This is a genomic window from Microlunatus sp. M237 (assembly GCF_056896895.1).
This window is the reverse complement of sequence record NZ_JBXHBL010000004.1, coordinates 280657-391368: the sequence shown is the minus strand read 5'-3', so window position 1 is coordinate 391368 and position 110712 is coordinate 280657. Positions and strand designations below refer to the sequence as shown.

General features: G+C 67.9%; 112 protein-coding genes and 1 tRNA gene (2 of these 113 cut by a window edge). 41 read left to right on the top strand and 72 right to left on the bottom strand.

Features of this window, described 5'->3' with window-relative positions:
- Window positions 1-345 carry the final stretch of a DUF5979 domain-containing protein gene (locus tag AC1XX3_RS17720; RefSeq protein WP_483322507.1) on the top strand. It extends 999 nt beyond the left edge of the window, so only the last 345 of its 1344 coding nucleotides appear in the window; its start codon lies off the left edge, out of view; the stop codon is at window positions 343-345.
- A gap of 248 nt (window positions 346-593) precedes the next feature.
- Here the strand turns inward: AC1XX3_RS17720 and AC1XX3_RS17715 are convergent, their stop codons facing one another.
- From AC1XX3_RS17715 to AC1XX3_RS17675, 9 genes are all read right to left on the bottom strand, one after another.
- The gene (locus AC1XX3_RS17715; protein WP_483322500.1) at window positions 594-1448 is read right to left on the bottom strand and encodes an IclR family transcriptional regulator; all 855 of its coding nucleotides are present in this window, start codon (window positions 1446-1448) and stop codon (window positions 594-596) included.
- A gap of 74 nt (window positions 1449-1522) precedes the next feature.
- Window positions 1523-2392: an SDR family NAD(P)-dependent oxidoreductase gene (locus tag AC1XX3_RS17710; RefSeq protein ID WP_483322499.1), complete on the bottom strand. Its 870-nt coding sequence runs from the start codon at window positions 2390-2392 to the stop codon at window positions 1523-1525.
- Window positions 2393-2483: 91 nt separating this feature from the next.
- Window positions 2484-3617, bottom strand: coding sequence for a Gfo/Idh/MocA family protein (locus tag AC1XX3_RS17705; protein WP_483322498.1), 1134 nt, complete (start codon window positions 3615-3617; stop codon window positions 2484-2486).
- Window positions 3618-4415 carry a carbohydrate ABC transporter permease gene (locus AC1XX3_RS17700; protein ID WP_483322497.1) on the bottom strand — a complete coding sequence of 266 codons (798 nt, stop codon included), beginning with the start codon at window positions 4413-4415 and terminating at the stop codon, window positions 3618-3620.
- 26 nt (window positions 4416-4441) lie between these two features.
- Window positions 4442-5275, bottom strand: a complete 834-nt coding sequence (locus AC1XX3_RS17695) for a carbohydrate ABC transporter permease (RefSeq protein WP_483322496.1) — start codon at window positions 5273-5275, stop codon at window positions 4442-4444.
- A 64-nt stretch (window positions 5276-5339) separates the two neighbouring features.
- Window positions 5340-6692 (bottom strand): ABC transporter substrate-binding protein, encoded by a 1353-nt coding sequence (locus tag AC1XX3_RS17690; protein WP_483322495.1) that lies wholly within the window; start codon window positions 6690-6692, stop codon window positions 5340-5342.
- Window positions 6685-7209 (bottom strand): GNAT family N-acetyltransferase, encoded by a 525-nt coding sequence (locus AC1XX3_RS17685; RefSeq protein ID WP_483322494.1) that lies wholly within the window; start codon window positions 7207-7209, stop codon window positions 6685-6687. The genes AC1XX3_RS17690 and AC1XX3_RS17685 overlap by 8 nt, the downstream gene beginning before the upstream one ends.
- 347 nt (window positions 7210-7556) lie before the next feature.
- Window positions 7557-8474 (bottom strand): siderophore-interacting protein, encoded by a 918-nt coding sequence (locus AC1XX3_RS17680; protein ID WP_483322493.1) that lies wholly within the window; start codon window positions 8472-8474, stop codon window positions 7557-7559.
- Between the two features lie 371 nt (window positions 8475-8845).
- The gene (locus tag AC1XX3_RS17675; RefSeq protein ID WP_483322492.1) at window positions 8846-9034 is read right to left on the bottom strand and encodes a hypothetical protein; all 189 of its coding nucleotides are present in this window, start codon (window positions 9032-9034) and stop codon (window positions 8846-8848) included.
- A gap of 482 nt (window positions 9035-9516) precedes the next feature.
- Here AC1XX3_RS17675 and AC1XX3_RS17670 point away from each other — a divergent pair, with 482 nt between their 5' ends.
- Window positions 9517-9750 (top strand): hypothetical protein, encoded by a 234-nt coding sequence (locus tag AC1XX3_RS17670; RefSeq protein ID WP_483322491.1) that lies wholly within the window; start codon window positions 9517-9519, stop codon window positions 9748-9750.
- Between the two features lie 127 nt (window positions 9751-9877).
- On the opposite strand, the gene AC1XX3_RS17665 is transcribed toward AC1XX3_RS17670, so the two are convergent.
- The 5 genes from AC1XX3_RS17665 to AC1XX3_RS17645 form a co-directional block, all read right to left on the bottom strand.
- Window positions 9878-10261, bottom strand: a complete 384-nt coding sequence (locus AC1XX3_RS17665; RefSeq protein WP_483322490.1) for a RidA family protein — start codon at window positions 10259-10261, stop codon at window positions 9878-9880.
- Complete coding sequence (locus tag AC1XX3_RS17660; protein WP_483322489.1) at window positions 10258-11862, bottom strand: N-acyl-D-amino-acid deacylase family protein; 1605 nt, start codon at window positions 11860-11862, stop codon at window positions 10258-10260. The genes AC1XX3_RS17665 and AC1XX3_RS17660 overlap by 4 nt, the downstream gene beginning before the upstream one ends.
- A complete protein-coding gene (locus AC1XX3_RS17655; RefSeq protein WP_483322488.1) occupies window positions 11859-12749 on the bottom strand; it encodes an amidohydrolase family protein in 891 nt (296 codons plus the stop codon). Before AC1XX3_RS17655 ends, AC1XX3_RS17660 begins: the two co-directional genes overlap by 4 nt.
- A 36-nt stretch (window positions 12750-12785) precedes the next feature.
- Window positions 12786-13988 carry an alanine racemase gene (locus tag AC1XX3_RS17650; protein WP_483322487.1) on the bottom strand — a complete coding sequence of 401 codons (1203 nt, stop codon included), beginning with the start codon at window positions 13986-13988 and terminating at the stop codon, window positions 12786-12788.
- A gap of 112 nt (window positions 13989-14100) precedes the next feature.
- The gene (locus AC1XX3_RS17645; RefSeq protein ID WP_483322486.1) at window positions 14101-14817 is read right to left on the bottom strand and encodes an SDR family NAD(P)-dependent oxidoreductase; all 717 of its coding nucleotides are present in this window, start codon (window positions 14815-14817) and stop codon (window positions 14101-14103) included.
- Between the two features lie 224 nt (window positions 14818-15041).
- Between AC1XX3_RS17645 and AC1XX3_RS17640 the strand changes: the two genes are divergently transcribed.
- Genes AC1XX3_RS17640 through AC1XX3_RS17630 form a run of 3 tightly spaced genes read left to right on the top strand, consistent with a single transcriptional unit; the run spans window position 15042 to window position 18372 of the window.
- On the top strand, window positions 15042-16295 hold the full coding sequence (locus AC1XX3_RS17640; RefSeq protein ID WP_483322485.1) for a Gfo/Idh/MocA family protein: 1254 nt from the start codon (window positions 15042-15044) through the stop codon (window positions 16293-16295).
- Window positions 16292-17227 carry a family 20 glycosylhydrolase gene (locus AC1XX3_RS17635; RefSeq protein ID WP_483322484.1) on the top strand — a complete coding sequence of 312 codons (936 nt, stop codon included), beginning with the start codon at window positions 16292-16294 and terminating at the stop codon, window positions 17225-17227. Before AC1XX3_RS17640 ends, AC1XX3_RS17635 begins: the two co-directional genes overlap by 4 nt.
- The gene (locus AC1XX3_RS17630) at window positions 17224-18372 is read left to right on the top strand and encodes an NAD(P)/FAD-dependent oxidoreductase (RefSeq protein WP_483322483.1); all 1149 of its coding nucleotides are present in this window, start codon (window positions 17224-17226) and stop codon (window positions 18370-18372) included. The genes AC1XX3_RS17635 and AC1XX3_RS17630 overlap by 4 nt, the downstream gene beginning before the upstream one ends.
- 3 nt (window positions 18373-18375) lie before the next feature.
- On the opposite strand, the gene AC1XX3_RS17625 is transcribed toward AC1XX3_RS17630, so the two are convergent.
- The 9 genes from AC1XX3_RS17625 to AC1XX3_RS17585 form a co-directional block, all read right to left on the bottom strand.
- Window positions 18376-20151 carry a dihydroxy-acid dehydratase gene (locus AC1XX3_RS17625; RefSeq protein ID WP_483322482.1) on the bottom strand — a complete coding sequence of 592 codons (1776 nt, stop codon included), beginning with the start codon at window positions 20149-20151 and terminating at the stop codon, window positions 18376-18378.
- Complete coding sequence (locus AC1XX3_RS17620; RefSeq protein ID WP_483322481.1) at window positions 20141-21382, bottom strand: Gfo/Idh/MocA family protein; 1242 nt, start codon at window positions 21380-21382, stop codon at window positions 20141-20143. Before AC1XX3_RS17620 ends, AC1XX3_RS17625 begins: the two co-directional genes overlap by 11 nt.
- Before the next feature lie 84 nt (window positions 21383-21466).
- A complete protein-coding gene (locus tag AC1XX3_RS17615; RefSeq protein WP_483322480.1) occupies window positions 21467-22855 on the bottom strand; it encodes a neutral/alkaline non-lysosomal ceramidase N-terminal domain-containing protein in 1389 nt (462 codons plus the stop codon).
- An 83-nt stretch (window positions 22856-22938) separates the two neighbouring features.
- A complete protein-coding gene (locus AC1XX3_RS17610; RefSeq protein ID WP_483322479.1) occupies window positions 22939-24786 on the bottom strand; it encodes an ABC transporter ATP-binding protein in 1848 nt (615 codons plus the stop codon).
- Window positions 24786-25940, bottom strand: coding sequence for an ABC transporter permease (locus tag AC1XX3_RS17605; RefSeq protein ID WP_483322478.1), 1155 nt, complete (start codon window positions 25938-25940; stop codon window positions 24786-24788). Before AC1XX3_RS17605 ends, AC1XX3_RS17610 begins: the two co-directional genes overlap by 1 nt.
- A gap of 4 nt (window positions 25941-25944) precedes the next feature.
- Entirely contained in the window at window positions 25945-26931 is a 987-nt protein-coding gene (locus AC1XX3_RS17600) for an ABC transporter permease (protein ID WP_483322477.1), read from the bottom strand.
- 48 nt (window positions 26932-26979) lie between these two features.
- Entirely contained in the window at window positions 26980-28947 is a 1968-nt protein-coding gene (locus AC1XX3_RS17595) for an ABC transporter substrate-binding protein (protein WP_483322476.1), read from the bottom strand.
- Window positions 28948-29269: 322 nt separating this feature from the next.
- Entirely contained in the window at window positions 29270-30076 is an 807-nt protein-coding gene (locus AC1XX3_RS17590) for an IclR family transcriptional regulator (protein WP_483322475.1), read from the bottom strand.
- Between the two features lie 88 nt (window positions 30077-30164).
- On the bottom strand, window positions 30165-31082 hold the full coding sequence (locus tag AC1XX3_RS17585) for a dihydrodipicolinate synthase family protein (RefSeq protein ID WP_483322474.1): 918 nt from the start codon (window positions 31080-31082) through the stop codon (window positions 30165-30167).
- Window positions 31083-31262: 180 nt separating this feature from the next.
- On the opposite strand from AC1XX3_RS17585, the gene AC1XX3_RS17580 reads away from it, so the two are divergent.
- Window positions 31263-32309: a lactonase family protein gene (locus AC1XX3_RS17580; RefSeq protein WP_483322473.1), complete on the top strand. Its 1047-nt coding sequence runs from the start codon at window positions 31263-31265 to the stop codon at window positions 32307-32309.
- Here AC1XX3_RS17580 and AC1XX3_RS17575 read toward each other — a convergent pair.
- A complete protein-coding gene (locus AC1XX3_RS17575; protein ID WP_483322472.1) occupies window positions 32268-33113 on the bottom strand; it encodes an aldose epimerase family protein in 846 nt (281 codons plus the stop codon). The two genes, AC1XX3_RS17580 and AC1XX3_RS17575, sit on opposite strands and share 42 nt — an antisense overlap.
- A gap of 47 nt (window positions 33114-33160) precedes the next feature.
- On the bottom strand, window positions 33161-33880 hold the full coding sequence (locus AC1XX3_RS17570; RefSeq protein ID WP_483322471.1) for an SDR family NAD(P)-dependent oxidoreductase: 720 nt from the start codon (window positions 33878-33880) through the stop codon (window positions 33161-33163).
- A 139-nt stretch (window positions 33881-34019) separates the two neighbouring features.
- Between AC1XX3_RS17570 and AC1XX3_RS17565 the strand changes: the two genes are divergently transcribed.
- Window positions 34020-34865 (top strand): phosphotransferase family protein, encoded by an 846-nt coding sequence (locus AC1XX3_RS17565; RefSeq protein WP_483322470.1) that lies wholly within the window; start codon window positions 34020-34022, stop codon window positions 34863-34865.
- Between the two features lie 187 nt (window positions 34866-35052).
- On the opposite strand, the gene AC1XX3_RS17560 is transcribed toward AC1XX3_RS17565, so the two are convergent.
- On the bottom strand, window positions 35053-35931 hold the full coding sequence (locus AC1XX3_RS17560) for an NAD-dependent epimerase/dehydratase family protein (RefSeq protein WP_483322469.1): 879 nt from the start codon (window positions 35929-35931) through the stop codon (window positions 35053-35055).
- A gap of 242 nt (window positions 35932-36173) precedes the next feature.
- On the opposite strand from AC1XX3_RS17560, the gene AC1XX3_RS17555 reads away from it, so the two are divergent.
- Together AC1XX3_RS17555 and AC1XX3_RS17550 are read left to right on the top strand one after the other, a co-directional pair.
- On the top strand, window positions 36174-36467 hold the full coding sequence (locus AC1XX3_RS17555; RefSeq protein WP_483322468.1) for a type II toxin-antitoxin system VapB family antitoxin: 294 nt from the start codon (window positions 36174-36176) through the stop codon (window positions 36465-36467).
- 77 nt (window positions 36468-36544) lie between these two features.
- Window positions 36545-37072 (top strand): LytR C-terminal domain-containing protein, encoded by a 528-nt coding sequence (locus tag AC1XX3_RS17550; RefSeq protein WP_483322467.1) that lies wholly within the window; start codon window positions 36545-36547, stop codon window positions 37070-37072.
- Here AC1XX3_RS17550 and AC1XX3_RS17545 read toward each other — a convergent pair.
- Window positions 37069-38580 (bottom strand): potassium/proton antiporter, encoded by a 1512-nt coding sequence (locus AC1XX3_RS17545; protein WP_483322466.1) that lies wholly within the window; start codon window positions 38578-38580, stop codon window positions 37069-37071. The two genes, AC1XX3_RS17550 and AC1XX3_RS17545, sit on opposite strands and share 4 nt — an antisense overlap.
- Window positions 38581-38868: 288 nt before the next feature.
- Here AC1XX3_RS17545 and AC1XX3_RS17540 point away from each other — a divergent pair, with 288 nt between their 5' ends.
- Genes AC1XX3_RS17540 through AC1XX3_RS17525 form a run of 4 tightly spaced genes read left to right on the top strand, consistent with a single transcriptional unit; the run spans window position 38869 to window position 42054 of the window.
- Window positions 38869-39291, top strand: a complete 423-nt coding sequence (locus AC1XX3_RS17540; RefSeq protein WP_483322465.1) for a hypothetical protein — start codon at window positions 38869-38871, stop codon at window positions 39289-39291.
- Window positions 39288-39632 carry a winged helix-turn-helix domain-containing protein gene (locus AC1XX3_RS17535; RefSeq protein WP_483322464.1) on the top strand — a complete coding sequence of 115 codons (345 nt, stop codon included), beginning with the start codon at window positions 39288-39290 and terminating at the stop codon, window positions 39630-39632. The genes AC1XX3_RS17540 and AC1XX3_RS17535 overlap by 4 nt, the downstream gene beginning before the upstream one ends.
- 53 nt (window positions 39633-39685) lie before the next feature.
- The gene (locus AC1XX3_RS17530) at window positions 39686-40780 is read left to right on the top strand and encodes a ferredoxin reductase (protein WP_483322463.1); all 1095 of its coding nucleotides are present in this window, start codon (window positions 39686-39688) and stop codon (window positions 40778-40780) included.
- An 8-nt stretch (window positions 40781-40788) separates the two neighbouring features.
- A complete protein-coding gene (locus AC1XX3_RS17525; protein ID WP_483322462.1) occupies window positions 40789-42054 on the top strand; it encodes a fatty acid desaturase family protein in 1266 nt (421 codons plus the stop codon).
- 77 nt (window positions 42055-42131) lie between these two features.
- On the opposite strand, the gene AC1XX3_RS17520 is transcribed toward AC1XX3_RS17525, so the two are convergent.
- Window positions 42132-42821, bottom strand: coding sequence for a maleylpyruvate isomerase family mycothiol-dependent enzyme (locus AC1XX3_RS17520; RefSeq protein ID WP_483322461.1), 690 nt, complete (start codon window positions 42819-42821; stop codon window positions 42132-42134).
- Window positions 42822-42910: 89 nt separating this feature from the next.
- Here AC1XX3_RS17520 and AC1XX3_RS17515 point away from each other — a divergent pair, with 89 nt between their 5' ends.
- Complete coding sequence (locus AC1XX3_RS17515; RefSeq protein WP_483322460.1) at window positions 42911-43357, top strand: BLUF domain-containing protein; 447 nt, start codon at window positions 42911-42913, stop codon at window positions 43355-43357.
- Between the two features lie 20 nt (window positions 43358-43377).
- On the opposite strand, the gene AC1XX3_RS17510 is transcribed toward AC1XX3_RS17515, so the two are convergent.
- The 4 genes from AC1XX3_RS17510 to AC1XX3_RS17495 all read right to left on the bottom strand — a co-directional run bounded on the left by AC1XX3_RS17510 (window position 43378) and on the right by AC1XX3_RS17495 (window position 45359).
- Entirely contained in the window at window positions 43378-43947 is a 570-nt protein-coding gene (locus AC1XX3_RS17510; protein WP_483322459.1) for a DinB family protein, read from the bottom strand.
- 103 nt (window positions 43948-44050) lie between these two features.
- Window positions 44051-44138: transfer RNA gene (locus AC1XX3_RS17505), tRNA-Ser, on the bottom strand.
- 86 nt (window positions 44139-44224) lie between these two features.
- Window positions 44225-44686 (bottom strand): tRNA adenosine(34) deaminase TadA, encoded by a 462-nt coding sequence (gene tadA / locus AC1XX3_RS17500; RefSeq protein WP_483322458.1) that lies wholly within the window; start codon window positions 44684-44686, stop codon window positions 44225-44227.
- Between the two features lie 4 nt (window positions 44687-44690).
- Window positions 44691-45359, bottom strand: a complete 669-nt coding sequence (locus tag AC1XX3_RS17495) for a tRNA adenosine deaminase-associated protein (RefSeq protein ID WP_483322457.1) — start codon at window positions 45357-45359, stop codon at window positions 44691-44693.
- Window positions 45360-45486: 127 nt separating this feature from the next.
- On the opposite strand from AC1XX3_RS17495, the gene upp reads away from it, so the two are divergent.
- On the top strand, window positions 45487-46128 hold the full coding sequence (gene upp / locus AC1XX3_RS17490) for a uracil phosphoribosyltransferase (RefSeq protein ID WP_483322456.1): 642 nt from the start codon (window positions 45487-45489) through the stop codon (window positions 46126-46128).
- A 192-nt stretch (window positions 46129-46320) separates the two neighbouring features.
- On the opposite strand, the gene AC1XX3_RS17485 is transcribed toward upp, so the two are convergent.
- Both AC1XX3_RS17485 and AC1XX3_RS17480 read right to left on the bottom strand, forming a co-directional pair.
- Window positions 46321-46821, bottom strand: a complete 501-nt coding sequence (locus AC1XX3_RS17485) for an NYN domain-containing protein (RefSeq protein WP_483322455.1) — start codon at window positions 46819-46821, stop codon at window positions 46321-46323.
- A gap of 175 nt (window positions 46822-46996) precedes the next feature.
- Window positions 46997-47731 (bottom strand): hypothetical protein, encoded by a 735-nt coding sequence (locus AC1XX3_RS17480; RefSeq protein ID WP_483322454.1) that lies wholly within the window; start codon window positions 47729-47731, stop codon window positions 46997-46999.
- A 130-nt stretch (window positions 47732-47861) separates the two neighbouring features.
- Between AC1XX3_RS17480 and AC1XX3_RS17475 the strand changes: the two genes are divergently transcribed.
- Window positions 47862-48089, top strand: coding sequence for a hypothetical protein (locus AC1XX3_RS17475; protein WP_483322453.1), 228 nt, complete (start codon window positions 47862-47864; stop codon window positions 48087-48089).
- A 382-nt stretch (window positions 48090-48471) separates the two neighbouring features.
- Here the strand turns inward: AC1XX3_RS17475 and AC1XX3_RS17470 are convergent, their stop codons facing one another.
- Window positions 48472-49383 carry a 1,4-dihydroxy-2-naphthoyl-CoA synthase gene (locus tag AC1XX3_RS17470; RefSeq protein ID WP_483322452.1) on the bottom strand — a complete coding sequence of 304 codons (912 nt, stop codon included), beginning with the start codon at window positions 49381-49383 and terminating at the stop codon, window positions 48472-48474.
- A 144-nt stretch (window positions 49384-49527) separates the two neighbouring features.
- Between AC1XX3_RS17470 and AC1XX3_RS17465 the strand changes: the two genes are divergently transcribed.
- On the top strand, window positions 49528-50292 hold the full coding sequence (locus AC1XX3_RS17465; protein ID WP_483322451.1) for a hypothetical protein: 765 nt from the start codon (window positions 49528-49530) through the stop codon (window positions 50290-50292).
- Here AC1XX3_RS17465 and AC1XX3_RS17460 read toward each other — a convergent pair.
- From AC1XX3_RS17460 to AC1XX3_RS17415, 10 genes are all read right to left on the bottom strand, one after another.
- On the bottom strand, window positions 50282-50584 hold the full coding sequence (locus AC1XX3_RS17460; RefSeq protein ID WP_483322450.1) for a transcriptional regulator: 303 nt from the start codon (window positions 50582-50584) through the stop codon (window positions 50282-50284). The genes AC1XX3_RS17465 and AC1XX3_RS17460 overlap by 11 nt on opposite strands.
- Complete coding sequence (locus tag AC1XX3_RS17455; protein WP_483322449.1) at window positions 50581-50970, bottom strand: hypothetical protein; 390 nt, start codon at window positions 50968-50970, stop codon at window positions 50581-50583. The genes AC1XX3_RS17460 and AC1XX3_RS17455 overlap by 4 nt, the downstream gene beginning before the upstream one ends.
- Window positions 50971-51101: 131 nt before the next feature.
- Complete coding sequence (locus AC1XX3_RS17450; RefSeq protein ID WP_483322448.1) at window positions 51102-51986, bottom strand: nitroreductase family protein; 885 nt, start codon at window positions 51984-51986, stop codon at window positions 51102-51104.
- Window positions 51983-52390, bottom strand: coding sequence for a 4Fe-4S binding protein (locus AC1XX3_RS17445; protein ID WP_483322447.1), 408 nt, complete (start codon window positions 52388-52390; stop codon window positions 51983-51985). Before AC1XX3_RS17445 ends, AC1XX3_RS17450 begins: the two co-directional genes overlap by 4 nt.
- Window positions 52387-54045 (bottom strand): FAD-binding protein, encoded by a 1659-nt coding sequence (locus tag AC1XX3_RS17440; RefSeq protein WP_483322446.1) that lies wholly within the window; start codon window positions 54043-54045, stop codon window positions 52387-52389. The genes AC1XX3_RS17445 and AC1XX3_RS17440 overlap by 4 nt, the downstream gene beginning before the upstream one ends.
- The gene (locus AC1XX3_RS17435) at window positions 54042-54776 is read right to left on the bottom strand and encodes an ABC transporter ATP-binding protein (protein WP_483322445.1); all 735 of its coding nucleotides are present in this window, start codon (window positions 54774-54776) and stop codon (window positions 54042-54044) included. Before AC1XX3_RS17435 ends, AC1XX3_RS17440 begins: the two co-directional genes overlap by 4 nt.
- A 2-nt stretch (window positions 54777-54778) precedes the next feature.
- Entirely contained in the window at window positions 54779-55645 is an 867-nt protein-coding gene (locus AC1XX3_RS17430; protein WP_483322444.1) for an ABC transporter permease, read from the bottom strand.
- Entirely contained in the window at window positions 55642-56628 is a 987-nt protein-coding gene (locus AC1XX3_RS17425; protein ID WP_483322443.1) for an ABC transporter substrate-binding protein, read from the bottom strand. The genes AC1XX3_RS17430 and AC1XX3_RS17425 overlap by 4 nt, the downstream gene beginning before the upstream one ends.
- Window positions 56629-56870: 242 nt before the next feature.
- On the bottom strand, window positions 56871-57308 hold the full coding sequence (locus AC1XX3_RS17420; RefSeq protein ID WP_483322442.1) for a VOC family protein: 438 nt from the start codon (window positions 57306-57308) through the stop codon (window positions 56871-56873).
- Window positions 57305-57781 carry a DedA family protein gene (locus AC1XX3_RS17415; RefSeq protein WP_483322441.1) on the bottom strand — a complete coding sequence of 159 codons (477 nt, stop codon included), beginning with the start codon at window positions 57779-57781 and terminating at the stop codon, window positions 57305-57307. The genes AC1XX3_RS17420 and AC1XX3_RS17415 overlap by 4 nt, the downstream gene beginning before the upstream one ends.
- A gap of 110 nt (window positions 57782-57891) precedes the next feature.
- On the opposite strand from AC1XX3_RS17415, the gene AC1XX3_RS17410 reads away from it, so the two are divergent.
- A complete protein-coding gene (locus tag AC1XX3_RS17410) occupies window positions 57892-58467 on the top strand; it encodes a hypothetical protein (RefSeq protein WP_483322440.1) in 576 nt (191 codons plus the stop codon).
- Window positions 58468-58488: 21 nt separating this feature from the next.
- Here the strand turns inward: AC1XX3_RS17410 and AC1XX3_RS17405 are convergent, their stop codons facing one another.
- The gene (locus AC1XX3_RS17405; protein ID WP_483322439.1) at window positions 58489-58848 is read right to left on the bottom strand and encodes a hypothetical protein; all 360 of its coding nucleotides are present in this window, start codon (window positions 58846-58848) and stop codon (window positions 58489-58491) included.
- 334 nt (window positions 58849-59182) lie between these two features.
- On the opposite strand from AC1XX3_RS17405, the gene AC1XX3_RS17400 reads away from it, so the two are divergent.
- Entirely contained in the window at window positions 59183-61573 is a 2391-nt protein-coding gene (locus AC1XX3_RS17400) for an ATP-binding protein (RefSeq protein ID WP_483322438.1), read from the top strand.
- A gap of 55 nt (window positions 61574-61628) precedes the next feature.
- On the opposite strand, the gene AC1XX3_RS17395 is transcribed toward AC1XX3_RS17400, so the two are convergent.
- From AC1XX3_RS17395 to AC1XX3_RS17385, 3 genes are read right to left on the bottom strand one after another with little or no spacing between them, the layout of a single operon-like run.
- Window positions 61629-62147 (bottom strand): pyridoxamine 5'-phosphate oxidase family protein, encoded by a 519-nt coding sequence (locus AC1XX3_RS17395; protein ID WP_483322437.1) that lies wholly within the window; start codon window positions 62145-62147, stop codon window positions 61629-61631.
- Between the two features lie 32 nt (window positions 62148-62179).
- Window positions 62180-64702 (bottom strand): DEAD/DEAH box helicase, encoded by a 2523-nt coding sequence (locus AC1XX3_RS17390; protein WP_483322436.1) that lies wholly within the window; start codon window positions 64700-64702, stop codon window positions 62180-62182.
- A 46-nt stretch (window positions 64703-64748) separates the two neighbouring features.
- Window positions 64749-65699: a hypothetical protein gene (locus AC1XX3_RS17385; RefSeq protein ID WP_483322435.1), complete on the bottom strand. Its 951-nt coding sequence runs from the start codon at window positions 65697-65699 to the stop codon at window positions 64749-64751.
- A 384-nt stretch (window positions 65700-66083) separates the two neighbouring features.
- On the opposite strand from AC1XX3_RS17385, the gene AC1XX3_RS17380 reads away from it, so the two are divergent.
- Both AC1XX3_RS17380 and AC1XX3_RS17375 read left to right on the top strand, forming a co-directional pair.
- Complete coding sequence (locus AC1XX3_RS17380; protein ID WP_483322434.1) at window positions 66084-66524, top strand: (deoxy)nucleoside triphosphate pyrophosphohydrolase; 441 nt, start codon at window positions 66084-66086, stop codon at window positions 66522-66524.
- Between the two features lie 45 nt (window positions 66525-66569).
- A complete protein-coding gene (locus AC1XX3_RS17375; protein WP_483322433.1) occupies window positions 66570-67652 on the top strand; it encodes a Gfo/Idh/MocA family protein in 1083 nt (360 codons plus the stop codon).
- A gap of 18 nt (window positions 67653-67670) precedes the next feature.
- Here the strand turns inward: AC1XX3_RS17375 and AC1XX3_RS17370 are convergent, their stop codons facing one another.
- Both AC1XX3_RS17370 and AC1XX3_RS17365 read right to left on the bottom strand, forming a co-directional pair.
- Window positions 67671-68672, bottom strand: coding sequence for an aldo/keto reductase (locus AC1XX3_RS17370; RefSeq protein ID WP_483322432.1), 1002 nt, complete (start codon window positions 68670-68672; stop codon window positions 67671-67673).
- Window positions 68673-68744: 72 nt separating this feature from the next.
- A complete protein-coding gene (locus AC1XX3_RS17365; protein WP_483322431.1) occupies window positions 68745-69497 on the bottom strand; it encodes an SDR family oxidoreductase in 753 nt (250 codons plus the stop codon).
- Window positions 69498-69751: 254 nt separating this feature from the next.
- Between AC1XX3_RS17365 and AC1XX3_RS17360 the strand changes: the two genes are divergently transcribed.
- The 3 genes from AC1XX3_RS17360 to AC1XX3_RS17350 all read left to right on the top strand — a co-directional run bounded on the left by AC1XX3_RS17360 (window position 69752) and on the right by AC1XX3_RS17350 (window position 71717).
- Window positions 69752-70024 carry a DUF4235 domain-containing protein gene (locus tag AC1XX3_RS17360; protein ID WP_483322430.1) on the top strand — a complete coding sequence of 91 codons (273 nt, stop codon included), beginning with the start codon at window positions 69752-69754 and terminating at the stop codon, window positions 70022-70024.
- Window positions 70025-70041: 17 nt separating this feature from the next.
- On the top strand, window positions 70042-70449 hold the full coding sequence (locus tag AC1XX3_RS17355) for a hypothetical protein (protein ID WP_483322429.1): 408 nt from the start codon (window positions 70042-70044) through the stop codon (window positions 70447-70449).
- Window positions 70450-70598: 149 nt separating this feature from the next.
- Window positions 70599-71717, top strand: coding sequence for an alpha/beta hydrolase family protein (locus tag AC1XX3_RS17350; protein ID WP_483322428.1), 1119 nt, complete (start codon window positions 70599-70601; stop codon window positions 71715-71717).
- A 28-nt stretch (window positions 71718-71745) separates the two neighbouring features.
- Here the strand turns inward: AC1XX3_RS17350 and AC1XX3_RS17345 are convergent, their stop codons facing one another.
- Window positions 71746-72930 (bottom strand): MFS transporter, encoded by a 1185-nt coding sequence (locus AC1XX3_RS17345; protein WP_483322427.1) that lies wholly within the window; start codon window positions 72928-72930, stop codon window positions 71746-71748.
- A 248-nt stretch (window positions 72931-73178) separates the two neighbouring features.
- Here AC1XX3_RS17345 and AC1XX3_RS17340 point away from each other — a divergent pair, with 248 nt between their 5' ends.
- Window positions 73179-73865, top strand: coding sequence for a TetR/AcrR family transcriptional regulator (locus tag AC1XX3_RS17340; protein ID WP_483322426.1), 687 nt, complete (start codon window positions 73179-73181; stop codon window positions 73863-73865).
- Window positions 73866-73886: 21 nt separating this feature from the next.
- On the opposite strand, the gene AC1XX3_RS17335 is transcribed toward AC1XX3_RS17340, so the two are convergent.
- Both AC1XX3_RS17335 and AC1XX3_RS17330 read right to left on the bottom strand, forming a co-directional pair.
- Window positions 73887-74174 (bottom strand): hypothetical protein, encoded by a 288-nt coding sequence (locus AC1XX3_RS17335; protein WP_483322425.1) that lies wholly within the window; start codon window positions 74172-74174, stop codon window positions 73887-73889.
- 136 nt (window positions 74175-74310) lie between these two features.
- The gene (locus AC1XX3_RS17330) at window positions 74311-76215 is read right to left on the bottom strand and encodes a glycoside hydrolase family 15 protein (RefSeq protein WP_483322424.1); all 1905 of its coding nucleotides are present in this window, start codon (window positions 76213-76215) and stop codon (window positions 74311-74313) included.
- Between the two features lie 213 nt (window positions 76216-76428).
- Between AC1XX3_RS17330 and AC1XX3_RS17325 the strand changes: the two genes are divergently transcribed.
- The 3 genes from AC1XX3_RS17325 to AC1XX3_RS17315 all read left to right on the top strand — a co-directional run bounded on the left by AC1XX3_RS17325 (window position 76429) and on the right by AC1XX3_RS17315 (window position 79569).
- Entirely contained in the window at window positions 76429-77577 is a 1149-nt protein-coding gene (locus AC1XX3_RS17325) for a zinc-dependent alcohol dehydrogenase (protein WP_483322423.1), read from the top strand.
- Window positions 77578-77591: 14 nt separating this feature from the next.
- On the top strand, window positions 77592-78179 hold the full coding sequence (locus tag AC1XX3_RS17320; protein ID WP_483322422.1) for a hypothetical protein: 588 nt from the start codon (window positions 77592-77594) through the stop codon (window positions 78177-78179).
- Window positions 78180-78258: 79 nt separating this feature from the next.
- Complete coding sequence (locus AC1XX3_RS17315; protein WP_483322421.1) at window positions 78259-79569, top strand: cation:proton antiporter; 1311 nt, start codon at window positions 78259-78261, stop codon at window positions 79567-79569.
- Window positions 79570-79594: 25 nt separating this feature from the next.
- Here AC1XX3_RS17315 and AC1XX3_RS17310 read toward each other — a convergent pair whose 3' ends face one another.
- Genes AC1XX3_RS17310 through AC1XX3_RS17300 form a run of 3 tightly spaced genes read right to left on the bottom strand, consistent with a single transcriptional unit; the run spans window position 79595 to window position 83839 of the window.
- A complete protein-coding gene (locus AC1XX3_RS17310) occupies window positions 79595-80425 on the bottom strand; it encodes a phytanoyl-CoA dioxygenase family protein (protein WP_483322420.1) in 831 nt (276 codons plus the stop codon).
- Window positions 80426-80483: 58 nt separating this feature from the next.
- Window positions 80484-81536: a glycoside hydrolase family 43 protein gene (locus AC1XX3_RS17305; protein ID WP_483322419.1), complete on the bottom strand. Its 1053-nt coding sequence runs from the start codon at window positions 81534-81536 to the stop codon at window positions 80484-80486.
- Window positions 81533-83839, bottom strand: coding sequence for a glycoside hydrolase family 43 protein (locus AC1XX3_RS17300; RefSeq protein ID WP_483322418.1), 2307 nt, complete (start codon window positions 83837-83839; stop codon window positions 81533-81535). The genes AC1XX3_RS17305 and AC1XX3_RS17300 overlap by 4 nt, the downstream gene beginning before the upstream one ends.
- Window positions 83840-84163: 324 nt before the next feature.
- Between AC1XX3_RS17300 and AC1XX3_RS17295 the strand changes: the two genes are divergently transcribed.
- Window positions 84164-85180: a LacI family DNA-binding transcriptional regulator gene (locus AC1XX3_RS17295; RefSeq protein ID WP_483322417.1), complete on the top strand. Its 1017-nt coding sequence runs from the start codon at window positions 84164-84166 to the stop codon at window positions 85178-85180.
- The gene (locus AC1XX3_RS17290) at window positions 85177-86199 is read left to right on the top strand and encodes a LacI family DNA-binding transcriptional regulator (protein WP_483322416.1); all 1023 of its coding nucleotides are present in this window, start codon (window positions 85177-85179) and stop codon (window positions 86197-86199) included. The genes AC1XX3_RS17295 and AC1XX3_RS17290 overlap by 4 nt, the downstream gene beginning before the upstream one ends.
- A gap of 49 nt (window positions 86200-86248) precedes the next feature.
- Here the strand turns inward: AC1XX3_RS17290 and AC1XX3_RS17285 are convergent, their stop codons facing one another.
- From AC1XX3_RS17285 to AC1XX3_RS17270, 4 genes are all read right to left on the bottom strand, one after another.
- Window positions 86249-86755, bottom strand: a complete 507-nt coding sequence (locus tag AC1XX3_RS17285; RefSeq protein ID WP_483322415.1) for an HdeD family acid-resistance protein — start codon at window positions 86753-86755, stop codon at window positions 86249-86251.
- Window positions 86756-87245: 490 nt separating this feature from the next.
- On the bottom strand, window positions 87246-87854 hold the full coding sequence (locus AC1XX3_RS17280; RefSeq protein ID WP_483322414.1) for a ferritin-like domain-containing protein: 609 nt from the start codon (window positions 87852-87854) through the stop codon (window positions 87246-87248).
- 13 nt (window positions 87855-87867) lie between these two features.
- On the bottom strand, window positions 87868-88536 hold the full coding sequence (locus tag AC1XX3_RS17275; protein ID WP_483322413.1) for a ferritin-like domain-containing protein: 669 nt from the start codon (window positions 88534-88536) through the stop codon (window positions 87868-87870).
- Between the two features lie 108 nt (window positions 88537-88644).
- Window positions 88645-89373, bottom strand: coding sequence for a class E sortase (locus AC1XX3_RS17270; protein WP_483322412.1), 729 nt, complete (start codon window positions 89371-89373; stop codon window positions 88645-88647).
- A 365-nt stretch (window positions 89374-89738) separates the two neighbouring features.
- Here AC1XX3_RS17270 and AC1XX3_RS17265 point away from each other — a divergent pair, with 365 nt between their 5' ends.
- Complete coding sequence (locus AC1XX3_RS17265) at window positions 89739-90383, top strand: PAS and ANTAR domain-containing protein (protein WP_483322411.1); 645 nt, start codon at window positions 89739-89741, stop codon at window positions 90381-90383.
- Here the strand turns inward: AC1XX3_RS17265 and AC1XX3_RS17260 are convergent.
- The 3 genes from AC1XX3_RS17260 to AC1XX3_RS17250 are packed head-to-tail and all read right to left on the bottom strand — an operon-like array spanning window position 90373 to window position 92487.
- Complete coding sequence (locus tag AC1XX3_RS17260; RefSeq protein WP_483322410.1) at window positions 90373-91239, bottom strand: NAD(P)H-hydrate dehydratase; 867 nt, start codon at window positions 91237-91239, stop codon at window positions 90373-90375. The genes AC1XX3_RS17265 and AC1XX3_RS17260 overlap by 11 nt on opposite strands.
- Entirely contained in the window at window positions 91223-92053 is an 831-nt protein-coding gene (locus AC1XX3_RS17255; RefSeq protein WP_483322409.1) for a histidine phosphatase family protein, read from the bottom strand. The genes AC1XX3_RS17260 and AC1XX3_RS17255 overlap by 17 nt, the downstream gene beginning before the upstream one ends.
- Complete coding sequence (locus AC1XX3_RS17250; protein ID WP_483322408.1) at window positions 92050-92487, bottom strand: hypothetical protein; 438 nt, start codon at window positions 92485-92487, stop codon at window positions 92050-92052. Before AC1XX3_RS17250 ends, AC1XX3_RS17255 begins: the two co-directional genes overlap by 4 nt.
- Before the next feature lie 288 nt (window positions 92488-92775).
- On the opposite strand from AC1XX3_RS17250, the gene AC1XX3_RS17245 reads away from it, so the two are divergent.
- Genes AC1XX3_RS17245 through AC1XX3_RS17235 form a run of 3 tightly spaced genes read left to right on the top strand, consistent with a single transcriptional unit; the run spans window position 92776 to window position 94762 of the window.
- Window positions 92776-93669: a hypothetical protein gene (locus tag AC1XX3_RS17245; protein WP_483322407.1), complete on the top strand. Its 894-nt coding sequence runs from the start codon at window positions 92776-92778 to the stop codon at window positions 93667-93669.
- On the top strand, window positions 93666-94121 hold the full coding sequence (locus tag AC1XX3_RS17240; protein ID WP_483322406.1) for a phage holin family protein: 456 nt from the start codon (window positions 93666-93668) through the stop codon (window positions 94119-94121). The genes AC1XX3_RS17245 and AC1XX3_RS17240 overlap by 4 nt, the downstream gene beginning before the upstream one ends.
- Window positions 94118-94762, top strand: coding sequence for a DUF3618 domain-containing protein (locus AC1XX3_RS17235; protein WP_483322405.1), 645 nt, complete (start codon window positions 94118-94120; stop codon window positions 94760-94762). The genes AC1XX3_RS17240 and AC1XX3_RS17235 overlap by 4 nt, the downstream gene beginning before the upstream one ends.
- Window positions 94763-94865: 103 nt before the next feature.
- Here AC1XX3_RS17235 and AC1XX3_RS17230 read toward each other — a convergent pair whose 3' ends face one another.
- The 3 genes from AC1XX3_RS17230 to AC1XX3_RS17220 form a co-directional block, all read right to left on the bottom strand.
- Window positions 94866-95318 (bottom strand): hypothetical protein, encoded by a 453-nt coding sequence (locus AC1XX3_RS17230; protein WP_483322404.1) that lies wholly within the window; start codon window positions 95316-95318, stop codon window positions 94866-94868.
- Window positions 95319-95738: 420 nt separating this feature from the next.
- A complete protein-coding gene (locus AC1XX3_RS17225) occupies window positions 95739-96380 on the bottom strand; it encodes a response regulator (protein ID WP_483322403.1) in 642 nt (213 codons plus the stop codon).
- Window positions 96377-97765 (bottom strand): sensor histidine kinase, encoded by a 1389-nt coding sequence (locus tag AC1XX3_RS17220; RefSeq protein ID WP_483322402.1) that lies wholly within the window; start codon window positions 97763-97765, stop codon window positions 96377-96379. Before AC1XX3_RS17220 ends, AC1XX3_RS17225 begins: the two co-directional genes overlap by 4 nt.
- Before the next feature lie 446 nt (window positions 97766-98211).
- Between AC1XX3_RS17220 and AC1XX3_RS17215 the strand changes: the two genes are divergently transcribed.
- Both AC1XX3_RS17215 and AC1XX3_RS17210 read left to right on the top strand, forming a co-directional pair.
- Window positions 98212-98496 carry a hypothetical protein gene (locus tag AC1XX3_RS17215; protein ID WP_483322401.1) on the top strand — a complete coding sequence of 95 codons (285 nt, stop codon included), beginning with the start codon at window positions 98212-98214 and terminating at the stop codon, window positions 98494-98496.
- A 141-nt stretch (window positions 98497-98637) separates the two neighbouring features.
- The gene (locus AC1XX3_RS17210; RefSeq protein ID WP_483322400.1) at window positions 98638-99684 is read left to right on the top strand and encodes a phosphotransferase enzyme family protein; all 1047 of its coding nucleotides are present in this window, start codon (window positions 98638-98640) and stop codon (window positions 99682-99684) included.
- A 31-nt stretch (window positions 99685-99715) separates the two neighbouring features.
- Here the strand turns inward: AC1XX3_RS17210 and AC1XX3_RS17205 are convergent, their stop codons facing one another.
- Window positions 99716-100309, bottom strand: a complete 594-nt coding sequence (locus AC1XX3_RS17205; RefSeq protein ID WP_483322399.1) for a DoxX family protein — start codon at window positions 100307-100309, stop codon at window positions 99716-99718.
- Window positions 100310-100469: 160 nt separating this feature from the next.
- Between AC1XX3_RS17205 and AC1XX3_RS17200 the strand changes: the two genes are divergently transcribed.
- Window positions 100470-101477 carry an SDR family oxidoreductase gene (locus AC1XX3_RS17200; protein ID WP_483322398.1) on the top strand — a complete coding sequence of 336 codons (1008 nt, stop codon included), beginning with the start codon at window positions 100470-100472 and terminating at the stop codon, window positions 101475-101477.
- Between the two features lie 89 nt (window positions 101478-101566).
- Here AC1XX3_RS17200 and AC1XX3_RS17195 read toward each other — a convergent pair whose 3' ends face one another.
- Complete coding sequence (locus AC1XX3_RS17195; RefSeq protein ID WP_483322397.1) at window positions 101567-102295, bottom strand: glycerophosphodiester phosphodiesterase; 729 nt, start codon at window positions 102293-102295, stop codon at window positions 101567-101569.
- Window positions 102296-102706: 411 nt separating this feature from the next.
- On the opposite strand from AC1XX3_RS17195, the gene AC1XX3_RS17190 reads away from it, so the two are divergent.
- Genes AC1XX3_RS17190 through AC1XX3_RS17180 form a run of 3 tightly spaced genes read left to right on the top strand, consistent with a single transcriptional unit; the run spans window position 102707 to window position 105276 of the window.
- Window positions 102707-103744: a zinc-dependent alcohol dehydrogenase family protein gene (locus AC1XX3_RS17190; protein WP_483322396.1), complete on the top strand. Its 1038-nt coding sequence runs from the start codon at window positions 102707-102709 to the stop codon at window positions 103742-103744.
- A gap of 54 nt (window positions 103745-103798) precedes the next feature.
- The gene (locus AC1XX3_RS17185; RefSeq protein ID WP_483322395.1) at window positions 103799-104527 is read left to right on the top strand and encodes an MgtC/SapB family protein; all 729 of its coding nucleotides are present in this window, start codon (window positions 103799-103801) and stop codon (window positions 104525-104527) included.
- Window positions 104528-104574: 47 nt separating this feature from the next.
- The gene (locus AC1XX3_RS17180; protein ID WP_483322394.1) at window positions 104575-105276 is read left to right on the top strand and encodes an HAD family hydrolase; all 702 of its coding nucleotides are present in this window, start codon (window positions 104575-104577) and stop codon (window positions 105274-105276) included.
- A 6-nt stretch (window positions 105277-105282) separates the two neighbouring features.
- On the opposite strand, the gene AC1XX3_RS17175 is transcribed toward AC1XX3_RS17180, so the two are convergent.
- The 3 genes from AC1XX3_RS17175 to AC1XX3_RS17165 form a co-directional block, all read right to left on the bottom strand.
- Window positions 105283-106419 (bottom strand): aminotransferase class V-fold PLP-dependent enzyme, encoded by a 1137-nt coding sequence (locus AC1XX3_RS17175; protein WP_483322393.1) that lies wholly within the window; start codon window positions 106417-106419, stop codon window positions 105283-105285.
- A 12-nt stretch (window positions 106420-106431) separates the two neighbouring features.
- Window positions 106432-109230, bottom strand: a complete 2799-nt coding sequence (locus AC1XX3_RS17170) for an FAD-binding and (Fe-S)-binding domain-containing protein (RefSeq protein ID WP_483322392.1) — start codon at window positions 109228-109230, stop codon at window positions 106432-106434.
- A gap of 152 nt (window positions 109231-109382) precedes the next feature.
- On the bottom strand, window positions 109383-110564 hold the full coding sequence (locus tag AC1XX3_RS17165) for an exo-beta-N-acetylmuramidase NamZ family protein (protein ID WP_483322391.1): 1182 nt from the start codon (window positions 110562-110564) through the stop codon (window positions 109383-109385).
- Between the two features lie 107 nt (window positions 110565-110671).
- Here AC1XX3_RS17165 and AC1XX3_RS17160 point away from each other — a divergent pair, with 107 nt between their 5' ends.
- On the top strand, window positions 110672-110712 hold the beginning of the coding sequence (locus tag AC1XX3_RS17160; protein ID WP_483322390.1) for an N-acetylglucosamine kinase. The gene runs 925 nt beyond the window's last position; only the first 41 of its 966 coding nucleotides appear in the window; it begins with the start codon at window positions 110672-110674; the stop codon falls past the right edge of the window.

Below are 110712 nucleotides of genomic sequence, written 5' to 3'. Positions count from 1 at the left end.
CCAGCCGGGGACAAGCCCGTCTCCGAGGCCTTCTCCGGCATACCGACCGGCGTCATCTGCTCGGTTTCGGAAGAAGCACTCCCTGATAACTGGGAGCTTGTATCAGTCACGCCGGCGCAATCCGAGATCACGAAAGACGAGCCAGCGGTCGTCACCGTTCTCAACCACTTCGTCCCTCCGCCGCCCGGGCCTCCGGTCGAAAACCCGCCGCCCATTGATACCGCCGACCTCGCCGACACCGGCTCCCAGATGTCCCCAACGGACCTGTTGGTTCTGGTCACGCTGAGTGCCCTCGCGATTGCCGCAGGATGTTTCATGATCACGGCGTCACGTCGCACGCCATAGACAATTCTCGAAGGGTGAGTAACGGCGGACCAGCAGTGCCCGCCGTCGGAGACCAAGGCGTCGAAGTAGGTCACCGGTCCCATCGGTTCTCAGTGGCCCACATTCACCGACATTTCGCCTGCGTCGCGCCACTCGGACGCTGGCTCAAGAAGGCCACGACGCCGACCACGAACACCGCATCGCGACTTGGGAGTGAGTCGGTGCAAGCCCTCAGGGGCTCGATCCCCTATCCTCCGCCAAGAGTGTCCTCACCAACCCTCAGCCCGCCCTGCGGACCGCGGTGGGGCAGGCGTGCCGACGAATCCGAGTGCAGCGGAGATGGCCTTGGCGTGGGACGCCACCAGGCGACCCAGCGACTGGTAGAACTTCTCCGGCTGCTCAAGCTTCAACCCCGTGACGGAGATGGCGCCGATGCATTCGCCGGTGTGGTCGTGGAACGCCGCGCCGACGCAGTAGATGCCGTCGGCGTCCTCCTCGTCGTCGACGGCGTAGCCGACCTGCGCCACCCGCCCGAGGTTCTCCAGCAGAGCATCGAGCTCAACCAGCGTCCTGCGCGTACGTTGCGGCGCGCCGGCCTCCTCGATCAGCTGCCGGACCCGGTTCTGTGGCAGCTCAGCGAGGATGGCCTTGCCCATGCTGGACGAGTGGAGATGTTCCCGACCGCCCATCCGCAGATCGGACCCGGGAGTGATCTCTGGGTTGACCTGGTCGATCACCACTACGTGGTCGGAACCCAACACTCCCAGCCGCGACGTGGCGTGGGAACGCTTCGTGAGGTCGATGAGGTACGGCCGGGCCACCTCGCTCAGCGAGATCTGAGCACGCGCTTGGGCTCCGAGCCGGATGAGCGCCGGACCGAGCCGATAGCGCTTGGTCGGCCCGTCACCCGTGGTGGCGACGAAATCAGCCGTGACCAGAGTCTGCAGCGTGGCGAATGTGGCGCTCTTGGACGTGCCGACGTGACCGGCCACCTCGGTCACCGACAAGCCCGCGCCGCCGGTGTCGGCGGCCAGCTGCGACAACAGCTGAATGGCTCGGCTGACGGCCTGGACCTGATAGCGAGGGTTCGTGCTCCCGCCGGAGCCTCCCGGGGACGTGACCACGATTTCTCCGTTCTCGGCATGTCTTACCCGGCGAGGGCCGATCACCGTCGCGACTGGCCGGGGAAGATCCTAGGCTATGCCCCCTCCTTCGCGGCGTCCTGCTGATCCAGTCGGCTCCGGTAAGGGGACATGTATCGCAGCCGGGGCATCTGGTCGGCCAGCACGCCCCCGTCGATCACGATGGTGGCTCCGGTGATGTAGCGGCCAGCTGCGGAGGCGAGCAGCAGCACTGCCCCGACGCAGTCATCGGGCCGGCCAGTGCCGCCGAGCGGGATGCGAGCTTCCCAGGCGTCGTCGAACGCCTGCCGGTCCAGGTCGAACACCTCGCCGATCTCAGTGGCGATCATGCCGGGGGCGATGGTGTTGACCGTGATGCGATGCGGTCCGAGTTCGGAGGCCAGACTGCGGGCGACGAGCTCCACGCCAGCCTTGGATGCGTTGTAGTGGGCAAGACCGCTCTCAGCCATCAGACCGTTCTTGGACGACACACAGATGATGCGACCGGGGATACCGCCGTCGATCATGTGCTCAGCGACTCGTTGGCTGAGGAAGAAGACAGCGTCGAGGTTCACCGCCATCACACGCCGCCACGAGTCGGGGGTGATCTCGTTGAAGTGCTCGAGCGCGGCCGTACCCGCGTTGTTGACCAGGACGTGGACGCCGCCGGTCAGCCGCCAGAGCTCATCAGCGAGTGCAGTCAGTCCGTCCGTGGCCGCCAGGTCGAACTCGACGATGTGGACGCGTCTCCCCCGGCGCCGGATGTCCTCAGCCACGGTGGCCAGACCGTCAGCGGCCCGGGGCTGATCGAGCAGCACCAGGTCAGCGCCCGCGTCGGCGAGACCGCGGCTGATGGCGGCGCCGATGCCACGGGCCGCACCGGTGACGACCGCCCACTGCCCGTCGAGCTCGAAGCGGGCCATCATGTCCTCGGGCTCGGCGTTCATGCCATCACCGTAGCTGCGGACGTAGCGTGCTGGGCGGTGTCGGACATGAGTCTCCTGTCACGTAGGGAAAGGGGGATGCTCGGCGGTGTCATCAGGCGAGCGGTGCTTCGAGGCCCGGCTCGGAGACGATCCCGGCGGTGAAACGGCGGGGATCCGGGACAGCCACCCAGGCGCCCTGCTGAGCGATCGATGCCTCCGAGAGGATGCCGGGCAGGGTCATGTCGAGAGCACGATAGATATCGATGTCCGGGGACCGATCGGCGAGGATCTGATCGATGAAGTCCTGGATCGGCCAGCGGTCAGCACCCCAGTGCCCGGCACTGCCGACGTCTGACTGGCGGTATCGATCCGGCAGGAACCTCTCGGTATAGGCGTCCAATGGCTCCCAGGTGTTCTCAGGACTGAGGCCTTCGAAATACACCGACGGCTGCGCTCCCGGCAGCCGCGCAGACTCGAAGGCGCCTTTGGTTCCCTGGAGCGAGTAGTAGTCCATCAGGTGTGGGCGATTCGACAGCAGGTCGAGGCGCGTACGCACGAGTCCACCGCGAGCCGTGCGCCCGAGCAGGGTGATGGAGTCTTGGATCTCGTGCTCCGGCGCCACGTGTCGCCCGCTGCCCGTGCAGCTGACCGCCACGATCCGGTCGTCGAACCACTGCAGCACCGGCCCCAGACTGTGCGTGGGATAGGTGACGCCGTCGCGGCCAACCTGCCAGTAGGACCGCCAGGTGCGCGCACCGTCAACGGTGCGCTGGTAGGACTTCATCTCGTGCAGGTACTCACCCTCGCCGTAGTACAGGTCACCGAAGAGTCCTTCCCTGGCGAGCGCAGCCACAACGAGGTTGCTCCGGATATAGCAATAGTTCTCGGCCATCGCGTACGACGCCGAACTGGCGCGGACCGCGGCGAGGAGGCCCGCCGCCTGCTCCATCGACACCACGGCAGGGACTTCACTGAGGACGTGGACGCCCGCCGCCAACGCCTCGATCGCCTGCGGGGCGTGGTATTGCTGGGGTGAGGACAGCACGACAAGATCACAATGCGCCAGCAGCTCCGCGTAGCTGGCGACAGCGTGCTCCACCCCGTACTCGGCGGCGAACGCCGATCGCGCCGAGTCGCTGGGGTCGTAGACCGCGGCGAGCGTTGCTCGTTCCCCGGACGCCCGGACTCCGGCCACAAAACCCGCGCCGCGCGCAGCTCCGGCGACGCCCACTCGTAACTTCTGCATCTATTTCACCGATCCCATAATGAGCCCACTTCTGATCTGTCGTTGGAAAATGAGGTACACCACGACCACCGGCACGGCTGAGAAGAGCAGCCCGGTCATGAACAGTGGTGTGTCGGAGGAGTAGCTGGAGACGATGTTGGAGACGGCCAGCGTCACGGTCGACTTCTCCGGCGATGACAAGAAGACCAGCGGCGTCAACAGGTCGTTCCACCATCCCGTCACGTTGAAGACGGTCAGGGTGACGATCGCCGGCACGCTGAGCGGGATCACGACCGATGCCATCGTCCGGAAGTATCCGGCCCCCTCCAGCTGGGCAGCCTCGATGAGCTCGGTCGGGATGCCTCGCATGACGGCGGAGAGTAGGAAGATATTGCCGGGCACAGCTCCACCACCCCAGAGGATCATCATCCCCAGCGGACTGTCGATCAGATCGAGCCGAGCGAAGTTCGTGTACAGCGGAACCAAGAACGCGACCCCGGGAACGGCCATGGTGACCACGATCCAGGCCAGGAACAGACGCCGAAGCGGGAACGTCAGCCTGGCAATGGCGAAGGCAGCAGGGATCGAAGCGATCATCGCCAAGACCCAGGCACCGCAGCAGTACAAGGCGGTGTTGCCCGAAAGCCGAACGATGTCGAACCGCGTCAGCATCGCGACGAAGTTCTTACCCGTCAGCGTTCCGGGCAAACCCAGAGGCCGCGCCAGATAGTCCGCGTTGGTACGCACGCTGGACAGCGCCATGTACACCAGCGGCCACAGCGCGCACACAGCGATCAGGCTCAAGAAGATGACGATCATGGCTCGGACCGGACTGAAGCGCAGCGTCATGGCTGGGCCAGCTCCTTGTCACTGCGTCGCACGTTCACCCAGGCGATGATCGACACGATCAGCAGCAAGACGGTGGACAGCGCTGAAGCGAAGCCGAGATCCCCTGAGCGGAAGGCCGCGGTGTAGATCCTGAAATCGATCGGTGTGGTGACGGTTCCCGGACCGCCGCCCGTGATCGTGTACACCAAGCCGAACAGCCCGATGAAGACATAGATGGTGTTGGTGACGAAGAAGTAGGAGATGGCCGGCTTCTGCAGCGGAAGGATGACCTGGAACAGACGCTGCCACCAGCTCGCCCCGTCGATGGTTGCCGCCTCGATGACCCCCGGATCGAGTGACGACAGTCCGGCGAGGAAGATCAGCGTCCCCTGGCCGAGGGTCTGCCACAAGAAGGTGAGCAACAGTGCGGCGAACGCCGTGGGCGTTTCCTCGAGCCAGCTCCGCGTCCACGACTGCAGCCCGATCTGTGACAGGAAGGTGTTGAGCGTGCCGTCCGGCAGGAAGATGCTGCGCATCAGGAACCCGAGAACAACGATGGACAAGATCGTCGGAATGTAGAACACCGACCGGAAGAACCGCCAGCCGGGAACCTGCTCGTGCAGCAGCACGGCGACGATCATGCAGATCACCAGGATGACCGGGATGGCCGCGAAAAAGATGAGGTTCGTGCGCAGCAGGCCGAGCAGCTCCCAGTCCGCGACCATGCGTTGGTAGTTGGCCAGCCCGATCCAGGTCGAGGTCCGGCCGTTCCACTTGGTGAAGCTGTGCCGGACTCCGACGATCAGCGGATACCACACCAACGGGATCAAGATCACCAGTGCGGGAAGCATCGACACCACCCCGATGACGCGTTCCCGGCGCCGCAGGTGTGATCGCCTCGATGGGGAAGACGAACTAGCCATTCTTCACGATCTGGTCGCGCTTCTCGTCCAGCTGTTCGAGGTAGTCAGAAGTGGAGAGCTTGCCGTTCCAGACAAGCTGCGTCTTGGCGGCCACCTCGGCGATGAGATCCGCGTGCAGCGTGTTGTCGGGCCAGAAGATGAAGTCCGCGCTGGACCACTCCGCCACCCGTTGCTCCAGTGGATCGGAGAAGATCTCTGACAGCTTGCGACCGGCGAGATTGGGCAGCGGGCCCTCGCCCATGGTGGCGCGCTTGACCTGCTGCTCCTCGGAGTTGAGAAAGGCGACGAACTCCACGGTCTCGCTGATGTGGTCGGAGTCGGCAGAGATGACGAAGGATGCGCCCGGACCACCGATGCCGCTGTCGCGCACTGGGGCGTCGGGCGAAGCGTTCGGCAGTTTGGTGATGGTGAACTCGTCGCCGAGCTTGTCGCGGATGTCCTTGATGTTGCCGGCAGAAGCAATCGCCGCCTTGCCGTTCAGGAACATCTGGAAACTGTCGTCGCCCTTCAGCACGGGAGCACCTTTGGCCACGTAGGGAACCAGCTCAAGCCACTGGTCTACAGCGAGTTTGACCTCAGGGCTTGAGAAGGCACGCTTTCCGTTGTTGAGCTCGACCACGCCAGGTGTTCCGCCGACCTGTTGCGCGATCCAGTACATGAGGCTGAAGTAGAGGTAGGACGTCTGGTCCCACACGAGCGGCGTCACCCCGGTGGATTTGATCTTGTCCAGCATGGTGACGAATTCGTCCCACTCCTGCACGGCGTCTGGATCGACCGATACGCCGGCCTTGTCCAACAGCTTGGTGTTGTAGGACAGGCAGGTGAGCTTGTCAGTTCCGCACGGGATGCCGAGGATCGGGCCTTGGCCGGCAACCATGCCATCCGTGACGGACTCCCACCCCGACACCGCGCCTGACATCTCCGGGGTGATGAACTCGTCGAGCGGGGCCAGGAAGTCCTTCACACTGAGCAGGTACGTGCCCGCCCACACCGTCGCCAGATCCGGACCGTTGCGGGCGACCCCGCTTGTCCGCAGCTTTGTCAGCAGGTCAGGCCCTTCGAGTGTGTTGTCGATCTTGAGCGTCGCGCCGCTCTGCTCCTGATACTGCTTGACCGCCTGGGCAAGCCAGTAGTCGCCCTCTGCCTTGGTGGTGTCCGTTCCTTTGCCCAGGGCGTTGAAGGTGCCGTTCCACATGGAGATCTCGGCACCCCCAGCGGCGCCGGCGTTGCCTGGTTTGTCGCTGCAGCCTGCCAGTGCCGCTGCGGATGCGGCCGCCCCGGCCAGTCCGAGGAACCGGCGGCGATTCAGTGGTCGAGCCGATGTGGTGGCGAAAGCGTTAGACATGGTTGGGCTTCCTGACGTCGGTGGGCTGGTTGAGTAGTTGCAGCGCGGAGCTCCAGGCGTGCCGCTCTTCGTCCGAGCGGTAGTCGGGGATGAATCCAAGGCGGAGGTACGTACGAATGGCCGCCTGGCGAAACGGATCGGTCTCCAGCACTGCCGTACCGAGTCCCCGCTCCGCGAACCCGGTCAGGCATCGGTGTGTGACCAGCTCTCCGAGTCGCAACCCGCTCGCCGACGGAAGGACGCCGACATAGTGGACATAGCCTTCGGCCGGGTAGAGGTCGGTGATCCGCTCGGACGCGGTCCCGATAACTTCCCCGTTTCGGGTCACCACCCAGGTCCGTGGGACATCGGGCGCCTCCAGCAGGACGTCGTCGACCCGATGCGCGTCCCACGCTTCCTCGAAGGTGACTGTCAGAACGTGGGCCAGCGCCCCCCGGTCATCAGCAGTCGCCTCGCGGATCAGATAACCGTCAGGCGGTTGCGTCGTGGCGGAGGGCAATGGCCCTGGGTGTCGCATGAACAGCTGCATAAGCCGGTCCTCTGTGATGAAGGTGACCGGAATCTTGCCTGACCGATCTGTTCTGCGCAATAGCGTTCGGCTGTGCCGAACGCTATTGCGCGTATTCGGACGCGGATCGATTACAAACGCGACATAGGGCGTAGCCGACCAAATGCGCAGACTTGAGCCGGGCCCCGCGGTTTGTCCGAGTGGCGTCTACCACCTCGAATCGGGTCGTGACGTCCTGCGGGTCGGGCTGGGCCATTCGTCCAAGCAGCGACTGACAGCTGTCGTGATCACGTTCGGGGCAGTTAGCCCCGCGAACACGCGCGATCCAGCCCTCTACAAAATCCGACTGTCAGCCCTTACAAGCCCGCGCGTTCCAGCGCGAGGTCATACAGCTCGCTGGCCTCCGTGACCGACTTCCCCTCGTCCAGGGCCTCCTGATACACCGCGATCATCTCGCCCGAGACCTGTTCGAACTTCTTCGCCCAACGCTCAGCCTGGACTCGCCAGTAGCCGACGATGGTGAACTGGTCTGTCCCCCAGCCGAGGCTCTGCCGCAGGTGCTTGCGCACCCGCCGCGACTCTGAGGCCTCGCCGGCGAACCAGGCGTATCCGAAGCCCGGCGGTGTGTCGAATGCAATCACCCGGTCAGCCAGCACGCTCGGCGCGTGACCGTTGCCCGTTCCCACGCTCGCCTCCACGGTGACATTGGGGCGGCGCGGGATGGCATCGAGGTCGGTGGCGTCGAGCACCTCGACGATGGCGTGCACCTGGGCGGCGTCGTCAAGCTCGTCGATGGCGCGGGCCAGTGCGGGTATGCCGGTGAGGTCGGCCACCAGCAGCTGCCACGCGGCGTCGGCCGGCGGCGCATACCAGGCCCGCGGTGGGGCGAGCACGACAGTCCGCCCGGGACGGGCGTCGAGGGCCCACTGGGCCGCCACGCCGCCCTCATGTGCGACGAAGTCGACGGTCATCTCGCCGCGATCGGGATCGAAGGCGCGCACCGTGTAGTTGCGGCCCTCGGGAGCCCGGCCCGGCCCGAAGTATCCCCAGGTGCCGTCGTCGCGCTGCTGCATCGGTTCGGAGTCGGACTGGCCGGGCTGGGGGAAATAGACAGCGACTGCTTCGTCCGCAACCCCGATGGAGGTATACGCCGACAGCCCGGGCCCACCCAGGACGATCCGGACGAAGCTGGCCGACAGCCGCTGGACCGTCAGGACCTCTGCGACGTAGAACCCCGGCTTCGCCTGAGCTTCGGCGGTGACCTCGGAACTCATGGCGTCATCCCTCCTGCGGCGCGACGATCGCGCCAACTGAGGCTAGCCTAACCTGACGCGGACCGCGAGAACTGCCCGGTGATCATTCCCGGGGCACACGTCGGAGGCAGCGCCACGACGGTCAGCACCAGGGCCGCCAGCACGGGACCAGATACGTGTGCGTCCCCGTCATCGCGGTGAGGTCAGAACACGACCGTGAACAGAATGACCATGATCACCACGATGACGGCGAAGACGGCGCCGATCGTTGCGAGCATGCGGCCCTTGGAGCCGGCCATGGTGCCTCCAGGTCTATCGTCGGCGCCGGGGATCGGCGCCTGGGGTGAAGTGATTGCGGTCCACCGGTACCCAAAGTCCGGCGGGCCCACCAACTACTCCTCTTCGTCCAGCTGGACCTCGGTGAGCTGCTCCAACCGGTCAGCCTCGTTGACCTCACCCTCGGTGACGTCCACCCCAGCCACGAGCGGGTCGAGCCCGTCTCCTTGCGGGTCCACGTCCGCGTGCTGCTCCACCCAGTCTGCGTCGGTCACTTCGTTCGGCGAGATCGGTCCGTTGGTCATCTGCACTCCTTCGGGTCGTGCTGGCCACGCCGCTGTTGGCGACTGAAATGCGACCCTACCCGCGGCTACGGACCGGTTCCAGCCGAGACCGAGGAGTAAACCTGTTGCTCTGCGCCACACAGGCTCCCTAGTGTTTCACTCGGCGCTATCGACAGCGTCCTCGCACAGCTTCCGAAGGAGGTGCCCTTTGATCGTCTTGACCGATGCTTTCGCCGTCGCTGCCCAGCAGGGCACTCCCGGCGGCGTGCTGCTCGGCTGATTCGCGACTGCGCGACCCTCGGCCCCTCCGCTCCGCCTTTTGGCTGAGCTCCGCCCTCACCGATGTACGCCGTCGGCATGCTCGCTTCCCGATAGCCCGACCGCGTTGACGCATGCCCGAAACCTTTTGACGTCATTCCACGTCATTTCCTTATTGACTTGGCGTCATCATGACGCCATGCTGGTGTCACAACGACGCCACCACCTTTTCGAAAGGCACCACGATGAATGCACTTCACTGGAGGCCGTACGACCTCGACAGCTGGACGGTCCGCGACGCCTACCTCTCCGACCCGACCCGGCTCAACCGCCACGACCTCAGCCGACTGGCTGCGGAGCGCTCGGCGATCCTCACGGCCCTGGCCGAACGGCGAGCCACCACCTCCTTGCGGACACCGCGAGCACGGCACCGGCTCAGTTGGCGCCGACTCCGGGCCGCCCTCACCAAGCCCGCCTGACCATGCATGGTCAGGCTGCCGGGCACGAGCTACCCGTGCCACCCCCCGACATCCCCGTCACCGATATGCCACGGTGGCGGGGATGTCGTCGCTTCAGCCTGCAACGGCAGACTCGCCCACATGCCCGTCAGCGCACCGGATTGAGCCATGCGATCACGTCGATCTCGACGTCGAACCCGTTCAACCCGGCGGCCAGCGTGGTCCGAGCCGGGAAGTCGGCGGTGAGGAACTCCGCCAGTACGTCGTTCAACGCAAGCCGGTCGCGGATGTCGGTGAGATAGACGGTCATCTTCACGATGTCCTGCAGCCCGCAGCCACACGACGCCAGCAGCGTTTCGACGTTGACCATGGTCTGGCGCACCTGCTCCTCGAACGAGGTCCCCACTCGTTGTCCTGCTGCGTCGAACGGTCCCTGACCCGCCAGGAAGACGAAGTCGCCGGCGATGACAGCGGGCGAGTAGGGACCCTTCGCCGCGGGAACAGTGGATGGCGCGACGATTCGCTTGGTCATGGTTGCCTTTCTGGGCGTGACTGGCTGGATATGGATCCCCCGATGGCGGTGGGTGCCTTGCGCAGCAGCCGACCCGGCCGTGCCGGGGTGCGGCCACCGTGGCGCAGCACCGCCTCGCCGTTGACGAGCACGGTGGCAACGCCAGAGGGAGGTAGGAGAGGTTGGGCATACGTGGCGTTGTCCGCCAGCCGGTCGAGGTCGAAGACGACGAGATCGGCGGCGTACCCGGCTCGCACCAGGCCGCGATCCGTCAAGCCCAGTCGAGCCGCAGGCTTGCCAGTCGCCTTGTGCACCGCTTCCTCGACCGTCATGCCATGGTCGACCAGCTCGCGGATCGCGCGCGGGAAGGTGCCGATCGACCGAGGGTGCGCCAGGTTCGCGCTGTGGTCGAGATCAAGCGTGACGCCGTCGGACGCGATCGAGACCAACGGGTCGGACATCGACATGATCGTGTCGACCTGGCTGGAGCCAAACACGATGACATCGGTCTCCGCCTCGGAGTCGATCAGCAGGTCGACGACGAACTCGGCCCAGGGAACGTTCGCGATCGCGGCGGCCTTCGCAACCGTCTGGGCGGTCAGGGTGGCGTCCCTGGTCTTGGCGATCATGATGCCCGCAGGGCTGCTGACGCGCTGCTCCAGGTAGGCCACCGCCTCAACGCGCCGCTCCAGCGCGTAGTCGATCACCGCTCGCGGACCGAGACCGCGTATCTCGGGCGGAAACAGCTGGAGCAGCGTGGTGTGCCCAGCCAGGTAGGGATACGCGTCGGCCTGGACGTCGGCTTCGCTCGCGTGCAGCAGGGCGAGGACAGCGCGCATCGCGGCGGCGTCTTGATCGTGGATGGACCGAAGGTGGGAGATCTGCAGCGGCACCGATGCCTGCTCTGCCACGTGCAGCAGCTCTCGGACCGCGTCCGCCAGCGTCTGGGCGGCGTAGGACCGCAGATGGGCCGACACAAAGCCTCCGCGCCGACCGACCTCGGTGGCGAGGGCGATCAGCTCGGTCTCGCCGGCGAGCTCGCCGGGAGCGTACATCAGGCCGAAGCTCAGTCCCCAGACGCCGGCATCCATGGCGCGGCCCAGCTCGGAGATCATGAGTCCGAGCTCCCGCTCGGTGGTCTCGGGCCGGTCACCGACCACCGCCTGGCGCAGTGAGCCGTGGCCAAGAAGGGGCGCGACATTGACCGCGCTGGCACTGCCCTCGATCCGGTCCAGATAGTCCTCGACGCCGGCCCAGTCGAGGTTCACCTCAGGACAGACGTCGAGCGGGCCGATGACAGCCTTCAGCTCCGACGGGTCCGCCGGAACCGGGAAGGGACTCATGCCGCAGTTGCCGGTGACCTCGGTGGTGATCCCTTGGAGGACGCGGGAGGAGGCGGCGGGATAGTGCAACCGGGTCAGGTCCGAGTGCGTGTGGATATCGATGAACCCGGGGGCGACCACGTGCCCCGTGCAGTCGATCAAATCGGCGTCGCGGGGGTGCTGAATCCCCACGGGCAGCACCGCCTCGATCCGGTCAGCCGCCACCACGATATCCGCGGGCACTGCCGGCGCACCGCTGCCGTCGACGACGAGGCCGCCGAGGAGCACCGTACGTCTCATCGGTCGGCCGGATCGCGCGGATCCTCCAGCCCCATAGCTGTCAGCGCATCCGCGTGGATGATCTGCTCGATCTGCTCGAGCGAGACCCGTGGCAGCGCCGTCCCCTCGACGATGTCGTTGACCGCACGCAACCGGTCCATCGCGTCCTGCGGCGTCGAGTGCGGGAAGTCGGAGCCGAGCAGCAGCTTGTGCATCACGTTCCACTCCGTGGCCATGATCAGGCCCTCGTAACAGGTCCACGGCCGGACATAGAGCATCGAGACGTCGGCGTACACGTTGGGGTGCTTGCGGATGACGGCGACCGTCTCGCGAGTGAATGGATGTCCCAGATGCGCCATCACGATCTTGAGCTCGGGAAACGCGATAGCAACTTCGTCCATGACCAACGGGTAGCTGTAGCGGATGGGCGCGAACCGCATCGGTGACGTCCCCTGGTGGAACAAGATGGGCAGCTGCTCGGCCTCCGCGTACGCGTACAGTGCTCGCGCCTCATCACCCAGCGGGTCGAACCGCTGGTAGTTGGCGGCGAGCTTGAACCCCTTCAGACCGGCGGCCCGGCAGCGCTCGACCTCTTCCATGTGACCATCGACCAGCGGGTGGACGGACATGAGGCCGATCCTCTTCGTCGGCTTATCAGCGACGAAAGCCTCGATCACCCGGTTGACGCTGTCGAACGGGCGCTGCACGGTGACGTCGTAGCCGTCTGGGATGGCGATGTTGCAGACGATCGAGATGTCCGCGGCGCTGGTGAGCTCGTCGTACTCGGCCCAGCTGCGGCTCATCGGCAGCGACTCCTCCCCAGGTCGCCAGCTGCCGATGGCTGTGAACTCCTCCGGCGGCACATCGTGCTGGTGCGTCGGACCGTGGCTGTGGACGTCGACGATCATGAAGGTCTCCTTCTATTCACGAGATGCTCGGTATCGCTAAAAGTAGGTACGGATGAGCCCGGTCGCCATGGGTCGCTCGCCGGCAGGCGAATCGACCACGATCACGGCTCGGTGCTTGTCGAAGGCTGTACACGGGTGGGAGATCCCCAGCCGGATGCGGTCACCAACGCCGATCAGGTGCCGGTCGGGGTCATAGTGCAAGAAGGCGTGCTGGTCGTTCAGCGCGGTGATCTCCCCGGACAGCACGACCTCCGCCCCCACACCGTCGGCCCGGATCCCCAACACCACCGGCAGCCCTTGGTCGCTCGGTACGTCACGACGCCCGACGTCGAGTATCGCCACTCCCCTCTCGGCGACCGACAGCACTGTCGAACAGACACTGAGGGCGGACCGGAACTGCGGACCCTCGCCCCGGCTCCACGGCGTGACCCGGGCATACAGACCGTCGTCGTGAGCGATGTACGCACCCGATCGCACCATCACCTGCGTCGGTCGCGGTGAGCTCGTTGCCGCCGGTCCCAGGATCTGTGCGACTCGGTCGAAATAGGCACTGCCGCCAGCACTCAGATAGGCGGTCGGCGTCTCGTACAGCTCGCCGATCTCGCGATGCAGCTCAGTCATCTCGATCAGGAACCGGTCGACGGCGGCGACAGAGTCCTCGCCAGGAGACGTCTTCACCGACCCCTCATAGCCGGCGACCCCGGTCAACCGCAGGACGGCAGACCGATGCACCGCACGAGCCAGCTCAACCCCATCCTCGACGCTGCGACAGCCTGCACGACCACCGCGGGATCCCAGCTCGACGAAGGCATCGAGACGTGCCGGCTCGCCGGCCAGCGCCTCCTCGATCACTCGCAGCGTGGCGATCGAGTCCACCCAGAGTTGGACACAGAGCTCGGAATCCGCGGCCAGCTGCGCGGCGACCCATCGGAGTCCCTCGCGGTGGAGAAGCGGGTTGGCCAGCTGAACCCGACGGACTCCACTCACCATCGCCACCCGCAGTTGCGCCTCGGTGGCCACCGTGATGCCCCAGCTTCCGGCGTCCAGCTGACGCTGCCACAGCGTCGGTGCCATGGTGGTCTTACCGTGCGGGACCAGCAATACACCGTGGCGGTCGCACCATTGCTGCATCTGCGCCACGTTGGCATTCGCGGCCCCGCCGTCCATGATCAAGATCGGGGTGGCGATCTGGTCCAGCGGCACCGGCGACGCTGCCAGCTGGGCGGCACTGCGACCCACCAGCGACGGCCCGCCGCACCGATCCAGGGGTGATATCGGCTGGCTATGCTCCCGTGCCACAAAGGCCGCCAGGTTGGCCGATGTCATGCGTGATCTCCGGTCCGGCCGGAGCTCAGAAGGTGGCCGACAGGCCGCCGTCGACGGCCAGCGCCGTACCGGTCACGTAGGTGTTCTGCGGACTGGCCAACCACGCCACGTAGCCGGCGACCTCTTCAGGTGTGCCGGCACGCCCCATCGGCAGCTTGCCGAACTCCTGGTAGACGGTCTTGTATTTGTCGGTGGTCAGGTCGGTCCCGCGGGTGTCGATGAACCCTGGGGCAACAGCCGTCACGAGGATGCCCGACTCGGCCAGCTCCATGCCCAGGGTGCGGGTCAGCGCCCCGAGGGCGGCCTTGGAGATGTCGTAGACCAGACACTCACGCGCCCCGCGCGAGCCATGGATGGAGGTGATGTTCACGATCCGTCCGTAGCGACGCTGCGCCATGGATGAAGCCACCGCCTGAGAGAGGAACACCGCGGCTTCGAGGTTCACCCGCAGCACGTGCTTAAAGTGGTCGATCTCGAGGTCCAGGAAGGCCACTCTGCTAGGCATGGCCGCGCAGTTGATCAAGATATCCACAGAACCTTCGGCAGCTTCGATCCTCGACACCAGATCGGCGATGCCGGCAGTGTCGGCAAGGTCGTACTGGTAGTGCGGTCGGTCAGCGTCCGACGGATCGATGTCCACCGTGACGACCGAGCAGCCGAGGCTCTCAAAGGTCTCCGCGATCGCCCGCCCGATCCCCCGAGCGCCACCGGTCACCAGCGCCCGTTGTCCTGTCAGTGTCATCGCAGTGTCCTTCGCGTCGGTGGCTGGATCAGTCCATCCCCAGAGTGCGCATTTATAAAACCACATTGCACCCAGTGAAAGCCAGCGACGCACCCAACATGCCGACGCTCGACCGCGGGCGGCGTCTCACCGCTCGAACTGGGTCCTTGCTTTCGGCCGGGCACACCGTGTTAACGTCCCATCGCACCATCCAGTGAAACCTCCTTCCAGAAGCGAGTTCAGTCATGGTTGCTCATCCTCCCCGGCCAACCGGCCCCATCCGTCTCGCCGTCGTCGGCGGCCATCGTGGCGGCAGCTTCACCCGCTCGCTCGAACGCCTGCGCGGCAGAGTCGAGCTGGTCGCCATCTGCGATCCCAACGAGGACGTCCTCCGAGCCTGGCGGGATGCTCATGCCGGCATCCGCTGCTATGGCGACTACGCGGAACTGCTCGAGGACGACGACGTCGACGCCGTGGTGATCGCCACCCCGATGGACTTCCACGTCACGCAGACCGTGCAAGCCCTGGCCGCCGACAAGCACGTCCTGTGCGAGGTACTGGCGGCGAACACGGTCGAAGACTGCTGGCGGATCGTGGAAGCGGCGGAGGCATCGCCGCGCATCTACATGATGGCGGAGAACTGCTGCTATCTGCGCCCGGTGCAGATCGTGGAGAAGATGGCAGCCCAGGGCCTGTTCGGGCAGATCGCCCATCTCGCCGGCGGCTACCTCCATGACGTGCGGAACCTGTTTCACCAGCCCGATGGGTCCTTGACCTGGCGGGGAGAGGCCAAGGCCGCGCTCGACGGCGTCAGCTACACCACCCACGCGCTGGGGCCTTTGATGCACTGGCTTCGCGCCGCCAACGGGCCGGACGATCGACTGGTCAGTCTGACCGCGGCCACGTCGACCGCCGCAGCCACCGCGGCCTACTACGCGGCCACGTTCGGAGCTGACCACGAGATGGCGAAGGCGGAGTCGTGGGCCCGGGGGGACACCGGGACCGTATTGATGAAGACCTCGAGCGGCGCCGTCGTGACCGTACGGGTCGATACTGCGTTGCCGCGGCCGCACAGTCACCAGACGACGTACCACGAGCTGCACGGGACGAAGGGGGCCTTCCTCGGACCACGGCAGGTCAGCGAGGACCCGTTGGTGTGGCTCGAGCACCCGGACCAGGTGGGCCCCCACGACTGGTCCCATCCCGAGACGCAGTCCTGGGACTCGCTCTGGGACTACGCCGAGGAGTACGAGGGGGACTTGTGGCGGGAGTGGTTCGGCCACGAGGACTTCAGCGACGGGCACGGCGGCGGCGACTTCTTCATCCTCGAGCGGTTCGTCGCCGCGGTCGAGGGAAAGATCCCTCCGCCGGTCGACGTGTATGCCGCGGCTGCCTGGAGCTGCATCGCCGAGCTTTCAGCGAAGTCCGTGGCCCAGGGTGGAGCGCTCCAATACTTCCCCGACTTCACCCGGCCTCGCACCGCTTTGGCCCAGCCATGAGAATCGTCAACCTGCTTCATCTCTCATCGAACTTCTGGAACGACTCCCCGGTGCCGCCGACACCGGACGCGGACCACCGAGTGCTGTATAGCCCCGGGCTGCGCTTCGACGACGACCTCTGGTACGAGCTCACGGAGCGGATGAGCACCTCCGGCTTCACCTCAGTGTTGATCGACCTCGGCGACGGAGTGCAGTACGAGTCGCATCCAGAGATCGCGGTCGAAGGAGCATGGAGCACCGAACGGCTCCGAGAGGAGCTGGATCGCCTCCGCTCTCTCGGCCTGGAACCGCTGCCCAAGCTGAACTTCAGCACCACGCACGATGCCTGGATGGGCATGATGGCGCGGCGGGTGTCCACCCCGGAGTACTACGACTTCTGCGCAGACCTGATCCAGGAGGTCAGCACGCTCTTCGAGCAGCCTGAGCTGTTCCACATCGGCATGGACGAGGAGATCCTGCAGCACCAGGAGTTCTATCCGCACGTGGTGCTGCGCCAGTACGACCTGTGGTGGCACGATCTTGAGTTCCTGGTCGCCGAAGTGGAACGAAACGGCTCGCGGGCCTGGATGTGGTCGGACTATGCCTGGAACCACCCGGAGTTCTTTCGCCGGGTCTCGCCGCGGGTGGTGCAGAGCAACTGGTACTACGGCGATAACTTCGCCGCCGACGAGTCAGCTCGGCCCCGCGCGGTGGCCTACGCCGACGCATCGCTGACCTACCTCGACCTCGACGAGGCCGGGCTCGACCAGATTCCGACTGGCAGCACCTGGGAAAATCCCGCCAACTTCGCCCAGACGCTGCAGTTCTGCCGCGAGCGGGTTGCCGATGATCATCTGGTCGGGTTCTTGCAGACGACCTGGAAGCGGACCGAGCAGCAGTTCCGTGACCTGCACCTGCAGTCCATCGAGGCTGTCCGCGCCGCTCTGTCATGACGACAGGCCGAGTCCTGGTCATCGGGGCGGGCGTCATCGGCTGCTCGATCGCCTACCACCTAGCACTACGTGGCATCGCTGTCACCGTAGTCGAACGCGACGCGGTGGGGGCACACGCCTCGGGCGCCAGCGCCGGTGGCGTGCGACAGCTCGGCCGTGACCCTCGAGAGCTTCCGCTGGCCATCCGGGCCGTCGAGCGGTGGCAGTCACTCGAGGACGAGCTCGACGCCGACCTCGCCTTCCGCCGCGGCGGCCAGCTGTCGGTCACGGAACACCCCGACGACATTCCTGAGCTGGAACGCCGGTGCGCTCGTCAGCGAGCCGGCGGCCTCGACATCCGCCTGCTGGGCTCCGACGAGCTCCACGCGCTCTCCCCCGGCCTTGCCCCGACGGTGGTGGCCGGGCTTTACACCGACAACGACGGTCAGGCCAGCGCCCCACTGACCACGCGGGCCTTCGCCGCCGCCGCACAACGCCACGGCGCAACGATGCTCAGCGGCGTGACGGTGACCGGCTTTCGTAGTCGCGACGACCGGATCGAGGCGGTCGAGACGACCACCGGACCGATCGGCTGCGACTGGCTGGTGCTGGCCGCCGGCGCGTGGACGCCGAACCTGGCAGCAATGCTCGGGCTCGACCTGCGGGTCCGGACGATGGGCCTGCAGATGCTGATGACCGCTGCCGCGCCGCCCATGCTGGCGCAGACGGTCGGAGCTTTGAACCGGCGCCTGAGCCTGAAGCAGACACCGACCGGTGAGTTCCTCATCGGTGGCGGCTGGCCCGGCGATGTTGATCTTGACCAGCGGACGTCGAGTACCCGGCTGGACAGCATCCGAGGCAGCATCGCCGATGCGACAGCGATCTTCCCCGCCTTGGCCGGCTTGCCCCTGGCGCGGACCTGGGTCGGGATCGAGTCGCTGGCTCAGGATGCGGTGCCGATCCTCGGATCCGTGCCGGAGCTGGACAATCTCACGTTGGCCACGGGCTTCTCCGGCCACGGTTTCGCCCTCAGCCCGTTGATCGGTCAGCTGCTGTCCGAGGTGATCCTCGACGGCGTCGCGTCAGTGTCGATCGACGCCTTCAGCTATCAGCGTTTCGCCGACCTGGCCGACGACGCCCCGTTCGCCGACTGGCAGGCCGGCTAAGGATCACGACCGGCCCACGACCGGGTGCACGAACTGTCGCGCCGCTTCCGTGGGTGCGCTCAGATAATCCAGGTCGCATCCTTCGGGTGCCTGCAGGACGTGGTCTGCGTAGTGCCGTGGCCACCCCCGCAGATGCGGCCCCGGCGGCAGGGCGAGCGCGGACCGTCGGCGGTCGAGCTCCGCCTCGTCCACCTCCAGGTCGATCCGGCGTCGGTCGATGTCAAGACTGATCCGGTCGCCGGGCTCTACCAAGGCCAGCGGGCCGCCGACCGCTGCCTCTGGGGCGATGTGCAGGACGACGGTCCCGAAACTGGTCCCGCTCATCCGGCCGTCGGTGACGCGAAGCATGTCCCGCACGCCTGCCTCAGCCAGGCGCTTGGGGATGGGTGCCATGCCCCATTCCGGCATCCCGGGCACGCCGACCGGCCCACACCGCCGGACGACGATCACGTCGTCCGCGCTCAACTCGAGCGCCTCGTCATCGAGCCGCTCCCGCATCTCCTTGTAGTCCTGGAAGACGACTGCCCTCCCCGAGTGCCGCAGCAGCTCAGGGCTGGCCGCGGCGATCTTGATCACGGCTCCGGACGGTGCGAGCGTGCCGAACACTGCAGCCATGGTCGGACCCTCCTGCACGGGCTGAGCAGCGCTCCGGATCACCCCCGACGGCGGCGGTGCGGACTCGGCGACCTTCGCCAGCGGCATCCCCGTCGCAGTCGAGGTGGTTCCGTCCAGAGCCCCCGCAGCGATCATCGACTGCGCCAGCGTGGGGAATCCGCCGGCCGAATAGAAGTCCTGGATCAGCCCGGCGCCACACGGCTCCACGTCCACCAGCAGGTCGACCTCGGCCCACAGGGCGTCGGCGCGGGTCAGGGAGCAGTCCAGTCCAAGGCGGCCTGCCACGGCGGCCAGGTGCACGACAGCGTTGGTCGAGCCGCCGACGGCGGCGAGCACCCGGTACGCGTTGTCGAGAGCCTGCTGGGTCATGCGTTCCTGCGGTACGGCGCCTGAGCGCACCTGGCGGACGACCTCGACGCCCGTCCGGTAGGCGAAGTCGGCCAGGTCAGCGCCGATGGCGGGACAGCCCGTGATCCCGGGCAGGCACATGCCCAGCGCCTCGGTCATCAGCGCCATCGTGGAGGCCGTCCCCATCGTGTTGCAGGAACCGGGCCCGGCACAGCCGAGCACCCGTTCCATCTCACTCCAGTGCGCCGCGTCGACCTGGCCAGCCCGCCGGTCCTCCAGCAACCGCCACAGGTCAGTGCCGCTGCCGAGCCGCCGGCCGCGGAGCAGGGGCGCACTGCGAGCTCCGCCGAGCAGCAACAGCGCCGGCAGCGGCACACTGGCCGCGGCCATCAGCGCGGCGGGGACTGTCTTGTCGCAGTTGGCCAGCAGCACCAAGCCGTCCAGCGGGTACGCCCGGGCGTTCTCCTCCAGCTCGATCGACAAGAGGTTGCGATAGAGCATCGCCGAGGGCTTCATCAGGTCCTCGCCGAGGGACATCACCGGGAACCGAGCCGGGACCCCGCCGGCGTCGCGGATGCCACGCTCGATGTCAGGCAGCACGTCGGCGAAGGCGAGGTTACACGGGTTCAGGGCACTGGACGTGTCGGCGATACCGATGATCGGCTTACCGACACCATCCTCGTCCACCCGGAGCGCGACGCGGTTGAGCACCGCCACCTCGTCGTCCCCGTCGAACCACTCGCCACTGCGGTACGAGCGTTCAGCCGTCACCTCGTCCACCGGCGCACTCTCCTGGTCGTCGCGGTCACAGGCCAAGGTAGTTGGTCTCCTTCCAGATCGCCTCGGCGTTGGCCACGGCCTCGGCAGAAGGAATGAACTCCCCGTCGACGCTCGGCCAGGGCTGACCCTCGCGTCGGTCCTCCGGCCACGGCGACCAGTCATCGTTCTCGTGCAGCTTGCGCTGTTCCTCGTTGCTGAAGTCGGGCACGTCGAAGGCCACGCCGCCCTGCAGGGCCGACTTCCAGGCCAAGATCCCGACGACCGACATCGCGACGCCACGATAGACGTTCAGGTAGGGCTGCTCGCCGGATCGAATCGCCGCGGCGAAGTGGAACGAGGTCCAGAAGTCACCGCCGCCGTGGCCCGCCTGCCGGGCCAGGTCCTCATGGTCGGGGAACCGCGCCTTGAAGGTGACCTCCTCGTGCTCGTCCGCGGCGATCTCCCAGGCGTTACGGACCACGCGCACATCGGTGTTGCTGACGTTGTCGAGCCGGCCCTTGAAGCCGTGCACACGGTAGTAGTTGCGATAACCGGCGAAGCCACCCTGGAGGATCCGGAAGATGGCGCCGTTGTCCATCCGGCACATGGTCACCGCGCCGGGATCTCCGGTCCTGATCCGGGTGGCCTGTTGATCCTCGGACCCACGGATGGCCAGCGCATTGACGCTCACCGGCATGGTGTCGGTGATGTACATCAAGGGGGCGATGGCGTGGGTGCAGTAGTACGTCGGCGGCATGTTGTTGCGCCAGTGATCAAGTCCGGGCGAGATCCGCAACGACTCGCGTTGCTGCATCGGGTGGATGTACTCGCCTTCGGCGTACTTGACGTCGCCGACGACACCCTCCTGATACAGCCGTCGCATCTCCTGGTTGGTAGCGAAGTAGGGGTAGTTCTCGGCGAACATGTAGATCAGGCCGCTCTTCTCGACCTCGCGGCAGAGCTCGACACCTTCGGCCAGCGTCTTGCACGCCTGGGTCTCGCTCATCACGTGCTTGCCGGCGCGCAGCGCCTTGATCGCGAAGGGAACGTGCTGGTGGAAGTAGTTGGCCACCACCACGGCATCCATCTGGAACGTGAGGAACTCGTCGTAGTCGGTGAAGACCTCGACGTCGGGGTGAGCGGCCTTGAATTCCATCAGCTTGGTCTCGTTGAGGTCGCAGACTGCTACGAGCTTGATCCCCAGCACCCCGGAGTCCTTGGCGAAGGTTCGTCCCCGGGAGAGGCCCAAGACCCCGATCCGAATCTGCTGCGGCGTTGCGCTGGTCATGTTCTTCCCATCTGGTTGGTGGTCGGACTGCGGTGTGCCTCGGAGCAGGAGCTCGTCAGCGGTGTGGTCGGTGGTCCTGCCTGGTCAACTGGTCGCCATGTCGTTCAGCACCTCGACGACGCGCTCGACCAGCAGGTCTGCGGTGTGGGGGGCGAAAGCCATCTGGTCCACCTCATAGCCGCCGATCGCGGCGGCCGCGGGGGTGGGCAGGTAGCCGTTGGCGCCGTTGGAGTAGCCGCCGAAGAGCGTGTACGGAAACGGAGACCTGGCCCGGATGGTCAGACCGAGCTCGCAGAACGGCTCGATCGGGATCCCGACCAGGGCCACGTCTCCGATCCTGGTGACATGGATCTCGACGTCGAAGGACGTCTTCCCGTGGAAGGTTCGCGACTGCTGCAGGGCCATATTGCTCCGCCGCAGCCGGAAGCTGGCGTCGTGGATCTGCTCAGCCGACGCGCCCTCGCTCTTCAGTCGGTTCACCAGCTCGAACAGCTCGTCACTTCGGGCCTGGACCTCGTCCGGGTGGGCGTGGTCCCGCAGCGGGAGCGCGACCATCTCGGAGCGGACTTCCAGCGGTGTCACTCCTGGCGCCCGGCGGGTACGAGACCAGACGCCGAGGTCGGCGCCCGAGCGGACCAGTTCTTGATAGGCGTAGTCGAACTGCTGCTCTTTAGCCTCCAACAGGGTCTGCGTGGCTGCGCAGCCCACCTGGGTTCCGATGCTGCGGACCACGTCGAAGTTGCTGAGGAAGCCGCCGGGACCGGGGCCCACATCGCCGGCCGCGCCCTGGAGGAACAGGCAGATGCCGCCCAACGTCTGCTCGACGAAGCGCTTCGCCACCCCGGGGTAGTCCGGGCTGAGCACGTCGTTGGTGTAGCCGAGCGTGGTGGGATGGGCCGCGTAATGGACGATGCTGGCGACCAGCTCACCGGCGGAGTCGTCGAAGCGGATGGTGGAGACCGTCGGGTCGGTGATGCCGTCGGGGTTGTAGCCGGCGACCATCAGCCCGTCGTCCAGCCGCTGGCGGCGGCTCTGCGCCATCGTGGACCGACCGTACGCAGCGTTCACCGACACCGGCACCTGGTTGCGGGACGCCTGCAGGGCCGCGCTCACGCACTGCTCGGTCAAGAAGTCGATGTAGTTCACCTCGGCCGCCAGGTTGACCGCGTATTGGTCGGCTCGAAGGACCGGTCCGGCGTGGGTGTGGGTGACCGAGACGCGTACCTGGGTCGGATCGATCCCCAGCGTCTCTCCGACCCGGAGCCGGATCCGGTCAGCCCGCTCGTTGGGAATGGTGCACAGGTCGAGATCGATCAAGACCGCAGTGGTTTCGCTCTCGCTGAGCACCAGGGCCGTCGCCCAGAAGTCGGACTCGATCCCGCTCGGCGTGACGTGGGCCTTGGCCCCCCACACGCCCTGTTCGATGGTCAGCGGTGGATTCACGGTTGCGCGCGCGGCGCCTGCCTTCAACATGGTCACTCCCAATTAGCGATCGTGTTCGGTCATCTGGTGACGCTCCGGAGGCCCCTGGCGTGGGTCCGGAGTCGCCGTCATGCTCACGCTGCCGCCGTGTCGTCGGCGTCTGGGCTGTACGTCGTCCTGATCCGGGTTCCGCGCAGGCGGGGATCGGGGATCGGTACGGCCGAGAGCAACGACCTGGTGTAGCCGTGCTGAGGGTTGTTGAAGATCTCGCTGGCCGAGCCCTGCTCCACCATCCGCCCGAAGTACATCACCGCGACCCGGTCGCAGATGCGCTCGACCACCGAGAGGTCGTGGGAGATGAACAGGTACGTCAGGCCGAGCTCGGCCTGCAGATCCGCCATCAGCTCGAGGATCTGTCCGCGGACCGACACGTCGAGTGCGGACACCGCCTCGTCGGCCACCACCAGGCGCGGTTGCGTGATCAGGGCCCGGGCGATGCCGATCCGCTGACGTTCGCCGCCGGAGAAGGCATGCGGATAGCGGCTGCCCATGTCGCGACGCAGACCCACCCGGTCGAGCATCGTGGCGACCCGCTCCTCGATCTCATACTTGTCCACGCCCGCCGCCCGCAAGGGATCACCGATCACCTGGCGCACGGTGAGCCGCGGATTCAGCGAGCCGTACGGGTCCTGGAACACCATCCGGACCTCCCGCCGGTACGGCAGAAGCTCCTTCTCGTCCATCGGCGCCAGGTCGACCACCGGACCCGCCGAGGACCGATAGAGCAGCTGGCCGCTGTCCGGGCGGTAGGCGCGAAGCACACAGCGCCCCAGTGTCGTCTTGCCGCAGCCCGACTCACCCACCAGTCCGAAAGTCTCGCCCTCGGCGACGTCGAGGGTCACGGAGTTGACCGCGTGGACCGCCGTGCCGGCCTTACCGAACAGGCGGCCCGACGACCCCCCGAAAGTCAGGTCGAGATCCTTGATCTGCAGGATCGGCTCCTTCGGGGCGAGGACGGCAGAGTCGCTGTCACGTTCCTTCACCGTCGTCCCGACGGCCCATCCGCCATCGGCGTCGCGCTGCGGCAGCGACGACAGCAGCTCCTTGGTGTAGTCGTGCTGCGGGCGATGGAAGACGTCGTCGACGCTGCCCTGCTCCAACACCTTGCCGTGGCGCATCACCACCACGTCATCGGCGATCTCGGCCACCACACCGAGGTCGTGGGTGATGAAGATCATCGTCATCCCCAGCGACTCCTTCAGCTCCGCCAGGAGGGTGAGGATCTGCGCTTGGGTGGTGACATCCAGCGCCGTCGTGGGCTCGTCGGCAATCAGCAGGCGTGGCCGGCAGATCAGCGACATCGCGATCATGGCGCGTTGCCGCATCCCACCGGACAACTGGAAGGTGTAGGCGTCGATCCGCTCCTCCGGCTTGGGAATCCCGACCCGAGCGAGCTCCTCGATCGCCTGCGCCCGCATCTCAGCCGCCGGAGCCGGCCGGTGCAGACGCAACGCCTCGATGATCTGGTTGCCGATGGTGTGCACCGGGCTCAGCGCCGACATCGGCTCTTGGAAGATCAGCCCGATCTCGCCGCCCCGGATGGACCGCAGTGCCGCACCCTTGGGACTCAGCGCGGCCAGGTCGATGACCGGAGCGTCCGGATCGCTGCGATAGAGGATCTGGCCCGACTCGATCAGACCCGGGTTGTCGACCACCTGCAGGATGGACCGCGCCGTGGCCGACTTGCCCGAGCCGGACTCCCCGACGATGCAGGTGGTAGCGCCGCGCCGGACCGAAAGGTCGACGCCATCGACCGCGTTGACGGTTCCCTCGTCGCTGCGGAACACGGTGCGCAGACCCTTCACAGTCAGCAAGGCGCCGACGTCGGGCATCTCGCTCGCGTCCACCGTCGCCGCCTGGAGGCCTTTGCGGACCTCCTGATCTCGTCGCGCCTGCCGTCGCGCGGAGTTGAGCCGTGCCATCAGTCTCTCCTTCCGTAGGGATCGGCGGAGTCACGAAGCCCGTCACCGACGAAGTTGAAGGCGACGACCGCGAGGACGACCGCCAGTCCCGGCAGCAGGAGCCAGGGCGAGCTGTAGAGGGTCTGAACGTTCTGAGCGTCTTGGAGCAACACACCCCACGACACCGCCGGCGACCGCAGACCGAGGCCGAGGAACGACAGAGCTGTCTCGGCCAAGATCATCGACGGCACCGCCAGGCTCACCGTGGCGATGATGTGTGAGGCGAACGACGGCAGCAAGTGGCGGCTGATGATCTGTCCCGAGCTCACCCCGTCCAGCTTCGCGGCCATCACGAAGTCCTCACCACGGGTCTGGAGCAGCCGGCCTCGGATCACCCGCGCCAGGTTGGTCCAGCCGATGAGCGACAAGATCACAGTGATCATGAAGTAGGTCAACGTCGAGCTCCAGCGCGGCGGGATGGCTGCCGCCAGCCCGAGCCAGAGCGGCAACGTGGGAATCGACATGATCAGTTCGATCACCCGCTGGATCACCATGTCGATGCGGCCGCCGAAGTAGCCAGAGATCCCACCGATGATGAGGCCAAGGAACAACGACACCGTGACGCCCAGCAGGCCGAGCGACAGGGAGATCTGGCCGCCGTAGATCGTGCGCGACAACAGGTCGGCGCCCGAACGGTCGCCACCCAGCGGATACCACCGCTGGGCGGGGTCCTTCGGCCCGAAGAGATGCCGGTCGCCGTCGATAAACCCGAGCAGCTTGTAGGAGTCGCCCTTGACGAAGAACCCGAGCTCGACATAGACGTTCGTGTCCTCCACGAACTGACGGTTCATCGAGACGATGTCGGTCTTGCCGACGCTGGGATGGATGTACAGCCCGTGCTCGAGGGAGAACTTGGGCATCTGCGGCGGCTGCAACGCCTGCTCGGCGTTGAAGGAGCCCTTGGAGTGGGGGGCGACGAACCCCGCGAGGATGGCCGTCAGGTACATGACGATCATCACCACGACACCGATCATCGCCAGCTTGTGCTTGCGGAATCGGCGCAACACCAGCCGCCACTGGGCGGCCTCCATCGTCTTGACCCGCGGATCACTGGGGGCGCCGTCCGGCGAAGCCGGGCCATCGCCCTGCGGCGGCAGCTCTGTCTGGAGCGTCATAGGCCTATGCCTTCCCGAATCGGACTCGTGGGTCGACCACGGCCAGCAGCAGGTCGGAGATCAACGTGCCGACCACCGTCAACACGGCGACGATCAACAAGATCCCGCCAGCCAAATACATGTCCTGCGCCTTCAAGGAGGTGAGCAGCAGTGGACCGATGGTCCCCAAGGCGAGGACCTGGGCGACAACGACCTCGCCGTCGAAGATGGCCGGCAGGTGCCAGCCGGAAGTGGAGATGAACGGGTTGAGCGCGATCCGCACCGGATACTTCACCGTCAGGCGACCTTCTGGCATGCCCTTCGCGCGGGCCGTGGTCACATACGGCTTGTAGAGCTCATCCAGCATGTTGGCCCGAGTGACCCGGATGATTCCCGCCGTCCCGGCCAGCCCGATGACGACGACCGGGATCCACAGGTGGGTGATCAGGTCACCGACCCGGCCCCAGCTCCACGGGGCGTTGGCGTACTCCGCGGAGAACATGCCGCCCACGCTCATCCCCCACCGAAACCCCAGGTACGCCAGGAGCAGTGCGGCCAGGAAGTTGGGGACGGCCAGCGCCAGGAAGCCGAGTCCGGAGATGGTGTAGTCGCCCACCGACCGCTGCTTCATCGCTGAGTACACGCCGGCGGGCAGGGCGATCACCCAGCTCAGCAAGATGGTCGCCACGCCGAGCAGGATCGTCATCGGCAGCCGCTCGGAGATCAGATCCCAGACTGGCCGTGAGTACTGGAACGACAGTCCGAAGTCGCCCTGGAAGATGCCACCGATCCACTTCCCGTACTGGACGAAGAATGGTTCGCCGATGCCGTACCGGACCCGCAGCGCCTCCAGGTAGGCCTCGTCGACGACTTGGCCTTGTTCCTGCATCTTGGCGGTGAGGGTGGTGAGGTAGTCACCGGGTGGTAGCTGGATGATGAAGAAGACGATCACGGAGATCGCAAACAGGGTGGGGATGACGTACAGCAGACGTGTCCCGAGGAACTTCAGCATGCAGTTGGCTTACCTTTCTGCCGCTCGGCCGTTGACAGATCCTCGGAATCAGGACGCGTAGTACAGCTGCTCTGGCCGCGTCTCCCCGTCAAAGCCATGGAAGTACACCAAGATCGCCTTGTCGTCCTCCCGGACGTTTTGGAGCTTCTTGCTCACCACGATGGGCCGGAACGGGACATCGATCAGGCCGAGGACGTAGACCTGCTCGTCCCACTGCTTGGAGATTTCCTGCCCGATGGCAATCCGCTTCTCGTCGGTGGGCGCCTGGGACAGCTCGGTCCAGCGGTCCCACAGGTCCTTGAACTCCTGGGTGGGCTCCATCCCGCTCTTGCCTCCAGTGGCACACCACTCGCCGTAGGCAGGGGCGGTCCGGAACTGGGAGGCGGTCGGGGAGAACCAGATCGGTTCCATGTCCCAGTCGAGCATGTGACCCGAGTACTGGATCATGTCGTACTCGTTGGCCGGCAGCAGCTCGTAGTACAGCGTGTTGTCCACTGCCTTCAGTGTGAGCTTGACGCCGATCTTCTCCCACGAGTTGGCGACGTACTCGAGGACGTCGGACACCTGAGCGGTGCTGTTCGCCTCGACGAACAAGACGACGAAGTCCAACGGCTTGCCGTCGGGACGCAGCCGGATCCCCTTGCTGTCCTTCTTGTCATAGCCCAGCCCGTCCAGGAGCTGGTTCGCCTTGTCCACATCGAACTCCAAGAACCGGTTCCCGGTCCCTTCGACGTAGTACGCGTCACCAAGCTGCGGGCAGAACTGGCGGTAGGTCCCCACCCCGCCGAGCAGCTGCGAGTTCAGCTCGTCTCGATTGATGGCGTGCGACAGCGCTGCGCGGAAGTCGATCTTGGTGAAGACCTCGCGGACGGCGGGGTCCTTGTGCGACAGGTTCGGGAAGATGTTGATCTGGTTGGAGGCCGGCTTCCAGCGCACCACCCGGTAGCCCTTGGCATCCGCGCTCTCCTGCAGCAGACCGGTGCTGGCGAAGGACAGTGACAGACCCTGCACGTCGAGCTCGCCGCCCGCGGCGCGGAGGTTGAGCGTCTCGGGCTCGAGGATCTGAGCCTGGACCTTGTCGATGTAGGGCAGCTGACGACCGTCGGGATCGGTCTTGTAGTAGTACGGGTTCCGCTCCAGCTCGGCCGTGCCGCTCTGGCCGTCGGCGGCCGTCTTGAGCACATAGGCGGCAGCGGTGGGAAGATCCTTGTTCAACCACCGGTTGTCCCGGGCCATGAACAGCTGGTCCCACGTGTCGAAGCCTGCCTTCTTGGCCGCGGCCACGACCTTGGCCTTGTCGGTGTGATCGGGGTGGAACGCCTGCAGGTAGTGCTTCGGCTTGATCGGCTGGGTCGCCAGGAACGGCATGTACAGGTACTTGCGGAACAGCGCGAACGAGTTGGCGAAGGTCACCACGACCTTGCCGTCCTTCTCCTCCACCTTGGGGTCCGACCCGTCGGCATTGCGGAACCAGCTGGGTGCCGCAGGGTTCAGCGTCTTGTTCTGGATGACGTCCTTCAGGGCGAACAGGATGTCGGCGTTGGTGAGGGGTTCACCGTCGGACCACTTGAGACCCTCGCGCAGCGTGATCGTGAACACCGTGTTGTCGTCATTCGGCTCGACCGACTCGGCCAGGCTGGGGACGCCGTCGTTGCCGAGGATGTTCCACTCCAGCAGACCGTAGGAGGCGTACATGTTCGGGATCTGCTCCTGCAGCGCCGAGACCTGGGCGGTGCGGATGGTGCCGCCGTACGTACCGGGGCCCTTCACCAGCTCCTGGACCATCGGGTTCTTCGGCAGGCGCTCGGCCAGCTCGGGAAGCTTTCCGGCCTTGACCTGCTCGGTCAACATCGGCGCCTCGAGAACATCGGCGCCGGCGCCGGCGCCGCCGGTGGGCGGTGTCGGGCTGGGGGTAGGGCTGCCGCTGCACGCGGTGAGTCCTCCGAGCGAGGTGGCAGCCAGTGCCCCCGCGCCAAGACCCAGCAAGCTACGGCGGCTAAACGGTGATGACGTCATGTGACTGCTCCAAATCGCTCGGCCCCTGAGCCACCGGAACAGGTCTTTCATCCAGCGCAAGGGTGTTTCATTTACACGAGTATTTAAGCGTTGGAGATGAGTGGCGTCAATACGTCAGACATATCGAGGTGCGAGTCCTTGCTGTGGCGCTGGTCACGCCGCGCCGGATGATGGTCTGAATCGGCCGGGCTGTCACGGAATGGATAGCGCTACCGCAGTGGTTACGTGCGTCGCATTGGCGCGCACAGCCCTAGAAAGGAAGGCGCCCACCAGGCGGCGCCACACCCATCAGGAGCGAAAAGGGGTGCGCGCCGAGGGTCGCTCAGGACCCGTCGACCGCCGGCGCGTCTGTCCACCCGAGCTCACGCGAGATCCCGGCCGCCGCTGTGCGTACCGCCGTCGCGATCCCCGACACCGCGTCCAGGGTGATCCGATAGGTCGGACCGCTGACGCTGATGGCGTACGTCGGAGCACCGTGAGCGTCATGGACAACCGCACCGACACAGCGGAGGCCGACCTCGCTCTCCTCATCGTCCATGGCGAAGCCATCGGCGCGGACGCGACGCAGCGAACCGAGAATCTCGTCGGCGTCGGTCATGGTTCGGTTGGTGAACCGGGTGAGATCGGCTTTGGCCAGGATGGTCCGCACCTGCGCCGGTTCGAGCTCGGCCAGGATGGATTTGCCGAGGGAGGTGGAGTGCCAGTAGTCCTGCTCGCCCACTTTGGCGCCCTTCGCCACGTCGTGCGAGCCCCGCACGGCAGCAGTGACCACCAAGCGGGAGTCCTCGTGGACCGCCAGAACGGAGGTTTCGCCGAACTGGTCGCGCAGCGACTCCAAGTACGGCCGAGCGACACTGCGCGGATCCTGCGCCCGCAGCGCGCTGTGACCGAGCTCGAAGAGCTTGATCCCCAGCGTGTAGGTGCCGGAGTCGGGATCGCGGGTGACCAGTCGGTGCTCGCGCAAGGCCGCGAGATAGCGGTGGGTGGTGGGTTCGCTCAGTCCGGTGATCCGGGCCACCGCCGCGAGCGTGGCACCTGGAGCCGAGTTGAGTGCGTCGAGGACCGCGACGATCCGGTCAAGCCCGTTCAGACTGGAAGGTGCCTTCACGTCGTGTCGTTGAGTCGTCACGTCTCTACGCTACCTTCCGGTCGACCGCGGCACAGCCGACACGTCACTGACGCCGCCTTCCGATGTGGATGGTGCACAGCGGGGCTCATCACTCGAGCCGGTGCCCCACGATCGCTGCCAGCCGGTCCACCAGCCGGTCGAACTCGTCGCGGGTCTGGTCGTCGAGGACGAACCCGACCGGCTGACGTTGACGCTCGCTGTCGAACACACCCTGGCGATGCAGGAGGTGCTTCTCCAGCGCCACGTACGAGTCCAGCGTGGTGACGAGGCTCAACACCGGGCTCAGTCCTTCCTGCACACGGTAGGCCGTCTCCCAGTCCTTGCGCACCAGCGCCTGCCACAGTGGCACGATGGCCCACACCATGTCGGGGCCGGGCATGGAGCCGACGATGCCGCGCTGGTAGTTGTCGACCAGGGCCAGGCCACCGCTTCCCTCGAACACCCGCGCCATGCCGTCCGTCAGTTCCAGCAGCGCGGTCAACCGAGAGCCCAATGGCTCAGCCTCAGGCTTGAACTGCACCTTGGTTCCGCCATACCGGGCACAGAGACCGGCCAGGCTTTCCAGGCTGAGCGGCGTTCCGATGTATCCGGACGCATCCTGGACGATCAAGGGAGTGTCGCCGGAAGCCTCGGCAATGGCGCAGAAGTAGGACATCAGCTGGTCGTCCGACAATGATGAGACGGTCAGCGGGGGGTTCGCCATGATCGCGTCCGCACCAGAGGAGAGCGCGTGCGCGACCAGGCTGAGGGCCTGGTCGGTCGACTCGCCACCCACCGACACGATCAAGGTGCCGCGCCCGTCCAGTGCTGTGGCCACCTCTTCGGTGAGCTGCTTGCGCTCCTCGTGGGTGAGCCGCAAGACTTCCGACACCATCGCGATGGTCACACCATCGACCTGCTGGCCGACCAGCCAGTCGATCTCCTTCTTCAGCGCCCGACGGTCCAAGTTCCAGGCGGTGTCAAAAGGCGTCGAGATGACGGGGAGGACACCTTCGATGGCAGTCATTACGTTCGCACTCCAAGTTTCTGATTCCACTGTCTAACAGCATCTTACGCACAGTGAAACCACGACGGCAATCACCGGTGATGGGTGGCGTCTAGCCAGTACCCCGGCGTGATTGACCCAGTCACTGAAGGGGTGGAAGACTCTTCCATTGTCTGACAGACCACCCCGAAGCAGGAGATCATGTCGTCACTGTCCCTAGGCCCAGGCCCAGGCCCACTCCCCGCTGTCCTGGTCGGCACCCTGGCCACCGACGATCGCGCCGGCACCGTCCAGCAGCTCGGTTCGGCCGCATCGCTGGTCTCAGAGTTGTCCGAGCGGCAGGGTGTGGCGGCCTTGGTCTGGCACCCGCGTCTCCCGGTGGCGTACGGACTGACCATGGGTCCCGAAGGCCGGGTGTTCTGCTGGGCAGCGGGTGATCAACAGTGGCAGACGCTCGCTGATGTCCCCTCCTACGGAACGGTGCCGTGTCACCTGGCCGTGAGCCCTGGCGGGACCTTCCTGGTCGTCACCAACTACGGCACCGGATCGTTGGCCGTCTATCCGCTCGATGGCGCGGGACGACCTGGCGTGCCGAGCTGGCTGGAGACCCTGGCCGGCGAAGGCTCCCACGCCGATCGCCAGCGTCACTCGCACACCCACCACGTCACCTTTCTCGATGAGGAATTGCTGCTGGTGACCGACCTCGGCGGCGACGCGGTGGTCAGCTTTCACCTCGACCGCCGGTCCGGGCGGTTGCGCCCGATCCAGGTCTCCGCCATGCCGGCCGGGTCCGGGCCTCGTCACCTGGTGATGATGCCGAACGACCAGGTAGCGATCTCGGGTGAGCTGGACAACACCGTGATCCTCGGCCGGATCGATCGCAGCAACGGTTCCATCACTGTCACGGCTGTGGCTCCGAGCAGTTGGCGGACCGACCTCCGCGACGACGCCGCCGAGAGCTTTGCCAGCGACATCACGACCGACGGGACCGTCGTGTACGTGGCCAACCGCGGCTACAACACGGTGGCCGCACTCCAGGTCGGGGACAGCACTCTGACGGCCATCGACGAGGTTCACAGCCAGGGCCAGTGGCCCCAGCACCTGTGCCTGTCCGGCCCGCTTCTGCTTGTGGCCTGCCAGCGCTCAGATCAAGTCACGATCTGGTCGAGATCAGCCGATGGTTCGTTGACCTTCGCCGACAGCGTCTCACTCCCTCGGCCGGCTTGGCTGACCATGATCGCGAACTGACCAGACCAGCCTCATCACCAGCTCGACCGGCTGGTCCGGACGTGCGACAGCGTCGGCATCGAGACCGATCGTATTGGGCGCTGCACTGAGTGGCTCCACGCAGACGCCGCCCGGAAAGGTCTCGCACAAGATCCAGTACGGCGTATCGCTTTCGACGGCGAGCTCGAGACTGGGCCACCGCAGTCGCGGCGTCTCGGCGAGACCGGTGAAGACGTCGTCCCACGGCCTCCGCCCGAGATCGCTCGTCGCGCCCGCCAGGCCGACGCCGGCGGGCAGCCGGGCGGATGGCTCGAAGATGATCATGACGTCGTCGTCATCGCCTTCGAGGCGGCGGCGGAACCACGGGTGAAACCCCACGGCAGCCGGCGAAGGGGTCTCGGCGCTGACGGCGAGACGCAGGGTCAGACTCTCGTCGTCGAGAGCTGCCGTCAGGCTGGCTGAGCCACCGAACGGCCATTCCGCGGGCATCATGACCGCCAGCCGCAGCTCTCGCTCGCTGTGCTCAGCAACCTGCCACTGACGGTCGTAGACCAGGCCGTGTGCAGCGTGCTGACCGGTGTTCCGCGGGACCGACCACGAACGTCCCGCCCAGCGGACCTGCCCGCCGACCAGCGTTCCAGGGTAGGGCGCCATCCAGAAGCACCCGGAGAAGAAGCTGGCCGGGGCGGAGCCGACCGGCTCGCTTCCCCCGATGAGCTCGAGACCGGCCACGACGAGCGAGGTCAGCCGGCCACCCCGGTCGGCGTCGAACACAGCCCGCGCGCGACCACTCGCCAGCGTCACCTTTCCCGAGCCACCACTCATCTGTGAGACCGACGACCTTTCAAGCGAAGCACCCGAAAACCCACGGCTCAGTAGGTAGCACGTCCACCGCTGATGTCATACACAGCTCCCGTCGAGAAGCTGCACTCAGCGGACGACAGCCAAGACACCAGGGCAGCTACCTCACTGGCCAGGCCCAGTCGTTGCATCGGGATCTTGCTCACCAGCGAGGCGAGCACATCGGGATGAGTCGCCGCGTTCATCGGGGTCTCAATCACCGCCGGCGCGATCGCGTTGACCAGCACGCCGGTGGTGGCGAGCTCCTTGCCGATTGACTTGGTGAGACCGATCACGCTCGCCTTCGAGGCCGAATAAGCAGCGAGATTGGGGTTCCCGTCCTTGCCCGCGATGCTGGCGATGTTGACGATCCGTCCCCAGCCAGCGTCGATCATGGCTGGAGCAAAGGCGCGGCACAGGTTGAACGTGCCATGGATGTTGACGGCGAAGGTCTGCAACCACTCCTGGTCCTCGAGCTCCCAGAAAGGCTTATTGGGGCCAACGATTCCGGCGCTGTTCACCAGCACGCTGGCCAGCCCCACCTCGGCCGAGAGAGCCGCGACCTGCTCTGGGTCCGAGACGTCCGCGGTGTAGTCGGCACCGGAGGCGATGTCTACGGTAACCACGCGATACCCATCTCTTGCGAGTCGCTCAGCGCAGGCCTGCCCGAGTCCGCTTGCTGCGCCGGTGACGAGTGCTGTTCTTGGCAAGAGCTTCTCCTTCGCGTTCGGGTGGAGTTCGCCGAGGCCCAAGGCGGCGAGACATACACCGGAAATCTTTCATTCGATGAAATGGACTTCCAGATAGAGATATCACACGAAGGCGAACGCGGGAAGCGCAACACGACTCCGCCATACCCGAAGCGCCGAGGCGTACGCTGCGGAGATGCAGTTGGACCGCGACTCCCTGATCGCCGCTGCACAGGAAGAGTTGGACAACAGTGTCGATCTGGCGGGCGCAGTCTTGCGGTCAGGCTGCGAGAGCGTCGTGCTCGAGACCACAGACGGTTGGATCGTGCGGTTCCCGAGACCGCATGTCGCCTTCGAGCGGGAACTGGCTGTTCTGGTGCGCCTCGACGGCCGCCTCCCAGTACCGATTCCACGGGTGGAGCGGGTCGGGCAGCGCCGACCCTTCGCGGCCTACCGAAAGCTGGTCGGATCCGACTTCGAGGTCGACACATATCGAGACGCGCCAGCAGCATCGAAAGACGCGCTCGCCGCCTCGTTGGCGGGTTTCCTGCTGGCCATGCACCGGGCCCTGACCGCCGAGGAGGCCGAACAGCTACAGCTCCCCACGCAGCACCTCCACGATGGGATAGACCGTGTGGTCGCCCGATGGAGCGCCGTACCCCAAGCGACGCGGAAGGCGGTCGCTGCGCTGTTGGCCTCTGCCGAGATGGTCGCCACAGAGCAGACTGATGTGGCTCACCAGGTTCTGCACAACGACTTTCACTTCGGGAACCTCGTTCTCGCAGGGCCGACCGGGGCGCTGGCGGGCGTGTGGGACTTCTCCTGTGTCGAGCTCGGTCCGCCGGTCGCGGATCTGCGCTACTTGGCGGGTGACTCCCTCGACCTGCTCGATCGGGTCGCCATGCAGTACGAGGTGCTGGGTGGCGATCACCTTGACGTCAACGCAGCCGTCGTAGCGCACCACTTGGAGGAGGTGGTCGACGCCTTGGACGCCGAGCCGGCAGCACTCGAACAAATCGTCGCTAGGTGGCAGGAGCCGCCGCGATGACCGCAGCCGAGATTTAGTTCCCCGCTCAGCAGGTCGCACCGCCGCTGAGGTCGTACCCGTGGCGACCTCGGCGGCCAACCCGAGTCGCTGCGGGAGATTCCGGCACAAGCTGGAGGGTGTGATGTGAACATCGACCGCGACTTCTCTAGTCACTCCTCTTCGTCCGCACGGCTGCTTGACCCGCCCCTCAAGCGCGCCACGTTCGCCGCGGCACCCAGCCGATGACCTCGGCCGCCCGCTGGATCGAAAAGCAGCCGGCGTTCCCCGGCAAGTCGGCCCGGACCTGAGTCTGCGGGGCATGCGCGGCCAATAGATCCTTGGTGTCTTCTCGCCGCAGCGTGTCGGCCGCCACGATGTTCATCGGGACGAACCCATACGGCTGGCGCCGAGCCGCCTCGATCGCGAGCCGGCACGCCCGGGCAGCATCCAGCAGGTCGACATAGCCCCACATCCCACGCAGCTCGGCGGCCCAGTCGCGGTCCTGCTCGGAATCTGCGTCCGGGACTGCTGCCAGCTGCTCCTCGCGGGTGGTGATCCAGTGGAACCGCAGCGCAGCGACACTCATCCCGGTCTGCCGGACGAACATCTCCGCGGTGCGCTCGTCGACCTCCTTGGACAGCCCGTACGGATCGGCGTTGCGCATCGGATGATCCTCGTCCACCGGTACGTAGTCGAACGTCGTCGGCTCCGGCGACCACGCGGTCCCGTACGCCGAGCCGCTGGACGCCAGCGCGACGGCGGTGACCCCCGCCTCCGCCGCGGCCTGGAGGACGGTGAAGGTGGCGCGGGTGTTGTTGACGAAAGTCTCGGTGGGTGGCGCCATCGTGGGTGTCGGGAGGGCCGCGAGGTGGACAACAGCTGTGCAGTCCCGGACGGCGTGACGCAGCCCGGTGAGGTCATGTCCGTCCAGACGATGGAAGGACAGCCCGTCCGGCCACTGCTGGGGGTCCACCCGGTCGACGCCGACCACCGCGTAACCGGCAGCGACCAGGTCGGCGACCACGGCCGTCCCGAGCCGCCCGGCGACGCCGGTGACCAGCACGCGCTCCTCGTTCGGCCGGCTCATCGATCCTGTCGTCACCGCGTGTCCCTCTTCTCTGTGTAGGTCTTCTACTGTGCGTCTCGGGTGAGTACACCGCTGGGTGGTTCTGCTCCAACGATGTGCCGACGATGGAGGCCACCACCCGGTCCACGACGATCCGCCGGGTCCGACTGGTGCACGGCGCCAGACAGGCGTGGCACGTCGGCGTGCCAAATCGTAACTTGGCGGTGCACGGGTGACCGGCGTTTCTTGACTAGAGTGATCCAGTGATTTTCAAGCGCGTCGGTGACGTACGCCCGTACCCAGACCATGGCTACGTGCAGAAGCAGTGGGCCAGCATCGCCCCGCACCAGGTGCGCTTGGACCAGCTCGTGACCACCAAGCGGACGCTGGACCTCGAGGCGCTGCTGGAGGAGGACTCCACCTTCTACGGCGACCTGTTCGCCCATGTCGTGTCCTGGCGGGGCGAGCTGTATCTGGAGGATGGCCTGCACCGCGCGCTGCGGGCCGCGTTGCAGCAAAGACAGACCATGCACGCGCGTGTGCTCGAGCTGAAGTAACCGATCCCTCGGGTAGGCTCACGCGCACTGTCAGGCCCCAGCGGCGTCCGCCCGACCTTCCGGAAAGGAGCACGGCCGTGATTGGTCGCGTCTTCCGCATTCTGCGGACGCCACTGACCCTGCTGGTCTTGTTGGCCGTGCTCTGCTACGGCGCCTGGTGGGGCTGGAACAACGTGATCGCCACCGTGCCGCCGCTGCCACCGGAACCGTGCGTTCAGCAGACCGTCGCCAAGGGACAGCTGAAATCCGACCAGGTCGTGGTCAGCGTCTTCAACGGCGGAACCAAGCGCGGGCTGGCCGGCGATGTCGCCCGGTTGCTGCGTGAGCGTGGGTTCAAGATCCAGCGCAGCACGAACACCGAGGAGAAGATCCAGAAGACCGTGATCGTCGGCGCTGGGGCGAAGGACCCCGAGGTGCTGTTGGTCAAGAGCTTCTTCAAAGACGCCGAGGTACGCGCCGACAAGCGCCCCGACCACACTGTCGACGTGCTGGTCGGCAACAAGTACGCCGGTTTCAACAAGAAGGCCAAGACGACCCTGGCCGTGAAGACGTCGACCGTCTGCCTGCCGCCGTCGTCGACCGCCAGCCCGGAACTGGGGAACTAGCGCCGGTCCTCCGGTGCCGGGCGATCCCCACGCCAGCGCGCCAGCCGGCCGCCGCGACCCAGGACCCGCAATCGTTCCTCGGTCAGGGCCCGCTGCCCGGTCGGGGCGACGATCAACATCTCGTCACCGGTACGGATCCGGTCCCGGGGCAACGGCACGAACGGGGTCCCGTCACGGATGATCAGCGAGACCGCCGTGTGCTGCGGCAGCCGGAGCTCACCGATCTCCACACCGTTGAGCCGTGACTTCGGCGGGATCCGCACCTGGAGCAGATCCGCGGCGATCCGGTCCAAGGGAGCCGCCTCGACCTCGACTTCGCGGGCCCTGTCGTCCTCGGCCAGGCCGAGCAGCCGGGCCACGACGGGCAGGGTCGGCGCCTGCAGGCAGGTGAACACCACCACGAAGACCAGCACCACGTCGAACAGATAGCTGGAGTTGACGATGTCGTCGGAGAGCGGGATGGTGGCCAGCACGATGGGCACCGCCCCGCGCAAACCGGCCCAGGACAAGAAGGCCTGCTCGCGCCAGGGCACCTTGAACCACACGGTGCTGACGTAGACCGACAACGGTCGGGCGACGAAGGTCAAGAAGGCGCCGGCGACCAGGGCCACGACCACAGCCTGGGCGGTGACGCGCGATGGCGTGGCCAGCAGCCCGAGCATGACGAACAGCCCGATCTGTGCGATCCAGCCGATCCCCTCGACGAAGGAGCGGGTCGCCGCGCGGTGCGGCAGCTGGGAGTTACCGAGGAGCAGCGCACAGACATACACGGCAGCGAAGCCACTGGCGTGGACGCTGGCCGCAGCGGCGTAGGTGAATACCGCCCAGACGAGAGCGGCCAGGGGATACAGACCCGAGGACGGCAACGCCACGCGGCGCAGCAGCTGGACGCCGAGCCACCCCAGCGCTACGCCGATCAGCAGACCGAAGGCCAGCTCGATGACGATCAACCCGATCAGCTCCGGCACCCCGCCAGAGGCTTGACCGGTCGCTGCAGCGCTGGCGACGACCACCAGCAGCACGGTCGGAGCATCGTTGAGTCCGGACTCCGCTTCCAGCGCCCCGCGGAGCCGGTGCGGGATGGGAACACGCCTCAGCACGGCGAACACGGCAGCCGCGTCAGTGGGCGAGGTGACGGCACCGAGCAGCACGGCGACCCACAGGTCCAGATCCAAGACGTAGAAGCCGAACAGGGTCATCAGCCCCACGCTGGTGCCGACGCCGACGGTGGCCAGCACGCCGGCCATGCCGACCGACGGCTTGATGTCGCTCCAGCGGGTGGTGAGACCGCCTTCGGCCAGGATGAGGACCAACGCCCCGAAGCCGAGGGCGCGCGCCAGGTCCGCGTCGGAGAAGCGCACCCCCAGCCCGGAGTCGCCCAACACCATGCCGAGGCCGAGGAAGAGAAGCAGCGACGGAAGCCCGATCCGGGCACCGAGCCGAGCAGCCAGGATGGCCGCGATCAGCACGACGGCGCTCACCAGGAGGATGCCGTCGAGATCGATCATGCGGGCCATCCTTTCGGGTCCGGCACATGCTGCGGCAGGCGGCTCAGAGTAGCGGTGGAATGCTTCAGCAAGGTGACGCCTGTGATACGTACGCCGGATCGGCATGGTCGGTGCCGCAAGGTGTGGCTACCCCATCCTGCAACGGTCGCCAGTCGGACGCGAGAGCCCGCTGGCGGACGTGGGCTCCTCGACCGGGCACTGGGGCCACCGGCGCAACTTGCCCCACAGGAAAGTACGTAGTAGGTTTCCTCACAGGAAAGTTCAATCCTTCAAGGAGAGGAAGTCCCCATGGACGCCCAGGATGCTCAGCAGGCCCTGACCGAAGCCCATCGCCGACAGGAACAGAGCATCGCCGCAGGCAGTGCACCCTGGTCGTGGCGGATGCTGCTCGGCGGGGCCGGGGCCTTCGTCGCCTACGGGCTGGCCATCGACTTCGACATGATCTGGCTGGTGGGCGTGATCGTCATCGCCGCAGCGGCGACCGTCGGACGCACCATGGTCAAGCTGCGCACCAAGCCGTCGCCAGGCTGGAGTGCCGCCCTGGCGGCCACGTTCGTCGTCGCGCTGCTGGCCGATATCGCCGTCCAGTTCGTCCTCCGCGGAGCAGACCTGCCGCTGCCGAACACGTTCGGCGCCGTGGCTGCTGCACTCACGGTCATCCTGCTGGGTCGACCGATCCAGGCCCGCGCTGCGGCGAGCCGCCGGGCATGACCGCGACGGAACCGGATGCCACCCCGGTGGCGGCCACCGGCGCACCTCCGCTTGACGAGTTTCTCCATACCCAGGCCCGGTTGAGCATCTTGTCCTTGCTCGCGCCGGCCGACTGGGTGACCTTCTCGTTCCTGCGAGACACCATCGCCACCACCGATTCGGCGCTGTCGAAGCAGCTCAAAGCATTGGAGGAGGTCGGCTATGTCGAGGTGGTCAAGAACCGTGGCGCTCGGCGGAGCACGTCGGTGCGACTCACCGAGCCGGGGCGCGCGGCATTCGAGAGCTATCTCGACGCACTCGAACAGCTCGTCGCCCGCTCGCGGCGCACCACGTCGCCCTGACCCGCCGGGCAGCCCTCGCTTGAACCTACGCTTGCGTAGGTTACGCTGTAGTAGTGAGTCTGACCGCCGCACGACGAGCCCATCCGGGCCGCCGCCTGCTCCGGGCCGCGGCACGCCTGGCCGAGTCGGTCACCACCCCGCTGGTGCCCGCTGACTATCTCGACATCGTTGCTCCGCTGCGCTCCGGCGCGGAGCTGCGCGGGCGGGTCGTCTCTGTGTCTCCCGAGACTCCGGACGCCGTCACGGTGGCGATCAAGCCCGGCCGCGGCTGGCGCGGCCATCGGCCCGGACAGTACATCCGGATCGGGCTGGACGTGCACGGTGTCCGCAACTGGCGGGCGTACTCGATCACCTCGGCCCGCACCGCCGACGACGGGCTGCTCACCATCACCGTCAAGGCCATCCCCGACGGCAAGGTCAGCAACCATGTCGTGCGGCAGCTCCAGCCGGGCGCACTGATCCACCTCGACCAGGCCGTCGGCGACTTCGTGCTGCCCGACCAGCCGCCCGCCCGCGTCCTGTTCGTCACGGCCGGCAGCGGTATCACCCCGGTGATGGGGATGCTCCGCAGCCATCTGCCCGAGCTGACCGACGTGGTCGTCGTGCACTCCGCGCCGACCGAGTCCGACGTCATCTTCGGTCGCCAGCTGCGCGACTGGGCCGAGGACGGGCGGATCCGGTTGCTCGAGCGCCATACCAGCAGGCACGGCATCCTCGTCCCGAGCGAGCTCGACGAGCTTGTCCCCGACTGGCGCGAACGCGACACCTGGGCGTGCGGACCCACCGGCCTTCTCGACGCCTTGGAGACCCACTGGGACGCCGCAGGCGTGGCGGACCGGCTGCATACCGAGCGCTTCCGGCCGGTGGTCATCGCCGCCGGCGAGGGCGGCACCGTCACGTTCGCCCAGCAAGGGGTCGTGGTCGAGGCCGATGGCGCCACCCCGCTCCTGGACGCCGGCGAGGACGCCGGTGTCTTGATGCCGTCCGGATGCCGGATGGGCATCTGCTTCGGCTGTGTCGTACCACTGCGCGAAGGCGCCGTCCGTGACCTGCGCAGCGGCGAGCTCACCATCGCCGCCGAAGGCGACGGCGTCCGAATCCAGACCTGTGTGTCGGCGGCCGCCGGCAGCTGTTCGATCGACCTGTAGGAGGAACGATGACCACCACCGCACACCCGACAGACGCCGCTGCTGATTCCGCAGCACCGAGCCGGGCGGCCAAGGCCGTCAACAGCCGACTGTCGGTCACCACCACCGAGCGCCACCACGTACCGAAGCGGTCGGGCAAGCCCGACCCCACCGCGCACCTCACGGCCGAGCAGGTCGAGGCCTTCGCCCGCGAGCTCGATGCGCTGCGCCAAGAGGTCCTCGACGACCGCGGCGAAGCCGACGCGGCCTACATCCGCAAGGTGATCGACGTCCAGCGCAAGCTCGAGCTGAGCAGCCGCGCTGTGTTGCTGTTCTCCCTCTTCCCGCCCGCCTGGTTCGTGGGCACAGCGGGCCTGGCGGTGGCCAAGATCCTCGAGAACATGGAGATCGGCCACAACGTCCTGCACGGCCAGTGGGACTGGATGCGCGACCCCAAGATCCACTCGCAGGCCTGGGAGTGGGACCACGCCTCGCCCGCGGAGCTGTGGAAGCGGTCGCACAACGAGCTGCACCACACCTACACCAACGTGCTCGGCCGCGACAACGACCTCGGCTACGGGATCATGCGGGTCGACGAGGACCAGCGGTGGGTGCCGATGTATCTCGGTCAGCCGCTGTGGAACTTCATCAACGCCTGCGTCTTCGAGTACGGCATCGCGGCGTACGACCTGGAGCTGGGCAAGCACCTTCGCGGCCGCGGCGACCAGGTGAGATTCCGCGAGGACGCCAAGAAGGTCGTGCGCAAGATCGGCAAGCAGATGCGCAAGGACTATCTGCTGCACCCGCTGCTGTCCGGTCCTTCCGCCGTGCACACGCTGACCGCCAACCTGACGGCCAACCTGATCCGCAACCTGTGGTCGCACTCGGTGATCATGTGCGGTCACTTCCCGGAGGGGGTGGAGACCTTCGCCAAGGAGTCGATCGAGAACGAGACCCGCGGCGAGTGGTACCTGCGGCAGATGATCGGCTCCGCGAACATCTCCGGCAGCAAGGCGATGCACATCATGACTGGGAACCTGTCCCATCAGGTGGAGCACCACCTCTTCCCCGACCTGCCGAGCAACCGCTACGGCGAGATCGCCCCGCGGATCCAGGAGATCTGCACCCGCTACGGCCTGAGCTACACCAGTGGCTCGCTGCCGAAGCAGGTCGCCTCCGCCTGGAAGCAGGTCATCAAGCTGTCGCTGCCGAACGACTTCTCGCTCAAGGACACGGTGAAGTCGACCGTACGCTCCAAGCTCAAGCTGCGCCGCCCCCAGGTCATGACTGCCTGAGCGCAAGCAGCGGCTCGCCGCCACAAGGGCCGGGAGCGTCCAGTGAGGTCCTGCTCCGGCGAGCGCAGGACCGCCGATCAGTCCGACCGCAGCCGAGTAGCCAGCTCGGCCACACCGCCGCCGGACAGCCGCGACTCCTCCACCGGGCGTCCGACGGCCAACAGCAGCAGCTCGCCGGCGGGTCCACGGACCTCCAGCGCGCCGGTGCCGGTCGAGAAGCTGGCGTCGGTGGCGGTGAACCGCAGGCCGGCGAACCGCTTGCGGGTGCCGTAGAAGATGCTGGTGAAGACATGCTGCAACACCGGCACCACCCGGTCGAGCGGCATGGCTCGCTGCCGCCCGAGCGGTCGGGCGATGTCTTGTCCGTGCACCAGGATGTCGGTGAGCGGGTCGAGGGCGCTGCTCAGCGGAAACCGTCGGGGTCGTGCCGCGGTCTCGCGCAGCTGGGCCACCAGCTCGTCGGGGCCAAACCGACCGGCCCGTTCGCGGGCCCGCTCCGCGGTCACCCGGTCGAAGTCGCCGCGGGCTCGGGCGATCCGCAGTGCCGTCGCCGCGAACTCCCGATCGGCCAGGGTCAGGTGGGCGACGACATCACGGACCGTCCAGCCCGGGCACAGCGACGGCGTCGCCCACTCCCGGGCCTCGAGTGTTTCGAGCAGCTCGGCCAGGTCGAGTCGTTCGGCAGCGACATCACCCACCATGGCGACGCCACCCCACCGGGCCGTTCGCTGTCGCTTCTTCCGGTCGGGGCCGGCATTGAGGGTCATGGCTGATATGACCGGCGCCGCGGCCCGTTCTCATCGGCCTGCCGACCAGATCTCCCCCGCGGCGAACCCGGGCCACTAGGCTGCCGGGCATGGTCTACTCCCTCACCTACGTCAGCTCGGCGACCAACATGTTGTCCCGCGCCGACCTCGAGGACATCCTGGCGACGAGCAGGCGCCGCAACGCCGCAGCCGATGTCTCGGGGATGCTGCTCTATCGGGACGGGAACCTGATGCAGGTCCTGGAAGGCGACAAGTCAGCGGTCACTGCGGTGTTCGACCGCATCCAGCAGGACCCGCGCCACCACGGGATCATCACGATCTGGGACGGCGAGGAGCCGGAACGGCAGTTCGCCTCCTGGTCGATGGCGTTCCAGGATCTCCAGGGCGTCGATGAGGAGTCCAACCCGGGCTTCAGCGCGTTCCTGAACACGCCGCTCACCGCTGAGGCGTTCGGCTCCGACCCTTCGCTGGCACAGCAGCTGTTGCTGGTGTTCAAGGACCAGCGCGCGACCGGGCTCGGCTACCGACGTCCGTAGGTCGAGTCGGGCCCGGCGGCCTACTGGCCGGTGCGGCCGTCGATGCACTCGCGCAGCAGGTCGGCGTGCCCGCAGTGCCGGGCGTACTCCTCGATCATGTGCACCAGCACCTGGCGCAGCTCGATCTCTTGACCGTCCCCGAGCTGGCCGGGGACGTCCAGGGTGGGCGCCTCCTGCACGACCTTCTCCGCGTACGCGATCTCGGCCCGCAGGCTCTCGAACGCCGCGTCGACGCACTCCTGCGTCCCCACCGCGTCAAGGAAGTCGGCCTGGTTGTTCTGGTCCTTGCCCCAGAGCCGCGGCAGGTCGGACTGACCGCCCATCACCCGGCGGAACCAGGAGTGCTCCACGGCGGCGAGATGCCGGATCAGCCCGAGCAGCGACAGGTTCGACGGCGGCACCGAGCGGGTCGCCAACTGCTCCGGCGACAGACCGTCACACTTCAGCTGGAGGGTCAGTCGATAGTCGGCCAGATAGCTCTGAAGGGTCTCCAGCTCACCGTGGGTGTACACCTCTGTCCGGGGGTCGTCGGCGGCCGGCAACCACCGGCCGTCATACGAAGCAGGCGAGGGACGAGATGAGGTCGACATGCCGCTCATCATGGACGACCCGGCGCGCTCGTGCCAATCGTTAACAGAGCCCGCCCCGCGGTGCGGGACGGGCTCTGCTGCGGCGAGCCAGTTCGGATCGCGCTGGCGGTGGCGGAGGGATTTGAACCCTCGGAGGTTTTACCCTCACGCGCTTTCGAGGCGCGCTCTTTAGGCCGCTCAGACACGCCACCGCGGGAGAGATTACCCGCTCGGGGCGGCCGGAGCGAATCCGGCGTCGGTGCGGACCCGGCCGCGGGCACCGCGCTCAGGCGTACGGTCAGCCGTCGCGGTGGCCGGTGAAGAAGTCGACCAGCAGCTGACCGCACTCGGCCTCGAGGATGCCGCCGCTGACGTCGACCCGGTGGTTCAGCCGGCGGTCGCGCACCACATCCCACAGTGACGCGATCGCACCGGCCTTCGGGTCGTAGGCGCCGAACACCACCCGCTGCACGCGGGCCAACACCAAGGCGCCGGCGCACATGGTGCACGGCTCGAGGGTGACCACCAGGGTGTGCCCGTCGAGGCGCCACTCGCCGGCCGCCTCGGCCCCGCGACGCAGCACCAGCACTTCGGCGTGCGCCGTCGGGTCGCCGGTCAGCTCGCGCTCGTTGCCCGCGGCGGCGACGACGGAACCGGCCGGGTCGAGCAGCACGGCGCCGATCGGCACGTCGCCGTGCTGCTCGGCCCGCCGGGCGTACTCGAGGGCCGTCCGCATCGCCGGGTCCCAGACACTGGGCATCGGCTCAGGACCGGAACTCGGCCTCGGCCACCTTGCGGAACTGGGAGCCGCTCATGATCTTGTCGGCGATCGCCATCACCATCTGGTCGCTGCCCAGATCGAGGTCGTCCACGAGGGTGGCCATGTCGAAGTCGCTCATGCCGAGGTCGGCGAAGATGCCGAGGTCCCCCATCGGGTCGCTGTCCTCGTCCGGGTCGGGGATGTCCGCCCCGAGATAGTCGGCGACGTCGCGGGCGATCGGCCAGTCGGCCGCCGCAGCACCATCCGACAGCAGCACCTGGACGTGCTGCCCCCGGACCCGGGCGATCACGAAGACCTCCTCCACCAAGCTGACGAAACCGATCGCGCCGGCGTCGCCGGGGAGTCGGCGCAACTGGCGCACGAGGTCCTCCAGATCGTTGGCCAGATCCTTGTTCAGCGCCTGGACCTGGGGCTGGCCATCCTCCCGGTAGGCCGCGAGAACGAAGTCGATCTCGTCCTCGGCCGCGTCCTCCAGGTCGTCGTCGTCATCATCATCGTCATCGTCGTCGTCGTCATCGTCGCCCTGGCTGGCGACAGCTGAGCGCGGGGCGACCACGGGGATCGGCTCGCCCCGGTCCTGGCCGACCGCACCGTCGCCAGCGGAGTCGTCCAGATCGAAGGACTCGTAATCGTCATCGTCGAAGTCCGTCATGATCGCTCCTCCACACCACAGCCCATCGTGCCCCGATCATCGCGTCGGAGCCCAACTATCGTGTCAGAGTTTCCCACCCGACACGACACCGATATCCACAGCGCCCGGAAGTCGCTACGGTTTCCTGGTGGAACTCTGCATCGTCGACCATCCGCTGGTCGCTCACAAGCTGACCACCCTGCGCGACGAGCGGACGGATTCCCCGACGTTTCGCCGGCTCACCGAGGAATTGGTGACGCTGTTGGCGTACGAGGCGACCCGTGAGGTCCGAGTCAGTCCGCACACCGTGCAGACTCCGGTGAGTGAGGCCCACGGGGTCAAGCTGTCCCCGCCGCGGCCCCTGGTGGTGCCCATCCTGCGGGCCGGACTGGGGATGCTGGAGGGGATGACCCGGCTGATCCCGACCGCGGAGGTTGGCTTCGTCGGCATGGTCCGCAACGAGCAGACGCTGGAGGCATCCACCTACGCCGAGCGGCTGCCCGACGACCTGTCCGGGCGGCAGTGCTACGTGCTGGACCCGATGCTGGCCACCGGTGGCACCCTGGCCGCCGCCGTCAAGTTCCTGGTCGACCGTGGGGCTGACCACATCACCTGCATCTGCCTGCTGGCCGCGCCCGAGGGGATCGACCGGCTGACCCATCTGCTGGAGAACCTGGGGGTCCCCTGCATCCTGGTCACCGCCGCTGTCGATGAGCGGCTCAACGAGCTGGGTTACATCGTGCCCGGGCTGGGCGACGCCGGCGACCGGCTCTATGGTGTGGCCGACTGAGGGCGTGACAGCCTCTCAGTAGTACGGGAACGCGGGAGCCACGCACGGCCTAATGAGCGCGGCCTTGACATCTTTACATGCGTTAACTTGTGTGCCGCCCCGCTTCGTGGCAGTATTCAGTCACCTGCTTGGCACGTCTCGGCGGCCAGGACCAGAACCGGACCTACGGGTCCGGTTCTTTGTTTTGGTTGACTACCAGGAACCCGGGCGACTGATCGCGCCATGCACATCAGTCAGCACCGGGGGGAACTGACAGGCCGCGAGCGCCGCCGGCCGGACCTGACGTCGGGTGTCGCCCACTAGCGGCGGGTGCCGCCGATTTCGCGGCGTCACGATGATGACTTGCTTGCTCAGCTCCCCGCGGACGATGTCGACTGCCCCCTGCAGGTCGCTGTCCTCGCTGATGATAACCGCAGCGTCGTAGAGGTCTTGGAAGCCGTCTCGTACTACCGCGACCGCCAAATTGACGTCCGAGCCCTTCTCCTCGGTCTTGATGATCGGCACGGTCGCGGCGGAACAGCACGTGCAGCCGGGAGGAGCCAGTTGGCAACAGGCACAATTTGACTCAGGCCGACGGACAGCTCTGGTGTGGTTCGCCTTGAATATGCCTTCGAGTACCACCACCTTGGGCAATGTCGCCAATGCCCGAAGATATGCCTGCTGGCGGACGTCCACGCCGGGATTCGTCGGCATAGCGTGGACGCGAGCCGTGCAGTATAAGATCTGTTTCACTGAGTATCCGGGCAGGAGCCGCGCACACCAGGCCTCGAGATCGAGCCACTTGTTGGGCGTCCCCTTCAGCGCCCCGTAGTAGAGATTGAACCCATCTATGTACACCCGGGCACGCGGCGATGAGGGCGTCCCCGAACTACTCATCACCAGCCCCACTGTTCACGCCATCGGAGACGGGGTAGTCCCATTCAAGGACGTTGTCGAAACTCCGCTTGAACATGTCGCGTTCGCGGCTCGTCCACGTCTGGCCGAACTTTGGCAAGCGCTCGAGTACACCGCGCAAGGCCGTGCTGAGGCCGTCTACCAACGGATCGGCAGTCGCCTGGGGCGGGACAGTCGCTTCAACCGCCGGAGGCTCAGCCTGAGGCAACTTGCCATTCGACGAACGTCGGGGACCTGACGTGCCGCTCGCCGGCGTCTTCCAGAGCGAACCCGTGCCGACACCCGCCCACTTGGCCGCTCCCAGGTAAAAAGCGACCGCCTTACGCCGCGTGTCCCCTCCGAGCCCCCAGGTGTTCGCGAAGTACTCAAGGAACTGAGCCTGAGTCTCATTCGCCTGGGCTGCAGCCTCAAGGCCGGGGTAACGCTGCTTGAGCGCCTCGCCAAGAAGCAACCGACGCTGTCCCTCGGGCGATGTCACTATCTCCTTAAGTGCGGCTGTCGGCCGGCCGTCTTCGTGAAGGTATCCCAGCCATCGCAGGCTCGCGATCACAACGGTCGCGTAGCCACCGGCCGTGCTCTCGAGGAAGCTCTTGTCGATGCGCGCGGGGAAACCATCGGTCGCCAAGCGGTCCCACAGGTTCAACAAGCTCTTGAACGAAATGTACGGCGGCTTGGCAACAGCCTTGCTCGCGTCGACGGTTTCAGTCATGACTACCTCTCGGTTTGTGTAAACCTTATGGCAAGACTCATGTAACCGCAAGGTTTGCCAGATCTACATCGACCGCAGATTCTCGGGTAGGGCCCTGTACCGCAAGGATTTACACAGGCAGGATGGACGCATGAACACATCGATGATGAACACGATTCGCCCCGGCGATCGCCTTCGCGTTCACGACGCGTTGGGTCAGATCCTCGACGCCACCGCGACAAGCGGCATCGAGGAAGGACATTCCTTTGAAGTGGTTTGGGCGACGCTTGAGGGCCGCGACAGCGCACACGCTGTGCCGTGGCCTGTCGACGACGTCGAGAGGGTCGAGAGAGCCGATCACCGACTTCAGAGGATGTGACACCAACCTCAGCGCTCGTACAGGGCGCACGGCATCAAAGCTTCTCGCGCGGCGAGGCCACGAGCTGCTCGATCTTGTCCGAACGGATGACAGCAGAAGCGTCTGCTCCCACCAGCAGCGCTTTCGATAGCGTTCCGGTGAACTAACAAGCGGGAGCATCGGCCGATGACCGCTGCGCAATCCCCCTTCCTGTTCACGGCTGCTGGGTGGCGGGTGATCCCCTACGCGTGGACTGGGGTCACGGTCAGGCCCAGCGCATCCACAGTCCGCGACGGTCAAGGGGTCGGCGGTACCGTCAAATTTCTGCCCACTATCTGCCGTGGGCCAGACATAGACTTTTCGACCTAAGACCGCGCATGGCTCGCGCAGATGAGCAGCTGGCTCAGTAGTAGTACGGGAAGTCGGCCCAGTTCGGCGGCCGCTTCTCCAAGAATGCGTCGCGACCCTCCACGGCCTCGTTGGTCATGTACGCCAGCCGGGTCGTCTCGCCGGCGAACACCTGCTGACCGACCAGGCCGTCATCGATGGCGTTGAACGCGAACTTGAGCATCCGTTGCGCGGTCGGGCTCTTGGCACAGATCTTGCGGCCCCACTCCAGCCCCACCCGCTCCAGCTCGGCGTGCGGCACGACCCGGTTGACCATGCCCATCCGATAGGCGTCCTCGGCGGTGTAGACGTCACCCAGGAAGAAGATCTCGCGGGCGAACTTCTGGCCCACCTGCCGGGCGAGGTACGCCGAGCCGAAGCCCCCGTCGAAGGAGCCGACGTCGGCGTCGGTCTGCTTGAACCGGCCGTGCTCAGCACTAGCCAGGGTGAGGTCGCAGACCACGTGCAGACTGTGGCCACCGCCCGCGGCCCAGCCGTTCACCAAGGCGATGACCACCTTGGGCATGAACCGGATCAGCCGCTGCACCTCGAGGATGTGCAGTCGGCCCAGCGCCGCCGGGTCGACGGTGTCCGCCTGCTCACCGGTGGCGTACTGATAGCCCGCCCGGCCACGGATCCGCTGGTCGCCCCCACTGCAGAAGGCCCAGCCACCGTCCTTGGCGGAGGGTCCGTTGCCGGTGAGCAGGATGCAGCCCACGTCGGAGCTCATCCGCGCGTGGTCGAGCGCCCGATAGAGCTCGTCGACGGTGTGCGGCCGGAAGGCGTTGCGGACCTCGGGCCGGTCGAAGGCGATCCGGACCACCGGCGCGTCGACCGCCCGGTGGTAGGTGATGTCGGTGAAGTCGAAGCCCGGCACCACCGTCCAGGCGGTCTCGTCGAAGGGCTGGTCGGCAGGGTTGTCGCTCACCTGGACACGGTAGCGAATGCTTCCGGGCCGCCTCGTCGGCGCCAGGGTGGTCTCGTGCCTCGGTGGCGGCTGCCCGCCGCTGGGCGGCCACTGGGCAGCGTGGACACTGGGGGCACCTGTTTCCCCCAGCGAGAATGAGGCGCCATGAGCAAGAATCCTGCGGTCTCCGACGCCGCCCTGGTCCAGACTCTCGGCGCCTACGCCGGGATGGTCCACCAGGTCCTAACCAACCCCGAACGTTGGCTCGGACTCGACGACGACCCACCACCGACCGCCGCCCTGCCCGTCCGCGTGCTCGACGCCATCCGCGACCGCGCGTTCGGCGCCGTCACCCCCGCCTCGACCGAGTGGGAGCAACAGCCACGCGACCGGCGGATCCAGTGGTGGGTCCGCCGGATCCAGATCAGCGCGGGTCTCGCCGCGGCTGCACCCCGCTTCGCCGGCGCACTCGCCGACCGCGTCCCGCTGCAGGCGGCGCTCGGAGCCTCGGCGGCGGGTCTTGCCGTCTGTGCGACCGCTCGTGAGCATGGGGTACGGGCACCCGAGGACTGGGTCCCCCTGCTGGCGAAGGTGCTGCTGGACCGCGACCTGCCGCCGCGACCGGGCGACGTTCCGGCTCCGACAGAGTCACAGGCGCGGCTGACCGAGCCGAAAGACGTCGGCGACGAGGAGGATCCCGGCGCCGTACGCAGAGCGGGCCGCGGCGCCCAGAGTGCCGCCCGGACGCTGTGGCGGCTGGCGCGGGCGCTGTGGGACGTGCCCAACCTGCTCGACGAGCGACCCCGGGGCAGCCTATTCGCGCGAGGTCTGGCGAAGTTCCCGGTGATCGGCATTGCGGGGGGCTGGCTGGATGAGCGCGGCGGTATCCGTAAAGCCGCTGAGCAGACCAGTTCGCTGCTCACGAGCTGATCGCTCCCGGCGGGCCGGCGACGATCTCCTGCAGCGCCCGGACGTGGCCCCGGTAGGCCTTCCGGCCTTCGCTCGTCAGCGACAACCAGATCCGCCGGGAGTCCCGGCCCGACCGTTCCTGGCGGACGTAGCCCGCGTCAGTCAACACGGTGACCTGCTTGCTGAGCGCGGAGGCGCTCAAGCCGACGGCGTCCTTGATGACGGCCATCTCGACGGCCGTACCGGCATCGAGCATGGCGCAGATCTTCAGTCGGTGCGTCGGGTGGATGAGCCGATCCAGCTGTCCGCTCATCGGCGGGTGCTCCTGTAGTGCAGGACCGAGCCGAAGCCATAGCTGAGTGCGGCCCCGGCAGCGCACGCGATAGGCACCCAGCCAGGGTCCCCGGGTCGGGCGAACAGCGACGCAACGACGAGCACGCCTGACAGGGCCGCCAGGATGCGGAAGCCACGGCTGGTCGGGATCGCGAACGGCGTGCCGATTCGCTGGCCGGCCCAGTAGTTGAGGGCAGCTATAGCGATGCTCAGGCCGACCGTCACCAGGGCTGCGACGATCGACGAGCCGATGAGCCCCGTCAGGGGCATCGCGCCCAGCAGCAGGGCATTGCTCGGATACAGCCAGAGCGGCCAGGGGCGGTCTCGAACGGCGCGCCGTGCGTCGGCAACAGACTCGAGCGCCAAGGACGCCTCAGCAGAACCCGGGCGAGGATCAATAGTTTCCATGTGTGCAACTATATATGAATAGTTTCCAGATTGGCAACTACTCGTGCGGATTGCCGCTGCCCGCTGTTCCACCCGCCGAAGCGCGCCGATCAGCGCATCGGCAGGCCCCGCAGCCGAAGCGAGGCGGCCATGGTGTGCCGACCCTTGAGCCCGGCCACGCGCGCCAGCCGCTGCACCACCCGGTCGATCCAGCTGTGCTGCAACCCTTCCCCGGCATAGAAGTCGCTCATCCGCTGCTCGTACTCGGTGAGCACATCGGCGGTGGCGGGCCGGTACTGCTCGGTGTGGACCACCGCGGCCTGGGACAGCCGCGGCTTGACGCTGGTGCCGCGCTCGGGGTCGGGCCGGCCGAGCGCCAAGCCGAAGGCGGCGAACGTACGCGAGGGCAGAGCGAGCTCGCGGGCGACCTCCTCCGGGTGGTTGCGGATGCCCCCGACGAAGACGCCACCGAGGCCGAGCGACTCAGCCGCCAGCAGGGCGTTCTGGGCGGCGAGCGCGACGTCGATGAAACCGACCAGCCCCGCCTCGAGATAGTCGGCCCCCTCCAGCTGGTCGTGCCGACCAGCCACCAGCGTCTCGGCGCGGGCGAAGTCCACCAGCCAGACGCAGAAGACCGGCGCCTCACGGATGAAGTCCTGGTTGCCGGCCAACGTCGCCAGCCGGTCCCGGCGCGCCGGGTCGCGGACGACGACCACGCTCCAGGGCTGCAGGTTCGACGATGTGGACGCCGACTGCGCCGCCGCCAGCACGGTGGCTATCGTCTCCGGGCTGATGTCGTCCGCGGCGAAGGCCCGGACGGACCGGTGCTCGAGTTGGGTCCGGATCACCTCGGACCAGTCACTCTCGGGCAGGCCGACCGAGGTCCCGATCGGGGTCCCGTAACGTCGCGCGAGGCCGTCGCCCCCGGGGCCGTTGAGGGGGCTGTCGCCCCCGGGGCCGTTGAGGCGGCTCTCGGCGGCGGTGCTGGTGCTCATCGCTCTTCCTTCGCGGTGGGGCTGGGTGCCACCCGGGTGCTGGGCGGCGGCTCGGCCGGCGGGTTCGCCATGGAGCGGGTGAACAGGTGGTTCTGGTCGAGCCGGCTGCCGGGCACGCGACCACGGCCCCAGCCCAGCACCTCACGGTAGGCGCCGAACTGACCCGCGTCCACGAGCGCCACCTCGTCGGTGTAGCTGCTGTCGGCCGGAGCGGGGCCGGCGAACGGAGCGACGTAGAGCGCGTCGGTCGGGCAGTACGCCTCGCACATGAAGCAGGTCTGGCAGTCGGACTGCCGCGCGATCACCGGTACGCCGTCGTCGCCGCGCTCGAAGACGTCGGTCGGGCAGACCTGGATGCACAGGTCGCAGGTGACGCACCGCTCGGCACTGACGACCTCGATCATGACGCCTTCCTCTCCAGCTCGCCGATGCTGAACCGGTCGGCGAGCAGCCGGCGTGGGGACGGGTCGGGTCGGGTCCACACCTCATCCAGGCCCCCGACCAGCAACCGGTGCTCGAACTGTGTCCGGGTGTCGGGCCGATCGGTGCGCTGGTGCATCCCCCGCGACTCGTCGCGCTCCAGCGCGGCGGCGGTGATCCAGCGCGCGTGGGCCAGGAACGATGCCGCCTGACGAGCCTTCAGCGCAGCACGCCCGTCGCCCGCTAGGTGCGCCGCGGCGTACTGCCAGCTCGGCTCGAGCTGGCGACAGCTCGTCCGCAGCTGGGCACCATCGCGGACGAAGCTCCGCAGTGGCGGCAGGACGTGACCCTGCGCGTCGGCGATCAGGTCAGCCACGTCGGCCGGGTCGGCGGGGGCCGATGTCGGCCGCAGTCCGACTGTGCCGAGCGGTCGGCCGGAGAGGTCCGTACGCCCCCGGGACCGGGCGAAGGTCGCGGCGCCCTGACCGGCCCAGGTGCCCGACGAGATGGCCCAGGACCCGTTGTGGCTGCCGCCGCCACTGATCGCACCGGTGATGAGCTCGCGGGTGGCCGCGTCACCGGCGGCGAACAGACCGGGGACGGTGGTGGCGCAGTCGTCGCCGACCACCCGCAGCCCACCGGTGCCTCGAACGGTGCCCTCGAAGATCATCCGCAGCGGATAGAGGTCGCGGAACGGGTCGATCCCCGCCTTCTCCAGCGGGACGAAGAAGTTCGGCTGGGCTCGGCGCATCGCCGTCCGCAGCTCCACCGGGGCACGATCAAGCCGGGCGAAGACCCGGACCCCGTGGCTGAGCAGGTCGGTGGCCGCCGCGCGGCCCGGCACGCCGGGCGGCAGCACCAAGGGCTGGCCCTGCTCGTCGTAGTAGCTGGCGAACTGCATCATCAGTCCCTTGGTGTGCACTCCCCACTCCGCCGAGAGGGCGTACGCACTGGAGAACTCCATCCCGGACAGCTCGGCACCGGCCTCGGCCGCCATCAGCTGACCGTCGCCGGTGTCGACGTTGGTCCCGTAGCCACCCGCCAGGAATGCGCAGCCACCGGTGGCGATCACGGTCGCGCCGGCGTGCACCCGCCACGGCCGCATCCCGTCCTGCCGGGCCAGACCGGCGGCCCCGGCGACGACCCCGTCCTCGTCGGCCAGCAGCTCCAGGGCGGGATGGTGGTCGAGGATGCGTACGCCACTGCGGTGCACCTTGCGGCGCATCCGGCGCATGTACTCCGGGCCCTGCAGGCTGCTCCGCCGCTGCCGGCCGTCGGTCTCGGTCGGGAACGGATAGCCCCAGTCGGCGAGGTCGGCCACGCGGCGCCAGGTGGTGTCGAGGGTGCGGGCCATCCAGTCGGCGTCGGTGAGCCAGCCCGCAGCCGCCTCGCGTTTGCGGATGCTCAGCTCGCGCTCCGGACCGGGTGGGACATACCAGAGGTTGTTGCCGCCGGAGGCGGTCGCGCCGCTGCTGCCGCAGTAGCCCTTGTCGGCCAGCACGACGCGGGCTCCCGTCGCGGCCGCGGTGACCGCCGCCCAGGCACCGGCCGGGCCGCCGCCGAGCACGAGCACGTCGGTGGTCAGCTCGTCGACGTCGTGAGGGCCAGACTCGGGTGCGCCGGCGGCCGCGCGGCTCACCGGGCGGCCTCCGCGCTGCCGATCTCCTCGGTCACGCCGAGCTCGGCCAGCAGGCGGGCCCGCAGGTCGGCGAACCCGGGCTCGTTGCGGGACCGAGGCACGGCCAGCGTGATCGGCAGGTCGAGGCTGATCACCCCGTCGCTCAGGACCACCACGCGATCCGCTAACAAGATGGCCTCGTCGACATCGTGGGTGACGTGCAGGACCGCTGGACGGTGCCGGCTCCACAGGTCCCGCAGCAGCGCGTACATCTTCAGCCGGGTCAAGGCGTCCAGCGCCCCGAACGGCTCGTCGAGCAGCAGCAGGGCTGGTTCGCGTACCAGAGCCCGGGCCAGCGACACCCGCTGTGCCTCGCCACCGGACAGGGTCAGCGGCCAGGCCGACTCCTTCTCCGCCAGCCCGACTTCGCGCAGCGCTTGGCGACCACGGCCCTGCGGGTCGGGACCGCCGAGGGCCAGCACCACGTTGGCCAGCACCCGCCGCCAGGGCAGCAGTCGTGGGGCCTGAAACACCATCGACCGCACCCGCGGCACGCTGACCGTGCCGCTCACCTCGGGATCGAGGCCGGCCAGTGCCCGCAGCAGCGTGCTCTTTCCTGAGCCACTGTGGCCCAGCACCGCGACGAACTCTCCCTGGCGCACTTCGAGATCGAGTCCGGCGAGCACCTGCTGCTCGCCGAAAGCTCGGCGGGCGTCGGCGACCCGGACGACGACGGGGGCGTTGCTCGTCATGATCATGCTCCTTCGAAGCCGTTGCGCCAGCTGAGCAGCCGGCGCTCGAGGAACCGCACCAGGCCATAGCTCAGCATCCCGGCCGCGGCATAGATCAGGATGATCAACACAGACACGTCGAACTGCAGCAGTGTCTGCGCCCGTGACATCAAGAACCCGATGCCCTGGGTCGTGTTGATCGACTCCGCGAAGATCAGGCTCAGCCACGCACTGCTCAAACCGAGCCGGAGGCCGACCAGGAAGCTGGGCATCGCACCAGGGAGGATGACGTCGCGGATCAGGGTCACCCGGCTGGCGCCGAGGATCTTGGTCACCTCGATCAGCTGCGCGTCGACGCCGCGGATGCCGCTGTAGGTGTTGATGTAGATGGCGATGCCGACGCCGAGCGTGATCAACAAGACCTTGGGTCCCTCGCCGATGCCCATCCAGATGATCAGCAGCGGTGTGAGGGCGAAGTTGGGCACTGCCTTCAAGACCTGCATCGTGGAGTCGATCAAGTCTTCGCCGAGCCGGGTGAGGCCGGCCAGGACGGCCACCACAGTCCCGATCACCACCCCGAGCACGGTGCCTTCCAACACCCGCAGCGCCGAGCGACCCACGTGCAGCTGCAGCTGTCCGCTCCGCAGCAGCTGCCACGCGGCTTCAGCCACCTCCCCGGGCGGTGGGAAGAGGTCGCGGTTGAGCCAACCGAGCTGCGAGGACACCGCCCAGGCCACCAGCAGCAACAGGGGTCCGGACAACCGGCGCAGCCACCGCGGCACCGGATACCGGCGGGCACCGCGGACCAGTTCGGCGGTGGTCAGCTCGACGGTGTCGGACGGGGCCGGCTGGGCGAGCTGAGGCGTCGCGCCGGTCAGGACCGCGGTCACGCTGCGCCCCCTGCCCAGGCGGCGACGTCGAAGGGTTCCTGAATCGCCCCGTCGGCCAGCAGGAAGTCGTACGCGTTCTGGAGCTGCTTGATCCCGACCGCCGGGAACGGCTCGGTGTTGAACGTGTCCGGGGTCGTCGCCTTCGTCACCAGGGCCAGATCGACCCCGTCAAGATCAGCCGCCCACTGGTTGTAGGCCCCCAGGTCCGCGAGGATATTGGCGTTGGTCGCCCCGATGGCCTGCTGCCACGCCTTGGTGAACTCCGGGCGCGCCGTGACGAAGGCCGTGCTGGCCACCGTGGTGCCGACGCTGCCCAACCCGTGGGCCGCCGTCCTGTCCAGCACCGGGAATCCCTGGTTCGCGAGCTCGACCGCGCTGGTCCCGCCGACCGCCGTCGCGTCGATGCTGCCGGAGCTCAGCCCGGCGATCGACTCGGGGGTGGGCACGTCCTTGACGGTGATCTTGTCGCTCAGCTTGGCCTCGGCGATCAGCTGCTTGGCGGCACGGTCGCGGATGGTGCCCTGCGGCGCGGTGACCGTCTTGCCGACCAGACCTTCGATCGACGTCGGCCCGCCCTTGGCCCCGATCAGCCAGGTGTCGCCGTTGACCGAATCCAGAGCCAACAGCGTCAGGTCCCCCCCGTTGCCCCGGGCCGTCAGCGAGGGCTTGTCCCCCACCGCCGCCACGTCGACGGCTCCACTCAGCAGTGCGGCCACCACGTCCTTGCCGGACTGGAAGAAGGAGAACTTCACCTCCGACACCCCGGCGGGCGCCAGCGTGTCCTTGAGGATGCCGGTCTTGTCGCCCCAGCCGATGGCCCCGGCAGGCGTTCCCGTCACCGACGTGACGCCGACCCGGAGCGTGTACCCATCCTCGCTGGTGGAGCCGGAGTCCGAGGAGCCACCACCACACGCCGCGGTGGCCATCGCGCCGAGCAGAGTGACCGCGAGGACAACGCGTCGAAATGGTGCGGGGAATCTCATCGAGGTGCTCCAAGAGAGTTCTGGCTGGCCAGCACAGCTGCTGGCCCCGGACACGGTCGGTCCGACGTGGCCACATTGCCATGTCTCGTACTAGGCAATATCTGGAATCTTGTTCTTCGGGATTCAGTATCGCCAGTTGAGATCTGCGTGAGCCCGCCGGCTCGTGTTTGGGTTTAGCCCAAATAATGAGATGCCTGAAGTCGGCGCACCCCACTCGCCCCCTTAATCAAAGGTTGCGCTTGCTACTGAACGCAGAACTCGTTGCCTTCGGGATCGGCCATCACGAAGAAGTGGCCGGTCTGGTCCTGGACCTCGCGGAGCTGACGTGCGCCCAGCGCCACCAGCCGGCGAACCTCCGAGGCCATCGCCTCGCGACCGACATTGAGGTCGATGTGCCAGCGGTTCTTCCCCGACCTCGGCTCCGGCACGGTGTGGAACAAGATGCGCCGGCCGTCGCCGGTGAGCGCCTCGAACCCTGCCCAGGAGCGCACGCCGTCACGGACGACGGTGTCGCTCTCTCGGGCGTGGCCGGCGGTCAGGATCTGCTCAATGACCGCAGTGTTGTCTTCCTTGACGTAATGCAACGCCTCGGCCCAGAAGTCCGCGAGCGTGTGGGCGTCCTGGGCGTCCACGGCGAGCTGCCAGGACGTGGCCGTCGTCGTTGGTTCGGTTGTGCTCATGTCCTCTCCTCCGTCCGGGTCCGGACCTGGACCACGATGAAGGTGGCCAGAGCCGCGACCAGTGTCAGTGCCACCACGATCGCAGCCACGGGTGACAGTTCATAGAGCCGGCGCCAGGCGGTGAAGGTCACCAGCCCGGCGGTCGCGTAGAGCAGGCCCCAGAGCACGCAGCCGATGGTCACGGCCGGCAGATAGCGCCGCAGTGGCATCAGCGCCACCCCCGCGGCGAAGTTGACCGCTGTCTGCAGCCCCACCGTCAGGAACGAGACCGTGATGATCGGGCCTCCCCAGCGCGCCACCAGCTGCTGAGCGCGACCAAAGGCGGGCGACGACAGCAACCGGTGCGCGCGAGTCCGATCTGCGCCGCGGTGCACGCTGCGGCCCAGCCAGTACGTCGCATTGGCCCGCAGCATCACGATCACGAAGAGCGCGGCCACCGCGAGGGGGAAGGGCAACCCGCGGATGTAGTCCATCACCGCTCAGTCATGGCCAGGTGAGTTCATCAGGAGAGTCTAGGCGCGGCGGCCGCCATGCAAGGCCACCCTTACTCGCGCAACAGGCGCCGACGTGTGATGGTGCGGAAATGGAACTTCGCATCGTCCGGCTGCAGGTGCAACGCCGCCCGCTCAAGCAGGGCGACCGACCCCGCCGCTACGACCCGTCCGCCATCACCAGCGTTCCCGCGATCGAGGTGGACGAGCGGGGATGCCATGGGCTGGTGGCGGAGCCCGCCGAGCGCATCGTGGACGCGCATCATCGCCACCACCCGGAGTCGCGCGACCCGCAGGGCCGAGGCGGGGTGACAGTGATGGCCACGGGCGACTATGTCCGGCTGCGGGAGCACTACGGCCCTCACGTGGTCGACGGGGTGGCGGGCGAGACGATCCTGGTCGACGAACCCGCCGGACTCGCAGGACGAGTCGAGGGCGACTGGTTCGCGGTCCACACCGCCGGCGGCACGCTGCGGTTCGCCGACCTGCAGGTGGCGGATCCGTGCGTGGAGTTCTCCCGGTTCTGTCTCGGGGAGGAGCCGTCGACCACGGTCAGTGACGCGGTACGCCGGGCCATGCTGCACCTCGCCGCGGGTGTCCGCGGCTATCGCGCCGTACCCCTTGACCGAGGCCGAATGGCTCTCGGCGACGTGCTCGAGATCTTCTGACCTCGGCCACCCCGCCGGCAGTCAGGATCCGTCAGGTCGGTCGCGCCAGGGGTGATCGGGCGGGCTGGTCGGAGCGTCGGACCCGGGCGCACCCTCCGCCTCGGGCGCCCAGCTGACCTCGTCGGCTCCCTGCTCGGCCGCCTCGATGGTCGGGTCCGCCGCCGCAGCGGGGCGTACTGGGGGCACGGCAGGATCCGCGCTTTCCACGTCCGGCACCGAGGCACCTCCTGCTGGGGTACCCTCACCGGCCAACGTGCCCAGCGGACTGTCTGCGGGCTGATAGGTGTTCGACGCCGACTGCGGCACCGCACGCATCCGGCGATAGACGGCGACGGCCAGCAGGACGATCACGATGACGACGATCAGCAGCAGCCACTTCATTCGCACGGCTCCTTGACGGACACACTCGGCTTGTCCTTGGGATTCGACCACTCTAGCCGGGCCACAACTGCGAAGAGGCGACCCGACGGGTGCTCCGTGGAGCTCCGTCCCCCCTGGGCCGCCTCTTAGCAACAAGCCGTCGTACAACCCCATGCACCTGACGCCTCCCCCGAGTCGGTGTCCCTTGCGAGGTGCAAATGTGTCTGTCCGTGGCCTACTGCGCTCATTCTCCTGCGCGGCCGCCGCGCTCTCCACGAACAACGACCGGACAACCCCGCTTCGTGGCTACAGTGGGAGCGTCGGTCGCGGCCGCGCGACCAGGGGGACTCCGGCGATGGCGCATCTGGGTGACGAGCTGCGACGGCTCCGGCGACAGTCAGGTTTGTCTCAGGAGACGCTCGCCCACCGGGCCGGTCTGAGCCCCGAGGCGATCTCCCTGCTCGAGCGCGGCCGGCGCACCCCGCGGATGACGACGCTGCAGCTGCTGGTGCAGGCCATGAACCTGTCGTCGGCCGAGGCGGCGGCGCTCTTTCGGAGCATCTCCCGCCCAGAACCGCGTTTCCGACAGCCGCCCACCTTCGCCGACGAGCTTCTCGGCCGGGATGACCTGCTGGGCTCCATGGCCGACCTGCTCGCCGACCGCCGCAACCGCTTGATCACCGTCACCGGGCCCGGCGGTGTCGGCAAGTCCAGGCTGACGGCGGCCGCAGTGCTGCGGGCAGAGCCCTTCGTGGCGGACGGAGTCTGTTGGTTGCCCCTCGACTCCCTGGTCGAACAGGACTCGCTGTTGGGCGCCGTCGGGTCCGCGCTCGGCATCCACGCCGACCCGGGAGGGCTGCTCGCGTCGCTGGTCGAGCACCTCGCCGACAGCGATGTGCTGCTCGTCCTGGACAACAGCGAGCATCTGGCTCGGGCCCGGGCGTCGCTGTGCACGACTCTGCTCGAGCAGACCCGCGCAGTGCGCATCGTCTCCGTCAGCCGCGACACGGCGGAGCTACCCGGCGAGGTGGTCGTGGCTGTGCCACCGCTGGAGCTGCCGCCGAAGCGGCCGACCGTGGCGCAGCTGCAGTCGGCACCGGCCAGCGCCTTGTTCCTCACCCGCGCCCACCTCGAGCGTCCAGCGGGCTCCCTGACCGAGATCGACACCGCCGACGTCGCCGCCATCTGCACCCGGCTGGATGGGCTGCCGCTGGCCATCGAGCTCGCCGCCGCCCGTACCGCGGTCCTGGGGTTGCACGAGCTGGCCACCGCCTTGGAGGACACCCTCGGCGTTCTGCACGGCCGTCCGGACGTGCAGCGCTCCACGCTGGATGCCACCGTGGCGTGGAGCTATCGGCTGCTCAGCCGACCCGAACAGTCGCTGCTCGCCCAACTGTCGGTGTTCGAGGGCACATTCGACCGAGCGGCGCTCACGGCGGTGTGCGGCGCCGGCTCACACGGTGCGTCGGTGCTGCTCGACCGACTGGCGTCCCTGGTCTCGAAGTCCCTGGTGATCCGGCGGCAGGGCTCCGACGGCGAGGTACGTTTCTGCCTGCTGGAGGTGGTCCGAGACTTCGCACGACGGCGACTCCAGGTTCGGCGCACTGCCCGGCTCTTCCACCACCGCCATGCCAGCTACTACGCCGGTCTGGCCCGGCAGGCGGCGCCGCACCTCGCCTACCGTGACGAGCAGCGCTGGCTCGGCGTCCTCGACGTCGAGGTCGCCAACCTGCGGCGTGCCGCGCAGTGGTCGGTCGCGCACGACCCGCATCTGGCATTGCAGCTGATCGGCGACCTGTGGCCGTGGTGCTATCTGCACGGTCGGTACGCGGAAGGTCGCCGGTGGGCCGAGGCTGCCCTGGCGGCCTGTCCGGACTCCCCCGGCGACGTCCGCGCCCAGGCCCTGGCCGGGGCCGGCATGCTCGCCTTTCTGCAATGTGACTACGAGACGGCCGCTGCGCGGATCATCGAGTGCCAGGAGCTGTATCGCGAGCTGGGCGACATCACCAAGGTGGGCTGGAGCCTCGCCCGGCTGGGATCGATCGCGCGCGAACGCGCCGACTACCGCCGGGCGACCGCCCTGCACCGCGAAGCGCTCGACCTGGCGGTGTCCAGCCACGATGAGCCGGGCGTCGCCACCCAGCTCAACCACCTCGCCTTCGTGGCCTGGCTCCGTGGCGACCACGCCGCCGCCGCCGACCTGGCCGGCCAGGCGTTGGAGCGGATGACCGTGGTGAAGGACCACGAGGGGATGGCGTGGGCACTGCTGAACAGCGCAGCAGCCGCCTGCTACGCCGGCGACCTCGTCGGAGCGCGGTTGCTGGCGGAGCAGGCCCTGGCTCTGTGCGAAGAGGTGGGCTATGCCGAGGGCATCGCCTGGAGTCTGAACCTGGCGGGCCTGACCGCCCGCCAGGAGGGCCGGCTGGTCGACGCCCGCGCGCTGCAGCAGGCCAGCCTGGCCGAGCACCGGCGGCTGGGCGATCGTTGGCGTGAAGCCAGCGGCTTGGAGGAGCTGGCCACGGTCACGATGCTGACCGGCGACGCGGTGGCGGCCGCCGGTTATCTCGGGGAAGCCGATCGGATCAGACGCACGATCGGAACCCCCGTCCCGCACGTCGAGCGGCCGGCTCGAGCCGAGACGATGCGGCGCGCCCGAGAGTGTCTCGGCGCCACCTTCAACGCAGCGCGGGCAGCCGGAATGGCCAGATCGGCGGGCGCGGAGCCTTCCGCGTCACCGACGCCCTGAGCAGCGTGTGGATCAGAGCCGAAGCAGCGTCACGACGCAGGTGCCCCCAGCGGGGTCACAGGTCCACGCTGGCGTTGTCGCCGATGTCGGGCTGTTCGCCGGTCGCGATCGCCTTGGCGTACTTGAACATCGCCACGACCTTCGGACTGTCGAGGGTCCAGTACTCGGCCGAGTCGGCGTGAACCTCGAGCAGCGCGACACTCGGGTCGTCCTTGCCGTTCTCGAACCAGGCCTCGGACTGCTTGTTCCACAGCTGGTCGATCATCGCCTGGTCATGCGAGACGGTGGCCGTCCCGGCGAGGGACAAGAAGCCGTTGTCCAGCTGCACGGCCACATTGACGTGGTCGTTCACCCGGACCTGTTTGGTCTTGTTGGACGGGTCGGGGGTGAGGAACCACAGCGTCCCGTCGAAGTCCCGGTCCTGCAGAGCCAGCGGCCGGCTGACCAGCCGCCCGTCGCCAGCCACCGTGGTGACGAAAGCGATCCGTGCTCCGCCGAGGAGCTCAGCCACCTTGGCAATCTCGTCCGAGGTCTGGGGCGTGTCGGACGTCTGGATCTTGTCGGATGCGGTCATGCCAGCCAACGTACGCCGCCCAGCAGAATCGGCTAGAGCCGACCGACGTCGGTCACCGTCACCACCGCGATGCCGTCCTCGTCACTCGCGGCCAGATCCACCTCGGCCACGATCGCCCAGTCGTGGTCGCCGGCCGGGTCGTCCAGGATCTGTCGCACCCGCCACACCGTCGGCTGCCGGTCGATGATGAGCAGCGACGGTCCCCGCGCGTCGGCACCGGTGAGGACCTGGTCGTGGTCGGCGAAGTAGTCAGCCAAGGTGTCCGCCCACCGCTGCGCATCCCAGCCGGACTCACCGTCCAGCTCGCCCAGGTCCCACCAGCGACGGCGGGCAATGAGCTCGACCCGGCGGAACAAGGCGTTGCGGACCAGCACCTGGAAGGCACGGGTGTTGCTGGTGACGGGCGGCGGTCGCTCATCGACCGGACCGGCGACGACGGGTTCGTCGGGGTTGCGGAGCCGCTCCCACTCGTCCAGCAGCGAGGAGTCGACCTGCCGCACCAGCTCGCCGAGCCACACCGTGAGGTCAGTCAGCTCCTCGGTCCGCTTATCCTCCGGCACGGTCTGCCGCAAGGCCTTGTAGGCGTCGGCCAGATAGCGCAACACCAGCCCTTCGGAGCGGGCCAGCCCGTAGTAGCTGACGTACTCGGTGAAGGTCATCGCCTGCTCGTAGAGCTCGCGCGCCACCGACTTGGGTGACAGCTCATGGTCGGCGATCCAGGGGTGGCCCGACGCGTACGCCGCGAACGCGACAGTCAGCAGGTCGTTCAGCGGCTTGGGGTGGGTCACCTCCTCGAGCAGCTCCATCCGCTCCTCGTATTCGATCCCCTCGGCCTTCATCGCCTCGACCGCCGCGCCGCGGGCCTTCGACCGCTGCGCGTGCAGGATCGGGCGCGGATCCTCCAGCGAGGACTCGATCACCGACACCACGTCAAGGGCGTACGTCGGCGAGGCCATGTCCAACAGGTCCAACGCCGCCAGCGCGAACGGTGACAGCGGCTGGTTCAGCGCGAAGTCGGGCTGCAGGTCAACGGTCAGCCGGGCACGCCGGCCGAGTGCGTCCGGTTCGTCGAGCTGCTCCACGACCCCGGAGTCCAGCAGTCCGCGATAGATCGACACGGCCCGGTGGACATGGCGCCGACGGCGCTCGGGAGGCTCGTCGTTGGTGGTGAGCAGGTGCCGCATCGCGGCGTAGCAGTCGCCCGGCCGGTTGATCACGTTCAGCAGCATCGCGTGGCTGACCGCGAAGCTGGAGGTGAGCGGCTCGGGCTCGGCCGACACCAGTCGCTCATACGTCGGCAGGCCATAGCCGACCACGCCTTCGGGCGGCTTCTTCCTGACCACCTTGCGGCGCTTCTTCGGGTCATCACCGGCCTTGGCGAGGGCCTTCTCGTTGGCCACCACGTGGTCCGGCGCCTGGACGATCACCGTGCCCGCGGCGTCGAAGCCCGCCCGGCCCGCGCGGCCACCGATCTGGTGGAACTCCCGTGCCGTGAGCAGCCGCGGTCGGATGCCGTCGTATTTGCTCAGCGAGGTGAGCAGCACAGTCCGGATCGGGACGTTGATCCCGACGCCGAGCGTGTCCGTGCCGCAGATGATCTTGAGCAGACCGGCCTGGGCCAACAGCTCCACCAGCCGCCGGTATTTCGGCAGCATCCCTGCGTGGTGCACGCCGATACCGTTGCGGACCAGGCGGGACAGCGTCTTGCCGAAGCCGGCGGTGAAGCGGAAGCCGCCGATCAGCTCGGCGATCTGATCCTTCTCGTCGCGGGTGCAGACCTTGAGGCTGTTGAGTGCCTGCGCCTGCTCGATCGCCGCCGCCCGACTGAAGTGCACCACGTAGATCGGCGCCTGATGGGTGGCCAGCCGCTCCTCGATCGTCTCGTGCAGGGCCGACGTCACATACTCGTGATGCAACGGAACCGGCCGGTCGACCGAGCTGACCACCGCCGTGGGCCGGCCGGTGCGTCGCGTCAGGTCGGCCTCGAACCGGGTGACGTCGCCGAGGGTGGCCGACATCAACACGAACTGTGCCCGCGGCAGCTCAATCAGCGGCACTTGCCAGGCCCAGCCGCGGTCCGGGTCGGCGTAGTAGTGGAACTCATCCATCACCACCGAAGCGATGTCGGCGTCGGCCCCCTCGCGCAGCGCGAGGTTGGCGAGGATCTCGGCCGTGCAGCAGATGATCGGCGCCGAGGCGTTGACCGACGCGTCGCCGGTCATCATCCCGACCTGGTCGCTGCCGAACACCTCCACTGCGGCGAAGAACTTCTCCGAGACCAGCGCCTTGATCGGAGCGGTGTAGAAGGTTCGGCCGCCGCCGCCGCCGCTGTGCCGGCGGGCGGCGAGGGCCGCGAACTGCGCCCCGGTGGCGACCAGCGATTTCCCCGAGCCGGTCGGGGTGGACAAGATCACGTTGGCGCCGGAGACGATCTCGATCAGCGCCTCCGTCTGTGCGGGGTACGGCGTCAGCCCGCGCCCGGTCGCCCAGGCGGTGAACGCCTCGAAGATCGAGTCCGGGTCGGGCTGGGCGGGGATCGCGTCGGTCAGGGTCATCGTGGCCCCATCGTCGCCGACCGGAGGCCAGAATGCGGCATCGGGCTCACGCGTTTGGAGCAGACAGGCTCGGTGCGTCCACCCGGTCGCGGTCACAGACCAGGCGCCCGTCGGCCACTGTCAGCTCGGCCACCTGGATGCTGGACCGTCGACTGCGGATGGTCGGGTGCTGCTGCCCGGGCCGGTCCGGATGGGTGAAGTAGAAGATCCACGCCCGGTCCCCGTCCACCACCACATCGGCGTGCAGCCCTGGCCCGACATCGTCGGTGCGGGCGAAAGGCTGGCCGTGCTGACCGGCCAGCACGGTGCCCGCCGGCTGCCAGGTGGTGAGGTCGGTCGAGGAGTACGCGAGCTGGCCCTGCCAGCTGTCGACGATCAGCCAGTATCGGTCGCCGAAGAAGAAGACGTTGGGTCCCTCGTGTCCGGTGGGAGTGCGCAGCACCTCACCGATCACGGTCCACTCGAACAGGTCGTCGCTGTCCGCGGCCCAGGTGGATGAGCCGGCGAGCTCGTCCTTGAACCACATCCGGAAGCCGCCGCCGGGGCGGGCCAGCACACACGCGTCGATCACCCGGTCCGAGCTGAGCGGCAGCGGACCGTGATGGGTCCAGCTGACCAGGTCGGGGCTGGTGTAGTGGTGGATGTGCATCGGCGGGCTGGCCCCGGGCGAGGGGATCCCGCGGATATAGCTGACGTAGAGGTGGAAGACCCCGTTGTGGTGCACGATCTCCGGCGCCCAGTACGTCCCCCGGCCCCACTCGAACGCGAGGCCCTCGAGGATCCCGCGGTAGTGCCAGGTCGCCCCGCCGTCGGTGGACGACGCGACGCCGAGGTCGCTGCCGAACAGCCAGGAGAGCCCTTGCTCGAGCGTGATCGTGGTCCGGCGGTTGGTGTAGACCATCCACCAGGCCGATTCGCCAGGGTGGTAGATGACCGTGGGGTCGGCCGCCCCGTCGAAGATCGGGTCACGGAACAGGGGTGCGTTCGCCGGGGTCACCCGTTCACTCTAGGTGCGACCACACGGCCCGGACCTCCGCCAGGAACTCCTCGCCCAGATGAGCACGGTGACGCTTTGCAGTCGATCCCCACGAGCCGCGCTGATCGGGCGGTGCTGGGGTCGAGAAACGGCGGCGGGCCCAGCGGTCCTTCAACCGCTGGGCCCAGCCTCCCCCGTACAGCAGCTCCGCTCCCCCGAGACACGACCTGCTGCGTTGCGCCCGACCGACGGTCCCCCGACATCATCGCCCGGCGCGCTCTCGTCAGGCTGACGATCTGCTCTCCGCCTGACATGTTTGATCTTGCTGGTCTACTCTCCGCAAGAGACTCGAATGGCGGCAGGAATACCTCAAGATGTCATCAGTTTCCGTGGCACCATGACGGCATGCCCCTGCGTACGGTCGTCGCCGCGGTCATCGTGGACGACCTGCACGGCCCTAGCCAGGTGCTGGCCGCCCGACGGAGCCGCCCGGTCGAGCTGGCCGGTCGGTGGGAGTTCCCCGGTGGCAAGGTGGAAGCCGGTGAGCTGCCGACGGACGCCCTGGCCCGGGAGCTGCGCGAGGAGCTGTCCGCCGCGGCAACCCTGGGGCCGGAGCTGCTCGCTGCGAGTTCGGCTGCCGGTTGGCCGATCTCGGACCAGTACGTGATGCGCGTCTGGTGGGCGACGATCAGCGGGAGCGGGGCCGTACCGGGCGACTCCCACGACCTGCTGCGGTGGGTGCCGGTGTCGGAGTTGACCGGCCTGGACTGGCTGCCGGCCGACGTGGCGGTGGCCGAGCGGGTCGTCGTCGAGGCGTCCCGGGCACAGCCGGGTCGGCGACGGTGATCTACTGGGGTCCCCACCTGAAGTTGCGACCCTCGAGGAGCGACGATGCCCCTGACCACATTCGGCCTGATCGGCAGCGGCTGGCGGACGGAGTTCTTCCTCCGGCTGGCCACGATGGCGCCCGACCGCTTCCGGCCGACCGGGGTGGTGACCCGCACCGCGGAGCGCGGTGCGGAAGTCACTCGAGAGCTGGGCCTGCCGACGTATCGCACGGTGGAGGAGCTGGTGGCCGCCGAGCGCCCGGACCTGGTGGTGGCCTCGGTTCCCTGGGCCGCGATGCCGGACGCGATCCGGTCGGTGGTGGCGCTCGGCGTGCCGGTGTTGGCGGAGACCCCGCCGGCGCCCGACGCCGACGGTCTCCGCTCGCTGTGGGCCGACGTCGGAGCCAGCGGGCTGGTGCAGGTGGCCGAGCAGTATCTGCTGATGCCCGGGCACGCCGCCCGACTGGCCGCCGTCCGGGCCGGACTGATCGGGCAGGTGACGTCGGTCCAGGTGTCCTCCACGCACCTCTATCACGCGGTCTCGATGATCCGTGGGCTGCTCGGGGTGGACTACGGACCCGTCACCGTCTCCGCCCGGACCTTCGTGGCCGACCTTGTCGATCCGCTGACCCCGGCGGGCTGGACCGGTGAGCTGGAGCCGAAGCCGGCCACGACCACGTTGGCCACCTTGGACTTCGGGTCCGGCATGGGCTTGTACGACTTCACCGACAACCAGTGGTGGAATCCGCTGCGCAGCCGCCGGATCGTCATCCGAGGCTCAGCGGGTGAGATCAGCGACGACCGGCTGATCCGGATGGCGGACCCGACCACGCCGGTGGAGTCACTGCTGATGCGGCGCCAGACCGGAATCGACCTGAACCTGGAAGGGGTCGACCTGCGCCACATCAGCCTCGACGGCGAAGTGCTCTATCGCAACCCGTTCGCCGGCAGCCGGATGTCCGACGACGACATCGCGGTGGCGGCGATCCTGGAACAGGCCGGCGCCTGGGCCCGCGACGAGGGACCGGCGCCGTACCCGCTGGCGCAGGCGTGCCAGGACCACCTGATCAGTGTCGCCATCCAGGACTCGGCCGCGTCCGGCGCCGAGGTCACCACGGCGGTCGAGCCCTGGGGCCAGCAGGCGTAGCCGGCGACGGGTCCATGATCACCAGGAGTGCGCCGCGGGTGACTCCCCCTGGCCGATCTTGCGGCCCTTGTTGATGTCGAAGATCTCGTTCAGCTGCGCCATCACCGCCGGTTCGAGCGTGAGCGAGGAGGCCCGGTCGAGGCCTTCAAGCTGCTCCACGGTACGGATCCCGACGATGGCGGAATCCACGGCCCGGTGCTGGAGCACCCAGGCGATGGCGACCACCTGCTCCTTCTCGCCCAGCTCGGCGCACAACCGGGAGAAGTCGGCGAACTGGGTGTTGTCGGCGCCGAGCTTGATTCCGTACTCGGCCTCCACCTGCGCGGTCCGCGACCCGTCGAAGGACGAAGTCTTGCCGGTCAGCAGCCCGCCGGCCAACGGCATGTAGACGATCACGCCGATGCCGAAGTCCGCGGCGGCGGGCAGCACCTCCATCTCGGGTATCCGGCTGAGCAGGTTGTACTGCGTCTGCTCGGAGATGAAGCCCAAGAAGCCACGCTGCCACGCCTGGGTCTGGAACTTGGCCAGCCCCCAACCGGAGAAGTTGCTCGAGCCGGCGTAGAGCACGTCCCCGTCGGCGACCATCCGCTCGTAGGTGCCCCAGAACTCCTCGGGCGTGACGTCGTCGACGATGTGGTGCACCTGATAGAGGTCGATGTGGTCGGTCTGCAGCCGACGGAGCGAGTCGGTGAGATGCTTGCGCACCTTGTAGGCCGAGAAGCCGGCGCGCTCGTTCGGGCCGGGCTCGGTGGTCATCGGGTTGTAGACCTTGGTGGCGAGCACGATCTGGTCGCGGGCCTCAGGCCGGGCCGACAACCAGGACCCGATGATCTCCTCCGAGCGGCCGCGCTGCTCACCGCCATAGACGTTGGCCGTGTCTATGAAATTGATCCCCAGTTCAAGGGCCCGGTCCAAGATCGCGAACGACTGCCGCTCGTCGGCCTGGCTGCCGAAGTGCATGGTGCCCAGGCAGATCTTGCTGACCTCCATGGTTGAGCGGCCGAGGTTGTTGTACTCCATCGTCAAGTCCTGCCTTCGTGTGAGTTCTGCGGTGAACGTCGTGTCCAGACGCTACCCCGCCCGTCGATGGGCTCAGCCGCGGCCCAGGTAGGGCATCTGGGTGGCCATCACGGTCATGGTGGCGACGTTGGCCTCCAGCGGCAGGCTGGCCATGTAGACCACGGCCCGGGCCACGTCCTCGACGTCCATCCGCGCCTCCGGACGTACGGTGCCATCCGGCTGCAGCGCCCCGTCGGCGACCGCGCTGGTCATCGCCGTGGCGGCGTTGCCGATGTCGATCTGACCGCAGGCGATCCGGTACGGCCGGCCGTCGAGCGCGGTCGAGCGGGTCAACCCGGTGATCGCGTGCTTGGTCGCGGTGTAGGCGATCGAGCGGGGGCGCGGCACGTGGGCGGAGATCGAGCCGTTGTTGATGATCCGCCCCCCGGCAGGCTCTTGGTGACGCATCTGCGCGAAGGCGGCACGGGTGCAGAGGAAGGCGCCGGTGAGGTTGACCTCGACGACCTCCCGCCAGGTCGCGACCTCCAGCTCGTCGAGGTCGACCGCCGGCGCGGCAGCTCCCGCGTTGTTGAACAGCAGGTCCACCCGTCCGTACGCGGCCCGGGTGGCGGCGAACAACGCAGCCACGCTCTCCTCGTCAGTGACATCGGTCGGGATGACCAGCAGGTCCAGGTCCCGACTCCCGTCGACCACGGCCTGCAGGGTCTCAGCCCGCCGGCCGGCCAGCACCACCGTCCAGCCGTCTCGGGCCAGCGCCAGCGTCGAGGCCGCACCGATTCCGCTACCCGCACCCGTCACGACGGCGATCCGACGACTCTGTCCCATCGCACCATCCTGGCCGAGACCGCGACCCGTTGGCGACCACCGCGGTGCGCCGGTGCTCGTCGCCCTGATCCGAGCTGACTATCTCCGAGCGCTGCGGGTACCACTGTGGTGTCCAGCTGCCTTGGGCAGAGCTGACCGCCGCCGCGTGGGGGTGGCACAGGACCGCTCCTGTGCAGGCACTACGTTGTAAACTTGAGCACGGCTCGGCGCACTCCGCGAGGAGTCCGCGACAGTCCACCGAACCAGGGGTCACGATGAGCAAACTTGCCAAGATCAGCTACCGTCCGTTCGGCCTGTTGGCCGGCTTCGCCGCTGCGTCCGTCGCCGGCGCCGTGTTCAAGCAGATCTGGCGGCACGTCTCCGACGAGGATGACGCCCCGGACGCACTCCAGTCGGAGTATCGCCTGCGCGAGATCATCGCGGCCGCCGCTCTGCAGGGCGCCATCTTCGCCGTCGTCAAAGCCCTCATCGACCGCGGTGGGGCCCGTACCTTCGAGCGCCTCACGGGCTCCTGGCCCGGCAACTGACCAACGAAAGGAACATCATGATCCTCAAGCTCAAGACCATGCTGACGCTCGGCGTCGGTGCCGCGGCGGGGTACGTGCTGGGCACCCGCGCCGGCCGTTCCCAGTTCGAGAAGATCAAGTCGCAGGCATCGGCCGTGGCCCACGATCCCCGCGTCCGCTCCAACGTGTCCAACCTGGCCGAGCAGGTCAGCAACGTCGCGGAGGGCGCACCGGCCCCGGTCGCCAAGATCGTCAAGACCGCCGCCGAGCAGGTGAAGTCGAGCCTCGGCGAGGACAGCTCGACCGAGTCCACGGCTGACAGCTCCGACAGCAGCTCGACAGCTACCTCGGCGGAGGAGAGCAGCCCCAGCGAGACCGTGGCCAACGCCCCGTCAACGGGTGTCGCCGGCAATGGCGAGAACCAGAGCCCCGGCACCCAGAGCTGACCAGACTCTGCCACCGGCGCCGGCCGGAGGTCGAAGCCCAGGCCCTGCCCGATGGCAGGCCTGGGCTTCGTGGTTCTGCGCCACGACACCCGCCCCGCCTCGCGGCCGGCCAACGGCCTCCGATTGACCCCGACGCCCATAATCGGGACATGAGACGTCACAGTGTCGGTGCCGCGATGATCATGACGATGCTGGTCGGCGGTTGCACCAGCCCGGACGCCGAGACGGCGCCGAGTCCCGGCAGTGCCGCGAGTCGGCCGGCAGCGTCCGGGTCCGCCGGCGCCGACTCGTCGACCCGCCCGAGTTCACCGGCCACCACCGGCTCACCGGCCAACACCACCCCCGCCACCCCGACGACCCCTTCGCCGTCAGCCCCGGCCACCAGCGCCGAGCCGGACCCGGTCTCGGTCCAGGCGCTGATCAACAAGCGCTACGACGGCCGAGATCTCCGGGTCGGCCGGTTGCTCGCCGACGTCGGAGCGTACAAGCGCTACGCGATCACCTACCGAAGCGAGAAGCTCACTATCAGCGGCACGATGAACGTGCCCGACGGCAAGGGGCCGTTTCCGGTGCTGGTCCTCAACCACGGCTACATCGACCCTGCCGTCTACGTCACGGGCCAGGGCATGCCACGCGAGGAGGACTATCTCGCCCGCGCGGGCTATGTCGTCCTGCACACCGACTACCGCAACCACGCCGGCTCCGACGTCGACGACGATGTCGACGTCGAGCTCCGGCTGCCATACGTGGTGGACACGATCAACGCGGTCAAGGCGGTCAAGTCCTCGGAGCTGGCCTATCTCGACACCGACAAGGTGGGCTGGTTCGGCCGCTCCATGGGCGGCGGGGTCACGCTCACCGCGTTGGCCGTCCAGCCAGGGCTGGTCGACGCCGCCGTGGTCTACGCGTCGGTGAGCTCGCTCGCCGCCGACAACTGGCGTCAGTTCTACGCCGACGACGACGGTCGCCGCGAGGTCAACGCGAAGATCGAGAAGACCTACGGGCTGCCGGACGACGCGCCGGACTTCTGGCGCAACGCTTCCGCCCGGACCTACTTCGACCGGGTCACCGAACCGGTGCTCCTCTTCCACGGCGAGGCTGACGACACGTGTCCGGTGTCATGGTCCCGGGCCACCGTGAAGGCGCTCAAGGCCGAGGGCAAGGACGCCACCTTGATCACCTATCCCGGGGAGGGACATACGTTCGAGCAGGAGTTCCGGCGCTCGATCGCGCGGACCGAGAAGTTCTTCGACCAAGAGCTGACCTGAGCCGGAGACCGGCGGCGACGCGATCGCCCTAGTCGTCCACGGCGCGCGATGCCTCCAGCTGCTGGGGGATCAGCGGCGCGGCGACGATCGGAAAGAGCGCGGTCAAGGCGAAGGCGGCGGGGAATCCCAGCAGGGTGACCGCCCCACCGACGGCCGGGGGCACCATGGCGGCGGCGAGGAACTGGGCGGTGTTCTGGGTGCCCAGGGCCCGACCGGCCCAGAAGGGACCACTCACCTCGGCGATGGAGGTGAAGGCCAGCCCGTTGTCCGCGACCGTGACGACCGAGGCCACCACCAGGATCGCCACGGCCACGGACCAGTCCAGCTCGGCGGTGAGCGCCAGCGCAGCCATGCTGACCCCTGCCGCGACCGCCACCCATCGCAGCGGGCGCATCCGGCTGCCGACCCGATCGGACAGCGAACCGATCGCGATCCTCCCCAGAGCCCCGAGCACCTGGGTGAGAGCGACGACCAGTCCGGCGGCGCCGGCGGTCCAGTCGCGATCCGTCATCAGCCACACGAGCGCGTACGTCCAGACCGTGAACTGGGGCACCACCAGCAACACCGAGACGGCATGGATCCGCCAGAGATAGGAGCTGCTCCGGTACGGGTTGGCGAGCTGACCCGCCGTCTGGGCTTCGGCCAAGGACGGGCGGGGCGGATCGAGGACGAGCAGCAGGCACAGCACCGCGGCACCGGCAGCCAGCGCTGACGGCAGCCACAAGGCGTGGCCGATGCCGGTGGCCTCGGCCACCCGGGGCACCGCCAGGGCGGCGGCGGCCACCCCGAGCGGCTGCGCCATCTGCCTGATCCCCATGGCGAGCCCGCGACGCCGGCGTGGGAACCAGCCGACCACGACCCGGCCGCTGGCCGAGCTGGTGCTCGCCGCCGCCATCCCGCCCAGCAGCAGGAAGATGCACAAGGTGAGCGTGCCGCTCACCACCGCGGCCGCGGCGCCGGCGGCAGCCGTCAGGAGCAACCCGGTCACCAACACCCGTCGCTCGCCGAACCGGTCGGCGACTGCGCCCCACGCGATCAGCGTCAGCACCACCCCGACCGTCGGCATCGCGGCAACCGTCCCGGCGAGGGTCAGGGAGAGCCCTTCCTCCTGCAGAGCCGGGATCAGGAAGGCAACTCCGTGGATGAAGAACGCGCTGCAGGCCTGAGCGACCATGCTGACGATCAACATCGTCCAGCGGCGTCCGCTGCTCACCGTGACGACTGTCCGACTTTGTCTCATAAGTTGATACTTTCTGTCCCAGCAGGCGGATTGCACCACGGTAGCGCCGGGTGGCGCCGGGTGGTCCGGTCGGCTCGAACGCCGAGACCGGGGCCGGGCCGCCTGACCGGTCGTCATTCGTCCGGCCACCGAGCCCTTGGGCTTACGATGTAAACTTTCGCTACATCCCACCCGGCCTGCACGTGGCGCCACCGGGTGCCCGCCCGAAGGAGGTGCTGGCAGTGCCTGATTCCGGCGTGACCAGCACCAGTGGTCCGGTGCAGCCCGCGAAGCTCAGCCGCCGCGTCGTCATCACCGCCGCCCTCGAGGTGGTGGACCGCGAGGGCCTGCAGCGACTCACCATGCGCCGGATCGGCCAGCAGCTGGGCCGCGAGGCCATGAGTCTCTATCGCTACGCCAGCAGCCGAGACGACATCTTGGACGGCATCGTCGAGCGGTTGCTCGAGGAACTGGATCCGCCGATCGAAGGCGTCGACTGGCGCACCACCCTGCGCTCCGGTGCGCACAACTTCCGCGCCCTGGTGCTGAAGCACCCCAACGTCGTGCCGCTGCTGACGTCGCGGCCTTCCGCAGCGCCGGTGTGGCAGCAGGCCCGCGGAGCGCTCCGACCTGTCGAGCGGATGTTGGACGTGCTCAGCGAGGCCGGCTTCCCGCCCCAGCGGGCGCAGCGGGTGCAGCGTCTCTACACCTCCTTGGTGCTCGGCCACGTGATCACCGAGCTGCGGCAGCTGCGAGCGATCGCGCTCGATGCGGAGAAGTCCCTCCCCGCACTACAGCGCCTCGGCGACGAGTTCCCCAACGTGTACCGACTGGCAAGCGACGAGGCCGAGTACGACGGCCGGGCCGAGCTCGACGAAGGTCTCACCATCTTGTTCGCCGGGATGGATCAACACTTCTCTGCGATCTGAGGCTGCCGGCGACGATGCCGGTCAGGTGGTGGCCAACCCGCCGTGCTGCGCGTCGGCGGCCGTGTCCTTGAGGATCACCGCGGCGATGCTCAGGGCGGCACCCCGTGGGTGGTCGTGCTGCGCCGCCTCGACGTCCAGCTCGTCGGCCACGGTCTCCAGGACCGACGAGATCTCATCTGTGGAGATGCGTTCGATCACCCGGTCACGCCGCGCCAGCCACTCGCCGAACCAATCCAGGGCGTCGGCGTCGTCCGGAAGGGTCCGGAGCCTAGCCACCACTTCTTCGGCGGTCTCCAGCGTCTTTTCCATCGGACCCTCCCTCGTCGCTCTCTCCCGGTCCGGCTCGGAACCGGCCAACAAGTATGGGCTACGTCGTGCACCATCAAGGAATGCTCCGGTCTGGACCTGCCGAGGCGGACCAGGTTCTGGCGTCGGCGGCCCGCTCTCAGGCCCCGTCGCCGTGCTCCGCCTCCAGTCTGATGACGTGCAGCACGGCGTTGATCAGCGCCAGATGGGTGAACGCCTGCGGGAAGTTGCCCAGGTGGTTCCCGGTCTCGGCGTCCAGCTCCTCACCGTAGAGCTGCAGCGGACCCGACAGCGACAACAACTTGGAGCACAGCGTGCGGGCCCGGCGATACTCGCCGATCTCGCACAGGGCCGACACCAGCCAGAACGAGCAGATGGTGAAGGTCCCTTCCTCGCCGGCGAAACCGTCGTCGGTCTCGTCGACCCGATAGCGCAGCACCAGCCCGTGGACCGTGAGCTCGTCGGCGATGGCCAACACCGTGGCCCGGATCCGGGGATCGTCGGCCGGCAGGAACCTCACCAGCGGCGCGAGCAGCAACGACGCGTCCAGCGCGTCGGTGCCGTAGTACTGCGTCAGCACCCCCCGACTGTCCACCCCGTGGGTGAGGATGTCCTCGCGGATCTCCTCCGCTGCCAGTTCCCACTCGGCCGCCTTGGCGTCGTCGCCCCCGAGTCGTGCCAGGCGCGCTCCGCGGTCCACCGCCACCCAGCACATGATCTTGGACGAGGTGAAGTGCTTCAGCTCGCCGCGGACCTCCCAGATGCCCGCGTCCGGCTCCCGCCAGTGCTTCAGCGCCTCGGTGACCTGCTTGTCGAGGATCGGCCAGATTCTGCCATCCAGGTGGTCGGCGGCTTTGGAGTGGAGATAGACCGAGTCCAGCAGGGCACCCCAGACATCATGTTGTCGCTGGTCGTAGGCCGCGTTGCCGATGCGGACCGGGCGTGAACCCTGATAGCCGGGCAGGTGGTCGAGGATCTGCTCGTCGAGGTTCCGCTCGCCGCCGACGCCGTACATGATCTGCAGATGGTCGTCGCGCTCGGCGACGTCGGCGATGAAGGAGAAGAAATCCACCGCCTCCCAGTCGAAGCCGAGCGAGTACATCCCCCACAGGGCGAAGGTCGCGTCGCGGATCCAGGTGAACCGGTAGTCATAGTTGCGCTCGCCGCCGGGCGTCTCCGGCAGTGACGTCGAGCCGGCCGCCGAGATCGCTCCGGACGGCGCATAGGTCAGGCCTTTGAGGGTGAGCGCGCTGCGCTGCAGATAGCTGCGCCAGGGGTGGTCGGGGAAGGTGCCGCGCGCCAGCCAGTGCTGCCAGTGGTGCGCAGTCCAGACCTGCCGGGAGTATGCCTCGGCGTAGTCCATCGGCGGCGCCGTGTCACCCCACGACAACGCGACGTAGCGCACGTCGCCGGCTTTGAGCAGCGTCCGTGCGCCGGCCTGTCCACCCTCGAAGCCGAGGCGGAGGTCGGTGGTGAGAGTGAGCCGCAGATCCGAGCCCTCCGCCGTCGCCACGCCTTGGTGATAGCCCTGGCCGGAGTATTCCCACCTGACGTGGGTCCGGCCGTAGTCCAGCACCGGCTCGCAGTCCACCACCGTCTGCACCTCGCCGGTGACGCAGCGGATGGTGCGCAGCAGGGTGTGCTCGGTGTCGTAGTCGTTGGGGATCCGGCGGTGGGTCTGTGACCGGTCCTTCTCATGCCGCCACGGCCCCATCAGCAGCGCGTCGCGCACGATGATCCAGCCGGTGGCCGTACCCCAGCTGGTTTCCAAGATCATCGTCCCCGGCACGTAGCGTCGGTCCACCGGCACCCGGACGTCCGACGGCGCCACCCGGAACGTACCCGCATGCTGACCCAGGATGGCGCCGAACACGCTCGGCGAGTCGAACCGCGGCAGGCACATCCAGTCCACGTCACCGCCGGGGGCCACCAGGGCCGAGACCTCGCCGTCGCTGAGGAATCCGTAGTCCCCGATGGGGACGGAGGCGATGTGATCGACCCGGTCACTGACGTGGGCCTGGACGCCGACCTGATCACTGTTCATGAGCGAAGCATCGCCGCGCGGGGCCCTGCTGGCAAGCACCCTGATCGGGTGTGGAACATCTGGTCTGGACCGCGACGGATCTGCGGCTCCTCCGCGACACCGTCTCGGCACCGGGACATAGTTTCGCGATCTCCTTCCACGGGTAAGCCCACTGGCGAGTTCCAAGCGTCCGAACTGACCGACGATCGTCGGGCCTATTTCTGCGGAGGTTCAATGCGCGCGATGGTCTATCGCGGTCCCTACAAGGTCCGGGTGGAGAAGAAGGACATCCCGCCCATCGAGCACCCCAACGACGCGATCATCCGGGTCACCATGGCCGCGATCTGCGGCTCTGATCTGCACCTTTACCACGGGATGATGCCGGACACCCGGGTCGGGATGACCTTCGGTCACGAGTTCATCGGCGTGGTGCACGAGGTCGGATCGTCGGTGCAGAACCTGCGGGTGGGCGACCGGGTGATGGTCCCGTTCAACATCTACTGCGGTTCCTGCTTCTTCTGCGCCCGCGGGCTCTATTCCAACTGCCACAACGTCAACCCGAACGCCACGGCGGTCGGTGGCATCTACGGCTACTCCCACACCTGCGGCGGCTACGACGGCGGGCAGGCCGAGTTCGTCCGGGTCCCGTTCGCCGACGTCGGACCCAGCATCATCCCCGAGTGGCTGGACGAGGAGGACGCGCTGCTGCTCACCGACGCGCTGTCGACCGGATACTTCGGGGCGCAGCTGGCCGACATCGTCGAGGGTGACGTGGTGCTGGTGCTCGGTGCCGGTCCGATCGGTCTGTTCGCCGCGAAGTCGGCCTGGTTGATGGGCGCGGGACGGGTGATCGTCGTCGACCACCTGGAGAACCGGCTGGAGAAGGCCCGAACCTTCGCCCACGCGGAGACGTACAACTTCGCCGAGTACGACGACATCGTGGTGCACATGAAGAAGATCACCGACCACCTCGGCGCCGACCGGGTGATCGAGTGCGTCGGCGCCGAAGCCGACGGCAACTTCACCCAGCACGTGACCGCAGCCAAGCTGAAGCTGCAGGGCGGTTCGCCGATCGCCTTGAACTGGGCCATCGACGCCGTCCGCAAGGGCGGCACCATCTCGGTGATGGGCGCGTACGGTCCGATGTTCTCGGCAGTGAAGTTCGGCGACGCGCTGAACAAGGGCCTCACCCTGCGAATGAACCAGGCACCGGTGAAACGGCAGTGGCCCCGGTTGATGGAGCACATCCGCAACGGCTATCTGAAGCCGAACGACATCGTCACCCACCGGATCCCGCTCGAGCACATCGCTGAGGGCTATCACATCTTCTCCGCCAAGCTCGACGGCTGCATCAAGCCGCTGATCATCCCCACCGCCAGCTGAGGAGCCCATTCACCATGGCCTACACCGCCGACAAGCCGCCGCTGCCGAAGACCATCGAGGAATTGCGGGCCACCATTCCGGGTTGGGGAGCGGATCTCGACCCCAAGGATCGACCGGCCGTCCCGCGGGAGCGGTTCGACCCCGCCGCGTCCGGCGCCCATTGGGACTTCCCCGAACGGCAGCCGGAGAAGTGGCCGCGGGAACGCTCGATCGAGCACAAGTTCCTGACACCCGTCTTCGGCACCAGCTGTCCGCCGAAAGGGCTGTCCGGGGTGATGCGCACCTTCGCGTACGCCCGCTTCAGCGAAGGGCGAGCCGCACACTGGCTGCTGCTCCTGGCAGCGGACCGGGTCGACGCGGTCGAGAGCCACGTCGCCTCCTTCGCCACGCTGCACCCGGACAACCCGATCACCGAGACCGGCATCCGGGCCGAGTTCACTCACCATGGCATCGCGTCGCGGTTCGGGCAGGGCCGCGCCGATCTCCGCCATCAGCCGCTGGACGTGATCCTCGTCGCCGGCCCGTGGGTCGCGGCCGGCGCGGTCGCCGTCGCCGGCGTTCGTGCGCTACGTGACCGCAGTGGTGGCGCCCGACGGCGCTGACCGGCGTCGGATTTGTCTACGGGCCGCCCCCGCGGGGTACCGTCAGTGGGATCCGCCCCGCGGCGGTCTGATCGCGGAGGTGTTCCCCATCCCACTCGACGGTGCTGGACTGCTCTTCGTTGCGCTTGGCCTAGCCGCTTTCGCCGCAGCACTGCTCCCCCGGGTCCTCGGCCGGGTCCCGATCTCCATGCCGATGGTGTTCCTCGGCCTGGGGATCCTCGCCTTCTGGATCATTCCGGATCTGCCGACCCCCGACCCGATCGCGTACGGCTCCGTGACCACCCACCTGACCGAGGTCTGCGTGCTGATCTCGCTGATGGGTGCCGGGCTCGCCTTGGACCGAAAGGTCACCTGGCGGGGATGGATGACCACCTGGCGGCTACTGGGCATCACCATGGTGGTCTGCATCGTGGCGGTCACCGTGCTGGTCTCGGAGCTGCTCGGCTTCGGACTGGCGACCGCCCTGCTGATCGCCGCGGTGCTGGCGCCGACCGACCCGGTGCTGGCCAGTGAGGTTCAGGTGGCGGAGCCGTCAGAGGACCCGGAGCAGCCGGTGGAGGACGAGGCCAGGTTCGCCCTGACCGCCGAGGCTGGACTGAACGACGGGCTCGCCTTCCCTTTCACCTACGCCGCCATCGGTCTGAGCACCGCCGGCGCCGTGACCTGGGCCGGGGTGGGGCACTGGCTCGCGGTGGACGTGTTCTGGCGCCTCGGGATGGGTGTGGCGGTGGGAATCGGTATCGGCTGGCTGCTGCGCAAGCTGTTCTTCAACGCCCCGGTTCGGCCGCTCCGGCTCGCGGACCACGCCGAGGGGTTCGTGGCACTCGCCGCCACGCTGCTGACCTACGGCATCGCCGAAGTGGCCGAGGGGTACGGATTCGTCGCCGTCTTCGTCTGCGCCTGCACCATCCGAGCCGGTGAGCGCACCAACGGCTATCACGGGGTGCTGCATTCCTGGGTCGAGCAGATCGAGCGGCTGCTCACAGTGCTGATCCTGGTGCTGCTCGGGGGCGCCATCGCTCGAGGGCTACTCGCGCCGCTGGAGTTCGTCGATGTGGTGCTGGTGCTGGTCTTCCTGCTGGTGATCCGGCCCGTCGCGGGGTGGATCGGCCTCCTCGGCGGCGCCACCGGTCCGCGCGAACGGGCGGTCATCGCATTCTTCGGTGTCCGTGGCATCGGATCACTGTTCTACATCTCCTACGCCCTCGCGCACGGCGCGTTCGCGGGGGCCGACCGGCTGTGGGCGATCGTCGGACTAGCGGTAGCCGCCTCCGTCCTGGTGCACGGCATCACGGCGACGCCCGCGATGGCGCTGCTCGACCGGGCCCGCAAGCGCGCCGCCATCGCCCGGCACGGGACCGAGAAGGCAGCACCCGAGACCGCGGTCTGAGCCAGCGGCCTCGGAGAACGGGCCGCTACGGCGCCCCCATCACCAGACCTTCGATGGTGTGCTTCTGCACAATCGGGACCAGCTCGTCGACCACCCGTGCATGCAGGTGCCGGCGGACCTCGTCGGGCAGCGACGCGGCGAACGCGCGGGTGATCATCATGTCGTGCAGCTCGGCGTGACCGGCTCCCGGCGCGTCGACGCCGAGCACCAGCACCGGCCGGGAGAGCTCCGACTGGTTCGCGGTCCCTCGGTGGATGGTGAGGGCGGACCGAGCCGAGATGTCGCCCATCTGCGGCATCTTCAGCTGCCCGATCCCTTCGTAGCGCGGCCACTCGCTCTTGTCCGGGAACATGCCGTGGTCGAAGTCCAGTCCACTCTCGTACTGGGTGCCGGGGGCGATGTGGAACGGGCCCATCTCCGCGGTGGTGTCGACGGCTGTCAGGTTGAACGCCAGCGAGGTCAGCCGGCGCTGCTCGTACGTCTCCGGCGGCGACGGGAAGTCGCGATGCCACGGCTGGTTCATCGCACCGGCGAAGGGGATGTCGAAGCCGACCTCGACGATCTCGTAGTCGGGCCCGAGGACCGTCTCACAGACCGTTCTCACCCAGGGGTGGCTGACCAGGTCGACGAAGCCGCGGAGCTGCTCGGGATGGATCTCCACGTAGTAACGCTTCGGACCGCGACCGACGGCCCCGCCCTCACGCCCGATGGCCTCCTCGAACGCCGCCATGACGTCCTCGTGCATCGCGGCGGCCCAGTCGCGCGAGAACGCTGCTTTACAGGCGATGATGCCGTCGGTGTACAGCCCGCGGACGAGCTCCTCGGCGGGAACTTCGCTGGTGTTGGTCGTGGTCATCGGTGTTCGCCTCATCTTCGGGTCGGGTGCGGTCGGCACGGCGCACCGCGCTCAGACGTCAGGGTCGATTCGGGTAGTCGGTGGTGGGCGGCACGACACTGACCGAGCCGTCGGCGGCGAAGGTCACCTCGCTGAGCCACATGGTCCGCCCCGGCACCTCGGTGTTGATCGCCTCCGGCGACCACGCGTGGTAGACCATCCAGACCTTGCCGTCCTTCGCGAACAGGGCGCAGTGGCCCGGCCCGGCAGCAACGTCATTGGTCACCAGAACGGGCTCTTCAGTCTTGGTGAACGGCCCCAGCGGGCTGTCGGCGACGGCGTGTCCGACGGCATAGTCGGCGGAGGCGTAGGAGTTGGCGGAGTAGAACATATGGAACTGACCTTCGTGCTCCCACACGAACGGTCCTTCGACCAGCGATCCCTCCCACGGCAGGTCCTGCTTGAACAACCGCTTCGGCTTCCCGACCAGCGCTGTCCCCGCCTGGTCGAGCTCCTGCACCGAGATGTAGGTGTCGACGCCGACCGCGTTACCGTCGTTCTTCCAGTACAGATAGCGCTTGCCGTCGCTGGCGGTGAACGGGTGGGCGTCGATCGAGCCCCCCTGGTCGTCCTCACAGACCAGCGGTTCACGGGAGCGGTCGGTGTAGGGCCCCTGCGGCGCCTCAGCCGTCGCCACCCCGATGCACTGGATCTCGGGGTCCGGCGCCCGCGTTGTGTAGTACATGACGTAGCGGTTCTCGTCGTGCACCGCCACCTCCGGTGCCCACACCTTGCCGGGGGTCGACCAGTCGGGCAGCTGCGGCAGGGCGTCCGATCCCTGCTGCCAGCTGGTGAGGTCGGTGCTGGTCAGCGTCTGGACGTTGTGGCCGTTGCCGTTCGTGCTGATGGCCAGATAGCTGCCGTCGTCGTTGAACAAGATCATCGGGTCGGGGAAGTTGGCGTCGTACACCGGGTTGGTGAACCCCGCCGCCGAGCTCGACGGCGAGGCCGCCGGCGCGGACTGGGCGCTGCCCGAGCAGGCGGGCAGCAGGACCAGTCCGGCCAGAGCGACCACACCGAGCGCGCGAGTGCCGGGCCGGCGAGGGCTCCGTCCGAGAGGGCGATCCGTCATCCGCGCTCGCCCGGCCAGCTGGTCGCGTAGAACCGGAGATAGTCGAACGACGCGGTGGCCGGCGGGTTGTCCCCACCATGGGCGACGAGGCCGATCTTGGGGTCGGCGTCGGCGGCGAAGGTCCACACCGCACCCCAGGTCCAATCCCGGCCGTCGCGGCTGGTGGCGGCCCGGTAGAGGTGTTCCCCCGCCCGATTGCGGGTGTGGGCGAGGCGGAGCCAGACAGTGGGCGCCGGCGTTCCGATCACCGCACCGCCGAAGCTGGTGGCGCCCTCCGGCGTAGCGACCAGCTCGCGGCCGTACTCCGTCTGCCGGGTGTTCCAGATGGCCACCGACGACAGGCGGGCGAAGTCGTCGTCCGACTCGTACGCCACCAGCCCTGCCTGCTGGTAGTTGCGTACGTCGTTCACACCGAGGTCGAGGGTGAGCTTGGTCTCGGCGATCCAGGTGCCCCGCGGTGTGTCGCGTAGCAGCACGCCGGCGTTGTTGCTCGCACCCGTCAGATCGGCTGCCTGCAGCGGCCAGGCGAGCGACCCTCCGGTAACCGTGGCGTCGGGATCCTCACGGACCCACGACCAGGCGGAGGAGAGCGGACGGTTGAACTCGTCAGCCGCCAACAGCCGGCCGGCCTGCGGGGTTCTGACCAGCGTGCGGGCCTCGGTCGCGAGCTCACGCACCGACACGTTGTCCACCAACGCGCCCCGGCTGGCCAGCGTCAGCGGCGCCCGCCCGAGCCGGAAGCCCCGACCCGAGAGCCGCACCTCGGCCACCGGGTCGGCCAGGTCGCTCTCGCTGACCTGCGCCAGCACTGAGGACGCGGCGACCTCGATGGTCAGCGTCTGCCAGCCCTGCCGACCAGCCGGCACCGCGGTGGTGGCGCGGCGCTGTTGGCGGCCCGTTCCGGTGGTCACGGTGAGCCGGCCCGCGGACGGGTCGAAGGTGACCGCTACCTGACCTGAGCGCTCTCCGAGACCGACCGTGACGGGGCGGCTGCTGGAGACGTCCAGCCGGACCCGGACCGAGCGGTCGCGGATCTCGCTGCGGGTGCGGGCCAGGCCACGGACTGCAGCCGTCCGACCGGCCTGCGGATCGACGGGCCCCATGGAGAGCCCGCGGAAGCCGCCGGCCGCCGGGTCGTGCGGGGTGATGCCGAGGTCGGAGCCGGTGACCGGAGCCGGTTGGCGTCCCTCGCTGGGGCCGGCGCCGGCGCGGACCCGCGGCCACCCCGCCACCCAGTCGATGCGGTCCATCAGCATCGGGCGGCGGTTGATCTGGAAGGGTTCGCTCAGCCACGGGTCATTGCGGTCGATCGCGTGGTAGACGATGAAGTCACGACCGCTGGCATCGGTGGCGATGGCGTGATGGCCGGCACCGATCCAGCGGTTGCCGTTCTGAGTGATCATGATGGTGCCGCCGACCCGCGAGTCGAGCAGCCCCAAGCCGTCGGCGTCGACGAACGGCCCCAGCGGCGACCGGGAGCGGCCGGAGAAGACCGAGTAGCCGGTGGTCGGTCCGGCGCAGCAGTTCGCCGCCGAGCCCATCAGGTAGTACCAGCCCTCGTGACGCACCACGTAGGCGCCTTCGTAGCGGTTGTCGATGGCCACCTGGACCGGAGCGCCGGTGGCGGTCAGGCCGTCGTCGGTGACGCGGGTGACCCACAAGCCGCCGTTGTAGCTGCCGAAATAGAGATAGCGGTTGCCCTCGACGTCGGTGAAGCCCGACGGGTCGAAGGTCCAGAAGAATCCGCCGTTGCCCGGCCGTGGGGCGACCACCGGGGCCTCGGTCGGCGTCCACGGGCCGACCGGGGTGGGCGAGGTCGCGGCGCCGATGGCGGAGTCGTCACCGGGGTTCAAGGTGGTATCGGTGACCGTGTAGTACATGACGTACTGGCCGTCGACGTAGCGGATGTCGGGCGCCCACAGCCCAGAGGTCTCAGTGGCCCAGGACGGCCGGTTGTCGGCGTTGAAGACGGTGCCCTGGTAGTCCCAGCGGACGAAGTCCCGGGTTCGGGCGATATGCATGATCCCGGGGTCGTCCCCGGCCCGCAACGGGTCGGCGGTGGAGTACGCATACCACCAGCCATCCTTGGCGTGGATGATCGAGGGATCGGCGAAGGTGTCCGCGAACGATGCGCTGACCGGGTTGCGGTAGCTGCGCGCCGACGTGGAGGACGACCGATCGGGTGCCGCCCCTGCGCCGGCCGGAGCCAGGGCTGTGGCCAGCGCGGTGCCGACGGCGACAGTCGTGAGCAGCGCGCTGCGCGCCAGGAGGGCCAGCGGCGAGCGGCGTGATGGAGCGGTCATGGCTACCTTCTTCGGATCAGGAATGGCGTCGTCGGCACTACTGAGATGTGCAGCGTTCGCCGCTGATCCGGTCCCTGAGCTGGTGCGGATCGACGACGGATGACCGTCTGCTGTGCATATGTCTACAACGGTTAACTTTCCTTGTAAAGGCTGGCGAACGGAGCCGGTATAGCCTGCGACGGTGACGACCACCACCCCTGCGCGCCGTCTCAGCGGCGGCACCGACGTCGGCAGCGGCGGCTGGTGCACGCCTGGAGTGGCTGTGCTGGATCCGGTCGCTGCGGCCTCAACCCGCGTGGATGGTCGGGTGCGGAGACACCTCTGATGGCGGCCCGGCTCCGCGACGTGGCCGAGCTGGCCGGGGTCTCGGTCAAGACGGCGTCGAACGTCATCAACAACTACCCGCATATCAAGGCGAGCACTCGGGCCAAGGTGGAGCAGGCGATCGCCGAGCTCCGCTATCGCCCGAACGTCAGCGCCCGGCAGCTCAAGCACGGCAAGGCGGGTTTCCTGGCTCTCGCGGTCCCGCAGATGGACTCGCCCTACTTCGCCGAGCTCGCCGCGATGATCAGTGCCGAAGCCGCACGACGGGGCTACATCATGCTGCTCGATGTCACCGGTGCCGATGCGGACGCCGAGCGGGTGGTGCTGGACGGCATGCGCTCCCACGTCATCGACGGGGTCATCTTCTCCCCCCTCGCGTTGTCCGCCGCGGAGATCGCGGGCCGTGGTGACGACCTGCCGATGGTGCTGCTCGGCGAGCGCGCCGTCCCCGCGGGCTACGACCACGTCGCGGTCGACTCGATAGCCGCGGCGCGGGCCATGACCCAGCACCTGATCGGGCTCGGTCGGACCCGGGTGGCCGCCATCGGTCGCGAGTCGGTGAGCGGTACGGCGTCGGTGCGCCTGCAGGGCTACCGAGAGGCGCTGCAGGGAGCAGGCCTGCCGTACGACTCCGACCTGGTCGTCGGGGTCTCGGACTACGAGCGACGAGACGGAGCGCAGGCGATGCGGCACCTGCTCGCTCTGCCCGAGCCACCGGACGCGGTGTTCTGCTTCAACGACCTGATGGCCATCGGAGCCATCCGGGAGTGCGCCGACGCCGGGATCCGCGTCCCCGACGATGTCGCCATCGCGGGCTTCGACGACATCGCCGAGGGCCGCTTCTCCAACCCACGGCTGACCACGATCGCCGCAGACCTGGCGGTGCTGAGCCAAGAGGTGCTCCGGCTGCTGATCAGCCGGGTGGACGGGCAGGGCGGCCCAGCCGAGTCTGTGGCCGTGCCCTGGACCCTGCAGGTCCGCGAGAGCACCGCCGGCCCGATGCCGAGGCGTCCGTGACCGACGCCGGCGGCAAGGTGACGCTCGCCGACGTGGCTCGCGAAACCGGGGTGGCCACGTCAACGGTGTGGCGGGCCCTGAACCAGCCCGGTCGGCTCCACCGCCAGACCCAGCTGCGGATCGAGGCGGTCGCGGCCAGGATGGGATATCTGGCCCGGTCCGCCGCCCCGCCGGAGGCAGCACTGTCGACGATGGTCGGGATCCTCACCCCGGGCATCACCGGCCCCTTCCTGACCGACATCGTCCGCGGCATCAGCGTCGAGGTGTCCGCAGCGGGACTGGCCACGACGATCTCCGCCGTCGGACACGATGCGGACCGAGAGGCCTCAGCGGTCGCAGTCCTGCAACCGAGTGTTCGCGGCTTCCTGCTGCTGAACCCGCGCTCCTCCGACTTCGCCATCCAGGCGCTGAGTGCTCATCGCCCGACGGTGACCGTCGGCCGCCGTGTCGTTGGGGTGGCGGGGGTGGTCCTCGAGTCGGACAGCGGGATGGATCTGGCGGTCCGGCACGTCCACGACCTCGGTCACACCCGGATCGTGTACGTCGCGGGCCCCGACGCCAACGCGACCGGCCAGCGGCGCTGGTCAGCCCTGCAGCGCATCGCGGCCGACCGGAGACTCGAGGTCAGCAGGGTCGGTCCCTATCGGGCGACGTACGACGGCGGACGCGCCGCCACAGCCGAGGTGATGGGCGCGAGCGCCACGGCCGCGATCGCCTTCAACGATCACCTGGCGCTGGGCCTGCTGACCGGTCTCGCCGAGCGCGGCCTGCGCGTCCCCGACGATCTCAGCGTCCTCGGGTTCGATGACGCCTTCGGTTCTGCGCTATCGACTCCGGCACTGACCACGGTGGCCTCCCCGAGCCGGGAGATCGGGCGGCAGGCGGCTCGACTGCTGCTGGCCGCCGACGAGGGCGGCGGTGCATCGGCGGTCCACCGGACGCTGCCGATGTCCTTGATCGTGCGCCAGTCGACTTCGGCGCCCCGCAGCACGGCGGTGCCAGGTCGGAGCACGCCGTGACGCGATGACCTGGAGTGGCAGTGCCCCCTTGCCTGCCACGCCGGGGTGATCAGTGACGTCGCCGACGCAGGTGTGCGTGGATCGCGCTGACCAGGCCGACGATCCCCAGCACGATCAGTGCGATACCGCCGAGCTGCGCGAGAAGCAGCAACGACTCGCCGGGGAAGATGGCGACCACAAAGCCTGCCACGATGGACAGGATTCCGCTGACGATCAACAGTGCCATTTCCCCCGCCGACAGCCCGCGGGTGATTCCCCGCGACAGTTCTGCCACGCCGTCCGCGATCCACCCGGCCGCCAACAAGATGGCGATCAACAGCAGTGACGCCCCTGGCCTCAGGAAGCAGATGATTCCCGCGATGATCGTCAGTACGCCCAGGACGTAGCTCAAGATCTTCAGCCACCGCGGACCCGGTGGTGCCATCACCATCCGCACCACACCGAGCAGGATCAGCTGGACGCCGAACAGCAGCGCCACCAGCAGCAGGGTCTTGACCGGCAAAGCGAGGACCACGACTCCCACCACAATCGAGGCGAGTGCCATACCGACCCGCACGCCGGTGCTCCATCCGGCCGGTTGCGGATCGAGGTCCGGTTCGAATGGTGGTGCCTGCGGCGGCAGTGTCACAGTCGTCGGCCTGTCTCCTGGGGGACCTTCAGATAGTTCGAGCATGATCCGACCACAGGAATACGTCAATGGTGCTGCTCTACTTATGCCTTGGCTCGATTTTCGTACCGGGCGATTGGCGGGATTGAGCCCAGGTGCTCGCGGCCTGATGTGTTTTCCTTCGAGTCTCTCGATTTCTCTCACGCGTCCACGTCCGCGCTAGTACGCTCTGCGGTGGTACGACAGACGCGCGAAGCTCAGGAGGTGTAGACGGTGGCGACCAACTTCTGAGCAGAGCCACCCCGTGTCGGCGTTCGCCGGCGCCGGGTGGCCGTTCGCCTCTCGGGGCGAACCCGGGCACACCTGCGTGGGCCACGGGCCCGATGGCCCGCGACCCACGCAGCTGCGGCAGCGAGATGATGCCGTCAGAGCCTGCGACTCAGAGAGTCTGCGCCGCGACGATGAATGGTCCGGCTGCCGCCAGCACCGTCTCTTTGGACGCGGGCTTCTCGAAGGCCCCTCGATAGACGCCACCCTCGGCCGACTTCTTCTGCAGCTGCCCGATGATCGCGGCGTGCCGGGCCTCGACCCCGAAGATGCTCGCCGCCGCGGTGAGCAGATCCTTCTCCTTCAGTAGCGACGGGGCGGCTCCGAGGTAGGCCTGGACGCCCAGGTTCTCGAAGACGTACGCCGTCTCCAGATAGCTCTCTGCACTCTTGAAGGCGCCGCCGAAGTCCACCTTCGGAGCACCGACGGCCGTGCCGCCGAGCTTGGTGATGGTGTCCTTGAGGGACCAGACGTGCATCTCCTCATCCTTCTGGATGGCCTTGAGATATTTCGCTGCTTTGCCGTCCAGCAGGTCGGCCTGGTTGCCCTGGCGATAGAACTCCGCCTCCAGGTATTCCAGTGTCAGTGCGTAGTTGAGCACGTCGAACGGGCCGGTGAAGTCCTTGTCTTCAGCGAAGGCCCACTTGGTGCCCAGCATCTCCAAGGCGATGGCCCCGGGGATGGCGACAGCAACGCCCTTGATCAGATCTCTGCGGTTCATGGTGATCTCTCCCTTACGACTTGATGAACGGGCCGGCGGCCTTGAGGACCTGGGTCATCGTCATCCGCTTCTCGAACGGCGACGGGAACGGGTTGGTCCCCAGCAGGTCAGCGACGATGGCGGCGTGCCGGGACTCGACACCGGCGATCGACGCGGCGGCGGCGAGGATATCGCCGTCCTTCACCCGGGCGACCTGACCGTGGTATGCCGTGACCCCGAGCTCCTCGAAGGCCGAGGCGGTGGTCAGGAACTTCACCTTGTCGTCGAAGGTGCCCTCAGGGAACATGAACTCCGGCTTCGACACCGGCTTCCCCCCGAGATCCTTGATCGTCTGGGTGACGGCGGTGACATGCTCCTGCTCATGTTCACGGATCGGTTCGACGAGCTCGAGGTCGCGGCCCTTCAGTGAGCCACCCTCGATCCCTCTGGTGTAGAACTCCGCCTCCAGATACTCCAGGGTGAGTGCGTAGTTCAGGATCTCCAGGTCGTCGGTGGTCGCGTCCGCGAAGGCCCGCGGGTCGGACCGGGTGGCGGCCACCAGCGTCGACCCGGCACCGATGATCGCTGCCGTCTTGATGAAGCGTCGGCGTGCGTTGTCGTCGCGGAAGTTGATCACTGGCTGGCCGTCGAACACGACGGCGTCGCCGGACTGCGGCGGTGCTGATCTGAGGTTGTCGTTCATGTCACATCCTTTGTGGTGGAAAGCTGAGTCGTTCGGGTGCTGCCGGGCTGCGGTGCAGGCGGCGGGACTGACCTCCTTGGCTCGATGGGTGTCGCTGGGCCGGACTGGTCAGGCCGAAGCAGATGCCGAGACGATGATCCGGAAGACGGGGTTGCCTTCGGGGTGGCAGGCGAACAGGGTGAGCTGTCGGACGTCGCCATCAGCGGGCTGACGCAGGACGAAGTCCTTGTACTTCTCCTGGGCGACGATGGTGGTCGACGTCACCCGGTAGGTCACCGGCGCAGCCGAGCCGGACGAAACGATGATCGTGTCACCGGAGGACAGCTCGTCCAGCTGCTTGAACGGCTGGGTATGGGTGTTGCGATGACCGGAGATGACGGAGTTGCCTCGGCCACCCGGCATCGGCGTACCGGGCCAGTGGCCGGGCCCTCGCTCCAAGGTCTCGGCGAAGACGCCCTCGCCATAGCCGACGTCGAGCCCGATCGCCGGGATCTGGAGTCGCCCGAGCCTTTGGTACGGACCAGGGATGGTGCTAACCGAAGCGACCTCGGCGGCCGAGACCGGCAGGTCGGTCCCATCGGCTCCCGAGACCTCCTCGGCCAGCTCCCCGACCGCCTGATCGCTCGGCTTCTCCGCTCTGGTTGGAGCTTCGGGAACCGCCTGACTCTGGCGAACTGAGGAGGGCGCGGTTCCCGGCGGGTCGGCTGAGGTCGCGCCGCCCCAGGGGATGAGCCACGGCACCACGGCGACGAGGGCAAGCACACCGACTGCGCCGGCCGTTCGCTGCCGCGCGCGCCCACGCTGCGGCCGTCCGCCACGGGATGCGGGTGTCGTCATCGATCGTCGCCTCCATCAAGTCACCGACTCGAGCTGCGGGTGGTCGCGTGCTCTCGGTTCCGGGAGTGGTTCGGGGGCCTCGCGCTTTCGGATTGGTGCTGCGTCGCCAGCGTGCTCAGCCAGCCCACGATCGGATAGCCGCATCCGCGTCGGGATGTCGAGAACGGCGCTACGATCAAGCCCATCGCCATCGACCGCAGCGCCGCGTCCCCCGGCCACGACCTGATCGCACGTCTCGACGGGCCAGCCTCCCGGGCAGGAACAGCCCATCTCGCGTGCGGGCATGGGCAGCCACGTGACGGCGTCACCGCCGTCGGCCAGTCGGAGAGGTGAACTTGGTGCACGCCAGCTCGTCGGAAGAGCGGATGATCAGCTACTTCGCCGGCACCCAGTGGGAGGGCATCGGGCGTTTCACCCTCCGGTTCGACCGCCTCCAGTGGGAGTGGTCCGCCGACATGTACCCGCTGCTCGGCTATGCGGAGGGCGAGGTCGACCCGTCCTGGCAGGCATGGCGGTCACTGATTCCGGCCGCCGACGCGCCGCTTGTTGTCCAGGCGTACACGACAGCCCGGACGCGGCCGGGGCCGATCAGCTGTTCGTGTCGGATCCACGCTGCCGACGGTGTGGTCAGATCGGTGCTGATGATCGGCGAGAGCGTGGCCGACGAGACCGGCGAGGTGGTCAGCGTGACCGGATTCCTGGCCGACCTCACCGAGTTCCGGCTGGCGGGACTCCACGCCGCTACGGCCGACGCGGTCCGCGACGCCATGCGGCATCGGGCGGTCATCGACCAAGCGAAGGGAGCCTTGATGCTGGCGTACCGGATGGACGACGACCAGGCCTTCGACCTCCTCCGCCGCCACAGCCAGCGCAGCAACCGCAAGCTGGCCGCCCTCGCGTCGGAGGTGGTCCAGGCGATCACCGGACCGGACGCGTCCACAGACGACCCCCGCGAGGTGGTCGGACGACTGTTCAGTGAGCCACCGGGGACTTCCGGCGCTAGAGCGTGAGCTCGACCATCACCACGGGGATCTCGTCGAGCAGCTCCCGGGCGAGGAATCCGACCGCGCCGACCCGAGCAGCCAGCCGGTCACCCGACGCCGCGTGCAGATGCGTCGCCCAGGCCGCCGCCTGGGCGGGCTCGGCGCCGCGGGCCAACAGGCCTGCCACCGCGCCCGCCAGCACGTCCCCGCTGCCGGAGGTCGCCAGGCCGGTGTGGCCGGTGCCGATCTCCCATACCCGGCCGGAGCCGTCCGCCACCCGCCCCTGCAGCGACACGACCGCAGAGAACCGGCGGGCGATCTCGTCGGCGTCGGTCTTCTCGTCGGTGACGTCGCGGTCGAGCAACCGGCCGCCCTCCGACTTGTTCGGGGTCAGCACCATGCGTCCCGCCAGGGCCTCGACCACGTCGTCGAGCTGCGGCAGGACGCCCAGGGCGTACGCGTCCAACACCACCCGGGTCTCGTCGGACAGCAACGGCACCAGGCTCCGCAGCAGCTGCACGGTCTGGTCGGCATCGTCCAGCCCGGGGCCGACCAGGACCACGTCCGCGCTCGCCACGTCGTCCGCGATCGCACTGAGGTCGGCGCCCAGGACCGAGCCGCGGCTGTTCTGCGGGAGCCCGGTCACCCCAGCCTCCGGCAACGCGACCGCCACGGCGACCGCGGCACTCGCGGCGACGGCCAGGGAGAGGTGACCGGCACCCACCCGCAGTGAGGCCAGCCCGCTCAACAGCGCAGCACCCGGGGTGGCGGCGGCACCGCCGATGACCATCACCGCGCCTCGGCTGTATTTGGAGTCCCCGACCGCGGGCAGCGACCACTCCCGCAGCGTGGACGGGGTGACTGGTTCACTCTGGATGGACACGACGTTCTCCTGGGTGGCTGGTGACGGGGACCTCGGTGCCGGCGAGGTGGCTGACATCGTTGTAGGCGAGCAGCTCCCAGCGGCGCTGACCTGGCTGGGAGCGAAGCCGGGTGACCGAGACGTTCTTCACCGGGTCTTTGGCCTGGAGGTCTAGCACCTCCTGCTCGGAGAGCCCTTCGCAGACGTAGCGGAACGCGAGCACGAGCGCGTCGTGGCACACCACCAGGACCCGCTGCCCAGGCTCGAGCGCGAGCAGGTCGGCGATGACCGAGCGGACGCGCAGGATGAGGTCGGCCCAGGACTCACCGCCGGGTGGGCGGTGGTAGAACTTGCCGAGCCAGCGTCGCCGCTCAGCCTCCTCCGGGAACCGAGCCGCCACGCCCCGGGTGGTGAGCATGTCCAAGATTCCGAGCTCACGGTCCCGCAGCCGCTCGTCGACCACCACGGGCAGATCGAGGCCGGCGGCGTCGAGGGCCACCTGGGCGGTCTGACGGGCGCGGACGTAGGTCGAGCACCAGACGCTGGTCGGGGCGAGCTCGGCCGGCCATCGGGCCATCCCCTCCCCCAGGGCCGTCGCCTGGTCCGCGCCGGTCGGCGACAGCTCCACGTCGGCATCGCGCCGATCGACCTCGATCTCTTCGCCCTGCTCCTGGTGGGCCCGAGCCGCGGCCACGTTGCCCAGGCTCTCGCCGTGGCGGACCAGGATCAGCTCAGTCCTCTGCAGCCGGCCGCTCTCCGGACTGGTCCCGTCCGGCGATGGGCCGGGCGGGCGCTGGTCGGCGGGAACGGGTCCGGGCGCGGACTCATGGTTCATCGGTGCACCTGTGAACTACGTCGCATCGCGCCAGGATAGGAGGACCCGACGTCTTGCGGTGCAGCGGCCGGACGATCCAGGCCACGCGACACTGCGGCCACGACATCGATCACGCCGATCACGAGATAGAGAGCAGATGCCAGGTGGAACCGGCCGACGCCGTCCTGCCGGAACTTGCGCACCGCCAGCCAGCTGCATCCGGGCAGGTCGGCGAGGTCTTGTGCCACGAAGCCCCATAGACCGACCGGCGACCGCCGGGCGAGGAAGGCGATCGCCACCACCAGCTCGCGGACGCCGAGCCAGCGCAATACCTTCGTGGTGCTGGGTGTCACGTCCAGTCCCAGAGTCCGCGCGGTGCGATCGGCGCTCAACAACGGCGCCAGTCCCATCAGGACACTGGGCAGCCCCAGACCCAGCAGCAGGGGCCTTGACACGGTCGCCGGGTCGGGACCGGGTCGGAGTCGGGGCACCTGCACGGCATACCCGGTGTGCTCAAGTCCAACCAGCCGCGGGTGCGGGTCCGGATTTCGGCGGGTCGTCTCCCCGGCCAGCGGCGGCAGCGGCAGAAAGTTGCCTGATCTGCGGGCAAGGGCGGTTTACGTTGTAAGGGGTGGGGTATCACCTGTTCGGACGTCAACGAAGGCGCCGGCCCACCTGTGCCGACGCCCACGACACGTGTAGTGCAGTGACACTGCACGGACACCAAGAGAGCGGAGAGACAGATGACAGATCCCACACAGCCTCGTCACCAGGAGACCTCCGGAGTCGGACCGGGCAGCTGGGACGACGCCACCGCCGGCTCCCACACCGATCCGACGACCGGCACCACGGGTCTCCCCAACCAGGGCTTCTCGGACGACCAGGCTTACACCGGCGCCGAGTCCTACACCAGCGGCCAGGGCTACTCCGGCGGCGACCAAGGTGGCTCGTCCACCAAGGAGACCGCGACCCAGGAAGCCGGTGCCGTCAAGGAAACCGCCACCGAGGCCGGTCAGCAGGTCGCGGGCGTGGCCAAGGAGCAGGTCGGCCAGGTTGCCGCTGAGGCGGGCGCGCAGGCCAAGAACCTCGTGCAGCAGACCCTGGGCGAGTTCGGCACGCAAGCGTCGCAGCAGCAGCAGCGTCTCGCCGGCACCATCCACGGCTTCGCCAAGGAGTTCGGCGCCATGGCTTCGTCCACCGACGAGTCCGGTCCGATGACCGACCTGATGGCTCAGGCCGCACACCGTACCGGCGAGATCGCCCACTGGCTCGAGAACCGCGAGCCGAAGGACGTGCTCGCTGAGCTGAAGTCCTTCGCCCGTCGTCGTCCGGGCACCTTCCTGATCGGTGCCGCCGTCGCCGGCGTGCTGGCCGGCCGGCTCACGCGTGGTGCCGCCGCACAGCATGCAGCTGAGGCTGAGGTCTCCGCCACCCCGGAGCCCGCGGCGCTCACGTCGCAGTCGTCCTACCAGCCGACCTACGAGGCGCCCGCGCAGTCCTACGGCGAGTCCGTGGGGACCCGGTCGGTGTTCGACGAGACGATGCCAGAAGCAGCGCCGCCCGCTGGAAGCTTTGAGGCTCCCGTGACCCCGGTGCCGCCGGCACCGCTGCCCGGCCAGGGCGGCGGTCCTCGATGAGCGACTTCTACACCCCGGACCAGTCCGTGTCCGGTGCCCACGTCGCACCAGGCACGGACACCGGCGAGGAGCGTCGCTCCATCGGCGACCTTCTGGGCAACGTGACCCGCGACATCTCCACGCTGATGCAGCAGGAGGTGGCGCTGGCCAAGGCTGAGGCCAAGCAGTCAGCAACCCAGGCAGGCAAGGGCATCGGCATGTTCGCCGGCGCCGCGGTGGCCGGGTTCTTGGTCCTGCTGTTCTTGTCGATCTCCCTCTGGTGGGCGATCGGCAACGAGATCGGTCGTGGATGGTCGGCACTCATCGTCGCCGTCATCTGGGCGATCATCGCCGCCGTTCTGGCCACCGTCGGCAAGAAGGAGATGCAGCGCGTGCAGAGCCTTCCCCGCACGACCGAGACCGCCGGCAAGATTCCCAACGCACTCAAAGGGCATGAGGAGAGAAACCGATGACCAGCACGAGCAACCCCGACGAGATCCGCGCCGAGATCGAGCGTACGCGGGCCAACCTGAGCAACGACGTCGACGCACTGACCGACCAGGCCAACCCCAAGAACATCGCCCGCCGCAAGGCAGACGACGTCAAGGACAAGGTCGGCGGCGTGCGCGACAAGATCATGGGCACCGCCGCTGACGCCACCGATGCCGTGAAGGACAAGGTCTCTGCCGTCGGCGAGTCCGTCTCCTCCGCCGGTCACTCGGTCGGCGACAGCGCATCCTCGGTCGGTGGCGCAGTGTCCGGCGTACCGGGTCAGGCCAAGTCGAAGGCCGAGGGCAACCCGCTCGCCGCGGGCCTCGTGGCCTTCGGTGCCGGCCTGCTGGTGTCCTCGCTGTTCCCGGCGTCGCAGAAGGAGCAGAACGCTGCGGCGACGGTCAAGGACAAGGTTCAGCCGCTGCAGCAGCAGGTGACCGACATCGCCAAGGACGCGGTCAGCAACCTGCAGGAGCCGGCTCGTGAGGCTGCGGAGTCGGTCAAGGAGACCGCCACCGACGCCGCAGCAACCGTCAAGGAAGAGGGCCAGTCGGCCGCTCAGGACGTCAAGGGCCAGGCCCAGGAGTCCAAGCAGAACGTGCAGGACTCCCGCCAGAGCTGAGGCTCGCGGTCCAGCATGAAGACCGCCCCCGCTCACCCGCCTTCGCGCGGGTGACCGGGGGCGGTTCTGCGTCCGCGCCGATCTCCATCGTCACCGTCGCCCGTCACCGTCTCCGGTCGGAAGACCTGAGCGCCCACGCGACGAGGGTCACGCAGACGATGCCGAGCCACTGCAGCACCGGCAGCGACACGAACAACAGCGCACTGGTCGAGCTCTCGCTGAGCAGGAAGTCGAAGTAGATCGTGTACGCGGAGATGCCCACGCAGCAGAGGCTGGCCAGCACCGCCGTCACCCTGCTCCATCGTGACCAGCGGCGGCTGAGCAGCAGCAGCCCGGCCAGACCGAGGTACGGCGCGATGCACCAAAGCCCGAAGAGCACGGTGACCACGAGGTCGCCGGCGCTCGTGCTGGTGCCCCCGCTGGCATAGATCAACACACCGGCGGTGCCGCAGGCGCCGAGGATGGGCACCGCGAGCCAGCCGAGGAACGCCGAAGTCCGTCGAGGGGTGCCCGGCGGCAATGCCGAAAGAAGTGCCGTCTCGTTGTCTGGGGTCATACCAGGACTCTGCCGCATCGCGGCGTCGTCCACCTGCACCCACAGCATGAAGTGCGGGTCCACCCGTGGGATGACGAGGTGTCAGAATGCGCTGCTCAATGTTCGCCGTGAAGGCATTGCCAGAGCAGCCTCGACAATCTGGCGATCAATTCGACCGCGGATGCACTCGCAATGAGCCATCTCCACAGCAACGAGCGGTATTGCGATGGGTGCGACCTGAGAGTTTGAGCATGCGATCGACTGCACGAACCGCAGCCGATTGACATTGCGTCTTGAGAATCAAGCTCTACCTGTCACCGCCGCATTCAGGGCTTATCCGGGGCAAGGTGCGCCTGCAACGCCCGGCGAAGCGGATATTGTTTTGTCACCGTCACTGCACCACTCAGCACGCCTCGCGCCAGTGCAGAACAGCCGCGTGGGTCAGGGGTTCCGCTCGTCCAGGAGGCCGTTGCGCTGCGCCCAGAGGGCGGCGGACGTCCTGTCGTAGACGTCCAGCGCGGCGAAGATCCGGGTCAGGTGAGCTTTGACGGTCTTCTCGCTGATCTGCAGCCGTCGGGCGACGCTCTTGTTCGGCAGCCCGACGGCCACGAGCGCGAGCACCTCGCGTTCTCTCGGGCTCAGGTTCGCCCCCGGTGAGGGTTTGTCGATGCCGCGCGGCGGCAACAGGGCCAGTGCCGCCCGGGGTGAGATCGGGGCGTGTCCCGCAGCGGCTTCGCGGACCGCCTGGACGAGGTCATCGGGTTCGGTGTCCTTGAGCAGATAGCCGACCGCGCCCGCGTCCAGGGCCGCCCGCACGCGCGCGTGCTCCGCGAAGGAGGTGAGCACCACCACGCGGACCTCGGGGCGTCGGGTCAACACCTCACGCGTGGCTTGGATGCCGTCCATGCCAGGCATCGACAGGTCCATCAGCACAATGTCGACCTCCCCGGCGACTGCGGCGTCGGCCGCGAGGCCCCCATCGGCCACCGCGTCGACGACCTGGATGTCCGCGGCATCCGCAAGCACCCCGGCCAGGCCCTGGCGGACCAGGGGATGGTCGTCCACGATCAGGACCCGGATCACTGTGTCGCCGCGCTGGTCACGGCGTTCGCCCGGCGCGCTGTGGACAGGGGCAGGCGCAGGGTGACCGTGGTGCCGAGGCCGGTGGCCGATGCCACCCGCAGGTGCCCGCCCCGCTCCTGCACCAGGGCGGCCAGCAACGGAAGGCCGACGCTGCCCTGCCGCCGAGTCGAAACCGCAGGATCGAATCCCTGCCCGTCGTCGATGATCTGCAGTTCGAGCCAGCCGTCGTCCTCCGTCACGCCCACCTGCACCTTCGACGCGTTGGCGTGCCGTACGACGTTGCGGATCGCCTCCTGAGCGACGCGATAGATCAACGACTCGCTGGTCTCGCTCAGGTCGTCGCTCACCCGGACGTCAAGATCGACCTCGATCCCCCGCGCCTCCAACGTGGCGACCAGGTCGGTCAACGTGGCGTGCAAGCCCTCGCTGTGCAGGGCCGGCGGAGTCACGGTGACGATCAGGCTCCGCAACTCCCGGATCCACTGCCGCAGGCTCCGGGCGGTCCCGGCGAGGGTGTCCGCGAGCTCTGGCTGCCCGGCTGCCCGGGTGCGGTTCGCGGTGTCGGTCAAGGTATAGCTGGCACCGGTGAGACCTTGAACGACGCCGTCGTGGAGGTCGGAGGCGATCAGTGAACGTTCCCGGTCAGCGGCGGCAAGAGCGGTGACCAGCAGCTGCTCACGTTCTTCCTGTACCGCATGCAGACCTCTGGTGAGCCGGTAGGTGAGACCAATCTTGACCAGATAGAGCAGGACCAGGGCCAAGATCAGGCTGGGCAACAGGCTCAGCCACACGGTTCGACTGGTCATCCACACAGCCTCGAACGGTTGGCTCGTCTGCAGCAGGAGCGGCTGGCCTGAGGGAGCCCGCAACCCCACGCTCACCTCGAGCGACCGGTCGGTGCGGGCACGGAGCAGGTTCGTGGGATTCGAGCCATCGTCGCCGCGAGCGGTGACAGCGCCGGCGCGGAGCGCGGTCAGCTCATCCGCCGTCAACGCCTCTCGTTGCCCGACCACCCCCGCATCGGTCGCATAGACGACTAGCCCTGTCTCGTCGACGAGGCGAACACGAGTCAGTGGGGCGCGCAGCACCCGCTCGACGACGACCCGATTGAAGCTCTGGTCAGCGTCCAAGCGCTCTGCCGCGGTGTCAGGTAACGCGGGCTGCACGACCCGGGTGGCCAGCAACGTGGCCGTCGTCTCGGCGTCGCGGACGGCCTCCTTCAGGGCGGCGTGTCGCTCAGCGAGGGCAAGGCCCGCCCCGCACAGCACGAAGGCTCCCAGCGCCGCCATCATGTACAAGATCACCAGACGTTCGATGCCACTACGCCACCACGGCCTGCGTCGGTTGCCGCGTGCGTCCTGCGATCGTTCCGAGTTGAACACCATGTCCTCCATAGACCGCGGGGTCCACGAGGTGAACCTTTGAACGAGGGTAGTACGGGCCTGGCGCCCGCGCCGGTCAGATTTCGCCGAACCATTAGTCGTAGGACTGTTGGGTCCGTCTAAGAACCAGCTGGGGTCGGCGAGCAAATCGCACATCGCCCAGTACGAACTGTCCCGGGCGTAGAAGTCAGAGTCAAATGATAACAACGCCCAAATCCTGGTCTTAGGACCGTCGGGGCGATATCGGCAGAAATGGTTCGCATTCCTCACCAGAGCGTCCAAGGAACTCGGCGTGGCTCCAATGTCGAATCGACACAACCAGTTCCGTCTGACAACGTAGATATCGACGCCAAAGCAAAAAACCATTGGAAAGGCGTCAGGCGAAGAAGTCGGGAACCGGCTCCGCCACCGTCGCGACAAACTATCGCGGCCCAGCACAAGGAGAACTGATGACCACCGCCAACGCAGCACACACCGATCTCGACCTGGGCGTCGACCACACCCGCCGGCTGACCACCGAGACGAAGAACTCCACCAAGACGAGCGAGCTCATCGCCTATGTCCTCGCAGTCGTGGCCGTCGTCGTGACCGCGAACCTCTACGACAGCAACGGCACCGATGGCGACCCGTTCGGCGCCACCACCGCCATCCGCTACGTCGTCTACCTCACCATCGGCTACATGCTGGCCCGCGGACTGGCCAAGTCCGGCAGCCGCGAGGCCTACGACGCCTGATCTCGGCGCAAGCCGATGACCACGCGCCGCGCTAGCCGCTAAGAGCAATAGTGCAGGCACCAGCGAGGGCCAGGTGACAACGTCACCTGGCCCTCGCTTGCGCTGCCGCTCGAGACGCAGGCTGGGTGCAAAAATGGCGGCATGGCGGAGAAAGATGAGCGCGCGGATGCGTGGCTCGGCGAACTACTCAGCGACGCCTACGGCGTGAAGCCGACCGCGATCGCTCAGATCGCGGCAGGGACCGCCACTGACAACTATGTGGTCTCCGATCAGTTCGGCCCACGATGGTTCGCAAAGGTCTATCGCGATCACCGCACGTTGCCGGATGAGCTCGCGGCGATCGAGCTCGCGAACTTCGTCCGCGACGCCGGTGTGCCGGTGCCGCCGGTCCGGCGCACCACCAGCGGCCAGCTGCTGAGCACCAGCGACGGCGCCAGGGCCATGTCGCTGTGGGACTACGTGGGCGAGGCCGAGACTGCCGAAGGCGGCCTGACCGGAGACCGCTGGACGTCGGTCGGGACCGTCCTCGGCCGACTCCACCGCTGCCTCGCCGAGCACCCAGCGGCACCCCCCACACGGGAACCGGCGACACGGCTCTGTCAGATCGAGCACGCTCGGCACCACTACGACTGGTTGATCACGCAGTATCGGCAACGGCCCTCGTTGACCGCGTTCGAGAGCTGGGCTCTGGAAGCGGCTCAGCAGCGCCGCAGTCTCTTGACCACGGTGGAGTCGATTGTGCGTGGCCTGCCCCCACTCACCGCTCAGATCCTGCACGGCGACCTGGCGGCTCCCAATGTCTTGCTGCGTGGCGACGAGGTCGCCGCACTGGTGGACTTCCAGCCGCCGAGCTCGTCCTTCGTCGCGTGGGAGATCGCCCGCATCGCGTGCGACCCTCGCACCGTCATGCTGAACGACGAATGGGTGACCGGGCTCGTTCGGCTGCTCAGCGCCTACCGCTCGGAGAACCCGGGGTTGACGACCCACGACCTGACGTCAACGATCGCGCTCGGTTGTGCGTACACGATCTTCTCCGTCTATCCGCTGGCTGAGCCGCTGAAAAGATCCGAAGCTGTCAGTGACGGGCTCAAGACCTACGCCTACGCGCGTCACGAAGCTGCACTACGCATGCTGCACGAGATCGACCGGAACCCGGAGGGCCTGCGAGACGCCCTCGGGGACTACTGAAATCAGCCGGCCGGCAGTGCCATCGCAGCCGTCACGCCTGGGCGTCGGTGCCTGGTCCGTCCGATCCGGCAACCGCCTCGGTGTCCGTGGCCGATTCCGCGGCGTCGACCTCCTCCGGAGCGGCTGGCGGCTGCTCGCGGGTGCTGATCAGATAGGCGGCTGAGCCGAGAGTTGCTGCCAGGGCACTAAACCCCATCCATTTGCGGTTCAGCCGATGTCCGAGGGCGTGGTCGAGGGAGTAGCGACCCGGTCCCGCCAGGGCCAGCGCCGTACCGACCAGGCCGAAGGTTGCGGGAAGCTCATAGCCGCCGCTGGTGTTGAAGAAGCCGTTCGGTACGTGGGTGGATCCAGCCACACTCATGGTGCCGGCCACCGCGGCCCCCGCCGGGCCAGTGGCGAGCCCAAGAGCCAGGAGCACACCGCCACCGAACTCACCCAACCCGGCCAGGACGGCGTTCCGCTTGCCTGAGCCGGCGAACCCGAGGGAATCCATCCACTGCCCCGTACCGGACGGTCCGTAGCCACCGAACCAACCGAACAGCTTCTGTGACCCGTGGGCCGCGAGGGCACCGCCCACACCCACCCGGAGAGCCAGCAGTCCTGCATCAGTCCACTTGTCGCTCATGGCGTCCTCTTTCGCTTCGAAGTCCGGATTCGCGCATCTCGGCCCGGGGGGCCTGTTGCCAGTATCCACCCGCCTCCACCTCGCCCGTCCGAGACCGCGGCCGGGTTGGCCTCAGCCGCCCTCGGGTACAGGTGAGCATGACGTCAACCCGGAGGTTCTGATGAAGCTCAAGCCGCTGAACCAACAAGTCGCTGTCGTGCTCGGCGCCTCGAGCGGGATCGGGCGAGCGTCGGCGCTGGAACTCGCTGGACGCGGAGCCAAGGTCGTCGCCGCGGCCCGAAGCGAGCCAGGACTGCTCAGCCTGGTCACCGAGATCACCGCAGCCGGCGGGTCAGCGACGTACGTCGTCTGCGACGTCGCCGACGTCGGACAGGTCACCGCGGTGGCCCAGCACGCTGTGGCCACTTATGGCCGAATCGACACCTGGGTCAACGCTGCGGCCGTGTCCTTGTTCGCCACGTTCGAGGACACCACGCCCGAGGAGTTCCGCCGGCTGATGGAGGTCAACTACCTCGGCCAGGTCTACGGAGCCCTTGCCGCTCTGCCTCACCTGCGGGAAAGCGGCGGCGCGCTGATCGCCATCTCATCGGTGGAGAGTGTCGTGTCGTTGCCCCTCCACGCGGCCTACAGCGCCTCCAAGCACGCCGTCGAAGGAGCGATGGACGCGCTCCGCCGAGATCTGATTGCGGACAAGGCGAAGGTGTCGGTGACCAGCATCAAGCCGGGCACCATCAACACACCTCTGTTCACCAACTCACGGAGCCGGATGGGTCACAAGCCGAAGGGGCCGCCGCCGATCTACTCCCCGTCGGTCGTGGCCGACTGCGTCGTGTACGCCGCTGAGCACCCGGTCCGAGATCTCTTCGCCGGCGGCGCCGCGAAGCAGATGGTGCTGACCCAGTTCTTGTCACCGCATCAGATGGACCTGATCATGGCAAAGCTGGCGATCCGGTCCGAGACCGCTGAGGAGCCGACCCCGCAAGGTCAGGTGGGCAACGTCGACGCGCCGCGGTTGGAGGACAACCGCACCGACGGCGACTTTCCATCCCGACGCAGTGTCTACACCTGGTGGCAGCTGCACCCGATGGTCCGCGCGGGCGCGATGACCGCCGGACTGCTCACGGTGCCGACGCTCGGACGCCGACTGCTCCGTCGTCGGGCTGCCTGAGCGCGGCGGCACGGCCGGTGCCTCCTCGCCAGTTCTGTGGACCGCGGTGGGAACGATCTTGAAACTCCGGCGCCGTCAGCGGTGCGTCCTCAGCACGCGGAATGGAGCTCAGGATGATCTACGAAGAAGTCCGCCCAGCGCTCGACTTCGTTCGTCGTGATCAACGCGTGCGGATAGTTCGCCGCCATGTGCTCCATGTCAGCGATGGAGTCGACGACCCACGGACCGACCGTGAAGCCCTGCTCGGTGATCATCTGGTCGTACTCGGGAGTCATCATGCGCACCGGAACCCCCAACAGCTCACAGCGCATCTCATGCATGAAGTCGAAGACGTACGGCATCGCACAACTGCTGGTGAGACCCAGCGTCACCTCGTCGTCCAGCCGGCGCAGCCGCTCGATGCTGAAGTGGTCGAAGCTGATCACGATCGAGTGGTCGAACGTGTCGGTCGCTCGCAGGAGTTGCAGCGCCTTCTCCTCCAGTCCCGGATAGAGATGCCCTGCCTGCTTCAGCTCCACCATCACCGAAGCCCTGCCATGGATGAGACGTAGAGCCTCCTCCAGCGTCGGGATCCGCTCGTCCTCCCCCACCGGGAAGGACTGCAGCTCTGCCAGCGTGAAATCCCCGACCGCCCCCGGCTGCCCCGTCAGCCTGGCGACTGTGTAGTCGTGGATGAGAACCGGAACACCGTCGCTGGTGAGCTGGACGTCGATCTCGACATGGCTGAAGCCCAGATCAAGAGCCGCCGCCACGGCGGTGAGAGTGTTCTCGGGATACTTGGCTGAATAGCCGCGATGGGCGATTCCTTTGATCTTCACTGATGCGCGCCTTTGTACGAGGGGTTGGCTGGGTCGACGACAACGACCACTAGACGACATCCAGCCCGGACCGAAGCCCGCCGGAAAATTCCTGCTCGTTCGCTGGTGAAGTCGCCGAAAGCGATCTTGGTATCGACGTCGGCAGACGTGACGGTGTGGAACGGCGCCGGGGACGTCTCATCCACTGCGGTCGGAGGGGAATACAGTTGCCCGTCTCCTGCACGTTGTTGAGCAGGGTCGGCGCGAGCCTTCCGCACGGACCCAATCGGCTTCCGTTTGATGACAGATCGAACGTAGGGTGGCCTCTTGCCATAAGTCAAGGCGTCGATGTCAACACGTGTCCATCGGCTGCTTTGCTTTGCTCCTCATCATCACGACTCAGCTCGATCTCGCCATCAATCAAGGAGCCTCATGCGCGGCGTCACGTTGCCCGGCAACAGCACAGTGCAGATCACTGACCTCCCCGACCCGGTCGCCGGTCCGGGACAGGTCGTCCTCGCAGTCCGCGCCTCGACCATCTGCGGCTCCGACCTGCGGGCGATCTATCGTCAGCATCTCGGTGGCGATCCCGCTGAGGCCTATCAGGGCGTGGTGGCCGGCCATGAGCCCGCCGGCGAGGTGGTCGCGCTCGGCAGCGGCGTCACCCGCCTTCAGGTCGGTGACCGGGTCGCCGTCTATCACATCAGCGGCTGCGGCCAGTGCGACGACTGCGTCGTCGGGTCGCAGATCAGCTGCACCTCCCCACAGCGCGCCGCCTACGGCTGGCAGCGAGACGGTGGCCATGCCGAACTGCTGCTGGCCGAGGAACGTGACTGCATCCAGCTGCCCGACAGCGTGACCTACCAAGATGCCGCCTGCGTGGCGTGCGGGTTCGGTACGGCGTACGAAGGGCTGGTGAAGGCCTCCGTCAGCGGCCGCGACAGCCTCGCGGTGGTCGGCCTGGGTCCCGTCGGGCTGGCAGCAGGCCTGCTGGGCGGCAAACTCGGCGCCACGCCTCGGCTCGGCATCGACCCCAGCCCACAGCGGCGCGAGTTCGCCGTCACGATCGGCGCGGTGGACCGCGCCATCGACCCGGCCGACGAGGACGCGGCAGCCGACCTGCTCGGCCGCGGCGCCCACGTCGCGGTGGACTGCTCGGGCAGCACCGCCGGTCGAAACACCGGCATCCGGGTACTACGTCCACGAGGGCGGATGGTCCTGCTCGGTGAGGGCAACGACCTGCTGGTGTCCGACGCGAGCGCTGCGCTGATCCACAAGCAGATCACCATCTACGGTTCCTGGGTGACCAGCGTCGGTCGGATGCGCGAGCTCGTGGAGCGGCTGCCTGTCTGGGGTCTCCACCCCGACATCGTCGTCTCTGACACCTTTCCGCTGGAGGAGGCCGGTGCGGCGTACCGGCTGGCCGACGTCGGCGCAGCCGGCAAGGTGGCCGTCCTGCCCAACGGGTAGTCCTCGGCGCCCGGGCGACCACGAACAGGGAGAGTGATGGAATTCTTTTCGGGCTTGATCTCAGACACGAGTGCCCTCGAGCTGAAGCTGCTGCTGGCCGCCTTCGTGCTCTGCTCGCTGATCGGTTTCGAGCGGCAGGTCCGGCAGAAGGCCGCGGGCTATCGCACCCACGTTCTCGTCGGCCTGGGTTCGTGCGGCTTCACCTTGGTCTCGGCGTACGGCTTCGACATGGTCGTCGGTCAGGACGTGAACCTGGATCCATCCCGGATCGCCGCCCAGGTCGTCAGCGGCATCGGCTTCCTCGGTGCGGGGGTGATCTTCAAGGGCCGCGACGTGGTCCGCGGTCTGACGACCGCCGCGACCATCTGGGAGGCAGCCGCGGTCGGCATGGCCTGTGGCGCCGGCATGGTCTCCCTCGCCGCCATGCTGACTGCGTTGCACCTGGTGACCTTGTTCCTCATCGCACCGCTGGTGCGCAAGATCCCCAACGCCGACCGCAAGCGGGTCGTGCAGATCACCTATCGCGACGGACAAGGGGTGCTGCGCGATGTGCTGCACGCCGCGGCGACGATGGGCTTTGCGTCGGCGATCCAGCGCAGCCGGCGGGTCAGCGAGGATGACGTGGCCATGGTGCGGATGGACATCCGCTTCATCGGCCGTCGCCCGGTGAAAGACCTCATCGCTCCGATGATGGAGCTCTCGGGAGTCGAGCGCATCACCGTCAAGGGCCTCAACGACGAGCCGAGCGACGATGACGACGACGACGACGACGACACCCTCTGACCTTCGAGCCGTCCCGACCTGACAGTCCCACCCCGGAAAGACACGCCATGACTGAGTCCACCTTGCCAGCCACGTCCACCTTGCCAGCCACGTCCACCCTCGACGCAGTCCTGTGGGACTTCGATGGCACCCTCGCCGACACCGAACCCCTGTGGCTGGCCGCCGAGTACGAGCTGGCGCACAGCCTCGGTGCAGGCTGGAGCGACGACCACGCCGAGCACCTGGTCGGGAACTCCCTGATCGACTCCGCCACCTACATCCTGAAGGCTCTTGACCGACAAGACCTGGATCCGGAATGGGTCGTCCAGGAGCTGCTGCGCCGGGTCGTGACGCAGCTGCGGACCAGCGCCATCCCGTGGCGTCCCGGGGCGCGGGAGCTGCTGGCCGCGCTCGGCGAGGCGGGAGTCCCGTGCGCCTTGGTGTCGGCGTCCTATCGGGTGATGCTGGACGCCGCCTTGTCGCAGCTGCCGCCCGACAGCTTCGCCGCGTCCGTCGCGGGCGACGAGGTCGTCCACGGGAAACCGCATCCGGAGCCGTACGAGAAGGCCTGTGAACTGCTCGGGGTGGAGGCACCCAACTGCGTGGTGCTGGAGGACTCGCGGCCCGGTGCCGCCTCGGGCAACGCCGCCGGGGCGCTCGTCGTCGCCATCGAGAACCTGGTACGGATTCCGCCGGCGCCGCGCCGGGTGCACGTCGCCTCGATGACCGAGCTGGACCCCGACGTCGTCCGTCGGCTGATCGAGGGATAGCCGAGGCTAGCCGGCGGTGAGCACCGACCGGAGGACCTCGGCCACCTCGGCGATGTCGGAGTCAGGCAGCGGCTGCGGGTTGAGTGCGACGGTCCGGTCGTCGAGCACCAGCACGGCCAGCCGGGGATCGTGCGCCCAGAGTGTGCGCTCCAGCGCGTACGCGTCCGAGCCGGGGCTGAGCTCCACCAGGAGCCGGGAGTGCGGCTGACCCGCCTCACTGGGATATCCCGCCCGGACCGCCACGGTGGCTACGTCGGCGAGGGCGGCGACCCAGCCGGCCACAATCTGCTCATAGCGGGCCAGCAGGGCCGGCTCGTCGGCGGCCAGCGCCACCTCCACGGCGGCCACGCAGCCGGCCAGCTCCTCCTTGCCGACCTTCATCGACCGACCGATCCCCTGCGCCGGGGAGGCGTGGGCCCTGGCCCCGCGGATGACCGCGGACCGGCCCAGCAGCAGGCCGGTGGTCTGGGGGCCGCGCAAGCCCTTGCCACCGCTGAGGATGACGGCGTCGGCCCCGAGGTCGCGGGTGTAGTGCCACAGTGTCGCCACCGGCGGGATCTGCGCGGCGGCGTCGACGACGACGGGCACCCCCCGGCGATGGGCGATCTCGACGATCTCCGAGATCTCCAGGCCGGGGGCGGGCCGCTGCGTACCGGCGAACCACAGCACCGCGCAGGTCCGCTCCGTCAGCGCGGCGGCGAAGGCGGCGGCGTCCGGCTCCGCCTCGACGATCCCAGCGCCGGTGAGCCGGACCGCATAGTCGTAGGGGTTGCGCTGGCCGCGGAGCATCACGACCTCGGTCCGGGTCATCCCGGCGAGGGACGGGAACACCTCGAGGTCGGCCGGGTCCGGGCCGGTCAGCAGACTGGCGATCACCAGGGTGATCGCGGCGCTCGCCCCCGCGGTGACACACGCAGCCTCATTGCCGGTCAGCCGGGCCAACCGCTCACCGGCGGCGTCCATCGCGGCCGGCAGGTCGACGTAGGCCTGTGCGGCCACGGTCATGGCGTGCACCGCCTCCGGCGCCAGAATCGATCCGCCGAGGCGGGTCAACGTCGCCGCGGCATTGAGGATGCGGCCGCTGTGGCCAGACGCCGGGGCCGGCCCGGGCTCCACCGGAGCCGGCAGGTCCGCCGCAGTCACCGAGATATCCGGTCAGACACGGCGGGTCGCCTCCTCCAACAGCTCCAGCAGGTGGCGGTAGTCCTGACCTGTTGCGCGGGCCATGCCGAGCTCACAGGTCCGGTTGACCGAGGCGTACGCGTCGAACGAGCGGCCGCTCAGCTCGGCCGCCTCCTCGCGGGTGGCCGAGGCGGTCAGCTCCGGGTGCAGCAGGCCGCGGTCGCCGGCGAAGGCGCAGCAGCCCCAGCTGGTGGGGATGTGCACGTCGTCGGCGATGGCGTGTGCCACCGCCTCCAGCTGGGCGTTGATACCGAGCTCGGTTGACGAACACGTCGGGTGCACGGCCAGCGAACCGAGCCGCGACGTCACGGTCAGCCGGCTCAGGACGTGGTCGTGGACGAAGGTGACGGCGTCCAGGATCTGCAGGTCGCTGGTCAGCTGCCCGGACCCACGCGCCAGCTCACGCATGGTCTGGAGGCCCTCGGTGCAGCTGCTGGCGTCGACCACGATGGGCAATCGGCCCCCGTCGGTGGCTTCGAGGATCGCGGGCAGGACGGTCTTGGCCATGTCGTCATAGCCCTGCTGATAGCCCTTCGACTTCCACGGCGTGCCGCAGCACAACCCGCCGATGTCGTCAGGTACCGAGACCGCGACGCCGGCCCGCTCGCACAGGGCCACGAAGGCCGCCGTAACGCCGGTGCCGCCCGCCGCCGCACCGAACATCGACCCGATGCAGGCAGGGAAGAACACCGCCACCGGGTTCGCGACGTGGACCGGCCGCCGCTTGCGTCCGCCCCGCGGCAGGTCGGAGCCGTACTGCGGGACGGTGTCGGTGCCGAGCACCGCCCGACCCGCGGTGGTGACCCCGCGGACCAGCGGCGCCGGCATCGCGTCGGCGACGGTGAGGGCGGTCCCACTCAGCGTCAGCACCGAACTCCAGTGCTTGGACGCCTGCCCCCAGAGCCGCTGCTCGACCGGATTCGATCCCTCGAGTCGTAGCCGGCGGACCAGGTCGCCGGTGTTGATGTTGACCGGGCACGCCCCCGCGCACATCCCGTCCACCGCGCAGGTCTCGACCCCGTCGTATTCGTACTGGTCCCGCAGCTCCGCCAGCAGCGCGACATCTCCGGCCTCCTCGGCTCTGGCCATCTCGCGGCGGGCGACGATCCGCTGGCGGGGGGTCATGGTGATGTCGCGGGACGGGCAGGTGGGCTCGCAGTAGCCACACTCGACGCAGCGATCCACCTCCGCCTCCACGATGGGAGAGATCTTCAGGTCGCGGAGATAGGAGTCCGGGTCGTCTGACAGCACAGCGCCCGGGTTCAGCATCCCCTGCGGGTCGCACAGCTGCTTGATGTCGCGCATCACCGCGAACAGCTCGTCGCCGTACTGCCGACGGACGAACGGCGCCATGATCCTCCCCGTGCCGTGCTCGGCCTTGAGGGTGCCGCCGTGGCCCAGTACGAGCGTGACCATGTCCTCGGTGAAGCGCTGGTAGCGCTCGATCTTGGCCGGCTGGTCGAAGCTCTCGTTGACGAGGAAGTGGATGTTGCCGTCCTTGGCGTGACCGAAGATCACACTGCTCTCGTAGCCGTGCTCGTCGAAGAGGGCGGTGAGGTCGGTGCAGGTGTCGAGCAGTCGGGGAACCGGAACGGCGATGTCTTCCAGCAGTGCAGTCGTGCCGGCCGGTCGCGCCTCGGCGACGGCGGTGTAGAGCCCTTTGCGGATGTGCCAGAGGTTCGCGCGGATCTGCGGGTCGGTGGTGAACGACACCGGTGCCGCCACCGGCAGCTCGCGCAGCACGCGGGCTCCCCGCTCGAGGCAGTCGGCGAGCTCGGCGGCATCCGCGGCCTGGAACTCGACCAACAGGGCGGCATGCTCCCTCACGTGCAGCCCGGCCACCTCCGCGGTGATCTGCCGCTGGGTCTGTGCCACCCGCAGCGAGGTGGCGTCAAGCAGTTCGATCGTCGCCAGCCCGAGCTCGACCAGGGCGGGGAGCGCACCGGTGGCGTCGGCCATGGTGGGGAAGATCGCCAGCGCGGTCGCCACCTGGGGTAGGACGGGGGTGGTGCGGAACACCGCCTCGGCCACGAAGCCCAGGGTGCCCTCGCTGCCGACCATCAAGTGGGACAGCATGTCCACCGGTCGGTCGAAGTCGAGCAGCGCGTTGACGCCGTAGCCCATGGTGTTCTTCATGGCGAACAGGCGCCGGATCCGCTCAGTGGAGTCCGCGTCGTCCGCCACTCGGCGCCGCAGCCGGTCGAGGCCTTCGTAGAGAGCAGGTTCGATGGAGCGCAGGCGCTGGTCGGCGTCGGTCGCCGCGGTGTCGATCCGGGTTCCGCTGGGCAGCACGAAGACCATCGAGTCCAGCGTCTGGTAGGTGTTCAGCCGGGTGCCGCAGGACATGCCGCTGGAGTTGTTGGCCACGACACCGCCGACCGTGGCCGCGATCTCGCTGGCCGGGTCCGGACCGAGCTTGCGGCGGTGCCTGGCGAGCCTGGCGTTCACCTGCCGGATCGTCGCTCCCGGCTGCGCCCGCACCCGGGAGCCACCGTCGAGGACGTCGATCGAACGGAAGTGCTTTCGGGTGTCCACCAACAGATCGTCGGAGAGGCCCTGACCGCTCAGGCTGGTGCCACCGGAACGGAAGGTGATCCGGCGCCCGCTGTCTCGGCCCAGCCGGAAGAGCTGCACCACCTCGTCGACCGACGCCGGGGTGGCGATTCCCTGCGGCACCTTGAGGTAGTGGGATGCGTCATGAGCGCCGGCCAGCCGGTCCAGTGCCCTGGTGCTGATCTGGCAGCCGGTCTCGACTGCCGTCCTGGCGTTCATGGCGCATCCTCTCGGTTCAGCGAACGAGGTCAGAAACGGCCGCTACGGACCGGCCAGAGCGTATCGACCGCGCCCTCCGCTGGAGAAGCCGGATGCCCGCTGCTCGCCCACCAGGCATCTGTTCGCGCAGATGTGACAGGTCTTTGATGGTCTCAGTAGAGGACGACGCCTGCTGGATAGCGGTCGGCGGGGGCGATCGGGTCCGGGACCAGGGTCATCGGGTCATCGCCGGCCGCCACGGCGTCGCGCAGGCTGCTCGATCCCCACAGCCGGTCGATGGCGTACCCCCGTTCGGGGGCGTCCACCCGTTCGCCGGGCGCGGAGAAGCTGAACTCGTCCGGATACAGGCCGGCGAAGGTGCTGATCATCGCCACGGCGCAGCTCACGGGCTCAAACGTCGCCCGGTCGCTCACGTGCAGCTGAACGCCCGGGATGATCTGGTTGGCGTACTTGTGGAAGGTCGGGGTGAACCACGCCTCCCGAAACAGAGCACCAGGGATCTCGAGGTCACGCAGGGACCGCAGCAGCCGCTCGTCGACGAACGGTGCCCCGATCAGCTCGAACGGCTTAGTGGTGCCCCGTCCCTCACTGACGTTGGTTCCCTCAAACAGACCTGTGCCGCTGAACGCGAAAGCGGAGTCGACGGTCGGCATGTTCGGCGACGGCGCCACCCAGGGCAGACCCGTCTCGCCGAAGTCGGTGTCCCGGGTCCAGTTCGTCATCTGCACCACCTCGAGCTCGACCTCGCGGCCCACGATCGACGGCAGGAACTGCCGGTTGAACAGTCTGGCGAGCTCCCCGACGGTGAGGCCGTGCCGTTGCGGAATGTCGACGCGACCGACGAAGCTGGCGACGCTCTCATCAAGGCCCGGGCCACTGCTGGTCATCCCACCCAGCGGGTTGGGCCTGTCGAGTACGACGAAGCGCCGGCCCGTCCGCGCCGCACTGAGCATGGCGTCGTACATCGTCCAGATGTAGGTGTAGTACCGCACGCCGATGTCTTGCATGTCGAAGATCAGCGTGTCGACCCGCGAGCTGAGGATGAGCTCGTCCAACTCCTGCGGCGAGGCCAGGTAGGTCTCATACAGAGGGAGACCGGTGCTCGCATCGGACCGTTCGTTCTCCGTCTCCCCCGCCTGGACGCTGCCGCGCATGCCGTGCTCGGGCCCGAACAGCGCCCGCACATTGAGCCCGGACTCCAGCAGGACGTCGACGTTACGGTGCAGTGATGGCGTCGTCCCGGTGAAGTTGGTCAGCAGGCCGAATCGACCAGGCCCGATGAGGTCTGGGTTCTCGGCGAGAATCGAGACCCCGGGTACTACGTGCTGCGCCATGCTGGTCGCGCTCCTGTTCGTTGATGACCCGCGCCATGTCAATATTTTTTTCGATCCTAGTTGTGGATGTAACTTAGTGTCGCACCGAGAAGGAAGAGGTACGTTTCTTGAACGACGCACGAGCGTACGAGCCAGGGCCGCGGCAGGA

Excerpts from the sequence above, each read along its gene's own strand:
- AC1XX3_RS17710 (WP_483322499.1), bottom strand. The coding sequence starts at position 2,392 with ATGAACGCCGAGCCCGAGGACATGATGGCCCGCTTCGAGCTCGACGGG.
- AC1XX3_RS17705 (WP_483322498.1), bottom strand. The coding sequence starts at position 3,617 with ATGCAGAAGTTACGAGTGGGCGTCGCCGGAGCTGCGCGCGGCGCGGGT.
- AC1XX3_RS17700 (WP_483322497.1), bottom strand. The coding sequence starts at position 4,415 with ATGATCGTCATCTTCTTGAGCCTGATCGCTGTGTGCGCGCTGTGGCCG.
- AC1XX3_RS17695 (WP_483322496.1), bottom strand. The coding sequence starts at position 5,275 with ATGCTTCCCGCACTGGTGATCTTGATCCCGTTGGTGTGGTATCCGCTG.
- AC1XX3_RS17690 (WP_483322495.1), bottom strand. The coding sequence starts at position 6,692 with ATGTCTAACGCTTTCGCCACCACATCGGCTCGACCACTGAATCGCCGC.
- AC1XX3_RS17685 (WP_483322494.1), bottom strand. The coding sequence starts at position 7,209 with ATGCGACACCCAGGGCCATTGCCCTCCGCCACGACGCAACCGCCTGAC.
- AC1XX3_RS17680 (WP_483322493.1), bottom strand. The coding sequence starts at position 8,474 with ATGAGTTCCGAGGTCACCGCCGAAGCTCAGGCGAAGCCGGGGTTCTAC.
- AC1XX3_RS17675 (WP_483322492.1), bottom strand. The coding sequence starts at position 9,034 with ATGACCAACGGACCGATCTCGCCGAACGAAGTGACCGACGCAGACTGG.
- AC1XX3_RS17670 (WP_483322491.1), top strand. The coding sequence starts at position 9,517 with ATGAATGCACTTCACTGGAGGCCGTACGACCTCGACAGCTGGACGGTC.
- AC1XX3_RS17665 (WP_483322490.1), bottom strand. The coding sequence starts at position 10,261 with ATGACCAAGCGAATCGTCGCGCCATCCACTGTTCCCGCGGCGAAGGGT.
- AC1XX3_RS17660 (WP_483322489.1), bottom strand. The coding sequence starts at position 11,862 with ATGAGACGTACGGTGCTCCTCGGCGGCCTCGTCGTCGACGGCAGCGGT.
- AC1XX3_RS17655 (WP_483322488.1), bottom strand. The coding sequence starts at position 12,749 with ATGATCGTCGACGTCCACAGCCACGGTCCGACGCACCAGCACGATGTG.
- AC1XX3_RS17645 (WP_483322486.1), bottom strand. The coding sequence starts at position 14,817 with ATGACACTGACAGGACAACGGGCGCTGGTGACCGGTGGCGCTCGGGGG.
- AC1XX3_RS17640 (WP_483322485.1), top strand. The coding sequence starts at position 15,042 with ATGGTTGCTCATCCTCCCCGGCCAACCGGCCCCATCCGTCTCGCCGTC.
- AC1XX3_RS17635 (WP_483322484.1), top strand. The coding sequence starts at position 16,292 with ATGAGAATCGTCAACCTGCTTCATCTCTCATCGAACTTCTGGAACGAC.
- AC1XX3_RS17630 (WP_483322483.1), top strand. The coding sequence starts at position 17,224 with ATGACGACAGGCCGAGTCCTGGTCATCGGGGCGGGCGTCATCGGCTGC.
- AC1XX3_RS17620 (WP_483322481.1), bottom strand. The coding sequence starts at position 21,382 with ATGACCAGCGCAACGCCGCAGCAGATTCGGATCGGGGTCTTGGGCCTC.
- AC1XX3_RS17615 (WP_483322480.1), bottom strand. The coding sequence starts at position 22,855 with ATGTTGAAGGCAGGCGCCGCGCGCGCAACCGTGAATCCACCGCTGACC.
- AC1XX3_RS17610 (WP_483322479.1), bottom strand. The coding sequence starts at position 24,786 with ATGGCACGGCTCAACTCCGCGCGACGGCAGGCGCGACGAGATCAGGAG.
- AC1XX3_RS17605 (WP_483322478.1), bottom strand. The coding sequence starts at position 25,940 with ATGACGCTCCAGACAGAGCTGCCGCCGCAGGGCGATGGCCCGGCTTCG.
- AC1XX3_RS17600 (WP_483322477.1), bottom strand. The coding sequence starts at position 26,931 with ATGCTGAAGTTCCTCGGGACACGTCTGCTGTACGTCATCCCCACCCTG.
- AC1XX3_RS17595 (WP_483322476.1), bottom strand. The coding sequence starts at position 28,947 with ATGACGTCATCACCGTTTAGCCGCCGTAGCTTGCTGGGTCTTGGCGCG.
- AC1XX3_RS17585 (WP_483322474.1), bottom strand. The coding sequence starts at position 31,082 with ATGACTGCCATCGAAGGTGTCCTCCCCGTCATCTCGACGCCTTTTGAC.
- AC1XX3_RS17580 (WP_483322473.1), top strand. The coding sequence starts at position 31,263 with ATGTCGTCACTGTCCCTAGGCCCAGGCCCAGGCCCACTCCCCGCTGTC.
- AC1XX3_RS17575 (WP_483322472.1), bottom strand. The coding sequence starts at position 33,113 with ATGAGTGGTGGCTCGGGAAAGGTGACGCTGGCGAGTGGTCGCGCGCGG.
- AC1XX3_RS17560 (WP_483322469.1), bottom strand. The coding sequence starts at position 35,931 with ATGAGCCGGCCGAACGAGGAGCGCGTGCTGGTCACCGGCGTCGCCGGG.
- AC1XX3_RS17545 (WP_483322466.1), bottom strand. The coding sequence starts at position 38,580 with ATGATCGATCTCGACGGCATCCTCCTGGTGAGCGCCGTCGTGCTGATC.
- AC1XX3_RS17540 (WP_483322465.1), top strand. The coding sequence starts at position 38,869 with ATGGACGCCCAGGATGCTCAGCAGGCCCTGACCGAAGCCCATCGCCGA.
- AC1XX3_RS17535 (WP_483322464.1), top strand. The coding sequence starts at position 39,288 with ATGACCGCGACGGAACCGGATGCCACCCCGGTGGCGGCCACCGGCGCA.
- AC1XX3_RS17525 (WP_483322462.1), top strand. The coding sequence starts at position 40,789 with ATGACCACCACCGCACACCCGACAGACGCCGCTGCTGATTCCGCAGCA.
- AC1XX3_RS17520 (WP_483322461.1), bottom strand. The coding sequence starts at position 42,821 with ATGACCCTCAATGCCGGCCCCGACCGGAAGAAGCGACAGCGAACGGCC.
- AC1XX3_RS17515 (WP_483322460.1), top strand. The coding sequence starts at position 42,911 with ATGGTCTACTCCCTCACCTACGTCAGCTCGGCGACCAACATGTTGTCC.
- AC1XX3_RS17510 (WP_483322459.1), bottom strand. The coding sequence starts at position 43,947 with ATGTCGACCTCATCTCGTCCCTCGCCTGCTTCGTATGACGGCCGGTGG.
- tadA (WP_483322458.1), bottom strand. The coding sequence starts at position 44,686 with ATGCCCAGTGTCTGGGACCCGGCGATGCGGACGGCCCTCGAGTACGCC.
- AC1XX3_RS17495 (WP_483322457.1), bottom strand. The coding sequence starts at position 45,359 with ATGACGGACTTCGACGATGACGATTACGAGTCCTTCGATCTGGACGAC.
- AC1XX3_RS17485 (WP_483322455.1), bottom strand. The coding sequence starts at position 46,821 with ATGCCGACGAATCCCGGCGTGGACGTCCGCCAGCAGGCATATCTTCGG.
- AC1XX3_RS17480 (WP_483322454.1), bottom strand. The coding sequence starts at position 47,731 with ATGACTGAAACCGTCGACGCGAGCAAGGCTGTTGCCAAGCCGCCGTAC.
- AC1XX3_RS17475 (WP_483322453.1), top strand. The coding sequence starts at position 47,862 with ATGAACACATCGATGATGAACACGATTCGCCCCGGCGATCGCCTTCGC.
- AC1XX3_RS17465 (WP_483322451.1), top strand. The coding sequence starts at position 49,528 with ATGAGCAAGAATCCTGCGGTCTCCGACGCCGCCCTGGTCCAGACTCTC.
- AC1XX3_RS17460 (WP_483322450.1), bottom strand. The coding sequence starts at position 50,584 with ATGAGCGGACAGCTGGATCGGCTCATCCACCCGACGCACCGACTGAAG.
- AC1XX3_RS17450 (WP_483322448.1), bottom strand. The coding sequence starts at position 51,986 with ATGAGCACCAGCACCGCCGCCGAGAGCCGCCTCAACGGCCCCGGGGGC.
- AC1XX3_RS17445 (WP_483322447.1), bottom strand. The coding sequence starts at position 52,390 with ATGATCGAGGTCGTCAGTGCCGAGCGGTGCGTCACCTGCGACCTGTGC.
- AC1XX3_RS17435 (WP_483322445.1), bottom strand. The coding sequence starts at position 54,776 with ATGACGAGCAACGCCCCCGTCGTCGTCCGGGTCGCCGACGCCCGCCGA.
- AC1XX3_RS17425 (WP_483322443.1), bottom strand. The coding sequence starts at position 56,628 with ATGAGATTCCCCGCACCATTTCGACGCGTTGTCCTCGCGGTCACTCTG.
- AC1XX3_RS17420 (WP_483322442.1), bottom strand. The coding sequence starts at position 57,308 with ATGAGCACAACCGAACCAACGACGACGGCCACGTCCTGGCAGCTCGCC.
- AC1XX3_RS17415 (WP_483322441.1), bottom strand. The coding sequence starts at position 57,781 with ATGGACTACATCCGCGGGTTGCCCTTCCCCCTCGCGGTGGCCGCGCTC.
- AC1XX3_RS17410 (WP_483322440.1), top strand. The coding sequence starts at position 57,892 with ATGGAACTTCGCATCGTCCGGCTGCAGGTGCAACGCCGCCCGCTCAAG.
- AC1XX3_RS17405 (WP_483322439.1), bottom strand. The coding sequence starts at position 58,848 with ATGAAGTGGCTGCTGCTGATCGTCGTCATCGTGATCGTCCTGCTGGCC.
- AC1XX3_RS17400 (WP_483322438.1), top strand. The coding sequence starts at position 59,183 with ATGGCGCATCTGGGTGACGAGCTGCGACGGCTCCGGCGACAGTCAGGT.
- AC1XX3_RS17395 (WP_483322437.1), bottom strand. The coding sequence starts at position 62,147 with ATGACCGCATCCGACAAGATCCAGACGTCCGACACGCCCCAGACCTCG.
- AC1XX3_RS17390 (WP_483322436.1), bottom strand. The coding sequence starts at position 64,702 with ATGACCCTGACCGACGCGATCCCCGCCCAGCCCGACCCGGACTCGATC.
- AC1XX3_RS17380 (WP_483322434.1), top strand. The coding sequence starts at position 66,084 with ATGCCCCTGCGTACGGTCGTCGCCGCGGTCATCGTGGACGACCTGCAC.
- AC1XX3_RS17375 (WP_483322433.1), top strand. The coding sequence starts at position 66,570 with ATGCCCCTGACCACATTCGGCCTGATCGGCAGCGGCTGGCGGACGGAG.
- AC1XX3_RS17370 (WP_483322432.1), bottom strand. The coding sequence starts at position 68,672 with ATGGAGTACAACAACCTCGGCCGCTCAACCATGGAGGTCAGCAAGATC.
- AC1XX3_RS17365 (WP_483322431.1), bottom strand. The coding sequence starts at position 69,497 with ATGGGACAGAGTCGTCGGATCGCCGTCGTGACGGGTGCGGGTAGCGGA.
- AC1XX3_RS17360 (WP_483322430.1), top strand. The coding sequence starts at position 69,752 with ATGAGCAAACTTGCCAAGATCAGCTACCGTCCGTTCGGCCTGTTGGCC.
- AC1XX3_RS17355 (WP_483322429.1), top strand. The coding sequence starts at position 70,042 with ATGATCCTCAAGCTCAAGACCATGCTGACGCTCGGCGTCGGTGCCGCG.
- AC1XX3_RS17350 (WP_483322428.1), top strand. The coding sequence starts at position 70,599 with ATGAGACGTCACAGTGTCGGTGCCGCGATGATCATGACGATGCTGGTC.
- AC1XX3_RS17335 (WP_483322425.1), bottom strand. The coding sequence starts at position 74,174 with ATGGAAAAGACGCTGGAGACCGCCGAAGAAGTGGTGGCTAGGCTCCGG.
- AC1XX3_RS17330 (WP_483322424.1), bottom strand. The coding sequence starts at position 76,215 with ATGAACAGTGATCAGGTCGGCGTCCAGGCCCACGTCAGTGACCGGGTC.
- AC1XX3_RS17325 (WP_483322423.1), top strand. The coding sequence starts at position 76,429 with ATGCGCGCGATGGTCTATCGCGGTCCCTACAAGGTCCGGGTGGAGAAG.
- AC1XX3_RS17320 (WP_483322422.1), top strand. The coding sequence starts at position 77,592 with ATGGCCTACACCGCCGACAAGCCGCCGCTGCCGAAGACCATCGAGGAA.
- AC1XX3_RS17310 (WP_483322420.1), bottom strand. The coding sequence starts at position 80,425 with ATGACCACGACCAACACCAGCGAAGTTCCCGCCGAGGAGCTCGTCCGC.
- AC1XX3_RS17305 (WP_483322419.1), bottom strand. The coding sequence starts at position 81,536 with ATGACGGATCGCCCTCTCGGACGGAGCCCTCGCCGGCCCGGCACTCGC.
- AC1XX3_RS17300 (WP_483322418.1), bottom strand. The coding sequence starts at position 83,839 with ATGACCGCTCCATCACGCCGCTCGCCGCTGGCCCTCCTGGCGCGCAGC.
- AC1XX3_RS17295 (WP_483322417.1), top strand. The coding sequence starts at position 84,164 with ATGGCGGCCCGGCTCCGCGACGTGGCCGAGCTGGCCGGGGTCTCGGTC.
- AC1XX3_RS17280 (WP_483322414.1), bottom strand. The coding sequence starts at position 87,854 with ATGAACCGCAGAGATCTGATCAAGGGCGTTGCTGTCGCCATCCCCGGG.
- AC1XX3_RS17275 (WP_483322413.1), bottom strand. The coding sequence starts at position 88,536 with ATGAACGACAACCTCAGATCAGCACCGCCGCAGTCCGGCGACGCCGTC.
- AC1XX3_RS17270 (WP_483322412.1), bottom strand. The coding sequence starts at position 89,373 with ATGACGACACCCGCATCCCGTGGCGGACGGCCGCAGCGTGGGCGCGCG.
- AC1XX3_RS17265 (WP_483322411.1), top strand. The coding sequence starts at position 89,739 with ATGATCAGCTACTTCGCCGGCACCCAGTGGGAGGGCATCGGGCGTTTC.
- AC1XX3_RS17255 (WP_483322409.1), bottom strand. The coding sequence starts at position 92,053 with ATGAACCATGAGTCCGCGCCCGGACCCGTTCCCGCCGACCAGCGCCCG.
- AC1XX3_RS17245 (WP_483322407.1), top strand. The coding sequence starts at position 92,776 with ATGACAGATCCCACACAGCCTCGTCACCAGGAGACCTCCGGAGTCGGA.
- AC1XX3_RS17240 (WP_483322406.1), top strand. The coding sequence starts at position 93,666 with ATGAGCGACTTCTACACCCCGGACCAGTCCGTGTCCGGTGCCCACGTC.
- AC1XX3_RS17235 (WP_483322405.1), top strand. The coding sequence starts at position 94,118 with ATGACCAGCACGAGCAACCCCGACGAGATCCGCGCCGAGATCGAGCGT.
- AC1XX3_RS17230 (WP_483322404.1), bottom strand. The coding sequence starts at position 95,318 with ATGACCCCAGACAACGAGACGGCACTTCTTTCGGCATTGCCGCCGGGC.
- AC1XX3_RS17220 (WP_483322402.1), bottom strand. The coding sequence starts at position 97,765 with ATGGTGTTCAACTCGGAACGATCGCAGGACGCACGCGGCAACCGACGC.
- AC1XX3_RS17215 (WP_483322401.1), top strand. The coding sequence starts at position 98,212 with ATGACCACCGCCAACGCAGCACACACCGATCTCGACCTGGGCGTCGAC.
- AC1XX3_RS17210 (WP_483322400.1), top strand. The coding sequence starts at position 98,638 with ATGGCGGAGAAAGATGAGCGCGCGGATGCGTGGCTCGGCGAACTACTC.
- AC1XX3_RS17205 (WP_483322399.1), bottom strand. The coding sequence starts at position 100,309 with ATGAGCGACAAGTGGACTGATGCAGGACTGCTGGCTCTCCGGGTGGGT.
- AC1XX3_RS17200 (WP_483322398.1), top strand. The coding sequence starts at position 100,470 with ATGAAGCTCAAGCCGCTGAACCAACAAGTCGCTGTCGTGCTCGGCGCC.
- AC1XX3_RS17190 (WP_483322396.1), top strand. The coding sequence starts at position 102,707 with ATGCGCGGCGTCACGTTGCCCGGCAACAGCACAGTGCAGATCACTGAC.
- AC1XX3_RS17180 (WP_483322394.1), top strand. The coding sequence starts at position 104,575 with ATGACTGAGTCCACCTTGCCAGCCACGTCCACCTTGCCAGCCACGTCC.
- AC1XX3_RS17170 (WP_483322392.1), bottom strand. The coding sequence starts at position 109,230 with ATGAACGCCAGGACGGCAGTCGAGACCGGCTGCCAGATCAGCACCAGG.
- AC1XX3_RS17165 (WP_483322391.1), bottom strand. The coding sequence starts at position 110,564 with ATGGCGCAGCACGTAGTACCCGGGGTCTCGATTCTCGCCGAGAACCCA.